At 51.8% G+C, this 115,343-nt stretch carries 100 protein-coding genes (2 of these 100 cut by a window edge); 40 read left to right on the forward strand and 60 right to left on the reverse strand.

Annotation, left to right across the window (positions count from 1 at the left end):
• Together AABA21_RS14335 and AABA21_RS14340 are read left to right on the forward strand one after the other, a co-directional pair.
• Positions 1-255, forward strand: the 3' portion of a protein-coding gene (locus tag AABA21_RS14335; protein ID WP_338251163.1) for an SDR family oxidoreductase. 495 nt of this gene lie to the left of the window's left edge; the window shows 255 of its 750 coding nt (coding positions 496-750); its start codon lies off the left edge, out of view; its stop codon occupies positions 253-255.
• 86 nt (positions 256-341) lie between these two features.
• Positions 342-965, forward strand: a complete 624-nt coding sequence (locus AABA21_RS14340) for a D-sedoheptulose-7-phosphate isomerase (RefSeq protein ID WP_338251165.1) — start codon at positions 342-344, stop codon at positions 963-965.
• A gap of 60 nt (positions 966-1,025) precedes the next feature.
• Here AABA21_RS14340 and AABA21_RS14345 read toward each other — a convergent pair whose 3' ends face one another.
• Complete coding sequence (locus AABA21_RS14345; RefSeq protein ID WP_338251167.1) at positions 1,026-1,718, reverse strand: DUF6766 family protein; 693 nt, start codon at positions 1,716-1,718, stop codon at positions 1,026-1,028.
• Between the two features lie 178 nt (positions 1,719-1,896).
• Between AABA21_RS14345 and AABA21_RS14350 the strand changes: the two genes are divergently transcribed.
• Together AABA21_RS14350 and AABA21_RS14355 are read left to right on the forward strand one after the other, a co-directional pair.
• Positions 1,897-2,247, forward strand: coding sequence for a DUF3147 family protein (locus AABA21_RS14350; RefSeq protein WP_338251170.1), 351 nt, complete (start codon positions 1,897-1,899; stop codon positions 2,245-2,247).
• A gap of 117 nt (positions 2,248-2,364) precedes the next feature.
• The gene (locus AABA21_RS14355; RefSeq protein ID WP_338251172.1) at positions 2,365-2,760 is read left to right on the forward strand and encodes a DUF3147 family protein; all 396 of its coding nucleotides are present in this window, start codon (positions 2,365-2,367) and stop codon (positions 2,758-2,760) included.
• Positions 2,761-2,842: 82 nt separating this feature from the next.
• On the opposite strand, the gene AABA21_RS14360 is transcribed toward AABA21_RS14355, so the two are convergent.
• Positions 2,843-3,499 carry a thiaminase II/PqqC family protein gene (locus tag AABA21_RS14360; RefSeq protein ID WP_338251174.1) on the reverse strand — a complete coding sequence of 219 codons (657 nt, stop codon included), beginning with the start codon at positions 3,497-3,499 and terminating at the stop codon, positions 2,843-2,845.
• A 309-nt stretch (positions 3,500-3,808) separates the two neighbouring features.
• On the opposite strand from AABA21_RS14360, the gene AABA21_RS14365 reads away from it, so the two are divergent.
• The 4 genes from AABA21_RS14365 (at position 3,809) to AABA21_RS14380 (ending at position 8,685) form a co-directional block, all read left to right on the forward strand.
• A complete protein-coding gene (locus tag AABA21_RS14365) occupies positions 3,809-4,912 on the forward strand; it encodes a LacI family DNA-binding transcriptional regulator (RefSeq protein ID WP_338251176.1) in 1,104 nt (367 codons plus the stop codon).
• Positions 4,913-5,040: 128 nt separating this feature from the next.
• Entirely contained in the window at positions 5,041-6,570 is a 1,530-nt protein-coding gene (locus AABA21_RS14370) for an ABC transporter substrate-binding protein (RefSeq protein ID WP_338251178.1), read from the forward strand.
• A 139-nt stretch (positions 6,571-6,709) separates the two neighbouring features.
• Positions 6,710-7,753, forward strand: coding sequence for a carbohydrate ABC transporter permease (locus tag AABA21_RS14375; RefSeq protein ID WP_338251180.1), 1,044 nt, complete (start codon positions 6,710-6,712; stop codon positions 7,751-7,753).
• A 32-nt stretch (positions 7,754-7,785) separates the two neighbouring features.
• On the forward strand, positions 7,786-8,685 hold the full coding sequence (locus AABA21_RS14380; protein ID WP_338251182.1) for a carbohydrate ABC transporter permease: 900 nt from the start codon (positions 7,786-7,788) through the stop codon (positions 8,683-8,685).
• Positions 8,686-8,806: 121 nt separating this feature from the next.
• Here the strand turns inward: AABA21_RS14380 and AABA21_RS14385 are convergent, their stop codons facing one another.
• From AABA21_RS14385 to AABA21_RS14400, 4 genes are all read right to left on the reverse strand, one after another.
• Positions 8,807-10,261 (reverse strand): RtcB family protein, encoded by a 1,455-nt coding sequence (locus AABA21_RS14385; RefSeq protein ID WP_338251184.1) that lies wholly within the window; start codon positions 10,259-10,261, stop codon positions 8,807-8,809.
• Between the two features lie 19 nt (positions 10,262-10,280).
• Positions 10,281-10,421, reverse strand: coding sequence for a hypothetical protein (locus AABA21_RS14390; RefSeq protein WP_338251186.1), 141 nt, complete (start codon positions 10,419-10,421; stop codon positions 10,281-10,283).
• 239 nt (positions 10,422-10,660) lie between these two features.
• Positions 10,661-11,080 (reverse strand): archease, encoded by a 420-nt coding sequence (locus AABA21_RS14395; RefSeq protein ID WP_338251188.1) that lies wholly within the window; start codon positions 11,078-11,080, stop codon positions 10,661-10,663.
• A gap of 326 nt (positions 11,081-11,406) precedes the next feature.
• Positions 11,407-12,780: a cystathionine beta-synthase gene (locus AABA21_RS14400; RefSeq protein ID WP_420917190.1), complete on the reverse strand. Its 1,374-nt coding sequence runs from the start codon at positions 12,778-12,780 to the stop codon at positions 11,407-11,409.
• A gap of 371 nt (positions 12,781-13,151) precedes the next feature.
• On the opposite strand from AABA21_RS14400, the gene AABA21_RS14405 reads away from it, so the two are divergent.
• A complete protein-coding gene (locus AABA21_RS14405) occupies positions 13,152-14,072 on the forward strand; it encodes a DMT family transporter (protein ID WP_338251192.1) in 921 nt (306 codons plus the stop codon).
• A 150-nt stretch (positions 14,073-14,222) separates the two neighbouring features.
• Here the strand turns inward: AABA21_RS14405 and AABA21_RS14410 are convergent, their stop codons facing one another.
• The gene (locus AABA21_RS14410) at positions 14,223-15,227 is read right to left on the reverse strand and encodes an SIS domain-containing protein (RefSeq protein ID WP_338251194.1); all 1,005 of its coding nucleotides are present in this window, start codon (positions 15,225-15,227) and stop codon (positions 14,223-14,225) included.
• A gap of 168 nt (positions 15,228-15,395) precedes the next feature.
• Here AABA21_RS14410 and pdxR point away from each other — a divergent pair, with 168 nt between their 5' ends.
• Complete coding sequence (pdxR, locus tag AABA21_RS14415) at positions 15,396-16,898, forward strand: MocR-like pyridoxine biosynthesis transcription factor PdxR (RefSeq protein ID WP_338251196.1); 1,503 nt, start codon at positions 15,396-15,398, stop codon at positions 16,896-16,898.
• Positions 16,899-16,913: 15 nt separating this feature from the next.
• Here the strand turns inward: pdxR and AABA21_RS14420 are convergent, their stop codons facing one another.
• Entirely contained in the window at positions 16,914-17,972 is a 1,059-nt protein-coding gene (locus tag AABA21_RS14420) for a sensor histidine kinase (RefSeq protein ID WP_338251198.1), read from the reverse strand.
• An 11-nt stretch (positions 17,973-17,983) separates the two neighbouring features.
• Complete coding sequence (locus AABA21_RS14425) at positions 17,984-18,628, reverse strand: response regulator (protein ID WP_338251200.1); 645 nt, start codon at positions 18,626-18,628, stop codon at positions 17,984-17,986.
• 291 nt (positions 18,629-18,919) lie between these two features.
• Here AABA21_RS14425 and AABA21_RS14430 point away from each other — a divergent pair, with 291 nt between their 5' ends.
• Together AABA21_RS14430 and AABA21_RS14435 are read left to right on the forward strand one after the other, a co-directional pair.
• A complete protein-coding gene (locus tag AABA21_RS14430) occupies positions 18,920-20,770 on the forward strand; it encodes an APC family permease (RefSeq protein ID WP_338251202.1) in 1,851 nt (616 codons plus the stop codon).
• 368 nt (positions 20,771-21,138) lie between these two features.
• Entirely contained in the window at positions 21,139-21,381 is a 243-nt protein-coding gene (locus tag AABA21_RS14435) for a hypothetical protein (RefSeq protein ID WP_338251204.1), read from the forward strand.
• Positions 21,382-21,393: 12 nt separating this feature from the next.
• Here the strand turns inward: AABA21_RS14435 and AABA21_RS14440 are convergent, their stop codons facing one another.
• Positions 21,394-21,663, reverse strand: a complete 270-nt coding sequence (locus AABA21_RS14440) for a hypothetical protein (RefSeq protein ID WP_126594135.1) — start codon at positions 21,661-21,663, stop codon at positions 21,394-21,396.
• Between the two features lie 284 nt (positions 21,664-21,947).
• Between AABA21_RS14440 and AABA21_RS14445 the strand changes: the two genes are divergently transcribed.
• From AABA21_RS14445 to AABA21_RS14465, 5 genes are all read left to right on the forward strand, one after another.
• Positions 21,948-22,634, forward strand: coding sequence for an HAD family hydrolase (locus AABA21_RS14445; protein ID WP_338251210.1), 687 nt, complete (start codon positions 21,948-21,950; stop codon positions 22,632-22,634).
• 181 nt (positions 22,635-22,815) lie between these two features.
• A complete protein-coding gene (locus AABA21_RS14450; protein WP_338251213.1) occupies positions 22,816-23,301 on the forward strand; it encodes a M67 family metallopeptidase in 486 nt (161 codons plus the stop codon).
• 259 nt (positions 23,302-23,560) lie between these two features.
• Positions 23,561-24,535 (forward strand): hypothetical protein, encoded by a 975-nt coding sequence (locus AABA21_RS14455; RefSeq protein ID WP_338251215.1) that lies wholly within the window; start codon positions 23,561-23,563, stop codon positions 24,533-24,535.
• 51 nt (positions 24,536-24,586) lie between these two features.
• Positions 24,587-26,080 carry a spermidine synthase gene (locus AABA21_RS14460; RefSeq protein WP_338251217.1) on the forward strand — a complete coding sequence of 498 codons (1,494 nt, stop codon included), beginning with the start codon at positions 24,587-24,589 and terminating at the stop codon, positions 26,078-26,080.
• 96 nt (positions 26,081-26,176) lie between these two features.
• The gene (locus tag AABA21_RS14465; protein WP_338251219.1) at positions 26,177-27,508 is read left to right on the forward strand and encodes an adenylosuccinate synthase; all 1,332 of its coding nucleotides are present in this window, start codon (positions 26,177-26,179) and stop codon (positions 27,506-27,508) included.
• A gap of 92 nt (positions 27,509-27,600) precedes the next feature.
• Here AABA21_RS14465 and rsmG read toward each other — a convergent pair whose 3' ends face one another.
• The 10 genes from rsmG to AABA21_RS14515 all read right to left on the reverse strand — a co-directional run bounded on the left by rsmG (position 27,601) and on the right by AABA21_RS14515 (position 41,133).
• Positions 27,601-28,320 carry a 16S rRNA (guanine(527)-N(7))-methyltransferase RsmG gene (gene rsmG, locus AABA21_RS14470; protein ID WP_338251221.1) on the reverse strand — a complete coding sequence of 240 codons (720 nt, stop codon included), beginning with the start codon at positions 28,318-28,320 and terminating at the stop codon, positions 27,601-27,603.
• A gap of 1 nt (position 28,321) precedes the next feature.
• Complete coding sequence (locus tag AABA21_RS14475; RefSeq protein ID WP_338251223.1) at positions 28,322-30,544, reverse strand: vWA domain-containing protein; 2,223 nt, start codon at positions 30,542-30,544, stop codon at positions 28,322-28,324.
• 11 nt (positions 30,545-30,555) lie between these two features.
• On the reverse strand, positions 30,556-31,959 hold the full coding sequence (locus tag AABA21_RS14480) for a sigma 54-interacting transcriptional regulator (RefSeq protein ID WP_338251225.1): 1,404 nt from the start codon (positions 31,957-31,959) through the stop codon (positions 30,556-30,558).
• A gap of 245 nt (positions 31,960-32,204) precedes the next feature.
• Complete coding sequence (locus AABA21_RS14485; RefSeq protein ID WP_338251227.1) at positions 32,205-34,358, reverse strand: APC family permease; 2,154 nt, start codon at positions 34,356-34,358, stop codon at positions 32,205-32,207.
• 211 nt (positions 34,359-34,569) lie between these two features.
• The gene (locus AABA21_RS14490; RefSeq protein ID WP_338251229.1) at positions 34,570-35,862 is read right to left on the reverse strand and encodes a universal stress protein; all 1,293 of its coding nucleotides are present in this window, start codon (positions 35,860-35,862) and stop codon (positions 34,570-34,572) included.
• Between the two features lie 121 nt (positions 35,863-35,983).
• Positions 35,984-36,577, reverse strand: a complete 594-nt coding sequence (gene kdpC / locus AABA21_RS14495; RefSeq protein WP_420917191.1) for a potassium-transporting ATPase subunit KdpC — start codon at positions 36,575-36,577, stop codon at positions 35,984-35,986.
• A 27-nt stretch (positions 36,578-36,604) separates the two neighbouring features.
• Positions 36,605-38,740, reverse strand: a complete 2,136-nt coding sequence (kdpB, locus tag AABA21_RS14500; protein WP_338251233.1) for a potassium-transporting ATPase subunit KdpB — start codon at positions 38,738-38,740, stop codon at positions 36,605-36,607.
• Positions 38,741-38,744: 4 nt separating this feature from the next.
• The gene (gene kdpA, locus AABA21_RS14505; protein WP_338251235.1) at positions 38,745-40,484 is read right to left on the reverse strand and encodes a potassium-transporting ATPase subunit KdpA; all 1,740 of its coding nucleotides are present in this window, start codon (positions 40,482-40,484) and stop codon (positions 38,745-38,747) included.
• A 24-nt stretch (positions 40,485-40,508) separates the two neighbouring features.
• Complete coding sequence (locus AABA21_RS14510; RefSeq protein ID WP_126594148.1) at positions 40,509-40,604, reverse strand: potassium-transporting ATPase subunit F; 96 nt, start codon at positions 40,602-40,604, stop codon at positions 40,509-40,511.
• Between the two features lie 88 nt (positions 40,605-40,692).
• On the reverse strand, positions 40,693-41,133 hold the full coding sequence (locus AABA21_RS14515; RefSeq protein ID WP_338251238.1) for a response regulator: 441 nt from the start codon (positions 41,131-41,133) through the stop codon (positions 40,693-40,695).
• Positions 41,134-42,172: 1,039 nt separating this feature from the next.
• Between AABA21_RS14515 and AABA21_RS14520 the strand changes: the two genes are divergently transcribed.
• Complete coding sequence (locus tag AABA21_RS14520; protein ID WP_338251240.1) at positions 42,173-44,203, forward strand: APC family permease; 2,031 nt, start codon at positions 42,173-42,175, stop codon at positions 44,201-44,203.
• A 131-nt stretch (positions 44,204-44,334) separates the two neighbouring features.
• Here AABA21_RS14520 and AABA21_RS14525 read toward each other — a convergent pair whose 3' ends face one another.
• Positions 44,335-45,033, reverse strand: coding sequence for a response regulator transcription factor (locus AABA21_RS14525; RefSeq protein WP_338251242.1), 699 nt, complete (start codon positions 45,031-45,033; stop codon positions 44,335-44,337).
• Complete coding sequence (locus AABA21_RS14530; RefSeq protein WP_338251244.1) at positions 45,026-46,699, reverse strand: ATP-binding protein; 1,674 nt, start codon at positions 46,697-46,699, stop codon at positions 45,026-45,028. The genes AABA21_RS14525 and AABA21_RS14530 overlap by 8 nt, the downstream gene beginning before the upstream one ends.
• 109 nt (positions 46,700-46,808) lie before the next feature.
• Between AABA21_RS14530 and AABA21_RS14535 the strand changes: the two genes are divergently transcribed.
• From AABA21_RS14535 to AABA21_RS14550, 4 genes are all read left to right on the forward strand, one after another.
• Complete coding sequence (locus AABA21_RS14535) at positions 46,809-47,633, forward strand: hypothetical protein (protein WP_338251246.1); 825 nt, start codon at positions 46,809-46,811, stop codon at positions 47,631-47,633.
• A 338-nt stretch (positions 47,634-47,971) separates the two neighbouring features.
• Positions 47,972-48,193, forward strand: a complete 222-nt coding sequence (locus AABA21_RS14540; RefSeq protein ID WP_338251248.1) for a hypothetical protein — start codon at positions 47,972-47,974, stop codon at positions 48,191-48,193.
• Between the two features lie 93 nt (positions 48,194-48,286).
• Positions 48,287-48,655, forward strand: coding sequence for a nitroreductase family deazaflavin-dependent oxidoreductase (locus AABA21_RS14545; RefSeq protein ID WP_338251250.1), 369 nt, complete (start codon positions 48,287-48,289; stop codon positions 48,653-48,655).
• Positions 48,656-48,719: 64 nt separating this feature from the next.
• Positions 48,720-48,926: a hypothetical protein gene (locus AABA21_RS14550; protein ID WP_338251252.1), complete on the forward strand. Its 207-nt coding sequence runs from the start codon at positions 48,720-48,722 to the stop codon at positions 48,924-48,926.
• Positions 48,927-49,072: 146 nt separating this feature from the next.
• Here AABA21_RS14550 and AABA21_RS14555 read toward each other — a convergent pair whose 3' ends face one another.
• From AABA21_RS14555 to coaE, 7 genes are all read right to left on the reverse strand, one after another.
• Positions 49,073-49,777 (reverse strand): ABC transporter ATP-binding protein, encoded by a 705-nt coding sequence (locus tag AABA21_RS14555; RefSeq protein WP_338251254.1) that lies wholly within the window; start codon positions 49,775-49,777, stop codon positions 49,073-49,075.
• A gap of 30 nt (positions 49,778-49,807) precedes the next feature.
• The gene (locus AABA21_RS14560; RefSeq protein ID WP_338251256.1) at positions 49,808-50,665 is read right to left on the reverse strand and encodes an ABC transporter ATP-binding protein; all 858 of its coding nucleotides are present in this window, start codon (positions 50,663-50,665) and stop codon (positions 49,808-49,810) included.
• A gap of 21 nt (positions 50,666-50,686) precedes the next feature.
• Complete coding sequence (locus AABA21_RS14565) at positions 50,687-52,735, reverse strand: branched-chain amino acid ABC transporter permease (RefSeq protein ID WP_338251258.1); 2,049 nt, start codon at positions 52,733-52,735, stop codon at positions 50,687-50,689.
• Positions 52,736-52,791: 56 nt separating this feature from the next.
• Positions 52,792-53,733: a branched-chain amino acid ABC transporter permease gene (locus tag AABA21_RS14570; RefSeq protein ID WP_338251260.1), complete on the reverse strand. Its 942-nt coding sequence runs from the start codon at positions 53,731-53,733 to the stop codon at positions 52,792-52,794.
• 173 nt (positions 53,734-53,906) lie between these two features.
• Entirely contained in the window at positions 53,907-55,310 is a 1,404-nt protein-coding gene (locus AABA21_RS14575; protein ID WP_338251262.1) for a branched-chain amino acid ABC transporter substrate-binding protein, read from the reverse strand.
• 303 nt (positions 55,311-55,613) lie between these two features.
• A complete protein-coding gene (locus AABA21_RS14580) occupies positions 55,614-56,603 on the reverse strand; it encodes an alpha/beta hydrolase (RefSeq protein WP_338251264.1) in 990 nt (329 codons plus the stop codon).
• 66 nt (positions 56,604-56,669) lie between these two features.
• Positions 56,670-57,278, reverse strand: coding sequence for a dephospho-CoA kinase (gene coaE / locus AABA21_RS14585; RefSeq protein WP_338251266.1), 609 nt, complete (start codon positions 57,276-57,278; stop codon positions 56,670-56,672).
• A gap of 529 nt (positions 57,279-57,807) precedes the next feature.
• Between coaE and AABA21_RS14590 the strand changes: the two genes are divergently transcribed.
• Entirely contained in the window at positions 57,808-59,646 is a 1,839-nt protein-coding gene (locus AABA21_RS14590) for a tetratricopeptide repeat protein (protein ID WP_338251268.1), read from the forward strand.
• Between the two features lie 299 nt (positions 59,647-59,945).
• On the opposite strand, the gene AABA21_RS14595 is transcribed toward AABA21_RS14590, so the two are convergent.
• Positions 59,946-61,883, reverse strand: a complete 1,938-nt coding sequence (locus tag AABA21_RS14595; protein WP_338251271.1) for an ABC-F family ATP-binding cassette domain-containing protein — start codon at positions 61,881-61,883, stop codon at positions 59,946-59,948.
• Positions 61,884-62,171: 288 nt separating this feature from the next.
• Here AABA21_RS14595 and AABA21_RS14600 point away from each other — a divergent pair, with 288 nt between their 5' ends.
• A complete protein-coding gene (locus AABA21_RS14600) occupies positions 62,172-62,843 on the forward strand; it encodes an orotate phosphoribosyltransferase (protein WP_338251273.1) in 672 nt (223 codons plus the stop codon).
• A 104-nt stretch (positions 62,844-62,947) separates the two neighbouring features.
• On the opposite strand, the gene AABA21_RS14605 is transcribed toward AABA21_RS14600, so the two are convergent.
• The 3 genes from AABA21_RS14605 to AABA21_RS14615 form a co-directional block, all read right to left on the reverse strand.
• Positions 62,948-64,822 (reverse strand): MutS-related protein, encoded by a 1,875-nt coding sequence (locus AABA21_RS14605; protein WP_338251274.1) that lies wholly within the window; start codon positions 64,820-64,822, stop codon positions 62,948-62,950.
• Between the two features lie 115 nt (positions 64,823-64,937).
• The gene (locus tag AABA21_RS14610; RefSeq protein WP_338251275.1) at positions 64,938-65,483 is read right to left on the reverse strand and encodes a hypothetical protein; all 546 of its coding nucleotides are present in this window, start codon (positions 65,481-65,483) and stop codon (positions 64,938-64,940) included.
• A gap of 45 nt (positions 65,484-65,528) precedes the next feature.
• Positions 65,529-66,473, reverse strand: coding sequence for an RluA family pseudouridine synthase (locus AABA21_RS14615; protein ID WP_338251277.1), 945 nt, complete (start codon positions 66,471-66,473; stop codon positions 65,529-65,531).
• 225 nt (positions 66,474-66,698) lie between these two features.
• Between AABA21_RS14615 and AABA21_RS14620 the strand changes: the two genes are divergently transcribed.
• Both AABA21_RS14620 and AABA21_RS14625 read left to right on the forward strand, forming a co-directional pair.
• On the forward strand, positions 66,699-67,667 hold the full coding sequence (locus tag AABA21_RS14620) for a PAC2 family protein (protein WP_338251279.1): 969 nt from the start codon (positions 66,699-66,701) through the stop codon (positions 67,665-67,667).
• Positions 67,664-69,097, forward strand: coding sequence for an acetate--CoA ligase family protein (locus AABA21_RS14625; RefSeq protein WP_338251281.1), 1,434 nt, complete (start codon positions 67,664-67,666; stop codon positions 69,095-69,097). Before AABA21_RS14620 ends, AABA21_RS14625 begins: the two co-directional genes overlap by 4 nt.
• A gap of 86 nt (positions 69,098-69,183) precedes the next feature.
• Here the strand turns inward: AABA21_RS14625 and AABA21_RS14630 are convergent, their stop codons facing one another.
• The 4 genes from AABA21_RS14630 to AABA21_RS14645 all read right to left on the reverse strand — a co-directional run bounded on the left by AABA21_RS14630 (position 69,184) and on the right by AABA21_RS14645 (position 71,950).
• Positions 69,184-70,164, reverse strand: a complete 981-nt coding sequence (locus AABA21_RS14630) for an NAD(P)H-dependent flavin oxidoreductase (protein WP_420917192.1) — start codon at positions 70,162-70,164, stop codon at positions 69,184-69,186.
• Between the two features lie 141 nt (positions 70,165-70,305).
• Entirely contained in the window at positions 70,306-70,791 is a 486-nt protein-coding gene (locus AABA21_RS14635; RefSeq protein ID WP_338251285.1) for a S1C family serine protease, read from the reverse strand.
• Positions 70,785-71,267, reverse strand: a complete 483-nt coding sequence (locus AABA21_RS14640; protein ID WP_338251287.1) for a S1C family serine protease — start codon at positions 71,265-71,267, stop codon at positions 70,785-70,787. The genes AABA21_RS14635 and AABA21_RS14640 overlap by 7 nt, the downstream gene beginning before the upstream one ends.
• Before the next feature lie 248 nt (positions 71,268-71,515).
• Positions 71,516-71,950, reverse strand: a complete 435-nt coding sequence (locus AABA21_RS14645; protein WP_338251289.1) for a response regulator — start codon at positions 71,948-71,950, stop codon at positions 71,516-71,518.
• Positions 71,951-72,169: 219 nt separating this feature from the next.
• Between AABA21_RS14645 and AABA21_RS14650 the strand changes: the two genes are divergently transcribed.
• The gene (locus tag AABA21_RS14650; protein ID WP_338251291.1) at positions 72,170-72,628 is read left to right on the forward strand and encodes a hypothetical protein; all 459 of its coding nucleotides are present in this window, start codon (positions 72,170-72,172) and stop codon (positions 72,626-72,628) included.
• 16 nt (positions 72,629-72,644) lie between these two features.
• Here AABA21_RS14650 and AABA21_RS14655 read toward each other — a convergent pair whose 3' ends face one another.
• Complete coding sequence (locus AABA21_RS14655; protein WP_338251293.1) at positions 72,645-73,865, reverse strand: DUF6242 domain-containing protein; 1,221 nt, start codon at positions 73,863-73,865, stop codon at positions 72,645-72,647.
• 291 nt (positions 73,866-74,156) lie between these two features.
• Positions 74,157-74,537, reverse strand: a complete 381-nt coding sequence (locus tag AABA21_RS14660; protein ID WP_338251295.1) for a zinc ribbon domain-containing protein — start codon at positions 74,535-74,537, stop codon at positions 74,157-74,159.
• Between the two features lie 629 nt (positions 74,538-75,166).
• Here AABA21_RS14660 and AABA21_RS14665 point away from each other — a divergent pair.
• Both AABA21_RS14665 and gnd read left to right on the forward strand, forming a co-directional pair.
• Positions 75,167-76,582 (forward strand): amino acid permease, encoded by a 1,416-nt coding sequence (locus AABA21_RS14665; RefSeq protein WP_338251297.1) that lies wholly within the window; start codon positions 75,167-75,169, stop codon positions 76,580-76,582.
• 434 nt (positions 76,583-77,016) lie between these two features.
• Entirely contained in the window at positions 77,017-78,030 is a 1,014-nt protein-coding gene (gnd, locus tag AABA21_RS14670; protein ID WP_338251299.1) for a phosphogluconate dehydrogenase (NAD(+)-dependent, decarboxylating), read from the forward strand.
• 110 nt (positions 78,031-78,140) lie between these two features.
• Here the strand turns inward: gnd and AABA21_RS14675 are convergent, their stop codons facing one another.
• The 4 genes from AABA21_RS14675 to AABA21_RS14690 form a co-directional block, all read right to left on the reverse strand.
• Positions 78,141-79,313 (reverse strand): cysteine desulfurase family protein, encoded by a 1,173-nt coding sequence (locus tag AABA21_RS14675; protein ID WP_338251301.1) that lies wholly within the window; start codon positions 79,311-79,313, stop codon positions 78,141-78,143.
• Positions 79,314-79,502: 189 nt separating this feature from the next.
• Entirely contained in the window at positions 79,503-79,736 is a 234-nt protein-coding gene (locus AABA21_RS14680; protein WP_420917193.1) for a mycoredoxin, read from the reverse strand.
• Positions 79,737-79,874: 138 nt separating this feature from the next.
• Positions 79,875-81,119: an NAD(P)/FAD-dependent oxidoreductase gene (locus AABA21_RS14685; RefSeq protein ID WP_338251304.1), complete on the reverse strand. Its 1,245-nt coding sequence runs from the start codon at positions 81,117-81,119 to the stop codon at positions 79,875-79,877.
• A gap of 183 nt (positions 81,120-81,302) precedes the next feature.
• Positions 81,303-82,028 (reverse strand): hypothetical protein, encoded by a 726-nt coding sequence (locus AABA21_RS14690; RefSeq protein ID WP_338251306.1) that lies wholly within the window; start codon positions 82,026-82,028, stop codon positions 81,303-81,305.
• A 270-nt stretch (positions 82,029-82,298) separates the two neighbouring features.
• Between AABA21_RS14690 and AABA21_RS14695 the strand changes: the two genes are divergently transcribed.
• Positions 82,299-82,922, forward strand: a complete 624-nt coding sequence (locus AABA21_RS14695) for a helix-hairpin-helix domain-containing protein (RefSeq protein WP_338251308.1) — start codon at positions 82,299-82,301, stop codon at positions 82,920-82,922.
• A gap of 77 nt (positions 82,923-82,999) precedes the next feature.
• Here the strand turns inward: AABA21_RS14695 and AABA21_RS14700 are convergent, their stop codons facing one another.
• Positions 83,000-83,842, reverse strand: coding sequence for an aminotransferase class IV (locus AABA21_RS14700; RefSeq protein ID WP_338251310.1), 843 nt, complete (start codon positions 83,840-83,842; stop codon positions 83,000-83,002).
• Positions 83,843-83,900: 58 nt separating this feature from the next.
• Positions 83,901-84,314, reverse strand: a complete 414-nt coding sequence (locus AABA21_RS14705) for an EVE domain-containing protein (RefSeq protein WP_338251312.1) — start codon at positions 84,312-84,314, stop codon at positions 83,901-83,903.
• Positions 84,315-84,655: 341 nt separating this feature from the next.
• Between AABA21_RS14705 and AABA21_RS14710 the strand changes: the two genes are divergently transcribed.
• Positions 84,656-85,000, forward strand: coding sequence for a DUF4342 domain-containing protein (locus AABA21_RS14710; RefSeq protein ID WP_338251314.1), 345 nt, complete (start codon positions 84,656-84,658; stop codon positions 84,998-85,000).
• Positions 85,001-85,153: 153 nt separating this feature from the next.
• The gene (locus AABA21_RS14715; protein ID WP_338251316.1) at positions 85,154-85,639 is read left to right on the forward strand and encodes a DinB family protein; all 486 of its coding nucleotides are present in this window, start codon (positions 85,154-85,156) and stop codon (positions 85,637-85,639) included.
• Between the two features lie 148 nt (positions 85,640-85,787).
• Here AABA21_RS14715 and AABA21_RS14720 read toward each other — a convergent pair whose 3' ends face one another.
• Together AABA21_RS14720 and AABA21_RS14725 are read right to left on the reverse strand one after the other, a co-directional pair.
• Positions 85,788-88,214 carry a DNA gyrase/topoisomerase IV subunit A gene (locus AABA21_RS14720; protein ID WP_338251318.1) on the reverse strand — a complete coding sequence of 809 codons (2,427 nt, stop codon included), beginning with the start codon at positions 88,212-88,214 and terminating at the stop codon, positions 85,788-85,790.
• A 72-nt stretch (positions 88,215-88,286) separates the two neighbouring features.
• The gene (locus AABA21_RS14725; protein WP_338251320.1) at positions 88,287-90,275 is read right to left on the reverse strand and encodes a DNA gyrase/topoisomerase IV subunit B; all 1,989 of its coding nucleotides are present in this window, start codon (positions 90,273-90,275) and stop codon (positions 88,287-88,289) included.
• Between the two features lie 631 nt (positions 90,276-90,906).
• On the opposite strand from AABA21_RS14725, the gene AABA21_RS14730 reads away from it, so the two are divergent.
• On the forward strand, positions 90,907-91,632 hold the full coding sequence (locus tag AABA21_RS14730) for a zinc ribbon domain-containing protein (RefSeq protein ID WP_338251322.1): 726 nt from the start codon (positions 90,907-90,909) through the stop codon (positions 91,630-91,632).
• 23 nt (positions 91,633-91,655) lie between these two features.
• Here AABA21_RS14730 and AABA21_RS14735 read toward each other — a convergent pair whose 3' ends face one another.
• Positions 91,656-91,940: a J domain-containing protein gene (locus AABA21_RS14735; protein ID WP_338251324.1), complete on the reverse strand. Its 285-nt coding sequence runs from the start codon at positions 91,938-91,940 to the stop codon at positions 91,656-91,658.
• 272 nt (positions 91,941-92,212) lie between these two features.
• On the opposite strand from AABA21_RS14735, the gene AABA21_RS14740 reads away from it, so the two are divergent.
• Positions 92,213-93,466 (forward strand): YihY/virulence factor BrkB family protein, encoded by a 1,254-nt coding sequence (locus AABA21_RS14740; RefSeq protein WP_338251326.1) that lies wholly within the window; start codon positions 92,213-92,215, stop codon positions 93,464-93,466.
• Here the strand turns inward: AABA21_RS14740 and AABA21_RS14745 are convergent.
• On the reverse strand, positions 93,413-94,021 hold the full coding sequence (locus AABA21_RS14745; protein ID WP_338251328.1) for a hypothetical protein: 609 nt from the start codon (positions 94,019-94,021) through the stop codon (positions 93,413-93,415). The two genes, AABA21_RS14740 and AABA21_RS14745, sit on opposite strands and share 54 nt — an antisense overlap.
• A gap of 551 nt (positions 94,022-94,572) precedes the next feature.
• Between AABA21_RS14745 and AABA21_RS14750 the strand changes: the two genes are divergently transcribed.
• Complete coding sequence (locus tag AABA21_RS14750) at positions 94,573-97,491, forward strand: GAF domain-containing protein (protein ID WP_338251330.1); 2,919 nt, start codon at positions 94,573-94,575, stop codon at positions 97,489-97,491.
• A gap of 36 nt (positions 97,492-97,527) precedes the next feature.
• Here the strand turns inward: AABA21_RS14750 and AABA21_RS14755 are convergent, their stop codons facing one another.
• Complete coding sequence (locus AABA21_RS14755; RefSeq protein WP_338251332.1) at positions 97,528-98,985, reverse strand: acyltransferase family protein; 1,458 nt, start codon at positions 98,983-98,985, stop codon at positions 97,528-97,530.
• A 199-nt stretch (positions 98,986-99,184) separates the two neighbouring features.
• Positions 99,185-100,345, reverse strand: coding sequence for a hypothetical protein (locus AABA21_RS14760; RefSeq protein ID WP_338251334.1), 1,161 nt, complete (start codon positions 100,343-100,345; stop codon positions 99,185-99,187).
• 336 nt (positions 100,346-100,681) lie between these two features.
• Between AABA21_RS14760 and AABA21_RS14765 the strand changes: the two genes are divergently transcribed.
• Positions 100,682-101,116, forward strand: coding sequence for an SRPBCC family protein (locus tag AABA21_RS14765; protein WP_338251336.1), 435 nt, complete (start codon positions 100,682-100,684; stop codon positions 101,114-101,116).
• Between the two features lie 102 nt (positions 101,117-101,218).
• On the opposite strand, the gene AABA21_RS14770 is transcribed toward AABA21_RS14765, so the two are convergent.
• The 3 genes from AABA21_RS14770 to AABA21_RS14780 form a co-directional block, all read right to left on the reverse strand.
• A complete protein-coding gene (locus AABA21_RS14770) occupies positions 101,219-101,680 on the reverse strand; it encodes an SRPBCC family protein (RefSeq protein WP_338251338.1) in 462 nt (153 codons plus the stop codon).
• A 178-nt stretch (positions 101,681-101,858) separates the two neighbouring features.
• Positions 101,859-103,061, reverse strand: a complete 1,203-nt coding sequence (locus AABA21_RS14775; protein WP_338251340.1) for a class I SAM-dependent rRNA methyltransferase — start codon at positions 103,059-103,061, stop codon at positions 101,859-101,861.
• A 156-nt stretch (positions 103,062-103,217) separates the two neighbouring features.
• Entirely contained in the window at positions 103,218-105,203 is a 1,986-nt protein-coding gene (locus tag AABA21_RS14780) for a glycoside hydrolase family 15 protein (RefSeq protein WP_338251342.1), read from the reverse strand.
• Between the two features lie 356 nt (positions 105,204-105,559).
• Here AABA21_RS14780 and AABA21_RS14785 point away from each other — a divergent pair, with 356 nt between their 5' ends.
• Complete coding sequence (locus tag AABA21_RS14785) at positions 105,560-105,724, forward strand: hypothetical protein (protein ID WP_338251344.1); 165 nt, start codon at positions 105,560-105,562, stop codon at positions 105,722-105,724.
• Between the two features lie 115 nt (positions 105,725-105,839).
• Here the strand turns inward: AABA21_RS14785 and hemB are convergent, their stop codons facing one another.
• Genes hemB through hemA form a run of 6 tightly spaced genes read right to left on the reverse strand, consistent with a single transcriptional unit; the run spans position 105,840 to position 112,075 of the window.
• On the reverse strand, positions 105,840-106,817 hold the full coding sequence (hemB, locus tag AABA21_RS14790; protein WP_338251346.1) for a porphobilinogen synthase: 978 nt from the start codon (positions 106,815-106,817) through the stop codon (positions 105,840-105,842).
• Between the two features lie 31 nt (positions 106,818-106,848).
• Positions 106,849-108,153, reverse strand: a complete 1,305-nt coding sequence (hemL, locus tag AABA21_RS14795) for a glutamate-1-semialdehyde 2,1-aminomutase (RefSeq protein WP_338251348.1) — start codon at positions 108,151-108,153, stop codon at positions 106,849-106,851.
• A gap of 28 nt (positions 108,154-108,181) precedes the next feature.
• Positions 108,182-108,952: a chlorite dismutase family protein gene (locus AABA21_RS14800; RefSeq protein ID WP_338251350.1), complete on the reverse strand. Its 771-nt coding sequence runs from the start codon at positions 108,950-108,952 to the stop codon at positions 108,182-108,184.
• Positions 108,918-109,814, reverse strand: coding sequence for a uroporphyrinogen-III synthase (locus AABA21_RS14805; protein WP_338251352.1), 897 nt, complete (start codon positions 109,812-109,814; stop codon positions 108,918-108,920). Before AABA21_RS14805 ends, AABA21_RS14800 begins: the two co-directional genes overlap by 35 nt.
• Complete coding sequence (hemC, locus tag AABA21_RS14810) at positions 109,807-110,808, reverse strand: hydroxymethylbilane synthase (protein ID WP_338251354.1); 1,002 nt, start codon at positions 110,806-110,808, stop codon at positions 109,807-109,809. Before hemC ends, AABA21_RS14805 begins: the two co-directional genes overlap by 8 nt.
• Positions 110,714-112,075, reverse strand: coding sequence for a glutamyl-tRNA reductase (gene hemA / locus AABA21_RS14815; protein WP_338251356.1), 1,362 nt, complete (start codon positions 112,073-112,075; stop codon positions 110,714-110,716). Before hemA ends, hemC begins: the two co-directional genes overlap by 95 nt.
• A 1,206-nt stretch (positions 112,076-113,281) precedes the next feature.
• Between hemA and AABA21_RS14820 the strand changes: the two genes are divergently transcribed.
• From AABA21_RS14820 to AABA21_RS14830, 3 genes are all read left to right on the forward strand, one after another.
• Positions 113,282-113,932 (forward strand): hypothetical protein, encoded by a 651-nt coding sequence (locus AABA21_RS14820; RefSeq protein WP_338251358.1) that lies wholly within the window; start codon positions 113,282-113,284, stop codon positions 113,930-113,932.
• Positions 113,933-114,091: 159 nt separating this feature from the next.
• Entirely contained in the window at positions 114,092-114,580 is a 489-nt protein-coding gene (locus AABA21_RS14825) for a hypothetical protein (protein ID WP_338251359.1), read from the forward strand.
• A 332-nt stretch (positions 114,581-114,912) separates the two neighbouring features.
• On the forward strand, positions 114,913-115,343 hold the 5' end (the start) of the coding sequence (locus tag AABA21_RS14830; protein ID WP_338251361.1) for a sensor histidine kinase. Its footprint extends 1,042 nt past the window's final position; the window shows 431 of its 1,473 coding nt (coding positions 1-431); the start codon lies at positions 114,913-114,915; its stop codon lies off the right edge, out of view.

Here is a 115,343-nt window from a genome sequence, read left to right on the forward strand (position 1 = left end):
GTCATCGGCTTTGGTCAGGGCTTAAGTGTTGAGGGGCGCCCCTATGGTATTCGTGTCACAACGATTATTCCCGGTGGCATGAATACCCATTTCTTTGATCGGTTCGCCCAACAAGATATCCCGATGCCTGATCCTCAGCATCTGCAGGACCCCGCTATTGTGGCGGCAACCATCGTCCATGCGGCTCATGTGCCTCCAACATCTGCTGTCCAGGAGGTATTAATTACGCCGATGACCGAAACAAGTTGGCCCTGAGCGCTTCAGGTGCGGGGGATGTGATCACTGGCTACACGAGCACCTGTACCTATCAGAAATGTTTTGTTCACGGAAAGGATGGTTCAATGATGTATGCTGATATTCAGCGCTACTGGCAAGAACTTACTGATGCATGTGAAACCATACAGCTACATAAGCTTAATCAGGTGGCCGAAGCCCTCTTCTCCTGCTACCAACGGGATAGTACCATCTTTTTAATGGGTAATGGGGGAAGCGCGGCGACCGCTTCCCATTTTGCCTGTGATCTGACCAAGGGGACAAGAAGAGAGGGGATGCCAGCGATCCGCGCCCTGGCTCTCAATGAGAATGTGGCATTGATGACGGCCTGGGCCAATGATACCCACTACACTCGGATCTTTGCGGAGCAGATCGCTGCGTTGATACGCGAGGATGATGCTATCATCGTCATTAGTACCAGCGGGCAATCACCGAATATCTTGCAAGCTGCTTGCAAGGCGCAGCAACAGGGTGCGATGGTTATTGCGCTTACAGGGTGTCCTGGAGGAGATCTGGTTAAGCTTGCGGATGTAAGCATTCAGGTTGCGGGCCATTCCATTGAGCAGGTGGAGGATCTGCATCTCATCGTTGCCCACAGCCTGTGTGTGGCACTGCGCAAACGCCTTGATGAGTCTGCTACCATGGCTCCCGTTTCCTCGCTAGGCAAGCGATCTTCCAGTGGCACACTATGAGCAATCGGTGTTGCTACCTTTGATCAACAATAAGAACGGGGCACAATATATACCCATATATTAACCCTTTTCTTCTTCTCCAGTCTCTTCGTTAGATTGCTCCAGGCCCTTGGAAACGGGGGAGTTGCGTTCACGCAAGAAGATAGAGAAGGCAGCCAGTAATCCTGTGGAGAGAAAGCCTGCCTGCCAGTTGCGTGTCGATTGCAGCCAGAAAAACGGACTACTTACATAGCCCCACAGCGAAACTGCAGGTTGGCCATGCTCTAGTTCGGTTGAGTTATAGGAATGCACTCCTACCAGAGCATGGCCCGCAATAGAGATGATAAATAGCAAGAGAAAAGCGAGAAAGAGCGAGTGCTCATACAACCATCGCCACGGCTCATGCATACGCTCGGTGCGATTGCTGGCCTTCCCTGATCGGGATTTGCGCTGCTCCTCCTGCTGCTCTTCCTCTTTGTATGGAATGTGCCTCTGCCCTGGCTTGCGAGACTCTTTAGCCCCTTTCTCAATCACAAAGCTGGTCAGCATAACATATGCGGCCAGCGAGATAAATTCACCTTCGAAATTTTCAAAGTTGGTCTCCCAATAGTCGCTCCCATCAGCATACTCTATAAAGGTGGTTGTTGGCTGATGATGTTGTTGCTGTTGCTCATTGTAGTTCAAATAACCTGTGATGCACTGTGCAATGAGAGAGAACACACACAACGAAATCAACAGAGATGAAACGCTATGGTTACGTAAAAAAGACCACATACTCCTCTTCGTTCCTCCTAAAAACTAGCATTATCATTGTCACGAATGTGCTTGCTCGATCGTGCCATACAGCCAGGCTTGAATGCCCCTTATAGCATGGCTTTTCCTGCATCCTCTTATTTACCTGCGTCGTACTAGAATTATCGCTACACAATAATCCTTTTGGATAGGAGGGACGATGTTTCTGCAATATTGCATAAAATTTATCATAGGAGGATTGCTTGTTTGCGCGTTCGCGTTGATCTCCGAGGTCTGCATGCCGAAACAGTTTGCCGGCACCTTTTCTGCTGCGCCCTCAGTCCTGCTGGCAGGGCTGGTTGTTACCGTGATTATGCAAGGTGCGGATAAAGCAACCCTATCTGCCGAAGGTGCGATCGCTGGCGCCATTGGCCTGGTCCTGTACTGCATAGTGGCAACGCCGCTTATAAAGCGCTATACGACGTTGAAAGGATCACTCCTGTCATTGCTCATCTGGGGCCTGGGCTCTCTATGTGCTTTTGTAGTATTGAGTGTACTACTGAAATGGTAGCGGGAAAATGAAGACGCTTCTGCTCGTAGGTGAACACATGTATTTTCTGTAGAAGAAAGGCATAGCTCAACAATGGAACTGTGGCACCTGGATCTATCAAAGCTTAAACAAATCAGAATGAAAGACTATATTATTCGCTTCTTCTTTGGCGGTGCCATCTCTGTTATTGCTGCCCTGATTGCACAGCTCACAAATGGCCGCATCGGTGGCATCTTTATGGCCTTCCCCGCAATTCTTCTCGCCAGCCTGACCATTATCAATCGCAAGAATGGACAACATAAGGCGGAAGAGGACGCCAAGGGAGCGATTATCGGAGCCCTGGCCTTTGTCCTGACCGCGATTGTGCTTAGCCTGACCCTGCAAAAGCTTCCTGGCGCGCTATCTCTCTTGCTCTCTTTAGTTGTCTGGCTACTTTGCGCCATTGGATTGTATGTGCTCAGCTACCGATCCAACTGGCTCCGTGTGCGGAAACAGCCATCCTCGCAGGCAGCTAATAAAGAACAACAACATTGACCTCCGCGCCGTCAGAAGCGGCTCACCTTTGGTGGCTCAACATTATCCCACAACGATTCCCCATCCAGCTCGGACCGGTGACTCATGATAGAGGCGTGCTGAGGATGGTATCGTAAAACATAAGCTCGTATTCATGGCTGAGGCGGATCGCGCGCGTGATTCTGATGCGCTCCGAGGGCTCACTATAACGTTGCAGCAGTTGCTGATCGATGGGGGCAACCTTTTCTTCCAGACTTTCATGTCCCCAGAAAAATTCGACCTGCACCTCCGTGAGGCCATAGTGCTTGATCAGCGCCGGCGCGATGCGCAGACAGATCTGGATAAAGATATCTTCGCTGGCACTGACAGCGGCCAGTCGTTCACCGGGTGAGCCATAGGCGAGCATCCAGTAGAAATAGTTTGTCAGCGCCATGCAGCCAGCCAGAGGTTCCACCTGCTCAAAGTCCGAGCGTTGCAGCCCGACCGCCTCACCAAAGCGGATCAGAACCTCGTGCCCACCAACCTTCGGAATCAGCTTCTTGAGCAGCAGCACCTGAGCATCGATATCGGCCTCACCCGCGATAGCCAACGCGTCCAGGCGATACATCTGCATCACCACCAGGGCATCCTGTAAAGCGAACAGCCGTAAACGCTCAATTGGCAGGGTCCCCTGCTCAATTTCAGTCCATAACGGATGGTATAGCAATTTCTGACGCAGTGTTGCCAGGTCTTCTGTCAGTAAAGTATCCGCAAAACTCATGCTCTATTCATTGGTCCTTCTCTAATGCATATTGCCAGAAAGATCAGAAGTATCAACATCTCCAGGCCTTTATACTATACAATAAAAAAGAACTTCATCTTTTTTCGTCCAAACACTGCCATAAATCATCCATCAGACGAAATTTCGTCTTCAAAACACTTGACTGTGGGACCGGTTTCATGGCATATATACATATGAGTAAGCGTTTACTGGCATTCTATGACTTTATGGGACCGGTTCCATAAATTGTTACCAAACTCTTTAACCGCATTCTAACTGTCTTTTTCGATTTGTTTGCAGGAAGGGCGTATGGCAAAGAAGCCGACTATTCGTGATATCGCGCGCCTGGCTGGCGTCTCAAAGTCGACGGTGTCCCGCGTGCTGAATAACAGCGCCAATGTCGATCCTTTCACACGTGAGCGTATACAGCGCGTGATTGAGGAACAAGACTTCGTACCGGATCGGACAGCGATGCATCTGGCACGTGGAGATCGCCGGCTCATCGGTATGCTTCTTCCGGCCCTGTGGTCATTTATGCCGGAAATCATACGGGGCATCGCTGGCGTGGTCGAGGAAAACGGTTATGAGATTATTCTCTATAGCTCGGCTGGTCACAAAGATTTTCGCAGCGTGGTCGACCGAGTGTTGACAACTAATCTCACTGCCGGTCTCCTGGCCTCGATTCATACCCATTCACCCCAGCACTTGATCACACTCTCCCGCAGTGGCCTGCCTGTCGTGATTATCAACCTGACGGCCCTCCGACTAGACAGCCCCTGGGTAAGTGTGGACAATGTGGGTGGGGCGCGCCTGGCAACTCGCCATCTGCTCTCTCTGGGACATGAGCGCATCTCCTTTCTCTTCCCCAGCCCTGATCTACCCTGCTTCCATGATCGTTATCATGGTTATTGCCAGGCTTTAGGGGAAGCTGGTATAGAGCCAGATCCCATATTGGCACTTTACGACGATGGTAGTGCCGTGAAATGCCTGCGAGAGATTCAGGCTATGAGCGCTCCACCGACCGCCATTGTCGTGGGCAATGACTATCTGGCCTATAGTCTGATTATGGAATTGGGGAAGCGGGGCTGGCGCGTACCCGAAGACATCGCCATCGTTGGCTTCGACGATGTCATCCCGCCTTATCAAAGTTCCATCGAGCTCACAACGGTGCGCCAGCCGTTCTATGAAATCGGTCAGTGTGCCGTCGAAATGCTGCTCTCTCTGCTCGATCCGTGCTTCAAGCCCTCGCGCAACTGGTTGGAATTTGCGGTCCCTTCTGACCCGGATTGGCAGGCAAGTTCCGATGGGCGTGCCTGGCCATCCTGTCACATCCAACTTCCGCCTACCCTGACCGTGCGCAATTCATGTGGATCCGGGCGCCATTACTCGCGCAGCATTCAGCGTGAAACCTGATGGTGAAACAGCCAGTAAGGTGGAACATTCAACGTCACTGGTACTTTTCTTGTTTGTCTACATCATCGTCGATGATTGCGATATGGTAGTGTATCGCAAGTATTTAAAGCAACAGAGGATGTATTAACATGGACGTTCCTTCGATCATTCTTCCATCGCGGTTTAGCCGCCGCACTTTCTTGAAGACAGCTGGCGCAGTAGCCAGTGCAGCAACCCTGGGCTCCAGCCTGGGTGCCTGCGGTAGCCCCTCCTCCTCCGGCGGCAGCGGCAGCACCGTGACAATCCAACACTGGGACTACTATGTCAGCCAGTCTCCCTGGCTCGATAACGAGGTCAAGCTCTTCGAGGCCGCTCACCCCAATATTAAGGTTAAAAGGACCATCAACAGCACCACTACCTATGACCAACTATTCAATCTCGCTGTTAAAGCCACCAAGCAGCCAGATGTATTTATGGTTACGGGCACTGCGACTCCCTACAATGTGCAGATGCAGAAGAGCTGGTGGCTGCCAGTTGATAAGTGGATTAATGCGGAGTGGAAGAACCGTTTCCCAACCGGCACCTTCTACCAGGGCAACAATATGTTCGACGGCAAGACCTACACCGCGCCTCTTGCCGGTAGTGGTGTTTTCCAGATGCTTTATATGAACACGGACGTATTTAAAGCCGCTGGTCTGACTAATAGCGATGGCACGCCCAAGGTGCCGCAAACCTGGGACGATGTGACAAAGTTTGCCGATATCATTACGAAAAAAGGCAATGGGCAGTATTATGGTCTCGGCTTCGGCGCCGGCGGTGGCGGTTCTGTCACCAATTGGGTCGATCTCTTCATACGCGCCGCCGGCGTACCTGGAGGCGCGTTTGGCGGCACCGGAGGCACCTGGTACGATGGTTTCGATTACCGCGTGGGCAAATATACGTTCTCCAGTGATCGCAACTGGGAGGATTTCATCAGCCTGTTCCTGGAATGGAAGCAGAAAGGCTACTTCTATCCCAATTCTATGAGCATCACCGACGAGACCGCACGTGCCTACTTTGAGCGTGGCAAATTCGGAATGATAGTCGGCGGCGTCTGGAACCAGCCAGAATGGACGACGCACGGATTCACCAATTATAGCCTGACCACGCTGGTTGGGCCGACGACAACGCGCAAAGGCTTCTACTATCACACACCCGGAGGTCAGGAGTTCGCCATTTCCGGTCAAACGAAACATCCTGAAGAGGCCTGGCAGTGGTTTAACTGGCTCTATAGCGATGCGGCGGAACAGCGCTGGGTACAGACATATAACGAAGATCTTTCGATCTTCGCGAATCTCAACGATCCCTCGAAAATCAAATTCAAACCCTTTGCCGAATATGTCTCCTACGCGCCATTGAACCTTACCTATCCTAATCCCAACGTGCGCAATCCCGATACCTCGAAAGTAATTTTCAACTCCCTGTCACCCAATTTGAACGACGCGATAGTTGGCCTCTGGACCGGTCAGCTGCACGACATAAAGTCCGCACTTAGCGACCTTGAAAACCGTGCCAACTCTGCGATCCAGAAAGCCATCTCACAGGCTCAGACCAGTGGCGCTAAAGTTTCCATTAAAGACTACACGTACCCGGACTGGGATATCACCAAAAATTACATCACCAAACCCAACCAGGGATAGGCAAACGAGTCGCGCAGCTTCCTTGTATGGCGACTGAACGCAGCTAGCAGTGCTAGCTGCGTCAGTCACCATGCGTAAGGTGGCAGACACGCGCAATAACTTACACATCGGGGTAATTAAAAGAGAGGACTTTCAACTCATGCGAGCTCAGGAAGTAATACCAACTCAACCAGAGATGGAGAAGAAGCATGCCACCGTGACTCCTCACAAGAAAAGTCTCTGGCAGGAAATATATAGGAATCGCTGGTCATACATCTATCTTGTGCCGATGATCATTCTGCTGCTGGCTTTCATTGTCTATCCCATCTTCGCTTCTCTGGGCTACACGCTCTATCAGTGGAATGGCATCGGCGACCCGACCGCATATGTCGGCCTCGACAATTTTAAAAAGGTGACGACCGATCCCATTTTCTGGGAATCTTTCATCCACACATTCATCTTTACCGCCGTAGTGGTTCCTGTTCAGTTGTTTCTGGCTCTGATCCTGGCCTTGATCCTGAATAGCACCAAGTTGCGCTTCTCTACGTTCTATCGCTCAGTCTACTTTCTGCCAGTCGTGATGTCTCCGGCTGTGATCGGCGTGATTATGAATCTGATGATCAGCAACTTTGGCGATAACTTCAATACCATCTTTTTGAATCTCCATCTTATCAACCAGCATATTGATTGGCTGGCCGATCCCCGTTTTGTGCTGTGGATCATTATTGCTATTCAAATCTGGAATACCCTGGGCATCAATATGGTCTATTTCCTGGCTGGATTACAGACGATTCCCATCGAGCTCTACGAGGCCGCGCGCATCGATGGAGCCGGTTGGACCGCTCAGTTTTTCTCAATCACTATCCCGATGCTGCGCGGTGTGGGCATGATCATCGTCTTCCTCGCCATTCTGGGTAACCTCAACGTCTTCGACCTCGTGCAGGTGCTAACCGGCGGCGGCCCATACTTCGCCTCCAATGTCGTGAGCACCTATATCTATCAGCAGGCTTTTGGCGGCTTCAGCGTCGGCGGTTCCGGCGGGGGAGGAGTGGTACAGCCAAACGTCGGTTTCGCCTCCGCCGCTTCGTTCTTCTTCGGCCTGATCCTGATCGTGCTGACCGGTTTCCAGGCCCTCGGCTGGCGATATGTGCGCCGCAACGATGCCAGAACTGCTACTTCCGCTACTGAGACCGGAGCAGCATAGCAGCTAGCTAGAATGGAAAGGACATCATCATTATGGCAACCTCAATCCCACAAACAGCAGCGCGCGAAACAGAGAGGCGGCGGAGGCAAGGCCGCAACCTCCGATACAGGCAGAATACGGGACGGCTGCTACTGCACGCGATCCTCCTGATCTGCGGCTTCTTCTGGGTCTATCCCTTTCTATGGGCGCTGGGCAGTTCACTCAAAAGCGAGGCGGGCTTCTTTAGTGAGGGCCTGAGTTTCATTCCCAAAGAGTTTCTGTGGCAGAATTATGTCGATGCCTGGACACAGGCGACGTTTGGTCAGTACTTCTTCAATACGGTCATGATTACGGTCCTGACGGTCGTCTTTACGCTGACTTTCACCTCGATGGCCGGATTCGTGCTGGCCCGCACCAGTTTTCCCGGCAAAAAATTGTTGATCGGACTGATCGCGGTCACTCTTTTCCTGCCACACGGCTACACGATTGTACCGGTTTTCGATTTGATTCAGCGCCTTGGCCTGCTCGATACCCTCTGGTCCGTCATCGTGGTAGAGACGGCGGGGAATATGGTCTTCAGCACCTTTCTCTTCATGGGCTACTTCTCGACGATGGATCGCGAACTGGAGGACGCGGCGCGCGTGGATGGTGCCAGTTTCCATCAACTCTTCTGGCGAGTGATGTTCCCGCTAACTCGTCCGATGCTGGCAACCCTTGGTCTCTTCACCTTTATCAATAGCTGGAATAACTTCCTGATCCCGCTGGTCTTCACGCTGGGCAATTCCGACCTGCGCACGCTCCCTGTTGGTCTATACGCGTTTATCGCTCAGACTTCCACAAACTGGGTATTGCTCTGCGCGGCCTCGATGATCTCTCTCGTACCTACTATCCTGGTCTTCGTATTCACGCAGCGTCATGTGATTAACGCCTTTGCTGGTGCAGTAAAAGGGTAGCAGACGCAGCACTACCGCTCTTACTTACTTGCTCTTTAGAACAATCGGCACCATGCTATACCTCGAGGTATAGCATGGTGCCGATTGTTCTAAACCAACGTCCCTTAAATTTTTTTACGAGTTAGCCTTTAACTACAATCATCGGTTTGAGGCGCACAACCAGTTGCGCCAGACCCGCGTTGTGCACAACATTGACGACCTGCTGCGCATCCTTGTAGGCCTGCGGCGCCTCTTCGGCCAGCAGGTTCTTGCTATGGACGCGGATAGTCACACCTTTATTCTCCAGCATCTCGATCAACTGCTTGCTCCCTACGGCCTTTTTGGCGGCTGTACGGCTCAAACGACGTCCCGCGCCATGGCAGCAGGAGCCAAAACTCTGCTCCATCGATCCCGGCGCACCGACCAGCATGAAAGAGTAGCGTCCCATGTCTCCAGGGATGAGCACCGGCTGGCCGACTGCGCGGTACTTCTCTGGTACCGCCGGATGCCCCGCTGGAAAGGCACGAGTCGCGCCTTTACGGTGGACACAGACACGCTTCATCTCGCCATCAATCTTATACTCCTCCATCTTGGCAATGTTGTGACAGACATCGTAGACCATCGGCATGTCTTTGGGACGCGCCTTGCGGCCAAAGACGCTGGCGAAGGCCTGGCGCACCCCATGCATCAACAACTGGCGGTTGGCCCAGGCAAAGTTGGCGCCACAGGCCATCGCTCCCAGATACGCCTGACCCTCTTCAGACTGTAAGGGCAGGCACGCCAGCTGACGATCAACTAGATTAAATCCATATTGCTGCTGCTTGGACTCTGCCAACTTGATATAGTCTTCCGCCACTTGATGACCGAATCCGCGTGAGCCGCAATGGATCGTAACGACGACCTGGCCCTTCTGGGCCAGTCCGAGCGCTTCAGCAGCCTTTTCATCGTAGATGTGGTCCACGACCTGGACTTCACAGAAGTGATTGCCAGATCCCAGGCTGCCCAGTTGTTTCATGCCACGCAAGATAGCCTGGCGGCTTACCGCTTCTGGCCTGGCTCCAGCCAGCCGCCCATTCTCCTCGGTCACCTCAAGGTCGGCTGCGGTCCCATACCCCTCGTCCACGGCCCATTCAGCCCCTCGCACCATCACTTCGCGCATCTCCGCCTCGTTGAGCAGGCGCATACCGTCTCCGCCCACTCCAGATGGCAGATTGCGGTAGAGCTCGTCGGCAAGGCGGTCAACGCTGCCTTTGATCTGGTCGCGCAGCAAATCAGTGGCAAGCAGGCGTACGCCGCAGTTGATGTCGAAACCGATGCCGCCGGGAGAGACAACGCCGCTCTCGGCATCGGTGGCCGCCACACCTCCCACCGGGAACCCATAGCCCCAGTGAATATCGGGCATGCCCAGCGAATGACCGACAATCCCAGGTAGCGTAGCTACGTTCGCCACCTGCTGCAAGGCATTGTCGTTCAGGATCATTTCTAACAGTTCGTTATCTGCATAGACGATCCCCGGTACGTTCATGGCGTCATTATAGCGCCGGGGGATGCGCCAGCGGTTGTCATCGATGCGTTCCAATGGGATTTTATCGCCCATGTGTTCTCCTCTTCTCTATTTACGGTGAACAGATACGCTGGTACTGGTTCTTCTTGATCACCAGCTGCCAGCCTAAGACCTGAGCCAGTTCTAATGCATCGGCATTACTGTGTGGCGTTATCTTTTCAATCACGGCCACCGGCACAATAAGTGTACTCACAGGACGCACCTTTCTTCAGGTATCTATACATAACTCATCTATGCAAAGGCACATGAATACTTCACAGGTAGATAAAATTTTGAGCATCCCGCTTTTGGGCGCAAGATTACCTTGCGACATGATGAAGTCGTGATGCGACGAGCATGCCACAACACGGAATATGCTTCTGGGATGCATGACTCGATAAAAAAAGACTCGCTCTGGCAGCATGAAAAAGAAGTGAAAGAGCTGCCCTGATCTTAGAGATCAAAGATGATGCGGGCGCGGTAGCCGTCGTCGCTATGAGTAATGGAGGCTTCGTGCCAGGTTACGGCTTTGATGGCGCTGCTCAAGTCGTGGCGCTGAGCATCATAGGGCTCTCCGCTGGCTCGGCCCTTCACCTGCGTCTCTGTAATGGCCTCTATCTCGAAGTGGCGAAAGAGAAGATATTCAGTATCGAATAAAAAAATCAGTTCGTTGAGCCAGGCGATTAGAAGAGAGACGGGATCGTGCCCTTCAACGCTGATCTGGCGACTGGTCATAACACCTACCTGTTCGGGCGCGACCATCAAACTTTCCATGCCTTGCGCGGCATGGCAAAAAAGCTCTTCAATGGTATCCCCAAAGGCGTGTATGCCAATATCGGCGGTGTGTTCGAATACTTCATAAGGCTTTCGCATCACTATCGTGCTGCCAGGGTACTACGCGCGTTACGCGGTCTTCCACACGTGCTGCTTCGATATCCAGAATGATATGCTGGCATAAGTACCCTCCTTTTCCTTTCATGAAGTATTCACATCTTCATTTCATAGTAATCAATTATTTGTTATTTGTCAATACAGCAAAGGACCAATTTGTGCCGCTCGTAACCTTTTCTGTAAAAATTGGTTAAATCATAGCTAAAACTGCTCATCCTTTCACTATAAAAAAAGCCAGAGCGACCGGCAGGGGTAGCATGTTAGCTATCTCTACCGGCCGCTCTGGCTTGTATCAAGCTCAGCGTTTCTTAGGGATGAATCTGGTGAGCCCAGAACTCGAGCAGATCGCTCTTGGTGACAATGCCTGCAAGCACGTCTCCATGCATAACGGCGACCGCTGATGTGCAATCGCTAAACACCGGGTAGGCGTCTTTGGTTGGTGTGTTGGCCTCAAGGGTCGGGAAAGCATCCCCTTGAATTTCACCAACCGCGCTGCTATCCAATGGCTCTCCGCTAGCCAGGCGACGCAGCAGCAGATCTTCGGTCAGGCTGCCGATCATGCGACCATCCTGCATCACGGGTGTCTGACTAATACCATAGCGGCGCAACAGTTCGACGGCATCGGCAACCGAGTCGTTGGGGGCGACGCTGACGACAAGCGGCATGCTCCGGCTATGCGTCCGGCGGTAGCTCAACACGTCGGATAATGTGGGCTGCTCACTTCCAGCCTGCACCATCAGATCGTTCTCGCGCATCCAGGTCTCGTTGAACTGTTTGCTGAGATAACCGCGACCGGTGTCAGGTAGCAGGATCACGACTACATCGTTGGGGGTCAGGCGTTTGGCATAAGCCATGCCGGCGGCCAGAGCCGTTCCAGCGGAACCGCCGGTCAGGATACCCTCTTCGCGTGCCAGGCGCTGCGCCCAGTGGAACGAGGTGCGATCATCGACTCGGATCACCTCGTCTACCAGTGTAGGATCGTAGTTGCGCGGGAACATATCCATACCAATACCCTCAACCTTGTAAGGCTTGGGAGTATCACCTGAATAGACCGATCCCGCTGGATCGGCGCCAATGATCTTGATATTGGGATTGACCTCTTTTAAATAGCGACCCGTGCCAGAAATCGTGCCGCCGGTACCGATACCTGCGACAAACGCAGTCACCTTGCCCGCCGTATCGCGCCAGATCTCGGGTCCAGTCGACTCATAGTGAGTACCGGGATTGGCCGGATTGGAATATTGATCAGGACAACAGGCGCCTGGAATCTCTTCGGCGAGTCGGTGCGCGACGTTTTTGTAGTAATCGGGCGATTCGTGGGTTGCACTACTCGGACAGATCACCACCTCCGCTCCATAGGCGCGCAACAAACTACGCTTCTCTTCACTCGCCTTGTCCGTCATGACAAAAATACAATGGTAGCCTTTAATCGCGGCCGCGATTGCCAGGCCATGCCCTGTATTACCACTTGTTGGCTCAACGATCGTACCACCGGGTCGTAATAAACCCTGTTGTTCGCAGTACTCTATCAGATTGGGACCAATGCGATCCTTTACACTGCCGCCCGGATTCATCATCTCCATTTTGACAAGGACGAGCGGTGCAACGTCGCTGGCAATCCGATTGAGGCGTACGAGGGGAGTATTCCCGATTGTGTCGAGTACCGTTGGGAAGTAATGCATCTCTCCCATCGCAGGTTCTGTTGTTTCTTTCACGTATCTTTGCCTCTTTGAGGTTAATTCCTGATGAGCACAAAACGAACCGCACAAACCAGACGCCCTGGTCCAGTGCGGTCCTTCGACAGGCTCCAGTGCCAAGGACGCTCTCAATCTCTCTGCCTGAGAAATATCGTATCTGCCCATCAGGTCTAATCTATATGAGTGTATAATCTAGCCCATAGTATAGCACATGGGCGCTCCTTCGTCTCTGATCGATTTTACGGCTATAAGAATCCAAATCAATGCTTGTCAGAGGGCTTCATTTCTTCTATGATAACATCTGCATTCTTATCGATATCGATCTGCGGCTATGTTTCTTCTCAAAAGGATAATCTATGGTGCAAAAAACAAGATGGCTTTCTGATGGTTCGCTGTTGCTCATTGCTGCTATCTGGGGCCTGACGTTTGTGCTGGTGCAGGATGCAATCGCGACGCTTCCTCCGTTTTCGTTTGTGGCTATACGCTTTAGCTGGGCTGCCCTGTTTCTGCTTCCATTTCTGGCCAGAAAAACACGCGAGTCCGCGACACCGGTGACGATTTCACGCTGGCGCATTCTGATCAGTGGAGGCGTGCTGGGCTTTTTTCTCTTTCTCGGCTATAGCCTGCAGACCTTCAGTTTGCTCTATACAACCTCTGGCAAATCAGGCTTCTTAACAGGCTTGTCGGTGGCCCTGGTTCCACTGCTGGCGTGGCTCATCTTACGTTCGCGCCCTCCACTCCTGACACTGGTTGGCGTGGGAGTTGCAACCATCGGGCTTTATTTATTGGCCTTTGTCAATATCAGTACCATCAATCCTGGAGACCTGCTGGCGTTTTTGTGTGCCATCGCCTTCGGATTACAGGTTGTTTATACAGGAAAGTTCTCGGGGCTCGCCCCGGCTCCTATGCTGACGCTGATTCAACTGGCAACTGTAGCTGTACTCAGCACGGTGGCGGCCCTTATCTTTGAACCCTGGCAAACAATTTTTCAGCACTCCGTCCTGCTACACCCCCCGGTAATTGTAGCGCTGGTCGTGACCTCTGTCTTCGCGACCGCACTGGCATTCCTGGCACAAACCCACATTCAACAATATACAACCCCGAGCAGAGTCGCCTTGATCTTCGCGACCGAACCGGTCTTTGCGGCCCTGGCTGACTACCTCTGGCATGGCACTACGCTTGGACCACGTGCCCTCCTCGGCTGCTTCCTCATCCTTAGTGGTACCTTGCTTACCGAGGTCAAATGGCCCTGGCGTACAGCTCCGGAACATCCATAAAGGTAGCGTATCATCCAGCGTATATAAATACTGCCCAACCACAAACTATATTCCACAAATCTAAGCGGATATAACCATAGCCCCATATGCCCTTACGATCGGCGCTGCCAGGACGTATGGGGCTATAAAACAGAACAGGAAATCTCAGCCTTATAATATGATATTCCCCATTACAGTGGCCCAGGGTTCTACATCGCGATGAATCTCGTCTGGATTGCTGTGCTTGATGCGGGCAATCTCGGCGGTTAAGCGCTGCAAGGGAACGATAGCTACCAGGGGACGCGCCAGGCGTTCAACGGCGCTAAAGCGCAGGTCGGCTTGCTCAGTTCCACAGCTATAGGCTTCCGCGCCTAACTCCTTCAAACTGCCAAGCAGCAGATGGCTGCGTCCGCCATCTTCCCGGTCCGGCATAATCACAACCGCACCCATACCTGAGCGGATGGCCGCCGGGGGTCCGTGCAGAGCATTCTCCGTTTCAAAACCCTCGGCCCACAGGTAGGTTCCCTCTTTGATTTTGAGGGCTGCTTCGGCCGCTGTAATGGCGTCTATACCCATTCCCGCCAGCAGGATCGGTTCTCGACCCACCAGTTTTTCAGCAATGGCTCTTGGGGCTGGCTGCTCCAGTGTACGCTCTATCGCATCGGGAACACCCTGGATGGTTGAGAGGAAGTGGCGTCCCGCCTCACCTGTGACACTGGCAACCAGGTACGCCAGCGCTGTCAGGGCGGTTGTATATGAAACGGTATGCGTCCCCGCTAGCTCTCCAGGACAGGTGTGGATGGTATAGTCAGCATCCTGAGCGGGTGCGTCGATGCTGGTGATGGCGATCGTCAGCGCGCCCACCTCGCGTGCGCGTGTCAGCGCCTGGCGTGGGAAACGCTTGGTACCACGATGGCTGACGACGATTACCTGGTCCTGCCTTGAGATAGACGCTGAAAGAGCCAGTTCATGGGCGTTGAGAACGCTGGCGCGAATGCGCCCGGCACTGAGTTCATACAACCAGTATGCCGCCACACGGCAGGCGTGCAAAGAGGTGCCGATGCCAGAAAAGATAAATGGTCGCTCACTATCAAGAGCGGGCACACTGATACATTCCATCAATGAACGAATCGCATCAGGCTGAGAGATAATCTGTTTATCAAGCGCAAATTCCATGCAATACTTGCTCCTTCTCCTACTAGAATGATTCACGTTAAAAAATACCACCACATGCAAATGCAGGTGGACTTATAATAGGGCAAAAGTGGACTTGTGAATAGAGCCAGTTTCTCTTATAATAACCATACCACTTCAAGGCCTATCATAAAATTGGGACGTAAATTGATGGACAATAATACATTAAGAGCTTCGTTACTCTCACCAATGCTTGATCCAGCATCCGGGGTTGCGCTCTATCGACAATTGTATGAGGCGATGCGACAGGCAATACTACAAGGAACCTTATCAGCGGGAACAAAGTTGCCATCGACACGCACACTGGCTCAGACGCTGGGTATCTCGCGTACGACGGTGATACAGGCCTTTGATCAATTGCTGGCCGAGGGATATATCTACGGCAAAGCAGGTAGTGGTACGTATGTGGCACAGGTGTTGCCTGATGAATTGCTTCGCTTACCAGCCGGACAGGCGCATAAAGATGAGGTAGAAACAGTATCCCCTCCATCGAGCCCACTTTCGCAGCGTGGAAAGATGATCGCGGCCTCGGCCGTGGCTCCAGTTCAGAAATGGGATCAGATAATACAGCACCAGGCATTTCGTCATGGTATACCTGCGTTGCACGAATTTCCATTTAAGCTCTGGTCACAGCTAGCAACCCGCAGATGGAAGCATATCGAGCCCGCCTGCTTTGGCTATAGCAATCCCGCCGGCTATCGTCCATTGCGACAGGAGATTGCCAGGTATCTACAGGCGGCTCGTGGAGTCCACTGCACTGAAGAGCAGATCGTCATTATGGCTGGCTCGCAGCAAGCCCTGCATCTAGCGGTACAGCTTTTGATTGATCCTGGGGATGAGGTATGGATTGAAGATCCGTGCTATATGGGAGCCAGGGGCGCTCTGCTCAGTGGAGGGGCGCGACTGGTATCGGTCCCCGTTGATGATGAGGGACTGAACGTGGCACAGGGAATTGTCAGCAGCCCCCGGGCACGTATGGCCTATGTGACCCCTTCGCACCAATTTCCTGTCGGCGCGGTAATGAGTCTATCGCGCCGCCTGGCCTTGTTGCGCTGGGCCTCGCAGAGCACGAGCTGGATTCTCGAAGATGATTATGATAGTGAATATCGCTACACGGGTCATCCGCTGGCGTCGTTGCAGGGACTCGACCAGGCGGGCCGCGTCATTTACATCGGGACATTTAGCAAGGTTCTCTTTCCGGCTCTGCGTCTTGGCTATCTGGTCTCGCCACCTGAACTCATCGATGCCTTCAGGGCGGCTCGTGCCGCCGCCGATCGCCACGCTCACATGCTCGATCAGATGGTGCTGACCGATTTCATGGCACAGGAACATTTTGCTCGCCATCTGCGCCGCATGCGCTCCCTCTATGAGGAGCGCCAGGCCATCCTGCTTGAGGCCATTTTAAAAGAACTGGGGGATATACTATCCGTCAAGGCAGCCTCGGCCGGCATGAATCTGCTCGCCCACCTGCCATCCTATCTTCAAGATACGACGGTAGCGCAGCAAGCTGCGGGCAGTGGAGTTTCCGTTACGCCTATCTCAAAATACTACATCCAGCATCCCCCGCTAAACGCCCTCCTGCTCGGCTACGCCGCCTACAGCCAGCAAGAGATCTATCAGGGCATCCATAGACTCGCTCGCGTTCTGCGCTAAAGCACACTGCGATTGTCATATACAGATCCTTTGCATAGAGGGCAAGCGTACGTTAATGGTGGTTCCTTGTTCATGATCGCTATCAATATGCAGTCTACCCGCCATTTTATTGACGCGTTCCCGCATAGAAAGCACTCCCAGGTGTCCTGGAAAGTTCTGGTTGGGATTAAAGCCCTTGCCATCATCGTGGATCTGCAAGAGAACCTGATCACTCTCTTGCTCCAGCACGATGGTAACCCGCGTGGCCCGGGCATGTTTGACGATATTGTGCAGAGCCTCCTGGGCGACCCTGTACAGATTCTGCTTGTCTTCAAGCGCAAGATCGGGCTCTACAGTAGAGCAAAAATCGACCTGTAGATGATGGCGACTATGCAGAACAGCGACTTGCCTGGAGATCGCAGCCACCAGCCCTTCTGTCTCCAGCGATTCGGGACGCAGTTCAAAGATAAGGGCGCGCATCTCGGCCAGTGCGGCCTCAGTCAGTCCAATCACATAATCGAGGGAGGACCGTGCCTGCTCTGGATCACTATCCAGCTCTTCCTGGGCTGTATGAGCGCCAAGGCTGATTCCATAGAGAACCTGCGAGACAGAGTCGTGAAGTTCGCGCGACAGGCGCTGGCGCTCCTGTAATGAAGCAAGTTCCTGAGCCTTTTCATAAAGATGCCGCAGTTCGCTTTCGCGTTGCTGCGCCTCCTCGGCGCGCAATCGCAACGCTGCGGCCAGTTTACTGGTCAGGATTGCAGCCAGCATAAATACAATCAACGTGATGATGTCTGCTAGTTGCACAATAGCAAGATTATAGGAGGGTGCAAAAAAGAAGAAGTCTAGTGTCAGCAGGGAAAGGGCCGTTGCCAGGCTGGCCGCATAGAGACCGCGCTTACCAGCCAGTACCAAAACTATTAACAGATACAGCAGTGAAATGGTGGGTATCGTATGATAGAGGCTGGTCGGGACAATGAGCGCGCTGATCGCAGCGATGCAGATAAAGGCAAGCGCGCTATCAAGGGCATAACGTCTCCATTGAATATGGAGATGTACTCTATGCTTCCGGCGCGGTACAACCTGTTTGAGCATACAACATTCCCTTATTTCCTGGTAGAATCCAGCGATACAAGCCCGAGATTGACAGCACACAATACAGCCTGGGTACGGCTCTGTACACCTAGCTTGGCCAGGATATGCCGCACGTGAACCTTGGTCGTGACTTCGGCTATGTCCAGATGCTGGGCGATCTCTTTGTTTGAAGCTCCTTGCGCCAGCAGGCGTAGTACCTCTGTTTCCCTTTCGGTTAATGCTGCGGTTGGAGTTGGCGACTGAATATGCTGCACCAGGGTCGCCGATGCCTGGGGCGAGATCTGGATCTGTCCAGCAGCGGCAGCCTTAATGGCCTTACGCAATTCAAGGGCCTGTGTATCTTTGAGTAGATAACCAATCGCACCCGCCTTAATGACGTCTACTACAGTTGTACGTTCCAGGACACTGGTAAGGGCAATCACTTCGGTGTCGGGATAGAGTTTGCGTAGCTCTGATGTGGCGGCGATTCCATCCATGCCTGGCATCAGTACATCCATCAATACAACGTCGGGATGGATATACCCGGCCATCCGTACCACCTCCTCACCGTCGGCCGCCTCCCCTACAATCATGATCTCCGGGTCACGGCTCAAAAACATGCGTAATCCCTCTCGTACAACACTGTGATCGTCGGCAATCAGCACGCGGATTGTCATCAAGAACTCTCCCTGGATGCTATGTTCACGCGCAAAATAGCAGGTATTACTTCAACCATACACCTAAAGGAGTATGCAAAGTATATTCCGATGGACGATGTATCCAGACCTTTCTCAGCCTATGCTATCCAAAAAGCAGGTCCAGGCGATCTATCTGGATGGGCCGTCTTCCTCAGTTTATCATACGATAATGCACGCCGCTATAGAAAAAAAGAGGAGGCAATCCTTGCATGTGCCTGATAACTGCTTTGATATGTTTTTCTAATGTTTTATTAGGAGGCAGGAAGAGGTATGGCACAGGCTACATCCTCACATACAGAAGACCATGGTAAGGCATCGCTAGGGCCACTGCTCTGCTGGGCAGTGGTTTTCGCTGATATCGGCTCTTCCATTTACTATGTCCCAGGCATTCTCTATAGTAGTGTGGGCAAACTGGCAGGCTTTTTTGTTCTGCTGACGATGATTGTTTTCGTCTTGCTCGCGCTCAAGTATGCTGAAGTCAGTTCGCGCTTTCCAGAAGGAGGTGGCGTGGTTTCGGTCGCGGCCCAGGGCATCCATAGCTGGGCGGGAGCACTCGGAGGCATGTTTATCCTGGTCAGCTACTTTCTGACCGCAGCCATCAGCTGTCAATCAGCCATCCAATACCTCGCCGTCGTCTTTCCCGCCCTGCTTCCCTATACCCTTTATATAGCCATCGGGGTTATCCTTCTGCTGGGTATACTGAATTGGATCGGCATCAGTGAAAGCGCTAAAGTCAGTATGGTCGCGGCTCTAATTGCCTTTGGCAGCTCTATTGCGGTCCTGGTAGTGGTATTTATCAATGTACCGCTTCAACAGATTGGAGCACTCTTCCTGTCATCCCTGACCTCTCAACCCCTCACCCCGGTCTCGCTGCTGGTCGGCTTTTCAGGTGCATTCCTGGCCTTCTCAGGATTGGAAAGCATCTCCCAGCTATCACCAGTCATGAAAACGCCACGCAAGAAAGTAATTAGCCTGGCGCTCTTACTGGTTGTGTTAAGTATCGGCGCAACCAGCCCGCTTCTCACCGCACTTTCAACACTGCTACAGCCAGCGGCAGCCAGAGATGAGGTCCTTTCAACCCAGCTTATCTCTCTGCTGGGAGGACACTGGGGAAGCAGCATTATTCAACATGAGGTCGCCATCAGCGCCAGCCTGATCTTAATCTTTGCGGGCAATACCGCCATCATTGGCGCCTATCACGTCTTTATGGCGCTGGCACGCATGGACTTTCTGCCAGCCATCGTTTTGAAACGCAACCGCATCCGTAACTCACCCCATAACTCTATCGCCCTCGCCACAAGTATCCCTATCGTCGTCCTGCTGATTGTGCGTGGTCAGATTAATACGCTGGGAGATATGTATGCCTTTGGGCTACTGGCGGCTTTCTCACTCACCTGCCTGGGACTTGATGTCATTCGAGCACGTGAAAGGCGCGCCAGAAAGTCACCGGCACGGCTTCAAGTGCGCAAACCTCAGGGCAAGCTAGCGGCGTTGGGGGGGACGCTTGACTTCTGGGCAGGCATCTTTACGACCTTCACCGTGATGCTTGCCTGGATCATCAGTATCTTCTCAAAACCACTGGGAACTCTTTTCGGGGGAACCGTTGTTCTGTTAGGTATGAGTGTGGCGATCGTGAACTCGCTGCGGCAAGGACGTGTTGTTGTCCTTCCCAAACCATTGGAGACACGTATGCCTAACGCCGTACTTGCCGTACTGGTAGGCAACGAGCATAACAATGAACGCGTCATTGAGAGCGCTATCAAAGAGGTGTCCGACGAGGCAGCAGAGAGGCGATCGGTGATCTTTCTGTACCTGAGCAAACAAAAGGTGAACCGTGCCCCCTCGCCTTTTGAAATCGTAGACCCGTACCTGGAAGATGGACAGGCCAAGGATACCTTCCGCCTGGCTCAACGCCTGGCAGGACAGAATGGCGTTCCAAGTCACTTTGTCTACCAGCTCGCCACCTCCGACGTCGTAGAACAGGTCTGGAGATTCGCGCAACCGCGCGATGTCGTATTACCAGCAGACCTGCTTTCACAGGTTGAGGATATCAATCCCGACCGCATGCGCTATGAACTTACACCACATGGCAAGGTTATCCACCTCGTGAAGAATTGGTAAGCACATAGCATATGATTGAGAAGATGATTATGAAGTAGTGTTTTTACATTATTAAGAAATGGAGTAGAAAAATCGACAGGCCATTATTCCTCCTCCCCTTTGTGCATGGTATCGATAGTGCAGCCTGCTCACAAGCACTGGCTTTCGCGCAGGAGGCACACGCGGATTTGCTGCTGGTTGCGTTGCTTCCTCCTGCACAAAAAGGTCGGCGTCAGCATATCAGGGCAGAGTTCATCGCGCAGGCCTACGATTTTTTTGAACTCATGAAGAATAAGGCGGAAAGATATGGAGTAAAAGTAACCTGTACCCACCTGTATACCCACAACATCGCCCGGAGCATTTCCTTACTTGCCCAGGAAATGCTCTGTATGGGTGTTCTCCTCTTTGTTCGCGAGGGCCAGGGGGTCTTGCTGGAAACCGAAGAGATCAAACACTTACTCACTCAACGGGAACTCTCGATGTATATCATCAGACTTGAGTCATTCAGAAACCGCCTCACACAGAGCTTCACATTGTTCACCACCTGGCTGGGAGAGCTATTTAAAGAACCCTTTTTCTTCTCATCTCGTGCCTTCCACGAGGCGCGCGAAGATGGACATGGCAAGGGATAGGGATAAAGACCTCTACGGTTCCACTTCAACAATAAATCCCTTTGATTTGAGGCCCGCAGCCAGGCCAAAGAGACGTGCGTCCCCTTTAACCACCCATATGAGCTCAGGCTGTCTGGCTTTGTTTGCATTCTGCTCCCATTCGCATTCATACGTGCCCGTCCATTGGCGATGCTGCACCCGGCCCTGGTATTGCCACGCATTGGCCATCGGGCGCCGATTATTAAAACCAAATCCAGACCCCTCAACGCTGGCGAAATCTTTGCTCCTAAAAATAACCTTCATATTGCTCCTCTTCAACAAAACTCGTTGGACCTGGTTGCCTGTGCTGACAGGTCATCCTGCAGTATACACCTCGCCCACCCTATCAGCATAGTCTCTTCTGAGAACCAATTGCTGGCAATACTAATTTCTGAGCTATCCTCAAAAATCGAAACAAAATGAAAAAAAGGAACGTATCATTAAGCGTATACAGACCTACAGAAGCGATCAATACTGGTTGATCTCTGTCTGTAACCTGTGTATCAACTGGCTTACGCTATTCGCGATAGACGAAGAAAGAGAGCACCATGTCAACACTTGTATTCTGGATCGATGTCGATAACACGCTACTTGATAATGATGGGATTAAAGAAGAGCAAAATCAATTTCTGCTGGCAGAACTAGGACCGTCCTTGACGGAGCGCTATTGGAATCTCTATGAAGAGGTACGCAAAGAACGGGGCGTGGTCGATATTCCTCTGACTCTACAACGCTTCCGCGTACGATGTTCTCAAGATGAGTTAGACGAGCGAACCTATCAGCATGTCGTCTCTATGTTTGAAAATTATCCCTTCCAGAAGGCGGTATTCCCCGGTGTCTTTGAAACGTTGCAGTATTTAAATACTATTGGCACAGTCGTCATCGTCTCTGATGGAGATTTAGATTACCAGGCTGAGAAAATTTTTAATAGCTCTCTCGCCGATGCAGTTAATGGTCGTGTCATGTTATTTGTCCATAAGCAAGAGCACATCGATGAGATCACGAAACAGTATCCCGCGGATCATTATGCCATTATTGATGATAAACCCAAAATCCTGGTTGACGTTCAGCATCTTATGCACGATCAAACTACGACGGTATTTGTAAAACAGGGGAAATATGCGAAAGAAGCATTCCCCGAGGGGTTTGTTCCCGATATTGAGGTTGAGCATATTGCTGAACTCAAAGGCATACCAGCAGAACGCTTCTGGAACCAGAAACAGGGCTCTCGCTAGCACAATTGTATCTACACAACCATATCAGGGATAAGGCAGCTGGATACCTCACATCAACTGTCGTTATCCCTGCTCATGTATCTGTGCAACCATGCATCTTGCCAGCTATGCTATAGTAGCTAAAAAACACACATTATCAGCCAGCCATATCTCTTACTTTTTCTCTGGTCAAGGAGCATGTATGAATCAATATCCCGCCCCTTATCTCTCACTTAAGAAAGAAACTCTTTCTACTTTGTTTGAGGATATTTCACAGCGTCCGGACATAGAAGCCTGCGGTGTGCTGCTAGGCTCTCTTGATGCTCAGGGGAACTGGCATGTCGATCAGGCCCATCCTCTGCGAAATACGGCCGCTTCACCCGTGTATTTTGAGTTTGCGCCAGATGAACTACTGCAGATCGAGCTTCTCTACCCGGGCCAGATCATTGGCGTCTATCATAGCCATCCAACAGGTTTTCCTGGAGCCAGCGCGACCGATCGCGAGAACATGCAACGCGTTAACCAGGACCAACAGATCCCATGGGCCTGGATTATTATCAGAGGTCCTTTTGATGCGGCTTCGCTTCACACCATGCATGGAGAAATTGCCCCTTCTTCTATGATCGCCTACCATCATTTTGAGTGTGCGGGGTTAAAAATCATCCCTATCGTCATTCAATCGTCTTAATACGTATCAGTCGCATAAAAAGTTGGTCATACGTCTAGCCACACTTCTGTAAATGCGTTATAATCGATTTCTGAGGCGGTGTGTACGAGATGAACTCACTCCTATCTTCGTGGCAACATCCATCATCCTTGTAAGGGATAAGGATAATAGTTCACGTCACAGACGATCCTTGATGTGAAATACAACGCGATAGAGCACATAGAAGGAGGCGTGCATCGATTCCTTGTCTTATGGCAGGGATAGCTGCACAATAGAGCGAATGAAATGTTCAGGCTGTGGCAATGAGCTACCATCCTCGGGAGAGGTCTGTAGAAATTGCGGAAACACACCAGCATTTGATCCAACCTATGCGACACCTGGTGTTTCCAGCGAGTTCCATCAAGGTGAAACGGAAGCGATCAACCTTCCTCGCCGAAACAGCCAGCATCTGCCTCATCAGCGTAGCCCTTATCCTCCAGCTCCCAGCTATGAAGCATTCCAGCACCAACCGTATAACGCTCAATCCGGCGGTCCGCCTTCTACGGCCAAACTGCGCCGGGGACCTTCTCATTCAACCATCCTGGTCGCATGTATTTGCCTGGTACTGGTATTTATAGGAGCCATTGGCCTTTCTACCATGTATGTGACCAGTCAGCATAATCGACAAAAAGCAACACAGGAGCCACTTCATACGTATAAAACTACGGTGGCTATGCCTACCACTACCACTGCTGGAATGTCAGCTACAGCGACACCGCTCACGGTCCCAACAACGGTTCCAGAGGCCGGCTTTACGTGGTGTGGTAGTGATTGTGCTCCAGATGGCTTTATAGATCAGTTCCCTGTCGGCTGGCAGGCCAGTACACTTTCTGGGGTTACTGGTTTCCAATTTGTCAATCCGCAACAGCCGGACCAGGTCGCTGTCTTTAAGCGTCTGGATAATCCGACGGCGACCGCGGATCAACTATTGGCGGGCGAGATTCAAGCAGTGTACGCCGGTAAACCCGGCTATGAGACACCCCAGCCACCTGCCGGTCAGGCGGCAACGATTGGAGGCGAAACCTGGTCAACCGCATCTATTGCGTATATGAATAATCAAACAAAAGAACATGTTACTATCTGTGCAACTGTTCATCAAGGGAAAAATTTTGTGCTAGAATTTCAGGCGCCGGATACTCAATTTGCACAAGTAAGTACAGCGTATTACAATATCATGATTGGTAAGTTCCAATTTACACAAACCGGAACACCATAATCGGAGGAAATGTTGAAATACTTTCTGAGCGGACTGGTGTTCGTAAGTGGCATGACAAGTTTAGCTCTTGAGATGTGCGCGTCACGTCTCCTGGGTGCCTATTTTGGTACCTCACTCTTTATCTGGGGCAATCTCATCGGTCTGATTCTGCTTTACCTGATGGTGGGTTACTTTTTGGGTGGACGCATCGCCGATCGCTATCCTTATACACAGGTGCTGTGTGTGATTACGGCGGCTGCGGCTCTCTCCATTATCATTATTCCCTTCGTATGTCAAAGCATTCTCACCTGGTCTGTCACTGGGCTCGAACAAGTTTCCGTCGGCATTTTTCTTGGCTCGCTGGTTGGCACGATGTTACTGTTTGCTATTCCAGTTATTTTGCTTGGACTCGTTTCGCCGTTTGCGATCCGCTTGATCACAAGTGATGTGAAAAAGAGTGGCCGTATCAGTGGCTCGCTCTATGCTATTTCTACCGTTGGTAGTATTCTGGGCGCCTTTTTACCGGTGCTCTGGCTGATTCCTACCTTTGGCGTACGACGCGCTCTGCTTATTTTTGGCGTTGTTCTCTTCGCGGCCTCGCTCTGGGGTATCTTCCCTCGCTGGCGACGCGCCACATCGTTACTGCCGTTGCCAGCTGTAATTATCCTGTTGGTCGCAGCCCTGGCAATACCACTGGGTCCACTGAAAGAAATCCCCGATCTGATCTATGAGCAGGAGTCTTTCTATAACTACATTCAGATAACGCAAACACCCGATGGCACACGTCAGCTCATTCTGAATGAAGGGCAAGCAATTCACTCGGTATATAATCCCAACAACCCCACACAGTTGACCGGCTGGTACTGGGACTACTTCCTGGCTGCGCCTTACTTTAATGCGGGCTTTAAACCTGATCAGCTGAAGCGCGTGGGCATTATCGGCCTCGCCGGCGGTACGGTAGCGCGCCAGTTTTCTCAAGTCTACCCGCAGGTGCAGATTGATGGCGCTGAGATTGATCCCGCCATTGTTAATGTGGGACGCCGCTACTTCAATATGAATGAACCCAACCTCCATGTCTATGCCCAGGATGGACGAACATTCCTGGCTTCATCGCATCAAAAATACGATGTCGTGGCTATTGATGCGTTCCAGCAACCATACATTCCCTTCCAATTTACAACACGTGAGTTCTTTACCCAGGTTCGCGACCATCTTTCAACAACAGGCGTGGTCGCACTCAATACCGGGCATACCGCGCATGACTATCGTCTGGTACAGGCCTTTGTCAATACGTTAAGTACCGTTTTTCCCAATGTCTACGTTTTCAATGTGCCGGGTACCATCAATACTGAGATTATGGCTACCATGCAACCAACCTCACTTGAAACGTTCCGTTCGAATCTTTCTCAGTTCCCAGTCGATACGACCCTGGGCCAACTCGCCAGTGAAGTTTTACCTGTAGCTACACGTGGTCACACAGACGGGGGCATCGTCTTTACTGATGACAAAGCGCCAATTGAACAGATTACAGATCAGTTGTTGCTCAACTATATTTTGCAACCCTGAATATTGACAGCAGCAAAGTAAATTTGTTGTAATGGGATAAGGGTTCTCTATCAGGCCTGAATAGATGAACATAGAAAGCTGAGAGGATATACGATCATGGCGGTAGTAGCAGTTATTGGTGCGCAATGGGGAGATGAGGGCAAAGGCAAGGTTGTTGATGAGCTGTCGATGCGGGCCGATTATGTGGTGCGTTATCAAGGTGGCAACAATGCCGGCCATCGTGTGGTACATGATGGGGGTGAGTTTTCCTTTCACCTCGTCCCTTCGGGTATTCTTTTCCCTAATACTACTTGCATCATTGGCAATGGAGTCGTTGTCGATCCTAAAGCTCTGCTCGATGAGCTGGCGTTGTTACAGACACAGGGCATAGACGTTTCGCGGCTCTATATCAGTGAGCGGGCGCATGTCGTTATGCCATATCACTTTGTGTTGGATCGTCTAGAGGAAGAATCACGCATAGGAGAGAAGTTGGAGGGGACACCACGTGGTATTGCTCCCGCCTACGTGGATAAACACGCACGCACAGGGATCAGGATGGCGGAACTGCTCGATGTCGATGCCTTTCGCGCCAAATTGTCGATGATCCTGCAACAAAAGAATCGCATGATTACCCAGATTTATGGACAACCCGCCCTTTCATTGGAAGAGATCCATGGCGAGTATTTTAAATATGGTCAACAGCTCTACTCACATGTGGCTGATACGCAAAAAATGCTGCTCGATGCCCTGTCGGAACATAAGACGATCCTTTTAGAAGGTGCTCAGGGCGCTCTGCTGGATATCGATTTTGGCACGTATCCTTACGTGACCTCTTCTTCTACCATGGCGGCTAATGCTGCCGTGGGCGCGGGGCTGCCGCCACGCTGCATCGATCGCGTGGTAGGTATCTATAAAGCCTATACGACCCGCATCGGTAGCGGTCCGATGCCCACCGAGATCTTCGATGCCGCCACCGCTGATGTGCTGCGTGAGCGCGGTCACGAATATAAGATCCATAATGGTCGTGAGCGTCGCTGTGGCTGGTTCGATGGCGTGGCGGGACGCTTCATTGCGCAGATCAATGGCCTGGATGCCGCCGTCATCACCAAACTGGATGTGCTGGATACGCTCCCCACTATCAAAATCTGTACCGCCTATAGTCTGCGGGGACAGACCATCCATAGCCTCCCCGCCGCTCCCAACGACCTGGCCGCTTGCGAGCCAATCTACGAGGAGGTTGAGGGCTGGCAAAGCAATACCAGCGGCATCAGCACCTACGATGAACTACCCACCGCGGCCAAGAACTACCTGAAGCGGCTGGAAGAGGTGCTGGAGACCCCGATTGTCATGGTTTCCTTGAGCCCCCAGCGCGGTCAGACCATTCAGATCCAGGATATTCTGGCTGAACCGAGCTATGATAATCATTATCCACGCAACGCCTTCAAATAACGAATGCTCACAGGTTCTTTAGTAAATTGGTGCATGAGGCGCGGATGCGCGCCTCATGCACCAATTTACTAAAGAACCTCGGCTGCACCCACTTAAACCAGGGGGCTTTTGGTGAGGGCAGCCCAGGAGCGAGGATATTGCGTAGGGCAGGTTTTATACTGCTCCCAATATAAGAGCCTGCGGCCATCGTCCAGGCCGTTCAAGGTAACTGGAATATCACTCTTCAAACGTACCCCTAACAGGCGCGCTGCCCGCTTTCCTTGTACCAGTTCGTCCCCCATCTCTCCCTTCTTTGGCAACACAATAGCTCCTCCTACACGACAAAATGGGGCGCTACATTCGAGCAAAGCTGATAGTGAGGAGACAGCCCGCGCCGTCACCAGGTCGAAATTTCCACGATAGCCGCGCTTATGGGCGATGTCTTCAGCCCTACCATGGATAATCTCAACATCTTTTACGTGGAGCAGGTCAACCATGTGCTGCAAAAACGTTGTTTTCTTACCTGTTGCCTCGATCAAAGTGACCTTCCACTCCGGACGCGCGATTTTTAATGGCAGGCCGGGAAATCCTGGTCCTGTACCAATGTCAAGCAGATGTATTTCCTTTTGCGCATCATAGATCTGCAGCAACGACAATGAGTCGAGGAAGTGTTTGATCAACACTTCCCCTGGATCTTTGATTGCTGTCAGATTAAACCGCGTATTCCAATCCAGCAGTTCCTGCCGGTAGAGCAAAAAGGCCTCCTCAAGTGATTGAGGAAGACCCAGTTGCTCTAATCCTGATTGGAATACGGATAAGAAATCTTCAGACATATTACGATACTAACTTCCGCTTACTATTGAGGTAATCAACCAGGAGATATTCTCCCAGGTTGTCTTTGTCCGCGTAAAATGTGCGGCCATGGTTGATCTGGGCCAGTTGATTGACGAACGCTACCATCCAATGATCATCGTAGAGCATAAAGGTATTAATGGTAATGTTCTCACGCGTGCAGCGCTGTACCTCTAGCAGGGTCTGCTGTTCGGCAAAAGGACTTGGGTAGGCGAATTGCCAGCCATATTCTTCCTCGTGCCAGACGGTTGGCCCACCATCAGTGATCATGATGATCTGCTTGTTGGCCGAGCGCTGCCGGGCCAGCAGTTGACGCGCCAGCATCAGACCATGCGCCATATTGGTGCCGCGATCGTTGTCATACCGGCTGAGCTCTATCAGCTCGTTGGGCTTGTATTCCCTCGCCATATAGGAGAAGCCGACGATATACAGGTTGTCGCGTGGAAACTGTGAACGGATCAGGCTTTCCAGGGCAACCGCGACCTTCTTGGCCGCCTGCTGGCAGCCATTATAGACCATACTGAGACTCATGTCGATCATGAGCACGGTCGATGATTGGGTCGTCAGCTCAGTACGATAAACCTCGAAATCTTCTTTGGTCAGGTTGACGGGCGTGCCGGTGCCGCGGCGGTGCACGGCATTCATCAAGGTTTTTTCCAGGTCCAGCAGGAATGGATCACCGAATTGATAGGCTTTGCTCTCGTCGGTACGCTCACCACCTACCCCACGGAATGGGCTGACATGCCGCCCAAAGCCGTCGCGCTTCATCTTGTTGAAGATATCCTGCAAGGCTTTCTGGCCAATTTTGCGAATACCACGGGCCGTGAGCTCCCAGCGGTTGCCCTTTTTCTGGATGTAGCCGGCTTCTTCCAGCGTCTTCATCAGCTGCTTGAGCTGCTCGACCGATTGGTACTCTTCATCACCCAACAGGTCTTTCACCTTCTGGCTGTCGATGGCTTCCATATTCTCCAGGCGCCGCGCCTCCTGGAGCTGCTCTTCCAGCCCCTCCATCTGCTGCATGCGGCCCATGACGCGCATGGCCTCATTCAAAGGCAGAGACTCCTCGCCACGGAAGGGGAAGCGAGTGCGCATCTGGTCTGATGGGGCAAGCGCCTCCAGGTTCTGCGCCAGTTCCATCATGTCTACGCGAATGCGATCGTCTCCCATTAGCTGATCCATCAGGTCCTGTAATTCCTGACGTTGCTCTGGCGAGAGATTATCCATGATCCCTTGCATGGCTGCGGATTGCTGCTGCATCTGCTCGATCAAGTCGTCCAGAGAGTTGACCCCTGGGAAGTACTGACCATGCTTCTGCATAAATGAGTCGAAGTCGGGCTCAAGACCCTGCTGGCGCTCACGTAGCATCTTATTCAGATCACGGATCATTTCGCGCATGTTGGCGATATCTTCCGGGGACATGTTCTGCAACGATTGCTGCATACCCTGGAAGAATTGCTGCATCATCTGCTGCTGCAGGCCCTGCATCAACTCGTTGAACTTTTCACGTGCCTGATCATCCATGAAGTCGTAATCAGACAGACCCTTGATCTGGCCGGGGATATCCTTTGGCAGCCCATTGAGAAAATCTTGCTTGCGCTTGGCGATCATCTCCAGCATGCGCTGCTTCTGTTCAGGCGTTAAGCCATCCCCTTCTGCACCATCCTGTTCTGACGACCCCTGCTGGCCCATTTGACCTTGCTGCCTCTGACTTCCCATATGAGACTGCTGACCTGCCTGGCCTTGCTGACCTTGTTCGCCCATCTGAGATTGCTGGCCTTGCTCACCCATCTGGGGTTGCTGACCCTGCTGGGACTGCTGGCCACCCTGCTCAGATGGATTTGGGCGGGACTCTGACTGCTTGCCATCCAGGCGCTGTTGGATACCTTCGCGCTCAAGATTTTTAATCTCTTCGAGCTTTTCACGCAGGTCATCCATGACGCCCGAGGCCATGTTGTAACGATTGAGCTGCTCTCTGCGCGTGTTGCGCATGCGCTCCATCATTTCACGCAACCCCATGGTGCGCTGGCCTTCCTGGCCCTGGATGCCGTCCTGCATCAGACGCTTTAACGCCTGCTGCAGGTTGCCATCCTCCATGTAATCATCGGCAAGTGCATTGAGGATATCATCCGCGTCGATACCTTCAATCTTTTGAGTTCCGTCCCAACGGCTATAACCATAGCGATTTCGATAAAATCGATTGAACATGCTTGCGTCCTCTAGCGTCGATAGCGCGTTTTACCACCTACTTCATCCTTATTAAGACGTCGGTTCAGATGGAGCCCTTCGAGGATAAACTCAATAGTAGACGCAACTAAGGCTGGATTTCCTCGGCCGTGCAGTTTGTCGATTGCTTTACTTAGACCACCGACCTTTGAGAGCTGGTTGACATATTCCATCGATGGCATGTCATCACCAACCTGAACATTGAGTCCACGCTCAAAGCCTGCGACTAGCTGCTCAAATTCGCGCTGCTCGAAGTACTGACCAAACACGCTTAGAATCGCATTATTGATTAACTTCTGAACAACACGCTCTTCTTTGATATCACCCACGGCGTCTAGCTCAATCTTGCCACTGGTTGATGCCATGATGGCCTCCAGGTCGCTGACGCGGGGCACAACCTGCCGCTCCTTTAAGCGGAGCGCCCTGCGACTGGCATTACTGAGTACGTTCTCGTAGTTTGAAACGGTGACACGTACACTCACACCAGAACGCTGGCTGATGTCGTTGCTGTGCCGGGCCAGATGGGTCACTTCCGCGATTACTTCTTTCATAAATTGCGGCACCACCACATCCAGACCATCGGTCAGGAACTTGCTGCTCTCCTCTTCCATAATCGAAATTTCATGATCAATGGTGAGAGGATAGTGGGTGCGAATTTCTGAGCCAACACGGTCCTTCAACGGCGTAATGATGCGACCACGATTGGTATAATCCTCTGGGTTCGCGCTGGCAACTACGTATACATCCAGCGGCAGGCGAATCTTATATCCACGAATCTGGACGTCACGCTCCTCCATAATATTGAGCAGACCAACCTGAATGCGCTCGGCAAGGTCGGGTAGCTCGTTAATACAAAAGATGCCACGATTCGTGCGTGGTATCATACCATAGTGGATGGTAAGTTCGTCCGAAAGATAACGGCCTTCCGCCACACGGACCGGGTCAACCTCGCCCACAAGATCAGAGATAGTAATATCAGGGGTCGCTAGCTTTTCACCATAACGACGGTCCCTCGAGATCCACTCAATTTCTGTGCGGTCACCAAATTCTGCGATTTTATCACGGCCAGCTTTGCTTATCGGATCAAATGGATCATCATTGATCTCACTGCCGGCTATAATTGGAATATATTCATCTAATAAATTCACCAGACTGCGTGCGATACGCGTCTTGGCCTGACCTCGTTCACCAAGGAAGATAATATCTTGCCCTGAGAGGATAGCATTCTCAATCTGAGGAATCACGGTGTCCTCGTAGCCAATGATCCCTGGGAATAGCTCTTCTCCATCACGAATCTTCTGAATAAGATTTTTCCGCATTTCTGCTTTCACGGAAAGGACCTTATATCCACTATCACGCAATTCACCAATAGTGCGCGGTCGTGTAGTGATAGTCATTCAGTTTATGCTACCTTTCTTGGGGGTTGGCTCGTGTGATACATGTCTGGGATTGAGGGCGGGTAACCGATCCGGCATGTTCCAACGGGACCAAAAAACATGTGGAACCATACTTGATTCTACAGCCTGCAATGAGAAAACGCAAGGGTAAACCATCTGTAAACGTTTGCTACAGCTGCATTTTCATGCATTTTTATGGTTTATTCTTGCGTTTTTTGTCGCGGCATGTGTTTTAAGCCGCTACGCTAGATTGTTCTCACCATGCGCGTGGGCAAGTGTTGCGGTACGCTGGTAACGACGATGCCCGGTCGGAAGAGTAGGGCAGCCTTGAGGGTCAGCGCCGTCTGGTTGTGCAAAAAGTGCTCCCACAGATGAGCCACGATAAATTCTGGCAGCAAGACGGTCAGCGTGTAGTCCGGATACAGTTCATGAACGGTATCAATATATGCCAGCAAAGGACGTCTCAACGAGCGGTATGGTGATTCGATGACTACCAGTTCAGTCTTTTCGCTGGCCCCGATGTTGGGGCGCCACTGCTTCCAGGCTTCACTCACGCGCTTCTCATCATCCGCATCGATCGCTACATGCACTGCGATGACATTGTCAGAGATCGAGCGAGCATAGGAAAGGCTCTGGACAGAAACACGGTCCATACCCGCAATTGGTACGATGAATAGGTGCTTGATGTCAGCCGGTTTGGCCGGAATGTTCGTGGTACGCTCCTGCTCGACTCGCTTGTAGTGCGCATGAATCCCCATGAACATTAATACCAGCAAGGGGATCAGTACGACAACGATCCAGGCGCCGGATAAAAACTTGGTATACGCGATGACCAGCGCCACCAGGGCCGTCGTCAAGGCACCCGTTCCATTAATAATAGCGCTGCGTATCCAGTTCTTTTGCTGATCTCGCAACCTCCACCAGTGCCGCACCATACCACTCTGGGAGAGCGTGAAGGACATAAAGACGCCCACGGCATACAGGTCGATCAGATGGTCGACGCTGCCATCAAATACTAGCAGTAAGGCACTGGCCATAATCGCCAGGCAGACAATGCCGATCGAGAATGCCAGGCGGTCTCCACGAAAGGCGAACTGGTGCGGCAAGAAGTTGTCACGCGCCAGCAAGGAAGCCAGACGTGGAAAATCCGCGTAGCTGGTGTTGGCCGCCAGCGTCAAAATCAGCAGGATACCGAGCTGGAAGACGGGGAACATGAAGGCCAGCGGACCACTGAAGACATGGGTGGCGATCTGCGCAATCACGGTCTGGTTACCGCTGGGATCTGGCGCAATCCCATTGGTAAGAGTAAGGATAGTGATGCCACCGAATAAAAAGCCAAGGATGATGGCCATCCACATCAAGGTGGTTCTGGCGTTTCTGGTTTCTGGCTTCTTAAAGGCCGGTACCCCGTTGGAGATGGCCTCGACACCTGTCATGGCCGAACAGCCTGAGGCAAATGCCCTCAATACGAGGAACAGCGAAACGGATTCGGTTACTTTGATCGCCTGATTATTTATCGTGTGAAACGTGCCAATCAGCGGCTGGTGATGGATCACAAAGGCATCAAATATACCAACGATAATCATGAAGGCCGCGCTAAAGACAAAGAAGTAGGTAGGGATAGAAAAAATGGAACCCGACTCACGCACACCGCGCAGGTTTACGACTGTGATGAGAACCACCAGCGCCACATCCACCCACGCCTCTAAATGGGGCGCATTCAAAAAGTGAAAGAAAGGAATTGAAGCGAGATTTTGCACACCCGAAGCTACACTTACCGAGACGGTTAGCACATAATCGATCAGGAGTGAGGCGGCTGCGATTAATCCAGCCTGTATGCCCAGATTATCTTTGGCCACTATATAGGAACCACCACCATTGGGATAGGCAGGGATAGTCTGACTATATGATAAGGCAACGATGGCTAATAGGGCAATGATGGCGATACTGATGGGCAGAATTAAATGTAATGAGGTTAATCCCGCGAAGATGAGAACCCCCATACAGGCTTCGGTTGCGTAGGCTACCGAGGAGATCGCGTCTGACGAGAGAACCGCCAGTGCTTTGAATTTGGTTAGCCGCTCATGTTCCGCCTGCGAACTGGCTAATGGCGCGCCAATCAATGTCCTTTTAATATAGTAAAAGATGCGGCTTCCACCCCGAGGCGGGGCCAGCATTTCATCGGTAGCCTTGAGTAGCCCGGGACTAACACTCTCCAGAGCCTTTTTACTGGGCCGAACCGTTCGAATCCGTTCGTAACTGGGATACTTCCCTCGAATAATTTCTGTGCGAACAATGCGAGCAGGATCATCTCCATCGATGAAACCTGGAGCCTCCAGCATATCTTCTTGTACGTTCTTGTCAGAGGTATTGAGGATCCGCGTTTCTTTCTGATCCATCGCTTGTGCTCTCCTATAGTACCACAGCATCGAGAATGAGGCGGACAGCCACTCCAGCAACGTTTGACATACATAGCGTATTCTGTACACAAAGTCGCCGGACGACGTCCAGCTTTACATAACTGATGCATTATATGGCATAGGATCTCAAGAAACCCTAAAGAAAAGAAGCGTTTCTCTCAATATTTTATCAGCGCTCTCTTTCTATGGCTTATTCGTGGTAGCCGGGTCTGTGCTTAAGAGGAACCAGGTGGATATCCGCATCAGAGGTTAAGCGCAAGACGCGATTGGTGACCGAGCCATACAGCAGGACCTCCCATCGGCTATGCGCCGGCTGCCCTAGTACGACCTGGGTTACATGCTTCTGCTTCACCAGGTCCGCAATAGTGCCAGCGATGTCAGTGCTGCTACGCCGAATAATTTCCGCGCCCAGGTCCTCAGCCAGCAAGGCGTGCTCGTCTACTTTCCTCTGAATCTCTTCGTATCGCTTCTTTATATCGCTACCATATTTAATGAATGCGATGACTTTACGTAGAAATGCAGGATAACCGGTGAGCTGGATCGAGACCGCGATCAGGTCGGCATGCAGCCCATGTGCCAGTCGCCAGGCATCGCGGATGATTTCGCGGCTCTGCGGCCGGTGATCAAAACCAACCAGCACACGCTCAGTTGTGGACCATTGCGTTTTGATGTCGTGCTCGGTCATGTACCTTTGCAGCTGCGACTCTGCCTTGTTCGCCGTCAGACGCAGAGCCAGCTCGCGCAGAGCGGTCAAATTCCCTTCGCGGAAAAAGTTTTTTAACGCCGGCTCAATACGCTCCGGTGGATAAATATTGCCGTGCTTCATGCGCTGGCGCAAGGCGTAGGGTGCAATGTCGATCAGCTCAACTTCGTCGGCCTGGTCCAGAATACGGTCAGGCAGGGTTTCGCGCACACGCACACCAGTAATGCTCTCAACTAAATCATTCAGACTCTCTAAGTGCTGCACATTGAGCGTGGTCACGACATCGATACCGGCTTCAAGGATATCCATCACATCCTGATAGCGCTTGTGGTGTTGCGATCCCGCGACGTTGGTGTGAGCCAGTTCATCAATCAAAACGATCTCTGGATGACGCGCAATGATAGCAGTGGTATCCATCTCCTCAAGCTGCACCCCTTTATAGGCGATGGTCTGACGAGGGATGATCTCAAGATCTCCTATCTGTGACCGGGTCTGCTCGCGCTTATGGGTCTCCACATAACCGATCACGACATCAGAACCACGCTCTTTGCGGCGACGCCCTTCGTTGAGCATGGCATAGGTCTTTCCGACACCCGCTGATGCGCCAAGATAAACGCGTAAACGTCCACGGCGCTTGCCCTCTTGGCTGTGATCGGCGGGCACAATGCTACTGGCTTGCTGGTCACCATCATCCTCACGCAGGTGATAGCGGTCCAGCAAAGCCTCTGGATCTGGACGGCCGTCATCCTGTATACGTTTATCTGGAGGCTGGGCACCCATATGTCTCTATCCATCTCCCCATCATAGATAGCTTGCTTACCGTTTCTTCCCTACTTTACCACACCGTAGGACCGCGACAACCTGGTGTTGACGTCGCAGCCCATGGGTGAGGTAAGCCCATTTATTTTTTCAGGCCGTCCAGTGCCAGGTTCAGATCCAGTACGTTGACATGGTCCTCACCCAGGATACCCAGAAAACGACCCTGCACATGGTTCATCACCAACGTCTTCACGGCCTCCTGACTGAGACCACGCTCTTTAGCGATACGGGGTGCCTGGAAGAGGGCCCCCGCTACCGATACATCCGGATCCAGGCCCGATCCAGAAGCGGTAACCAGGTCAACCGGTACCGGCGTGCCAGGATTTTCCTTCTGCAGCTCCTGGACGTTCTGCTGCACATTTTTTAGCAACGTGCTGTTCGTGGGTCCGAGATTGGAGGCCGATGAGTTCTGCGCGTTATAAGGCTCGCTCTTACTGGAGTCCGTCTCTGAGAGGGTCGCGGATGGCCGGCCATGAAAGTAGCGGGCCGATGTCCAGTATTGGCCGATCAGGTCAGAGCCGATCTGCTTCCCATCGGAGGTCATGTGGATACTTCCATTGGCCTGATAGGGAAAGATCAGCTGAGATAGACCTGTGACGATTCCCGGATATAGAAAGCCCGTTACGATTGTGAATACAAGTGTTAAAACAATCGCTGGCCGCATATTTTTTTTGATGGTCTTCATTTTGTTTCCCAATCCTTGCTAGGCGAGATGCAGCAACACTAGCAGGAGATCAATAAGTTTAATACCCACGAATGGAACGATCAATCCGCCCAGTCCATAGATCAACAAGTTACGCCGCAAAAGCGGAGCCGCACCCAGTGGACGGTAGGTCACTCCACGCAGTGCCAGCGGGACCAACGCAATAATAACCAGGGCATTGAAGATGACCGCCGACAAAATGGCACTATGCGGTGTGGCCAGGTGCATAATATTTAAAGCACCCAGTTCGGGGAAGGCGACCATAAACATGGCCGGAATAATCGCAAAGTATTTGGCGACGTCGTTGGCGATGCTGAACGTGGTCAGGGCCCCCCTGGTCATCAATAACTGCTTGCCGACTTCCACAACTTCAATTAATTTGGTGGGATTTGAGTCGAGATCGACCATATTGGCGGCCTCTTTGGCGGACTGGGTGCCCGTATTCATGGCCACACCCACATCGGCCTGTGCCAGCGCGGGAGCGTCATTGGTGCCGTCACCGGTCATAGCGACCAGGCGTCCACCGGCCTGCTGCTCTCGAATCAGCTGCATCTTGGTCTCAGGTGTAGCCTGTGCCAGGAAGTCATCGACACCGGCCTCTTTGGCGATAGCGGCAGCCGTCAGCGGATTGTCGCCGGTGATCATAATGGTGCGGATACCCATGCGGCGCAGCTGGTCGAAGCGCTCACGCATGCCACCCTTGACGATATCCTTGAGCTCGATAACGCCCAGAACCCTGGCATCTTTCTTCGTCGCCCCATTGGAACCAATGCGCTGGGATTCCGCGACCACCAGTGGCGTACTGCCACCACGGGCAATCGAACTGACCATTTGCTCTAATTCGCTGCCCGCTGAGCCTCCCAGTTCTTTGACATAGCTCAAAACCGACTCGGCCGCGCCTTTACGTACCGAGTGCAGCGTGCCGTCAGCATGACCATTGAGGTCAACGCCGCTCATGCGCGTCTGGGCCGAGAAGGGAACAAAGGTCGCATGCTCGCCCACCTCTTCATGCAGTCCATAGCGCTCATTTGCCAGGGCAACGATTGATCTTCCTTCAGGCGTCTCGTCCGCCAGACTGGACAGGAGTGCGGCATGCGCCAACTCTTTCTCCTGCACACCTTTCAGCGGAACAAAGCGGCTGGCCATGCGGTTGCCCAGGGTAATCGTGCCGGTCTTATCCAGCAGGAGCACGTCGACATCACCGGCAGCCTCGACCGCGCGCCCGCTCATGGCCAGCACGTTGCGCTGCACCATGCGGTCCATGCCCGCAATGCCAATGGCGGAGAGCAGACCACCGATGGTAGTCGGGATCAAGCAGACCAGCAACGCCACCAGCGTGGTGATCGAAACCGGGCTGTGCGAGTAGATGGCGAAGGGTTCCAGGGTTACGACCGCCAGCAAGAAGATGATGGTCAGGCTGGCCAGCAGGATATTCAAAGCGATCTCGTTCGGCGTTTTCTGACGCGCCGCGCCTTCCACCAGGGCAATCATACGATCAAGGAAGGTCTCGCCGGGATTGGCGCTGATCTGGACCACAATCCAGTCCGACAGCACGCGCGTGCCGCCGGTGACGGCACTGCGATCACCACCACTTTCGCGGATAACCGGGGCCGATTCTCCGGTAATGGCGGACTCATCGACCGATGCGACGCCTTCTACCACATCTCCGTCGCCCGGGATCACGTCTCCGGCCTCAACCAGCACGAAGTCTCCTTTGCGCAGGTCCGGCGCGGCTACCTCTTGATAGTCAGACTGGCGCCTGCCTTGCTTGAGACGCTTCGCCATCGTGGTGGTGCGGGTCTTACGCAGGGTGTCGGCCTGCGCCTTTCCTCGCCCTTCCGCCATGGCTTCAGCAAAATTGGCGAAGATGACCGTAAACCAGAGCCAGATCGAAACTGCCAGCACGAAGAAGGTCTCACTGGCAGGGCCGGTAAAGAGGTAGCGCACAAATTCTACCGTTGTAATCACGCTACCGATTTCAACCACAAACATGACCGGATTCTTGAGCTGCCAGCGTGGATCCAGCTTCTTCAACGAATCTACCAGAGCACGACGTATAATCGGCCCATTAAAGATGGAACTGGCACTTTTGCGGCGCGTCTTCCATTGCTTTGCTTCTAGTGAATCAGTACTCATCTCTTTAAAATCTCTTTCCAGCCAGCATCAGTAGATGTTCAACCACAGGTCCCAGCGCATAGGCCGGGAAGTAGGTCAGAGCACCCACAATCAAAATTACACCGATCAGAAGAACCACAAACAAAGGCCCTGTGGTTGGGAACGTACCCGCGTTGGCCGGTACCACTTTTTTCTTCACGATCGCTCCCGCCAATGCCATGACAGGAACCACAAAGGCGAAACGCCCGATCAACATCGCGAAAGCTATCGTCCAGTTATAGAATGGCGTGTTCGCGCTCAAGCCGCCAAATGCGGAACCATTGTTACCTGTACCGGATGTGTAGGCATACAGTATTTCTGATAACCCATGCGGACCCGGATTCAAAATCGAGCTCGTACCCGCTTGCAACACAGCCGCGATAGCCGTAAAACCCAGAATAGAGGCTGGCAAGATCAAAATCGCCAGGGCCGCCATCTTCATCTCTTTCTGCTCGATCTTTTTGCCCAGGTACTCAGGCGTACGGCCAACCATCAAGCCAGCGATAAACACAGCCAGGACCGCGAAGATGAGCATGCCGTACAGTCCAGAGCCAACACCACCAAAGATGATCTCACCCAGAGCGATGTTGAGCATCGGAATCATGCCACCAATAGGCGTGAAGCTATCAAAAAAGCCGTTAACAGCGCCACAAGAGGCATCGGTGGTGATGGTCGAGAAAAGCGCGGTCTGGGTAATGCCAAAGCGTACTTCCTTGCCTTCCATATTGCCACCTGCCTGATAGGCGGTGACCGCCTGGTTAGCACCTAGATGGGTCAGGAGAGGGTTGCCGGATTGCTCGGCTGGCAGGATAACAAACACGCCGATCAGAAAGAGAATTCCCATCGCCGCCCAGATCGCCCAGCCCTGTTTGGTGTTGCCCGCCATCTTGCCGAACACGTAGGTCAGACCCGCCGGGATCGCAAAGATGGCCAGCATCTCGATCATGTTGGTGATAACATTTGGATTTTCAAATGGATGCGCCGAGTTGGCGTTAAAGAAACCGCCACCATTGGTGCCGAGCTCTTTGATAATCTCCTGTGAGGCGACCGGCCCCTGAGCAATCACCTGCTTGACGCCTTCCAGGGTCACTACCTGGGTATAGGCATTAAAGTTTTGTATCACTCCCTGCGAAACCAGGACAAGGGCGCCGATAATAGAGATCGGTAACAGAATATAGAGAATACAGCGAGTGATATCTACCCAGAAATTTCCCAGATGTTGCGCGCTGCGCCTGGTCAGGCCACGCACAAAGGCCAGCGCCAGGGCGACGCCGGTCGCCGCCGAGACGAAGTTATGGAAGGCCAGGCCCGCCATCTGCGTGAGATAGGACATGGTCTGCTCGCCAACATATGCCTGCCAGTTGGTGTTGGAGGTAAAGCTGGCGGCAGTATTAAAGGCCAGCTGCGGCTCGACCGCGCCAAATCCCTGGGGATTGAACAGCGGACCTTGCCACTGCTGGGTGCGCTCAAAAAGATAGAGCAGGAGCATACCGGCAACGCTGAATAGCAGCATCGAAATGGTATAGCCGGTCCATTTCTGCTCTTCCTCGGCATCCACACCCGAGAGACGATAAAACACACGCTCTACGGGAGCGAGCACAGGGGTTAACCAGGTTCGTTCACCCGTAAAGACTTTTGTCATATAGAGACCCAGCGGCTTGGTAATCAGTAAAAGAATTACCAGGTAGATAAGAACCTGTATGACGCTATTGGGCGTTATAGGCATCTTTTCTTCCTCAATTTCAATCTATTAGAACTTTTCAGGCGCCAGTAAGGCGATAAACAGATAAACAGCAATGATTAGTGTCACAAGACCAACCAGCAGATATTCCAGCGGCGTGTTCATTGCGCTCACTCCCTATAAATGTTCACACCCAAAGGTGAAACTGATACAACACAGAAAAAAAACGATACTGACAAGAACAATCAAGATATCAAGCATGAAATCCCTCCCCATTAACTTTCATTCTGGCGCACTGCTCGCGCCTCGCGGCAGCCTCAGACGCCAGGCGCAATACTGCTTCCATGGGAAATGGCTTTGGCAGGTAGGCGAGAGGATGAAATTCTGCCAGGCGATGTGGACTCACCCTGACCGCCGAAAGCACCACCACAGGCAACTTCCCCTGCAACGTTCCATCTTCCTCTCCCAAAGAGCATTCACCACCTTGAATGGCCCGCAACACATCCCACCCGGTCTGATCTGGCAAATTGATGTCTAGCAATATGAGATCGATTGGTTTGACACGCAGATAATGAAGAGCACTTCGAACATCGGTGGCGCAGCTTACTTCATGTCCTCGCGCCAACAGATTGCGCTCTACCACGTTGCGTAAGACATCATCATCTTCAACCAGCAGAATTCGTGCTCCTGTCATATCTGTAACTCTTTCTATGGCGATACCATCAAATCTTCCTCATACTTGCTCCGAGATCAAATATATCCCCTATCTGCTCAATGCGCGGTCAAGAGAAAAAAAACAATCCTCAAAAATCCCTCAAGATATCTGCAGCCAATGCTCAGGATGCCATTAGTAGTGGTGCAACTGGTTGCACCACTACTAATGGCATCCTGAGCATTGGTCTGGCTCTTGTCGTCGTGGGGACACGTGAGTGCCCCCGCACGCGCGTCCGCATTGTTATTTTGTGATGGTGCATGGGTGCGCATCTGCGCATCCATGCACCATCACAAAACGGACTTATAGGTACCGCAGGTGTCAAAACACCCTATCGTATGTTGGTGACACCGGGGCGCATCCGCGCCCTTCATGCACCATCACAAAACGGATTTATAGGTACCGCAGGTGTCAAAACACCCTATATGGTGATGTGATCGGGGCACGGATTCGCCCCATGCACCATCACAAAACGGATTTATGAGCACCACAGGTGCCAAAATACCTTATTGTATGGTGATGCAACCGGGGCGCGGATGCGCCCTCACAAACGGATTTATAGGTACCGCAGGTGTCAAAACACCCTATATGGTGATGTGATCGGGACACGGATTCGCCCCATGCACCATCACAAAACGGATTTATAAGCACCACAGGTGTCAAAATACCTTATTGTATGGTGATGCAACCGGGGCGCATCCGCGCCCCGGTTGCATCACCATACAAAACCAGCGCGGCCGCGCAGCGGCCGCGCGTGTGGGGACGCTCACCTCAAAGACTCATCAAAAAAAAAAGTCATTATTATCTAAATTGGGTCAAGAGAACTAGCCAAAAGCTAAAAATTATGTCAAAATTTACCCTTAAAAGGTTTTACTTGTCCTATCCTGCTGTGCTACACTATGGAAGCGTACATTGTTTCGACTACGTATATTGTTATAGGGCTATTCGTAGTGTGGTAAGGATAGTCCACACGTTGTAGGAACATGGATAATTTCCCCCTTTCAAAGGACGATTAAATAGTATGGCACAGGAATCTGTGACTCAGAACACACACACCATCGTGCAAAACCAGGAAGACGAACATTCGTCAGGCAAAAATTTGCTTGGACCTCTTCTTTGCTGGGCTGTTGTCTTCGCAGATATTGGCACCTCGGTCTATTACACTCCCGGCATTCTTTATCAGACGGTACAGGGACTGGCAGGCTTTTTCGTATTTCTGACGATGTCCGTCTTTATCTTGCTCGCCTTGAAGTATGCGGAGGTAACACATCGTTTCCCTCAGGGTGGCGGTGTCGTAACAGTAGCCGCGCAGGCCATCAACCCCTGGTTCGGAGCCCTGGGCGGCATGTTTATCCTGGTGGACTATTTTCTGACCGCCGCGATCAGTAGCCTATCAGGTATTCTCTACTTTAGCGTGGTGTTCCCCGCTATCGGTGGTGTGACTATCCCACTCTTTATTACTGTCGGCGTGTTGGTACTTCTGGGTATCTTGAACTGGGTTGGTATCAGTGAAAGCGCGAAAGTAAGTCTGGTAGGTGCGATCATCGCGTTTGCTAGCGATATTGCCATCCTCGTGACTGTTTTTACCCATCTCTCACTGCCTGAGTTCTTTAGCCTGATCGGCAAAATGTTTACCAGCCAAAATCTGACACCATTTTCGCTGCTGGCTGGTTTCGCAGGCTCCTTCCTGGCTTTCTCAGGCCTGGAGAGTATCTCGCAGTTATCTCCGGTCATGAAAAAGCCGCATAAGAAGGTCGCCGGGATCGCGTTGACCCTGGTCGTTCTGACGGTTGGTCTGACCAGCCCGCTATTAACAATGCTCTCGACGCTGTTGCTGCCCAGTGCCGCGCAGAACGCGACGCAGTCAGCACAAATTATTTCTTTGCTAGCGGGCAAATGGGGTGGGCAGGTGTTACAGACAGAGGTGGCCATCAGTGCCAGCGCATTGCTTGTCTTCGCCAGTAATACCGCCATCATCGGCGCTTATCACGTCTTCATCGCCCTGTCACGCATGGGATTTCTGCCAGAATTCATCCTGCAGCGCAACAAGTTGCGAGGTACTCCTCACTTCTCGATTGCCCTGGCGACCGGTATTCCCATCGCTGTACTCCTGCTGGTATGGGGAAATATTAATCTTCTCGGCGATATGTACGCCTTTGGCCTGCTCGGCGCGTTCTCACTTACCTGCCTGGGCCTGGACATTGTACGTCTACGGGATTTGAAGCGCGCGCAAGCATTAAAGCGAGCAGCCAGCGCGCAAAGCGGGGCGCAAGAGAGAGAGGCACAAAAAGCCGTCGAAGTGCATGATTTGATGAAGTCTAACGTTCAGCCAGTGACAGCCACGGCGGATGAGCACTCCGATGAAATGGGTGGCCTGGGAGGCCAGGTCAACGAGACGTATGAAGCGACCAGGCTGTGGTTTAAAATTAATCTGGGTCTGGGTATGCTCACCACCGTACTGGTCGTGGTGGCCTGGAGCACTAACCTGGTCACCAAACCGCTGGCCACGGCCTTCGGTGGCGGTGTCACAGTAATTGGAATGGGTCTCGCATACTATAATCATAATCGCCAGCAGAAGGAAGGAAGGGTGCCTGTACCGGTTGTGGTCACACGACTTCAGGGTACCTATCCTAAAACTACCCTGGCCATTCTTACACCGCACAATCCACACAACGGTGCGGTCATCCGGGCGGCGATCAATAACGCTAGCGCCGACACCCCACTGCTGTTCCTGTACCTGGCTGGTAAGCGGCCGCGTCCAAGTGCTCCACGTATGATGGAAATTATCGATCCTTACCTGGATGATCAGGAGGCTAAAGATACCTTTGGTAAGGCCGAGGCTTTAGCCATTAAAGCTAAAGTTCCTAATCGAACCTACATCTATCTCCAGGAGGAACCTGAATTGGCCACACAGATCTGGCAGTCGATTCATCCACGCGATACCCTGGTTGCTATTGAAAATGATAGTCAATTTAAAGATATCAATCCAGATCGCGTTCGCTATGAATTAACGCCAGAAGGGAAAGTAGCGCATCTCCTGAAGCGATGGTAACACCCGCTTCAGGAGATGGCTGGCCCCGGATGTTACGCACCCGAGTGCCATAAAGAGAATGCGAGCGGTGGTCTAAAAAAGCGTGCCCGGCACGCTTTTTTAGACCACCGCTCGCATTCTCTTTATTTTCTTTATTCTTCGGTATTAAAGCGGTAGCCGACTCCCGATACGGTCAGGATGAAGCGGGGATGGGCAGAATCGGGCTCGATCTTGCGTCGTAACTGGCCAACGTAGACGTGCAGATAGTGCGCTTCGGTTCCATATCCTGTTCCCCAGACCTGTGACAGCAGCATCTGGCGTGTCATGATCTTTCCCCGGTTCTTGATTAGTGCCTTCAATAGATCATATTCTGTAGGGGTGAGCTTGACCTCTTTTCCGTTCACCTGTACGCCCCGTTGCGCAAAATCCACCCGGAGTGGGCCAGCCGTAAAGATCGGCTCGGTGCCAGATTGGATCTGGGCCGTATGCCGTAGGGCAACCCTGACGCGCGCCAGTATCTCATCTATGCCAAATGGCTTGGAGACGTAGTCATCAGCACCCAGGTCAAGCGCCAGCACTTTATCGCGCTCGGTGTCTTTGACGGATAAAACAATGATCGGCAGGTTGGACTGTTCGCGTACCTTTCGGCAAACCTCCAGGCCACTGATGCCAGGTAGTCCCAGATCCAGGAGTATGAGATCTGGCCTGTGTTGCCCTACCTCTTCCAATGCCGCTTCACCGCTTTCAGCGGTAAATACGTCATAACCATGGGCGACAAGACTGCGCTGCAGCGCACGTAAAATTTCGATCTCATCGTCAACAACCAGTATACGGGCTCCACTTTTACTCATGTGTGTGTCCTTCTATATGTTCAAGAGGCAAGGTAAATCGGACGATAGCACCACCGCCGGGCCGATTCTCTGCCCAGATTCGACCACCATGGGCCTCGATTAATCCCCGGCATACCGCTAATCCCAGGCCGGTCCCCATGATACTCGTTGCTCTCCTTGTAGCACCGGAGACTCTGTAAAATTTATCAAAAATACGTTCTAGATCGGATTGGGGAATACCGGGTCCACGATCCGCCACACTCACCCTGATTTCACTATCAGTAACATCAACGCTAATATCTATAGGAGAATCAGGGGGCGTATAGCGTACGGCGTTTTCTAGCAGATTGGTAATGACCTGGTCTATCTGTAAATAATCCAGTTGCACCGGCGGCAAATCATCGGGCATATGGATAGTCACATTCCTATCCCGCAATACTCCTTGCATATGTCCACTTACATCGTGAATAAGCTCATCAATAGGATACCACTCTTTTTCCGCTTTGAGGGCCCCTCCTTCAATACGCGACATATCCAATATATTGCCAACCAGTCGATTGAGTCTGTCCGTCTCTTTTTCAATGGCCTGCGCAAAGCTTTTCTTGGACTCCTCATCCCATTCTACATCTTCCTGCAGCAGACTACTGGCGGCCGCTTTAATCGATGAGAGCGGTGTGCGCAGATCGTGTGAGACCGATGAAAGCAACGCCGCCCGCAGGGCATCGGTGCGGCGCAGCAGTTCGATCTGCAATGACTCGCGGTGCAGTCTTGCCCTCTCAATCATAGCGGTCGCCTGGTCAATAAAGGTCCAGAAAAAAGCATTCTGGTGGTTGAGGTCTTTTTTCTCATCAATGAGCGCCCGCTCTATGGGGAAACGGCGCGATCCGCCTGCCATCAGGAGGCGCGCCACCCCTACGACTTTCTGTCCCTGGTGCATAGGTACCAGGCGCGCATAGTTGTGCGCCGAAGGCGTTGCCTGAACTACCCGTCGAAAGCGAAATGGGAGCACCTTGTCCGTGTCGGTATAGAAGTCAATGATCCTTCCCTCCAACATAACAGATTCAGCAGTCTTAATCTCATCTGAAGAGAGTTGCAGGTGCGCGGCGTCTTGCAACGCATCCGCCCGCAAACTCAGCCGTCCGTGTTCGTCCGGCAATAAAATAGCACAGTCGATCACTCCGGCCGTCAAGAAGTTATTTACAATCGCATGCGCTACGATATCGAGTTGCCGCTCCAGATGCTCTTCATTGGTGGTAGCGTTGACCAGTTCATAGAGAGCCCGCGTCTCCTTCTCGCGCTGCGTTGCTTGCTCAGCCCTTCGACGCAACGCCGAGGCGAGTTCGCCCGTAATAATCGCAGTGACCAGAAATATAAAGAGCGCCAGCCATTCTTCTGACTTCTGAATTGAAAAGGTAAAGAATGGGGGCACCAGAAAGAAATCAAAGGAGAGAAAAGCAATTATCGATGCGATGACTGCCGCATATAATCCGCGTGTAGTGGCCAGGCCCAGGACCACCAGTAAATAGAGAAAAGAGATATTTGGAATCGCAGGATAGAGCCTGGCAAGATAAATGATTCCAGTAATTAGTAGCGTAAGCAAGAAAGCAAGACAGGCATCGATGATGATCCTTTGCGTCCGGTGTTCTTCGGTAACACCCAAAAAGAGAACCTGTTGTATGTTTTTCATGGCCTCAGCTTTATCATCCTCTGCCATTTGAGATCAATACTGTCGTATTCTTGATATTTTATGATGAGAGCATATCACATAATCGATAGAAAAAAGGAGACATTCTTTTATGTCCAGTCTCTTGACCAGGCATATTTCCGCCCACTATACTCAGCATATGAAAAAATGCATTAGTATCCTTCTTTTTCTCATGCTGTGTCAATTGCTTGCGGCCTGCACTCCCGGACACACAGGAAGCAATCTGGTAGCTTTCCTTCGGGATGGACAACTCTGGACCAGTGATCCCGATGGCGCCAACGCATTCTCAGTGGTTTCTCAGTCAGCACCAGTCATTGGCTATGCCTGGTCACCTAACCACCAAATACTGGCCTTCCGTACGCTGGATGCGGATTTTGCAAAAACACCGGCCGCCAGATCCCTTACACCCTATCCACAGGCTCCAGTGATAAAAGATTTACCCGCAACATTGAACACCATTGGAGTCGATGGAGGCACACCTATCTCCATCGCCTTTTCCAGCCCTGACTTTAGCTATAATAATCCTCTATGGAATAGTAATGGTACTCGTTTGATCTACCGACAAACACCCAAAAATTTTTCTGCCAATCCTGCCAATGCTCAATGGTGGATCGCTCAGAATGATCAACCAGGCGGCATTGCGGCCAAACCCTTTCCCCATACTTTTTCTATCCCTTCTTTCTCCTATAATAACCAGCATTATTTGTTGATCGGCAATATGAATGATGGAGTATTTACAACTACTATTGCTAATAGCCAAAAACGCAACAGGTTGGCCCCCTGGCTGACCATCCATTACCGGCCTCACTTGAACGTATCCTCTGGAGACCGAACCATCAGAATCAAAGCTTCTTATACGCCATCGAGACAACCGCAGCAACCCGTATTAATCAGCCAGCCGCACAACTTACAGTAAAGCTCATGTGGCATACCCTGGAGGGCCCCGCTACTGCCGTTGCGACATGCGCCTGCACACAATTCTCCTGGTCTCCTGATGGAAACTCTATCATATATAGCACAGGCACAAATATAACCGCTCTCGATGTTATACACAATACATCATTTACGATCAAAACAGAAACCAATGCCGTTCCTTACTGGTCGCCCGATAGCAAGTTTTTACTGCTAGACAGCCCTCAGTCCCTCTCACTCGTCAGCATTTCAAATAAGCAACAAACACCGCTATTGACGAGACCGGCGGGACAAACGGTAAAACCATTACAGATTCCTTCTACAAATAGCCTGTTACAACCTGTGCCTAATAATGTATGGTCCGCTGATAGCCGCCATTTTATCTTTGTCAGTTATGATCGCTCAAGCTGGCAGCAACATACATCATTGGATAGTAAGACGCTCTATACGGTTGCACTCAACGATAGTGGGAAGCCAGCGGGAACGCCGACGAAAATTGCCAGCGGCGCCATCACGCAGCCTGGCTGGACCTATGAAGATCCCAATACATCTTTCCTATTTTAAGCAGCAGGCCGGGCCTATAGCTATACGCAATCGCGTTCATCGTCTATAGATTATAGAAAGTCATTTATCGTTTTTTTATAAAAGGAAAGTTCTATGCAGAAAGAGATACAACACCTGGCAGGCGAAGATTTTTGCTATCTCACCACGATTGGTCGCCGTTCGGGCAAAGCACATACCATCGAGATCTGGTTCTCCTTGAATGACGCGACCCTCTATCTCCTCTCCGGCGGCAGAGACAAGGCAGATTGGGTGAAAAATATCTACCAGCAGCCCTCGGTACAGGTCAGGCTTGGCTCGATAACGTACATGGGACGAGCACGAGTTCTTGCTGCGGGAGATGAGGATGAGCTGGCGCGCCAGATTGTGTTCGCTAAATATGCTCCTCGAAGTACTGACGATCTAACAGAATGGTCGCGCGCTTCACTGGCTGTTGCGATCGATCTCCTCAATGAGGTAAAGTAATGGAAGGAACTTTCATGATACAATCAACTACAGTGAATGTATACGCTACATAAAGAGGAAAGACGTGAGTAAGAAAGAACCCAGGCTACACCTGGTTGGCCAGCAACCAGAGCCAACCGATGACTTTGACGATTCTGATGAGCTTGATGCCATGGAAAAATTAGAGCTCTTGGAATCTCTACGTGAAGATATGGAGGATCTAGGGGTAACGACCCTGGCAGAAGTGATCGAGCGCATCTCAGAACTGCATCGCCAGTTGGATAAGCAGTAGGCACGCGTCAGAAATCCATCGCAACAGGAAGACAAAGCATCCATCTCCGGATGCATAGATGCCCATGCGGATTTCAGGTCTGGATGGCAACAACCGCTGTATTTAGCGTAGAAGTCGTAGCCATCCAGACCTTTCTGGTGTCTTCGTTATTCGCCCAGGTAGGCCTTGCGTACCAGGTCATTGGTCAGCAAATTTTTTGCTGTATCGCTCAAGACGATTTTTCCCGTCTGTAACACATATCCACGATCTGCCAGGCTTAAGGCCATTGATGCGTTCTGTTCTACCAGAAAAATGGTCATGCCCTCTGATCGAATGCGTAGAATAGTATCAAAAACGGTCTCCACCAACTTGGGAGATAGTCCCATGGACGGCTCGTCCATGCAGATCATCCTGGGGCGCGACATCATGGCACGCCCCATAGCCAGCATCTGCTGCTCGCCCCCAGACATGGTACCGGCCTGCTGCTTTAAGCGCTCTTGCAGACGCGGGAAGATCTGGCAGACATGATCCATATCGTCCGCGATCTCTTTCTTATTGGCGCGGGTAAACGCTCCCATTTCCAGATTTTCTCGTACCGTCATGCGAGGAAAGATGCGTCTCGCTTCAGGTACCAGGGCCATCCCGGCTTTCACAATATCACCGGTTAATCTACGTTCAATGTCCTGGCCATCGAAGTTGATCGAACCGCTGCTGGAGCGCACCAGGCCAAAAATGGTCTTCATGGTGGTTGTCTTACCCGCGGCATTGGCACCGAGCAGACAAACGATCTCGCCTTTTTCTACCTCAAGTGAAATATCTTGTAATACATGGCTGGGACCATAATATGTGTTGACATTAACGAGTCGTAACATCGTAGACCTCTTTATCGTTTTTTTGCACTGCTATGCCTCTGATTCCGACGTGGATTCTGTCTCCGATTGTCGACCCAGATACGCTTCGATTACCCGCTTGTCATAGCGTACTTCTGCGGGCAAGCCATCTGCAATCTTTTGCCCATAATCCAATACAGCAATATGGTCGGACATGCCCATCGTTACCGCCAGCTTATGTTCAATCAAGAGAATAGTCAGTCCAAGCTCATCGCGCAGGCGGCGAATATATTTTACGGCCTCTAATGTTTCCGCTTCATTCATGCCCGCCGTTGGTTCGTCAAGCAACAGAAGCTTGGGGCTCGCCGCCAGGGCACGGGCAATCTCGACACGCCGGCGGTCCGCATACGAGAGATTCATGACATACTCATCTTGCCGCGCCACCAGCGCCGTCCCAAAGAAACCGAGCAATTCTAATGCTCGCTCACGCGCACGCCGTTCCTCTTCAACGACATGGCGCGGCCGTAACAGCGAGCCCAGGATCCCTGCCTTCAGGCGCGTATGCTGACCAACCAGGACGTTCTCCAGCACGGTCATATTGTTGAACAGGCGAATATTTTGAAAAGTACGCGTGATCCCCTGCACGACAATCTTATCCGGCGATAATCCAACGACAGATTTTCCATCGAGAATGATATCGCCGCTTGTGGGCTGATAAATACCTGTAATCAGGTTAAAGACCGTGGTCTTGCCAGCTCCGTTAGGGCCAATCACACTGACAATTTCGCGTGGCTTCACGACCAGATCTACCTCGGATACTGCTGCCAATCCGCCAAACCTCTTACTGACGGCTTTAAGTTCTAGCAATGCGTTCGTTGTAGCTAGAGCAGAAGCAGAGCGGCCATTCAGCTTTACCTGTTCAGAACTCATCTTTTTTCTCCTTCGTTGCTACTAGTCTACGGGCATCTCTGCTTCAAACTCAGGGGTTCCGGGTGGCTGATCCAGACTCGATTCCTCCACCTTTTCGTCCTCGTTCTCCGCACGATGTAGCTCGCGTCTGCGCCTTGCACTGGGAATCAAACCTTCCGGTCGGAAGATCATAATGGCAATCAGGATGAGACCGAACAGCAGATTGCGGATATTATCAAAGGAGAAGTTGGCAATGTGTTGAGGCAGAAAGTGCAGGAAATTGCTCGGATCGGATGCGTAGGTATCCAATTGATTGAGAATAAGCAGGTTGATCGCGTACACCACAACCGCCCCAACCAGGACACCTGGAATACTACCCAGCCCACCAATAACCACCATCGCCAGATAGATGATGGAGTCGGTTGAATTAAAATCGGTCGGGGTGACGGTGCCTAATTTAGCCGCATGATATACACCGGCAATGCCGGCAAAGAAGGCTCCAGCCGCGAAGGCAAACAGCTTGGTGTTCACCAGGTTAATGCCTGATGAAGAGGCCGCAATCTCATCCTCGCGAATAGCGATCCAGGCACGTCCCAGTTTGGAGTCACGCAACCTGACATTGGCGAAAATACAGGCGCCAATGATGATCAAAATGAGATAGTAATATGGCGTCGGACTACTGGACCAGTTGAGGCAAAACGACCCGATACATGGGGTAGCCGGTGGATACACGCCAGCGATTCCATCGGTGCCGTTGGTATACTTGTCCATCTGTGTAAAGACGATGGGGATAATTTCTCCAAAGCCCAGCGTCACGATAGCCAGGTAGTCACCGCGCAAGCGTAACGTTGGGGCGCCTAACAGAATACCCCACAGCGCGGTAATCAATGCCGCAATGATGATCATCGGCCAGAAAAACCAGGAGAAAGTGCTGGGATTAGCAATGATGCCGGTCAATTTGTAGAACTGGGAAGAACCTACCAGCGACCAGGAATAGGTACCGATAACAAAGAAGGCGACATAGCCCAGGTCAAGCAGGCCCGCAAAACCAACGACGATATTTAGCCCCAGCGCCAGAATGACATAAAACCCGAGGTCTCCGTAACTGGTGATACGCCCCTTAGACTCAGAGCCAAACAAAACGGGATCTAGAATTGGGTAGAGAATGACAAATGCTGTGAGCATCCACAGGTAGATACGGGTCGCACCTTTACTCTGTAGCGGTCTGTCGTTGGGGACGACATCCTTCGCTTCTTCTTTGGCGCGGCTCGCAGACAAGCTGTGCAACTGTTGCTCCCGGCTCACTTTACGTGCATTGCTGCGCCAGCCCTGACGCCCTTTTTCGTTCTGACCGTTCTGCGTGGCTTCAACATTTGTCTCAGGTTTGATCACATACCGTAAGGCAATAGCGCCTCCCAGGCGACCAAGAAAATAGCCCGCCACCGGCAAGAGAATAGTGCGCACGGCAACCCAGATGAGCAGCACATCTGGCAAGGCACCAGAAACATAAAAGATCAGGTCAGCGACCAATGAAATGACGGCAAAGATCGTCGCGAACCAGAAACCACCCTGTTGAGCTGTCCTGAGCATCGCCGCTCTGCCTTGCGCGTCAATCACATGTAGACTCTCCAGTGGAGGAGGTGGTGCATAATTCATGGCCAGACGCACACGGTTGCGTATCAAGAGATAGACAGCCCAGATTACAACACCAAGGCCCAGGCTGATTAACAGGTTATCAGTGACGGCCAACAGCACCAGAGGAACCACTACGGTGAAAGCAACATCACACCAGACTTCGATCATATTACGGCGACCGCTATCGGCCGCCACCAGGTATCCAGCCAACACGATCGTTGACAGATAGACGATGAGCATAAAAATGCCCTGCAGGGTCAGGGACCAGTAACTAGAGTCGTAAGTTTGATTCTGGGGATAGAGAAAACCTAACCATATCTGATTAACAATCTGCTCACCCAACCAGACAAAGGTGAAGATACAGATGGGAACCAGCAACGCGACCAGCCATTTTATTAGCGGCTTACGCGTCTCGGTCGTTGGAAGAAGCTTCCTGGGGCTTTCTGATACAGCCACGTTTTATCACCTCGCTTTTACACTTAAATTGTTCTGCTACTGTGTAAAGTGCTCTACTACACTTTCTCGGGCGTGTTCTGTCCAAAAAGTCCAGACGGACGGAAAACAAGGATCAAAATCAAGATAGCAAAGATGACGGCATTGTTCCAGGCGTTGCCACCGTGTGGCAAGATCGTTGGTGGAATCAGAGTGACCAGAGAATAGATCAAACCGATCAGCAAGCCCCCGAACATGGCACCAACCAGATTTCCGATACCACCCAGGACCGCGGCGGTAAAAGCGATCAAACCTTGCTCAAAACCTAGGTAGAAATAGGTATTCGGAAACTTGAGACTGTAAATGAACGCCGCGGCACCGGCTAAGCCCGCGCCAACAAAAAATGTGAAACCAATCACCAGGTTGACATTTACTCCCATCAAGGCCGCCGCATCACGGTCCTGCGCCACAGCTCTCATCGCTCGCCCAATACGGGTGCGCGTAACCAGCAGGTGCAGAGCAATCATCAGCACGATAGCCACTACCAGGACGAAAATATTGATGACATCAATATCAATGAGCCCCGTATGCACAACGCCGATTGGTAAGGAGACGAAGGCGACGTTTGTGTTGCCAAACCAGAGCTTACCAACGTCCTGCAGAACAAGAGAAACGCCGATCGCGGAAATAAGGGGGGCTAGACGAGGCGCATTACGCAGAGGACGATAGGCGATGCGCTCAATGACGACACCTAATACAGCGCAGAAGAGAAATGAACCAATACAGGCCAGAGCCAGTTCGCTGACCAGCACCCAGCTCATGACAGAAGGAGGGTTGGCCGCCGTCACCCCCAGCGCGCTCAGAATGGCAATGGTGACAAACGTGCCCAGGGTAAAGATGTCGCCATGAGCGAAGTTGATCAGCTCGATAATGCCATAAACCATCGTATAACCCAGCGCGATCAGTGCGTAAATAGCACCCGTGGCCAGGCCTACGATTAATAGGTTTAAGAAAGTAGCCATGGGCTGGTTACTCCTTATCTTTAAGTAGTGATAGATTACAGGAACGCATTGAGAGGATTAAAATGAAAAACCTGGAGAAGTATCAGCCAGAGAAGGATCCTGCTAATACCTCCCCAGGTACCTTGCACTCCTTTTATCTCGAAAGATGAAAGGTTCGAATCGTCTTCACCCCGTTACTGCAAGGTGCTGGTGTCAATCTGCTCCAGATATTTCCAGCCATCACCTGTATTCAAATCACCAATGGTGTACAGTGAGACGAAGTGATTGGAGGTGTCTCCATTCTTGTCAAAGCTGTGATGACCGGTGACTCCGTCATACTGGACATTCTGTACCCCATCGATCACTGCCTGACGGAAGCTAGAGGCACCGCTATCATCGTTCGAATTCTTTGGCGCCTGCGCCTTTTTGTCCTGGACAGCAGTCTTGATGGCCTGCAGCAGAATCTTAGCACAGTCATAACCACCCGCGCTATATGCGCCAATGGCACCTGCACCAAACTGCTTGGTATAGGCATCAAAGAAGGCCTTGGAAGCCGGGGATTGGCTCGGATCAATACCTGGGATCGAGGCAAAAACTGGTCCGCCACCCAGGGGCTTCACAGCTTTGGCCAGAGCCGATGTTTTGGAACCATCACCAGCCAGAAATGGTGTGTTGCCCAGGCCGGCGACGCTCTTCATCTGCTGACGAATCGTGATACCACCAGTCGAGTCGTTACCACCAAACATGATGAAGTCTGGCTTCTTGGCAGCGATCGCGGTCAGAATGTTCTCATAGGAGTTCGTCTGCTTGATGCTGGCACTACCAAGGATCTTACCGCCCAGCTTCTGCCAGTAGGTCGTAAAGTTCTTCGCCAGGCCTACACCATAGGCTTCGGTGTCGTCAATCACATATGCTGTACGGTAATTCTTGTTTTTGTACGCATACACGGCCAGTGCGGCACCCTGATACTGGTCAATGGTGGCGGTACGGAAATAGGTCACTTTCCCTGATGGACGCAGTGCTGCAAGTTTGCTGTTTGCACCACCGCATTCAAATGCTGGCGTCTCTTTTGTCAGACAGTCATTGGTGTTTGAAGGACTGATAAGAGCAATAGGAGCCTTGTTTGTGGTTGGAATCTCAGCCAGGGCCACGCTACTATTGATAGGACCAACAATGCCAGCCACCTGGGCATCGCCGATCAGGTCGGTCACGTTCTTCTGACCAACGGTCGCGTCGTGGGTTCCATTGGCGCCCACGTCGTCTTTGGCAACCAGCTCAAATTTGTAACCGGGTAAGAAGTTGGAGTCGTTAGCCTCTTTAACAGCCAACTCCACACCATCTTGCGCCGGTTTACCCGTTGAAGCATCACCAGACGTTGTGGGAAGTTCGGAACCAATCTTGATGGTTATTGTCTGCTGGGTACCACCATTGCCATTGCTATTGCCAGTACTTGCTGGTGAAGTACCAGCACCACAAGCCGCAAGGATAGTGATAATGAGCGAGAAGCCTATCATAGAGGCTAAAATACGGGACGGGGGTCGTCGCATAATGTAGTCAGCCTGCCTTTCGTCAAGTGCCTCACTGTCGAATTGAAACACTTTCCACCTTTAGATAGCCAATAAAAACAATGCGGAAAAAGGGCCACAGGTTGATGTCTAATAGTAAGGACGTTGATACCTTACAAAAATAAATACGTCGCCTGAAACTCTGATCTCACCAACTTTTGTAAACTCATCATATTCGTCCCGTTCGCGACCGGGCACTATCAGCTTACACGGGAAAGAGAAACTTCAGATACGTAATTACTGCTGCTCTCTTAAACAAGGAAAAGAGATTGAGGGAATTATACGTATTGCCATTATCACTGTCAATACATATTTTTTTGTTTGGATCAATATTTTTTATCCTAGATAAGCATCAAAAAATTGATCTACGCGCGTTTCGTAACCGGTCGGGTCCAGGGAAAATGATTGCGCGTGCCCCGCCCCATTAACCACCCAGGATTGCTTGGGGCCTCCAGCAGCGTTGTACAGTGCATACATACCATCGAGAGGAGTCTGATCATCATTATCCCCGTTGATAAAGAAGATCGCGGTGCGCCCACTTAGTTTGTTTACAACATCAATGGGACGTGCCAGGGTGATATCAACGCCATAAACCTCTTCTACAAGCTGCCGATCCGCATTGCGCACCTGGTCATTAGGAACATCACCCGGTACACGAGTGGCGTCAACAGGGCAACTTTCGGCCACCAGCGCGCTGATATCCGTGCTGCGCGCCGCCGCCAGGACAGAGGCGGTCGCTCCCATTGAGAGTCCTAGCACCCCTATTTTGCTGTCGATAGTGTCGGGATATGAATGGAGAAAAGCGATGGCGGCTAAAATATCGCCCGATTCAATCATGCCTAATGTCGACATAACACCCTGGCTCTTGCCATAACTTTGAAAGTCAAATAATAATACCGTATATCCATGCTTAAAAAGGAATGCGGCCCTCTTCACCATATCGACACGATCGCCCGGCGTTCCATGCGTTAAGATGATGACCGGCGCATGTGGAGAAGATATCGCTAGCCATCCTGAAATAAGGTTGCCACGCTCATTATAGAATGATACATCAAAGACAGGGATATCCTGCACATCCTTTGCGTCAGGTATTGGCTGACTTTGCCCCGGCCTTAACGCTCCTGTCAATTGGAAGAGCTCTGATTTTGTCGAGCTATTCAAGGTGGAAGCATTTCCAGTAGTATGCATCTCTGATTGTAATGTTGATTCAAGTAGCTGGTTTCTGGTCCGAACCTGCGTTGTCTGTTTTAAAGTGCTGGCTGCACTGTTGGCAGGCGAGACATAAACAGCATGAATACACCAGGCCACAGAAACAACAAAAACCATACAGATACTTACAGCATATGTACGTAAAATTGACGACCCATGCATCTCATACTCTCCGCATATAGACTATGCAATGGAAAATTGTGAACAGAATCTTTTGAATGCTGCTGCTACTTGCTGATAAGTAGCTTCGGAAGTTCCCCCATTGTCAATGATCTCATCAACCATGGCTCGTTTCGCGGTAATGTCTGGTTGCGCCCTGATACGCGCCCGGGCCTCATCTAGACCAATGGTATTTCTCTGCATCAGGCGTTGCAGCTGCTGATCTTCGGGGCATTCGATCAACCATTTTGCGTGACAAAAAGCGCTGGAACCACCTTCCAGCAACTTGACAGCATCCAGAACCGCGATGCCATGAGGGCTCACGTTTTCCAGCTCCTCTTTGATCGCTGTATGCACCTCTGGATGAACTATGCTCTCTAGCTGTTTCATCGCCTTCGGGTCATGAAAGACGATGGCTCCTAATGCTTTACGATCAATACTTCCATCCTCCGCAACCACCTGCGGCCCAAATACTTCCGCGACCCGCGTAGCAATAGGTTGGCCCCGTTCGTACAATCGGTGTACTAGCAGGTCCGCGTCAATATACCTTTCAGCCCCCAATTGCACGAGCATCTGCCCTACAGATGTTTTACCACAGGCGATATTGCCAGTAATGCCTATGACATACGACATACCAAGTGATTTAACCTTTCTTAGCTACTCACTATTATATAGTTTAAACGTACCGTACTATGGAAGAGCATACACTTTTTTATCAGTAACATCATTCTTTGTGATTGTTGCCCACAAAAAGATCTGCCATCTCATTCATTGTATCAAAGGTCACAACGCCTTTTTGAGTCTGACACATACTAGTAAGATAGTGTTGATGGAAAAGACAAAAGTCCTCATTTTTTTAATATTCCTTCGCTCAATGGTGTATACTTGCGATGTAACCTTACAGCACTATTGGCAGTTACCAAGCATCAAGTCAGGTATCTCTTGTTTTCATGTCGATATTTGATATGGAGGCTGATTCCATTAATAACAGCCTTCCGCCCGGGACCACGCGTGCAATGAGAACAAAACAGATACGCCAACCCCCACACTTAACAACAGGGGCTTGCATACACACATAATGATGAGAATATCTTATCTCTCCCCGTTCATTATGGAGAGGTAAGGAAAAATATACTTCTATATGAAAACTGGAAGGAACAAAATGTATTCTGGAGAGTTGACAAGAACGCCACCAGAGAAGAGGGCATCAAGGCATATCGGGCTCATTGTCGGCATGAATCGCTATCAGGATAGCACGTTTCAGCCACTACAATTCGCAGAAAACGATGCCCGCGCCCTCGCTCAATGGTTGGTGAATAATAAGGGGGGCAAGTGGTCTCCCCCGGATGTGCAGCTCGTACAGGGTCAACATGCCACCAGAGAGCTTATTGAATCTCTGATTACGCAAATATGCCTCCATAAAGCAGAGGAAGGGGATTCAATCCTGCTTTATTTTGCGGGTCACGCCTTTATCGACGAACGTTCAGGTGAGGGCTACCTGGCCCTGACAAATTCACGCTACCAGGACCCGAGCACTTGCTTGAGCCTTCATGCTTTTTCTCAGCATGTCTTGACCCAGAGCCGAGCAACACAGATTCTGTGTATTTTTGATTGTTTCCAGACAGGGCCGATCTGGAGTATGCATCGTATGTCTTCCTTTGACTCCAGGCCGTTATTGAGCAGTTCGGTGCTCTCTATCCTGCAATCATACCCCAATCGCTTGTTTATGTGCTCATGCCGAGGAAATGAACAGGCTCCTGAAAGCGGCACACGTGGGCTGAGTCCTTTTATCCATCAAATGATCCTTGGCCTTTGCGGTCCGGCCGTCGACCAGGCTACAGGGGGGGTTACATTATCTAGATTACATGCCTACCTCTTTGGAGCCCTCGGCGAGCAGCAGCGTCCACAACTCTTTGGGCAGCAGGAAGTTCCTTTTAGCATTGTCGGGGACATTCCAGAGGTCACCTCAACCAGGCAGGCAACAGCGGCAAACTTCGCCGCCGGGTTTCTGCCGGGAACAGAATCGCCATCCAGCAGCACGCACCTCAAAAAAAGCGGGTTCATGGGAGCTGCATCGTCAACAGCCACAGCCCCTCCAGTACAGGCAGTCTCTCCATCCACATCAGGGCATTTTTTGTCTTCGGCACTGGATCAACAGCGGGAGCAGCAAGGTCAGCAGATGGTGGCACAGGCTCAGCAACTATTTCAGGCGCAGAACTACGGAGAGGCATTCAATCTGGTAGAACAGGTTCTGCAGAATATGCCCAATAATTTGCCCGCTTTAATATTAAAGGGTCAGTTACTGGGTACGGCGGGCCGCTACACCGAAGCACAGCAGGTAATCGAACATATCCTCCAACTGGATCCAAATAATGCCATGGGCTGGAGTATGCAAGCTGTCGTTTCGAGCAATCTGGGACAGCATCAGCAGGCGCTCACCGCGGTCGAGCGCTCGCTGGAACTGGATGCTCAAAATCCAGAAACCTATGCCATTAAAAATAATATTATGAGCAACCTGGCGGTAGCCCAGACACAAACGCCGGAGCAATCTAAAAGTAAGCTACGTAGTGATCCTGAGCCGCGAAAAGCCTCGCAGGGCTTTATCCTCGGGCTAGCACTCAGTATTCTCGGAATTGTCGCGGGGCTCATTGGCTTCGGCCTGATGACCTTTATCGCCTCAATTCCTTATATCGGGCTTTTTGTGATCTGTATCAGTATCGGGATACTATGCGTCAATGCGGCCAGGGGGGCTTTCCATTACGGACTGGTCCTGCTCGTTGAAACGATTCTGGTCTCGGTGGTGCTGGCAGGGATATTAGGCGCCATGTATAAAGTTGGCCAGGCATCCTTAATACATCAGATCAACCTGCACCCATCGTTATTCATGCCAGTTCTGGTACTGGTGGCCTGGCTGATCGTCTCCGCTGCCGTGCCCCCCGTACTGGCACTGGGAGGCTTTGTCGGCGGCTTTCCCAGCCGCCGCCGCCAGAAGCACGCTTGAGCTTCCTCACCTGCAGTACTCAGAAATCTATTGTGGATGGGCGATGGGATCACGAATGCGCCGCGGTGTTCAACAATCTAACATGCGTGGGTGCATGGGGGGCGCGGATGCGCCGCGGTGTGCAACAGTCCATCATGAGAGGGTGTATGGGGGCGCAGATGCGCCCCCATACACCCTCTCAAAACCAATGCGGACGCGCGTGTGGGGGCGCTCATGCACCTGACAGGAGTAAGTCACGCCATAAAAAAACAGGTAGCATACGCTACCTGTTTTTTTATGGCGCCGGCATCGATCTTTTGCTAGCTAACCATATCCGCCAGTTGCTCCCATTCTTGCAGTAATTCATCTACACGCGCTCGCGCCTGTTCATAGTCCGCTGAAAGCCGGGTTAACCCCTCGGCGTCAGCTTGCAGAGCGGCCTGCGAAAGTGCATCTTCCAGGCTTTTTACCCTCGCCTCAGCTTTCTCAACATCTTTCTCAACGTCTTCCAGAGTGCGGGCTTTAACTTTCCCATTCTTCTTGCCGCTGGTTTTAGCGGGCGCAGCAGCCTTAACAGGGGCGACCTTGACAGGTGCCTTAGAACCGGATGCATTCAATACTATCTGCTGATGACGGGTCCGGTATTCGGTATAATTACCCACGTAAGGATAAAGTACCCTATCTTCAATGGCCCAGACTTTCGTAGCCAGACTATCAATAAAGTAACGGTCGTGAGAGACAAAGAGCAGCGTACCTTCAAACTCACTCAGGACCTCTTCCAGGAACTGCCGCGACAGGAGGTCCAGGTGGTTGGTCGGCTCGTCGAGTACCATCAGGTTTGGCCCCTGCAAGGTCAGTTTGGCCAGAGCGACTCGGCTTCTTTCACCACCACTGAGGCTGCCAATTGACTTGAATACATCGTCGCCGGAGAAGAGGAAACGCCCGAGAAAGCTGCGAGCACCTTCTTCGCTTAATACACTGACCTGACGGATCTCATCGACAATGCTGCGCTCCATGTTTAAGCCAGCATGCGTTTGAGAGTAGTAGCCGATGCGCACGCCATGCCCAATGTGGACCTGCCCGCTCAATGGCGGCAACTCGCCAATCAAGGTACGCAGCAGAGTCGTTTTCCCCGTACCATTCGGTCCGATCAGACCAACCCGATCACCTCGCAACATTTCTAGATCGGCTACCTGAACAAGGACGTTGGCATCATGCTCTCCAGATTGGCCGGCTTTTGCGCCCATACCATAGCCAACGGCTAGTTTCTGCGTCGAAATGACGACCAGGCCGCTGTCGGCCACCGGTGTGAACTCAAAGTTTAGTTCCGGCATATCCTGTGGACGGGCGACGCGCTCCATGCGATCCAGTAAAGTTTGCCGACCGCGCGCCTCCCGGCTACGCTGACCCGCTTTATAGCGCCGGATGAACTCTTCAGTATGCGCAATGTATGCCTGCTGTGCCTCGTACTCACGTCGCCGGCGCTCCATGCGTTCCTCGCGCAGCGAGAGGTATTTGGTATAGTTGCCCGGATATTCTTCGATCCGCTCAAAGGCGAGCTCGATAGTACGCGATACCACTTTATCCAGAAAGTAGCGGTCGTGTGCCACAATGACCATGGCACCTTTCCAGGAGGTCAGGTAGGTTTCGAGCCATTCCAGGGTAGCCAGGTCCAGGTGATTGGTGGGCTCGTCGAGTAGTAACACTTCCGGCTCCTGTAGCAGGAGCTTCCCCAGTGCGGCGCGTGTCTGCTGTCCACCACTTAATTGTAAGATGGGTGCGGACTGCTGTTCACGCGTGAACTCAAGGCCGTCGAGCACCTGGTCAACCCGATTTTCATAGGTATAGCCGCCAGCATGTTCATAACGCGCCTGCAGTTGATCATAACGCTGCATTAACAACTGGTGCTGATCCGTCTCCGGCTGTGTTGAGGACATCTCGATAGCCAGTTCACCCAATTCCTGCTCCCACTGACGCAGTTCTGCAAAAACGGAGATCATCTCTTCACGTAAGCTATTTTCCGGTCGAAAATCCGTCACCTGCGTGAGGTATCCAATACGAGTGTTACGAGCAATAGCAATCGAGCCTTCATCAGGTTCTTCCCGTCCAGCCAGAATGTTGAGCAGAGTAGACTTTCCAGCTCCATTGGGTCCGACAAGGCCGATCCGGTCTTGAGGATCAATTTGAAAATTGAGACCAGAAAATATTCTTTCCGCCCCAAATGATTTTCCTAAATTTACGACACTGATTACTGGCATATGTCTTCACCCAAATTCAAAACCATTGTTTTATCATATACGTTTTGAGCTAGCGTATCATATCAGCCCTCCCTACGCAAGAGTTCATGCGGGGTGCGTCCCATTGCCACCCGGCGCATAACCTGATCGTATACAATGGCTAGTATCATTTAGTGTTAATATAATGGGATGTAACCCATTGTATTCAATCTCATAGGTTAGACGGCAATCGATAAAAGGTTGGCTGAACTTATGCGATTATGATATACTTATGAAACAAATCCTTCTGCTAAGAGAAAGGATGCTGAGGTGGCGAAAGAGCAGTCTCTGGATAATCTGTGGTTGGCACAGATCCTATTTGATCTGGGTGGAGTACAATTTGGCAATTTTACAGTGAGTGAATCCGCTGTAAGCTCGCCCATTTTCGTAAATCCCAAAGTTTTAATTAGTAATCCAACCGCGCTACGTGTTGCAAGCAAGTTAATGCAACAAGAAATCAATTTAGCCCAATCATTACGTCGTCCACGTGTTCACCCCTTCTCCGTTATCGCGGGGGTTCCAGTCGGTGGACTCTTATTGGCCACAGCCTACTCATTAGAAACCAATATTCCCTTGATCTATGCACGCAGTCGCCCTGAAGGCACCGGCAAGCGGGGAATAGAAGGTCATTTTACTCAAGGTGATACGGCTATTATCATCGACGATCTTATCACTCGTGGTGGCAGTATCCTCGAAACAACATCACTCCTTGAGGAAAATGGTCTGAAAGTAAAAGATGTCATCGTTCTTATTGACCGCGAACATGGCGCCGCCGAGCGTTTACGCCGTCATGGATATAATCTGATAAGCATCTTGAAGCTTGACATAATGCTGACTCACTATATGTCGAAGGGCTTGATTACAGAAGAGACCTATCGCACATGTGCTGAGTATCTGCGTTCCAAACAGGGTGAGCCAAATACCGGCACTCTCGGTTTGTAATCTACTTCAAACGAGAGGGCAGGCGCGGTCAGCGAATTGCTGACCGCGCCTGCCCTCTCGTTTTGGACCTCTGACCATGATGAGGTGATTGCAATCGGCGCACGCTACGATTGCCCCGCTGAAATCGCGTCCCAGTTAATTGGCAACCCCTCCATTTGCATGATGCGTAACGCATTACGCGTAGGACTGGGCCCCTCACGTAGCAGATACTCAAAAACCATATGTCCATCAATGATATTCTCACGGAAATGGGCATTTTTGATAATCGGGAACAGATCCGCAAGTTTGACCAGTTCAAGATCGTGAGTCGAGATAGCGCCGCTACACTTCTTTTCAACCAGGGCTCGTATATATGCTTCGCTGCCAATGAGGCGCTCGTAGTTATTGGTCCCCTTAAAGATCTCGTCAATTAAGAAAAAGATGGGATAGCGTAGGCCCTCATCAATGGCATCTAGCAATCCCTTCAGACGCCGTACCTCGGCATAAAAGTATGAGTAACCGTCGGCCAGTGAGTCGGTGACACGTATACAGGCATAGATCTCAAACAATGAGAGGCGTAACGCACTGGCATTCACCACGCTACCCGCGTAGGCAAGACACATGTTAACGCCTAAAGTTCGTAAAAAGGTACTTTTTCCTGCCATATTGGAGCCGGTAATCAGCAAGATTTCACCATCTTCTTCCAGTTGGAAATCATTGGCCACTTTGTGCTCTTTCCCGATCATTGGATGACCCAGCGCTCTGGCCTGAAAAACGGTGGCCTTGCTGTTCTTTTTGTCCACCACAATCTCTGGGAAGACATACTCTGGATTGAGATAGGCGAAGTTGGCCAGCGAGCAGGTTGCCTCCAGTTCGTACCAGACATCGAGCCAGATAGGTAGATACTGCGCGATCAGCGCTTTACACTGATCCAGTCGATAAGCGGTAATAGCTCCGATGGGGAGAATGGCGTTCGCAATAGCCCACGCTTCCGGACTACGTGCCAGGGTAGCCAGGCTGGTGATCCGTTCCAATTGCTTTAAAAGCAGCGAGGGACGCCGATCTCCATGCTCAAAAAATGGGGCGCACAGGGCACGCAACTCCGATTGTCGGGCATAGGGATATCTTTCGAGGTAGTTGAAAATGAATTGCAGTTGTCCGAAGGCGACGCGCTGCGCATGCGTATCCTCGGACAGGTGGCCCTGCTCCTTCCTGGTCATCAGATACCAGACAAAGGAAGCAATCAGGGTCAGCGCACAAAACAGGGGCGAGATATGCACAAAAACGAACAGGAGCACCGATAGATAAAATAAGACTGCCAGTCCACAGGCCACCAGCAGCGAGGGGAGGGTCTGTTTGGACTCGGCCTGCGCCTCCAGCCAGTCTAACAGGCGATCTCCATCGACCGGACCACTGGTAAAACGCGTTGCGAACGTTGAATACAGGAGCAACTTATCACGAAAGCGGGTTAGTGGGGTCAACTCGCGTACCAGCGCCTGCCGCTCGTGAATGATGTCAGGGTCTGGCTCAAGCTCCAATAACCAATCACGTAAACGCAGCGTTCCCTCTAAGGAGACGGCCGTATTGAGTAAGCGGTGTAAAGAACGTTCTCCACTGATATCCAGGTCAACCTCAAAGGGATGGTCGATTTCTTGCTCCTCGCGCGGGGGCACCGGCGGCATGCCGTCCCAATCGAGATTTAAGCGCGCTTGCTGGGCCTCTAAGATGCGCAACCAGACCTGGTAACGCAGGACGCTTTGATTGACATTGGGCTGAAAACGCGCCAGGAGATAAAAGCCCAGACAGGTTGCCAGCAAAAAAAGAAAGCCCAGCCAGTGTACAGTGGCCAGACCAACAATGGTCAGGAAGATCCCCCCACCAATAACGCCCAGGGTTCTCACTTTATTATTCTGGTCGAGTTGCTGCGTTTGCGCCAGGCGCCACTGGACATGCCCGATCTGACGCGCAAGAAGCTCTTGCTTTGAGAACTGTGATTCCATATCCGAATCCTTAGAGGTTATTGTGAAGAAAGTACTTCACAGACCAAAAACAAAAAAATGCATTCTACAATAGATATATGTTTTTCCAGCCATCCGGTTGCAGTTCGACAGCGGGCTACAGGGCACTCAACAGTCCATGAATAAAGCCTGTGCTCACCGAGAGCCAATCAAATGATCGTGTCCAGGCAACCCAATCCTGCTGCCTGGGCCAACCCGGTCGATAGCGCTGCACCATATCCTTTGGCATCACAATCGCCCATTTACTTCCTTCTCCAAGCCCCCCCGGCGTAATCCGTACGGAAATATTAAAAACCGTCTCGTCGTGCAGGTGCTGCTTCCAGTCTGGCATCTTCTTGAGCAATGGTTCATGCCGCCATTGGCTAAAGAGAACCGGGCGATCTTCCCCCTGGGAGGAGCGCTGCAGTGTCAATACCTGCCCGACAACCGCGCTACGCTCCCACTCGGGAAAGCGCAATGAGACGCTATAACGATACTCATTCAGACCACTTGCGGCAATAAACGCAGCCAGGTTTTCAGGCTGACAGCGTTTTTCGGTATCGCTTTGCCAGATCTTCACCATGGCGTCCAGACGCTTTTTTTTGTCTTCGTCACTTAAGCGAGCCAATGAGCCAGTATCGGGCGGGTATCCTTCGGTTCCCATTGCAGATATACCTTTCGTCATGTTGATCTAATCCAGTTGGGCCCTTCATGGCTGTACATTCAGCGTGAGCCAGGCCTTCCAGAGCGATGGGCAGCTCTGTTTTAGCCAGTCACAAAGATCCGCGGGCAGCGCGGACCTGAAATGGCAGGTATCATTTTGAGGATAACGCCGCAGGGCCAGGCTATACGCATGCAGAAACTGCCGCGTCAAGGGAGGCGTGTACGCGGGCACATGGTCGGGCGGCGCATACATTTGATCGCCAACGATGGCCATCCCGGCGGCGGCCAGGTGAGCCCGAATCTGGTGGGTGCGCCCCGTGATAGGCTGTACTTCCAGAAACGCGAACGGCTCATCTACCGCCAGTACCCTCACCGACGTACGTGCAGCCTGCCCCTCCGGGCCAACAATACAGCGCCGGCGCTCGTCCGGATCACGCTGTAAGGGCCCATCCAGCAGGAATGCATCGCTATCTGTGGCGGCATAGAAACTTGTGCCATCAACCGCTGTCTCCTGACCATCTGCTGAATGCCTGGTAATGGTAAATGTAGCCCCTGGCTGTGCCCACCCACAGGCGCCGCGCGCAATAACCGCCAGGTAGCGCTTCTCGATGGTGTGATCATGAAATTGCTTGATCAGGTGCCGTCGCGATCGCTCGGTTCGTGCCAGGGCGACAATGCCCGATGTATCTTTGTCCAGGCGATGCACCAGGCATGGCCGGGGAAGCAGACCATCTTCTTTCCACAGGCGTTCACGGCGTTTCTCACGCAGCATATCCCTGATGGCAGGCGGCGCCCCGGCCCACTTGGGATCATCAGGCAGGAGTGGCGGCTGCCAATCATCTCTCTCCTGCTTCTCTAAATAAGCCAGCACAGCATCCCACATCGTGCCATCTGAGTGCTTATATGTGGGGTGAATAACCAGCCCGGCCGGTTTATTCACGATCAGGAGGTAATGATCTTGATAAATAAGTGAGACGTCAGCAGTTTCCATGCCGTGAGTATAGGTCTTTCTCTGTCAGACGTCAATATCGCTACACAAAAAGAGAGCCGCACTCCCTTTCCATCACATCGATAGAGAGGCATAACATGACAAAAAATGGTGTAAAATGGCTTGTAGTGCGGTTTTAAGAGGATAAGGGATTGTGTAGCTGTGATAGAATGGTAACAACATATTTGCTTGGAATAGAACCAGACAGGCAGATAAAGAGGGATGGACATGTCACAAATACACTATCATAATCAGCCAGAATTGCGTGAACCGATTGTCGTGGTAGCCTTTGGAGGCTGGAACGACGCCGCCGATTCAGCAACGACAGCCATAAAATTTCTTATCGATCGCTGGCTACCAGAAAAAATCGCCGAGATAGATGCCGAAGACTTTTTTGTGTTTACTGAAACACGCCCAACTATTAAGTATGCCGATGGAAACCAGCGTAGCATTACCTGGCCAGCCAATCAGTTCTTTGCTCATACTGACCCGGACCTCAACCGTGATGTGATCCTCTTTCTTGGTACGGAGCCGCAACTGAAATGGAAAACGTTTTGTACGGCATTCCTGGATGTATGTAAAAAGTTTCATGTGTCCGAGGTAGTGTTTTTGGGTGCATTGCTCGCCGATGTCCCCCACTCCATTACCGTTCCCATTACCGGGGCTTCAACGGATAATGATGTCATGGAGCGACTCCACGAGATGGATGTCAATAATTCGCGCTACGAGGGTCCAACCGGCGTGATTGGCGTGCTCCACGATGCCTGTCATCGCGCGCACATCTCCTCGGCTACACTGTGGGCCGCCGCTCCTCACTACCTGGCAGCAACCCCAAACATAAAGGTAACGGCGGCGCTCCTTACCTATCTCAATCAGTTCCTCTCCTTCGGACTGGATCTACATGAGATCCAGTCGGAGGCCGTACGCTTCGAAGAACAGGTGACCGCGCTGGTCGCCAAAGATCCTGAGGCGCGTGAATATGTACGCCGGCTGGAAGAACAGATCGCCAATGGGGTGGATCTGGATGACGGCGATGAGAATGACGATGAGGATTTGCTGGTAGACCCTGATCACACACTAAATAGCGGTCCGCTACCCAGCGCTGATAGCCTTATTCGCGATGTGGAGGAGCTCCTACGCGAACAACGCGGGAACGGACAATCCCAACAATCTGACGATGAAGAGGAGAGTGAATGAGTATTTCACCCTATCCATTAGAAGAGGTTTTGCAGCCGCGCTCAGTAGCGATACTGGGCGCATCTCGTGCCCCACAGAAATGGGGACATGTTGCGGCCAGACAGTTGATCGCCGGAGGATTCGCCGGCGATATTTATTTGATTAATCCATCGGTCTCCGAGATCCTGGACAGGCCAACCTATCCCAGCTTGCGCGATGTTCCAGGACATGTCGACCTGGCTGTGATCGCGACGTCGTTCAATCACGTTGAGAAGGGGATCGACGATTGTATTGCCCATGGCGTAAAAGGGATCGTTATTATTACCGCAGGCTTCAGCGAGACAGGCCCCGAAGGCCGCGAACTGGAGCAACAGATCGTCGCCCGCTGCCGTGAACACGGTATCCGTATTATTGGCAGTAATTGCATGGGCCTGTATGTCCATCACTCCAAATTGAATGCCCTGGGTATGGTCTTTCCCCTGCCGGTAGGCCCTATCGGGTTGGTCTCTCAAAGCGGAAATCTGGGTATGTACTGGTACGCCCAGGCTCACCTGGATGGACTTGGCTTCAACACCTTTCTCAGCGTAGGAAACGCCGCCGATGTGTCGTTCCCGGAATGCATGCAGTACCTGGCACGCGATTCACAGACAACGGTTATCGCCGGCTACGTCGAGGCCATTCAGGAGGAGACGCTACGCCAGGTGACCAGAGAGATGTATGCCAACGGCAGCTATAAACCGACGGTGATCTTTTTAAGCGGTGCCACCGAGGTTGGCGTGCGTTCAGCCTTAGCCCATACCGGGACCAGGGGAACCGTTCGGCCGGATAATGATACCAGCCTGCTTGGCAGCGGCGTTGTGCGTGTCTTGCGCTCGGACGAGCTTTTCCCTGTGGCACAGGCTCTGGCCCTGCAGCCACCTACCCCTAAGGGGGGACGGCGTATCGCCATCGTCGGTGATGGTGGCGGAAGCTCGGTCGCGACCGGAGATGCGGCGGCCCGCGCCGGTATGGAGGTGGAGATTCTCTGCGAGGAGACACAGGATAAATTGCGTCAGTTAATGCCTGCCCGAGCCACCCCAACCAATCCCATCGATGTCGCCGGGGCAACCGACGAGGATCCCCTGTCATTCGCCACGATTACAGAGGTGTGCCTGCAAGATCCGACCGTAGATGGCGTTATCATTACCGGTCTCTTTGGTGGCTATAAGATGCTGCTCTCTGAGGATTTCGGGGCTCGCGAAGAAGAGGCAGCCCGTATGCTGGGTCAGATGGTCAGGAAATACAAAAAACCAGTTCTGGTCCAGACAGTTTATGCGCGTCACGATATCCCGGCCCTCAAGCTCTTGCGCGAAGAAAACATCCCCTACTACGAATCAGTGGAGATCACCTGCCGAGCCATGGCGGCGCTGGCAGAGGTAGGCCAGTTTCTGGAGACGGCACAGGAATACTAAACCCTGGCAGACAGGTTTTATGCGTTGATGCGGCAGAGGCGCAAATGCGCCTCTGCCGCATCAACGCATAAAAGCGTGAGCGCACCCTAAAATATTTGCTGCAGCCGTTGAACCTGGGTATAAGCCTCCAGTACGGTACGCTCAATCAGTTCCTGCGCGGTTGGAATATCGTGGATCAGTCCAATCATCTGACCAGCCCATACGAAACCTTCATCCAGCTTCCCTTCAAGCGAAGCTCGGGTATTTACTTCGCCTCGAATATGCGGTAACAGGCGCTGTAAGCGCTCTTCAGGTGTGGCCTGGGAACGTTCCAGTTCCTGCTCTATCTGCAGGATGGCATCCGGTATTGGTCCCTTGAGCACACGCGCGGGTCGGCCTATAGCCCGCTCGATCACCATGGTATCCGTTTCCTTTGCCTCCACCAGGGCCTGCTGATAGGCCCGATGAGCATTGCTCTCACGTACAGCAACAAAGCGGGTCCCCAGTTCAATGCCATCAGCTCCCAGCGCCAGGGCGGCGGCCAGACCACGTCCATCGGCCAGGCCGCCGCTGGCCAGAACGGGTATGCGTACCGAGTCCAGGATGCGTGGTACCAGGACCATGGTACCGATATCATCTCTGCCCAGGTGCCCACCGCCCTCGAAACCTACCGCGATCACGGCGTCGGCCCCCAGGCTCTCAGCCTTCTGGGCCGCTCTAACACCAGCCACCAGCACCATTGTGCGTACGTCGACGCCGCTTTGCTGAATGCTGCGCAGCAGCTTTTCGGGATTGCCTCCCGTAATACTGATAGCCGCCGGCGCCTCTTCCAGAGCCACTTCTAAAAACCCATCCAGCGGAACATGGCCAATAGGGAAATTAACCCCAAAGGGCTTATCCGTCAGTCTTTTGACCTTCTGCATATCGGCACGCAGATCTTCCGGTGTGGCAAAACAGGCGCATCCAAGCTGGCCCAGACCACCGGCATTGGAGACGGCGGCGGCCAGGTCGGCATATGAAAGGTGAGATAGCCCTCCCTGCACGATCGGATAGCGAATATTCAGCAATTCGGTGAAACGCGTATGCATCTTTGCGGGTAGCGTTGACATAGACCCGTACTCTCTTTCCTCGCTTAAATATGTATGCCTGGACATGGAGCATGTACCAGGCATACTATTCCTTAAAAAGGATAATGTACATATCTAAGCTACATCATACCGTACCGGGCGCTAGAGGACAACTGTAACCTTGCGCCGCTTCCCTCCTCGTAGAAAGGTAATAATAGCTTTCTCGCCCGCCTTATGGCGACGGATCAGCCGTTGCAGGTCACGGGGCTCACTGACGACCTCTCCATCGGCGGCGATGATGATATCCTGCCGCTTCAGCTCAGCCTGTTCAGCAGGAGTATGAGAACGGATCTCAACAATCTCCATCCCTGCTGGCTGCGCCAGCCCAAGGGTGCGCCGTATCTGCTCATCAAGGGATACGCGCATGCCACCCACGCCCAGCGAGACGCCTGTGATCGTAGCCTGGCGTTTTTGTGCCAGCCGGGCCAGCACCGTCTTAATCGTGTCCAGTGGGATAGAGAAGCCAAGCCCCTGCGCCATCGGCAACATGGCCGTGGTAATGCCTACCACACGACCGGCGCTATCCAGTAGCGGCCCTCCAGAGTTACCGGGATTGATTGAAGTGTCCGTCTGTATCAGGTTCACCATTTTTTGGAGCCGGGTGCATCCAGGGTGCGCCCCAGGGCGCTAACGACCCCGGCGGTTACAGTCCAGTTCAACCCATAAGGGTTGCCCACGGCGATCACCAGCTGACCGACACGCAGCGGTTGACGGCCCAGTTCAGCCACCGGGAGATGATCCGCGCCAATGCGTACTACAGCCACATCTACCTCGGGATCACTGCCTACCAGGCCAGCAGGGAATTTGCGTCCATCCGCCAGCGTGACAAAGATCCGCCTGGCCTTTTCAACGACGTGTGCATTGGTGAGAATCTGTCCATCGGAGGAAAAAATGAAGCCAGATCCAAGTCCAGCCCCAGGAGGTGGCGCGTAGCGTCCATAACGAGGCGCCATGTCACGCTCGATATCTATACGTACAACAGCCGGGCCCACTCGCTCGGCAGCGGCGGTTACAGCGTTGGAATATGCATCCATAGCCAGCGCGTCTCGCTCATATGTACTCATGCTATGCTAACTTTCTGTGGAACCCAATGGAGTTGGGTGCGTGCGAGGCAATCACTCATCAAGTTTGATATCTATTGTATCATATTTTGTGACAACAATAGACGCGGCTGCTTTATTTAAGCCTGGAAACATGGCAAGAGGAAAACCATCTTGTCAAACATTGTGGTTAGCATAGAGAAGTCCTGCTCTCAGGATAGAGATCCTTACCCCACCCGGCCCCATGTCATGCCATTTCTTAAGCCAGAGCATTAGTTCTCGCGAACGCTTAATGCGCTGCTGATCGCCGAAATCAACTCCTGGAACGTGAATGGCTTTTCAATAAAGCTTGCTTGCGGTGCAATACTGAGCGCGCTTGCAACTTCAGACGAGGCTGCAGCGGTACAGAAAATCAGCGGTAAAGATTGGGTGCGCGGATTGGCACGTAGGAAACGCAAAACATCAATGCCAGTCATATCAGGTAAATGCAAATCTAAAATCAACACCTCAACCGGCAGGAGAGCCAGAGGTCGAGATGCTACAGAGTGATACGCGACAGCTGATCTACCTGCTCTTTCGGGCAGAAGTGCATCTAAACATTCACGAGGATGTTCATACACAATAACATGGTGACCAGCATATTGTAACATTGTTGCACAAAGCTTTGCGATACGTGCATTATCTTCAAGTAGACCTACCTGGGCCATAGAATATCAATAGTCCTTATCTGATGGCAACTTCGTCCAAATTGTAATGTTTCTATACACGTATGTCAAGAAAATCCATTCTTTTGCCCCATCTCGGCTAGTTGCTCATCCATTTACAAGAAATTTTAATAGCACTCCCGTTATCCTCCCTCGACGCTTTAATGAACTTAGTGTACAATCTAGGCAATACTTTTGATTTTCAAATAAACGGAACAACGCATGAGTGATAATGAAATAGTACGCAAACACCCGATTAGCGTCGTGCGCTTTGGCATGGGTAAAGAGATCCAACTCTATTACGATGAACTTGTCGTCACCGGGATCGAACAAGACCAGGAATTACGTGTACAGTTGGATGCCATGCGGCGCCTGACATTGGTTCCCGGCGAACCAACACCCTCCAAACTCGTCTTGATGGCTGATATGGATGACGGCGAAACGATTATTCTCGCTGAAGGTATGACGAATGCCAAAGACTTTCGTGAAATGCTGCCCAAAATTACAGAGCTTTGCCCTGATCTACAACTCGATCCACCCGATATGGCTGAACAACTGCGGCAAGCTCTCAACAATAAGCGGGCCTGGAATATTACGTGCTATGTCGCCTGTATCATGGTTTGCGTCCTGATCTATGCCCTCTATCTGCTGGTCGCTTTTCTGGGCTCCCTCCACCATTAGTACTGGAAATGAGATGTTACTGCTCTGATGGGGCTTCGGACTCTGATGTCGTGGACCCCTCTTTGGGAGTCGGAGTGGATAACGCGTTCATGCGGCGCTTACGTCTCCCCTGGGCAAAATAATAAAGTAACGCGAAGAAGCCGATAAAGAGTATAATGGGGAAGATATTTGAACCTGCACCTCCACTATTGCCCGGATAAAGATAAATGTCGTTTACGGCCGCCAGCAACTGGGCATAGTGGTCTCCCCCCAGCGCAAGAGCATTGACGGTGGTAATTTTTGGCAAACCAGGAGCAACGGCGCGCCAGGTCTGCCCTTGATCATCACTCTGCAGAGCCCCGGCCCCGGTACCAATATAGATGGTTCTGGCATCCCCCGAACGGAAATCCAGCACAATAGATGTGACAGGCACCACCGAGAGGCTATCTTTTCCATGGGCCCAATGGGCTCCGTTATCGGATGAGATAAAGAAACCTTGCTCGCTACCGGCGTAGATCAAACCCTGCTCTCCCCCCGTGAGGGTGGCAGGCACCACCGCGTTGATGGCGACGTGCGCGGGTAAGCCAGCATTGAGCGCTGTCCAGTTGGCACCCTGGTCAGCAGTACGATACATGCCAGTTGAAGTGGCTGCCCAGAGTTGATGCTGATCAGAATCGTAGGTCAGGCCATTTACAACGGTCTCAGGTGGAAACGTTTTAGCAACACTGGTCCAGCTATTTCCCCCATCAGAGCTCATGAAAATTCCATGTCCGGCTGTTCCTACATAGATATGGTTCGCTGCCTTCAGATCAAAGGCCAGTGCCGTATATTTATATCCTTTATTGGCGGGCAATGTCTGACTGGCAACAGCATTCCATGTCTGCCCACTATTAGCACTTGACCATAAACCACTATCGCTAGCAACGTATAATTGTTTTCCAGCCTTATCAAAGTTCAGAGCATTAATAGCCGCCAGGTGTGGAATATCGGCTTTGGTACGCGCCCAGTGTTCACCACTATCTGCAGTGACAAAAATAGCGCCCTGCTCACTACCAGCGAATATCTTCTGGGGATTGTTGGGATCCGTAGTCAAGGCTCGAAAGCGATAGCCATTGATGCCACCAGGCTGCCAGTTACCACCAGCACTTAAAATGCCAGAGCCGGTACCACAGGCGGCCAGCAGCAGTAATAATCCAAGGCATAGGATGCCCAGCGCAAGAAAGCGCGGAATACGAAATTGTGTTAACGGGTAATACATAGCATCCTCTTCTGCAGCGAATATCTGGTTGCAATGATAGCACACCTCCAAGGATTTGTGCCATACCACCCCACCATCATATCCGTGCAAAGAGAACGTGTCCCCACTCATAGGTGACGAGCTCGCCTTGGCTTCCCCGTACCGGGACGCGTACGCTTCCTTCAACGCGAGGCCGTTCCCCGGAACGCGTGCCATAACACAACGTTCGCAGAGAAGAGATCATCGTTGATGAAACGTACGCGCCCGGGTACAGAGCCGCTTCGCGGCAAGCACCCGCAAGGAGCGTACCTACTAGTTGGTGCGGCGAATAATGCGGCGTACCGCTACCACCGTCTCTTCAATCTCATATCCCTTTGGCAGGCGAGTTGTTTTACTGTTTTGTGGAAATACCAGGTCTTTCATCTCTCCAAGGGCTGGCAGGCCACGCTCTACACTGCGCTTTGGCTGTAAACGGGCCAGCAGGTTGCGCCGTAATAACTCAATTCCTACGCCAACGGCCACCGCCCCTACACTTGCGGCAACGTTACGAGGCAAGGGAGAATTATAGAGTAAAGCGGGCAGATTGGTCTGTATGGGAATGATACTGGTCGCTTTCTTTGTCAGGTCAGCTCCGCATTGCTGGCAGTACAGGTCATCTTCGGTATATTTTGCATGACAATTAGGACACTGCATAAGTCGTATTCCTCCAGAGCATATGGTTTACTAGTCTGTTGTTCGTATGTTGCCGCCTTTAATCTGCACACGCGAGAAGAAACATTTCCTCCACTCATAATAGAGAAGAGTGGAGCAATACAGGACGCACTGATCAAAATATGTTCGTAATCAATGATAACGGAGGACCTTTTCTGTAAGCCTGTATACTTTACTTTTTGAGTGCTCGTGCGACAATACATTTTCAATTCTTAATATGCTTGTACAATACTCCAGATAACGTTACCATGTGAGGAGTTACTGGAGGCGATGGTGATAAGTCTGGCCCTCTCTTTAAGGTACGTTTCCTCTGCCTACATTAGCTACATTATACTACTTCATAGCTCCTAAGTCCCGCAATTTAAGCCTTGCGGGAAGATAGTACGCCACACGCCCCCTCACAACCTGTATGCAGGGCATACTGCAGTGTTCACAGAGCCTGTAGAGCGTGATTAACCGAACTACTGTGTAACTTTCCCTGCCATAAAACCGTGTCACCTATAATGACCAATTATGCCAGGCATATTTGCCAACCTCCCATAGACAGGCAGATATGTATTTCCCCTTGCCATCATTTTCGCGATCGAAAAAGAAGGAGATACAACGATTTCATGGCAGAAACACAACGTAACCCTATCTGGCGTGTTAAGCCAGTTGATCTTATTTTAAAACAGGGCGATGAAGGTGAGCGATCTCTGAAACGAACTCTGGGACCGCTGAGTATCACGGCCATGGGTATCGGGGCTATTGTGGGCACCGGTATCTTTGTTTTAACGGGCGTAGCCGCGGCCAAATACGCCGGGCCAGGCTTGATCCTCTCATTTATTGTTGCAGGTATTGCCAGCGGACTGGCGGCGATCTGTTATGCGGAATTCGCCAGTACGGTGCCAATCTCCGGCAGCGCCTATACGTACTCATATGCTACACTGGGCGAATTAATTGCCTGGATCATTGGTTGGGACCTGATATTGGAGTACGCCGTAGGTGCGGCGGCGGTTAGTATTGGCTGGTCAGGTTATTTCACCGATTTCCTCAAGAGCCTGTTTGGCATCACTATTCCCAAGGCTTTGATGGCCTCTCCTTTTTCAGGGGGCATCGTTAATCTACCAGCGATGCTCATTATTCTGCTGATCACCGTGCTGCTGGTTATCGGTACATCTGAAAGTAGCGGCTTTAATAATATTATGGTCGGCATCAAACTGCTGGTCATTCTCTTTTTTATTGTCATTGGTGCCTTTCACGTCCATACGATGAACTGGCAGCCATTTCTCCCCTTTGGAGCAGGTGGGGTATTCAGCGGAGCCAGCATCATCTTCTTTGCTTATATTGGTTTTGACCAGATCTCCACTTCCGCCGAGGAGGCGCGCAACCCTTCCAGGGATCTACCGCTTGGCATCATCCTGAGCCTGACGATCTGCACGCTGTTATATATCCTGGTGACAGCGGTTTTAACCGGCATGGTATCGTATAAACAGCTAAATGTAGCTTCACCGGTATCGCACGCATTGATTCTTATCGGTCTTAATACCGCGGGCTCGATCATTTCAGTTGGAGCCATTTGTGGATTAACCACCGTCTTGCTGGTTCTCCTCTACGGGCAGAGCCGCATCTTCTTTTCCATGGCCCGCGATGGATTGCTCCCAGCCTTTTTCTCGCATGTCCATCCTCGCTTCAAAACTCCTTACCTGTCCAGCGTACTGATCGGCGTTGTGGTAGCGCTCGTCGCGGGCCTGACACCGATTGATATCGTAGCTGAGCTGACCAATATCGGAACCCTGACCGCTTTTGTGCTCGTTTCTGCGGCGGTATTGATCTTGCGGCGCACCCAACCGGATCTGCGTCGCGGCTTCCGCGTTCCATGGGTGCCAGTTATACCGATCCTTTCGATTCTGGCTTCGCTGATCTTGATTGTCAGCCTTCCCCTGGTAACAATCCTGCGCTTCATCATCTGGCTTGTGATCGGGCTCATCGTCTACTTCCTGTACAGCAGGCATACCAGTAAGTTGGAGAAAAACTATGCTGATTAAACGATAGTAGATGCGGCCAGCAATCCGGCTTCATGCTGCAGGAGGCACAGTAAAATCCTGCAGTATGGAGCCGGATTTGATGGAATAAGGCGCTTTTATAGAAACATAATAGCCCGATGATTCGTGTCAGGATCTGAAGTTGTTTTCCATCTGATCCAATCGATCTTCCATCATTTACGCCGTTTAACTGTTTTTTTTCTGCGAGGAATTCACAAACGTGATATATTATTCAGTGGCAAACATATGCGAGACACAACAAGCATACTGAATGCGAAAGGAGAGCCATCGTCCATCAATGTCGAACTGCCTAAACTGGCTCTCTACTTCGTAGGAAGATATTTTCCTGCTTTGTTCGCATTACAATCCAGAGGTTGATTATGTATATCCTCGTGAAAAAATGCGAACATGCGAAATAAAGAAAGGAACGTCTTATCATGGAACTTGGAATGATTGGAATTGGTCGCATGGGCGCCAATATGGCGCAGCGACTGGTACGTGCCGGACACAAAGTTGTCGGCTACGCCCGTACAGCCTCTACCGTTGAGCAGCGCGTCAAGGAAGGCGCGATTTCGAGCGGCGCTACTTCGCTCGAAGATGTGGTGCATCAGTTGAGCACCCCCCGCATCCTCTGGCTGATGGTACCAGCTGCTTCTGTCGATGATACAATCGCTCAGTTACTCCCCCATCTGTCCGAAAACGATATCATTATCGATGGCGGTAACTCCAATTATCAGGATGATATCCGTCGCGCGGCTGAACTGAAAAAGCACAATATCCACTATGTTGACTGCGGCACCAGCGGTGGTGTATGGGGACTGGAGCGCGGCTACTGTGAGATGATCGGTGGCGAAGATGAGACAGTCAAATATCTGGATCCCATTTTTAAAGTGCTGGCCCCTGGTATCGAGGCCGCCTCTCGTACCCCAGATCGTACGACTCAGGGTGGTACGGCTGAGTATGGCTACCTGCACTGCGGCCCTCATGGCGCTGGCCACTTCGTCAAAATGGTACACAACGGCATTGAGTATGGCATCATGGCCGCCTACGCCGAGGGCCTCAACATCCTGCGCCACGCCAATATCGGCAAGACTCAGGGCCTGGTCGACGCTGAGACCGCTCCGGTGCAGAGTCCTGAGCATTATCAATATGATATGGACCTGCCCGAGATCGCTGAACTCTGGCGCCGTGGTAGCGTTATCAGTTCCTGGCTGCTCGATCTGACCGCCCACGCGTTCCAGCAGAGCCGCGACCTCAGCAATTTCTCCGGTCGCGTGTCTGACTCCGGTGAGGGTCGCTGGACGGTGAAAGCCGCCATCGACGAAGGCGTACCGGCACATGTCTTGAGTGCTGCCCTCTACGATCGCTTCGAGTCCCGTAACGAGGCCGAGTTTGCCAACAAAGTTCTGTCGGCTATGCGCTTCGAGTTCGGTGGCCACCACGAGCGCTAAGCATCTGGTGATGCTACTCACCGGCAGATGAACATATGCTTTGTCTGCCATCGCGCCAGCCCGGCCGCTGCTTATACAACAGCAAGGCCGGGCTGGTCTAGTTATAGACCCTAGCTATCACGCCTGCTCCACAACACCTGTACGCTCTGTGCCAGCTGCCCGGCGGCCGCATCGACCTCCTTTTCAGTCGTCCAACGTCCCAATGTCAGCCGTAGCGCTCCCAGGGCGCGTTCGCGCGAGAGCCCCATTGCAGTCAGCACGGCAGATGGTTCAGTATTGCCTTCATGACAGGCTGATCCGGTAGAACTAGCGACCCCCGGCGTCGCCTCAAGGACCGCTTCTCCCAGGACACCATCGATGCTGATGTTCAAGGTATTCGGCAAGCGATCTGTAGGATGCCCGTTCAGGTGGGTGGCATGCGGCAAGCGCTGCTCTAGCTGCTGCTGCAAGCGGTCACGCAGTTGCTGTAGGCGCGCTTTGCTACTCGTAAGCTTCTCACGGGCCTGGGTGGCCGCCGTTCCCAGCGCGACCATAAAGGCCACGTTTTCGGTACCGGCACGCACACCCGATTCCTGCCCTCCGCCATACAGAAGCGGTTCTATCTGGAGTCCACGCCGCACATACAAGGCGCCAATACCTTTGGGCGCGTACAACTTATGGCCGGTCAGTGTTAAAAAGTCGACGCCCAGGCTCTGAATATCCACGGGAACCTTCCCGACGGCCTGTGAGGCGTCTGTATGCAAGAGAACGCGATGCCGACGGGCAATATCGGCCAGTTCGGCGATCGGCTGCATGGTCCCCGTCTCATTGTTGGCATACATGATGGAGATCAGCGTCGTCTGCTCGTCGATGGCCGCTTCTAATTCAACGGGATCGATACGCCCATATTTATCGACCGGCAGATACGTGATGCGAAACCCGTGCAAGCGCGCCAGCGACTTACATACGTTGATGACGGCGGGATGCTCGCTAACCTGGGTAATGATGTGGTTGCCATGAAAGCGGTTGGCCAGGGCGGCCCCCCTGATCGCCAACGCATTACTTTCTGAGCCACAACTGGTAAAAACGATCTCCTCGGGAATACACCCGAGCAACTGCGCCACCTGCTCGCGCGCCGTAGCCATCGCCATACGAGTGACCTGTGCGTATGCATGCGCGCTGGAAGGATTCCCGAAGTAGGTGGAGAGATACGGCAGCATCGCGTCCACCACACCCGGATCAACCGGTGTCGTGGCGTTATAGTCAAGGTAGATCGGACCGTCTTTAAGACCTGGATGAGCCATGATGTTACTCCCCTCCAACGTAGCTGTCCTAAGCGACAGCTTCTTCATAATTATGCTTTTTTATAGCATAACGCACATGTATAGATTACGCTACCAGCTTACAAAAAGCTTCCTATCTACAACGGAAAGAGCGTCAAAACAGCGTGCCGGGCACGCTGTTTTGACGCTCTTTCCGTTGTGGAGGGGCCATTATTTTGTCAGTTCGGGAAACTTGGCGGACAGGTCGCGGGCATTGGGCTCAACCAGGACCGATCCGTCGGGGAAGACAATAGTTGGAACGGTGCGTGAACCGCCGTTGACCTTCGTGACATAGTCAGCAGCCTGCTCGTTTTCCTCGATATTAATATAGTCGTAAGCGATACCATGTGAATCAAACCAGCGCTTGGCGAATCGGCAATCACCACACCAGGTAGTTGCATACATAGTAACCTTTTTTTCTGTTTGTGGGGTCTCCACGTTAGCTTCAGACACAGTCTTCTCCTTGATATATCCCGCGTGGGTTGTGCATATAACTTCTGCTATCTCTAACACTCAGCCATGGACGCTTATTCCCATTCAGATCTATTGGACGCTTACTGCCACGGGCTTGTTGATGCGCTCTAACATCCTGTCAAGGAAGCGTTTACCACCTGTGGCGATCAAAGACGGGTTGCGCGCCAGGACACCCATTACCAGGCTGGCGGTAAAATCGCCGCGTAGGGCCTGGGCGGCCTGAGCCGGGGTGAGACGCTTGAGAAGATCTAGCGAGCTATCCCACTGGGCATCACTATATGCCGTGATGTGCTTGTTGATCATATACGCGATATCCATGTCACGCGCAAAGCGCGCGCGCCAGCGCTGATCAAAGCGCGACAGGTAGGCTCCAGAGGTATCGCCTGCCTGGATTGCTTCGGCGGCGGCCTCACCAGCCATCTGACCTGAATAGATCGCGAAGCGAATGCCTTCACCTACCAGGGTGGAACCGTGGCCACCGGCGTCGCCGGCCAGCAACAGACCATCGCGCGAGAACGCCGGCAGAGTGCCTTCGGAAGGGAACAGGCCGGTGTGGTATTCCAGGGGGCTGGCGCCTTTAAAACGCTGCGCCAGCTGGGGAAGATCGCGCATGATGCGGTCCAGGTATACACGCGCATCCTCATCATTGTCGGGATGGATCACGCCCACACCCAGGCGCACACGGCCGTTCCCACGCGGGAAGGCCCAGGCGTATCCCTGTGGAGCAAAAGCGCTTCCCATAATCAGAAACAGCTCATCTTGAGGATAGTTGGGAGCGTAGAGATCGTATTCCGCCCCAAACCCGTAGCGATGAAATGCCCCGCCCATGTCGGCACGGACGCCAATATGACGGGAGAAGCCGGAGGCATCAATGGTGACATCGGCATGCACCGTCATGCGTTCGCTAACGTGAGTCTTGGCAGTGACACCGATGACGCGTCCCTGCTCAAGCAACGCCTGCTCTACCGTATGACGCACACGCAGTTCCGCGCCAGCAGCTACCGCGCGGGCGGCAAGATGCTGGTATAAACCACGGATGTCTACCACACAGGCGACAGCGGGGTTATACTGGAAAGAAACTTCCCGATGTGGAGTTAAGAAATAGACAGTTTTGACAGGATGATACAGGTGTTCAGGTATCCCGAGTGCCTGCATATCCTTGATCCAGGTTCCACCACTGGTATGAATAGGATAACCAATTTCGTTTTGACGCTCTAAGACCAGTGTGCGAACGCCTCGCCTGGCAGCAGCCTCTGCAGCCGCCAGACCAGCAGGTCCACCGCCCACTACGAGCACATTATAATCGTCTGACATGGAAGTCCTTCTTTAGGAGAATGATGCATAATGAAAACGTTGCCCGTCATTCCCATGAGACATTCAAGGGATGCATAAAGGGGCATGTTTCTCGCTCTTATCGTGGTTAGTATAGTCGAACTATGCCTGACTGTCTATACTGATAGACAAAACACCCTGCTACACTTCAAAACCGTCTGTATGCTATTCGGTCAGCGTGCCAAGCGGGTCTATACCATCCCAGGTCCCAAAGGAAGCCAGCGGGCGAAAACGCGCGAACATCTCTTCCCTGTACCACTGTTCCTTCCTCGTTCGTTTGATGACGTCAGCATGCGCATTTTGACTATATGCAAACCGTTTTACCGAAGGTAATGTAGACCAGAGGCTCAGTGTTGCCTGGTAAAACAAAGGAGCCTCTCCCACGCCAACCGATTGCAGCAGGGCCGGTTGTTGAAGCAGTTGCTCGGCGACCGCTGGTACGGCCCTCAGGAACGCTCTCACCCTGGTTGAGCGTATGGTAGCACGGGTCAGGATAATCCATGGGTCTGCTTGAGGAGGAGGAGCGGCCACAAACCCCTGGAAAGGATCATTACCACCCCATGTGCCATGCCAGCTGACAGGCAACATATGCACGGTCCAGGCTTCTTCTGCACGTTGATAGATGCGCCCCATCACAGCTGAAGTGTTTTCAAAACGCCGAAGATCCTCCAGCGACCGCCAGACGGTAAACAGGGCGTAGCGATGCAGGTCTGCGTGTGGATCAAAAACACGTCCCTGCCCCACCCCGAGTAGACGCCAGAAGCGCAGACCGGGAACGTGCGCGAGCGGCCAACGATCAAGGCCCAGATGCGCCAGGGCCCGCACACGTTCCCGGCGTGGATAACGCGCCAGGGTGAACGCGACAACCGGCTCGTGATCAGCGATATTCATACACTAGTTTCTTTCCTCAACTATAAGCGACCAAATACGTATTCTCATCTTGTCTCGACCCGCCTGTATCCAGCCCTGACAGGGTGAGATTTTATTTGACGTAAGCTCGAAAAAATGCTATAATTAGAACAAGATTTCGAATACTTAAGCATTCATTTTCTTATACATTTTCATCATTCGTTCCTCGTATGTTCTCCATTTTTACTAGCCAGGAAAAGAATTCCCTATATAGATAGGACGTTACACATCGAACAGGGGGGAGCAACGTATATGAGTATTATGCAAATTACCCAGACGGTTCATATCATGCCAACGCTTCTGCCCAGATCTAGCAAAAATACTGCTCAGCTTACGTTGCCAGGTATGGAAAAAGAGCCGGAACCGGCTCCAAAAATTACCAATCGTCAGATTGCGGAGGTGCTCTCAGAGATCGCTGATATGCTTTCCGCGCAAAATAGCAATGTCTATCGCATTCAGGCGTATCGCAACGCTGCCCGCGGCGTTTTAGAGCTTGATGAGCCCGCCGCCGATATCCTGGCGCGTGGAGAGCAGCTACCCATTGCCGGCCTCGGTACACGCCTGCGTGGCCGTATCCGGGAACTGGTCGAGTCTGGTACTATGACCATCAACAACGGATTTTGTATGGACACCCTCCCTCATGGAGTCCGTGCATTGATGTCCATCGAACATATCGGTCCCTATACCGCTATTCGACTCCATCAAGAATTAGGGATCGATTCGGTCGAAAAGCTGTGGTGGGCGGCCCAACAACAGCGCATTCGCAGGCTGCCGGGATTTGGTCCTCGTAGCGAGGCGCGCTTGAAAGCGGCCGCCGAACAACTACTGCCAAAGAACGGAGCGGCCAATCATAGCGCTCCGCGTGGCGCAGCCTGATAGCTTCGGACTCCGTGCCCGGTTTCTCCTCCACGCACGAACCTACGAGGGACGTTTTCGTACGTGGAGGAGAAATCTTAAAAATTTCCCTGCTCTATCATTTCAATAAAGCGCTGCTCCAGTTCATAAGTACGCGCGCCTGGTTTTCCATTTCCAATCACTATATCGTTGATCTGCACCACTGGTGTGATCTCTTTTGAAGATGAGGTAATAAACGCTTCATCGATGCTGGCCAGTTCATGAAGGTGAATGGGACGCTCTTCAACAGTGAACCTCCTACGCGCGAGCTCTAAGACGGCATTCCTGGTCACGCCAATGAGCACATCACTCTGAGGCGTAACCAATGTGTCGCCGTGAAAGACAAAGAAATTACTCCTGGTGCTTTCCAACACGTGACCATGCTCATTAACGAAGAGCGCGTCGCTGGCCTTCTGCAGGGCCGCCTCTTTCAGTGCTTGAATCGCAGAGATATAGTTAGACGTTTTGGCCTCAGGTATGGCGCGTGTGAGATGGGTCGTGATCAGCTTGCAGCCCCGGCTAAAGCGCTCCATATCTCTCTCAGCCAGCGGCGTAACCATGACGGCCAGTCCGGATTGACCGGCGGGCAACACACCGTCTTCGCTAATACCACCTGTCACCAACAGGCGAATAGTGGCGTGTTCGTACGTATTGCGCTCAATACTATCCAGCACAATGTTCCTCAAAACGTCAAAAGAAAAGGTAACATCCAATTCGATCAATTGGGCTGAACGATATAAACGCTGCAGGTGCTCATCCAGGTGGAATGGACGGCGATGATAGGTGCGTAATGACTCAAAGACACTATAGCCACGTAGAACCCCAACATCATTGATCGAGATGCTCGCTTCATGCGGGTGCACCCAGTTGCCGTTGACATACCACCATGCCTGCTCATCCATAGCTCTTACCTCTTTCCTAACGGCTATAGCAGCCGCGCTAGACATATCTGGATTATCATCAAGCTAATGTATTGGCTGGATAATGTTCTTGAAACCAGGCTACAAACATGTCGGGTACAGCCATCGTTGAAAGCCTGCTCTGACGGATCAGGCTCCAATCATCAAAAAGATGGGTCTCTTTAATCGTTTTCAGGGTGACCGGCTGCTGAAACTGGCGTACGAAGGCCATATCGACCACCCAGCTTCTGGCATCATCAACAGCTGGACGCGGATCAGAGGTCACGCGGGCCAGTCCAACGATCGCCGCGTCACTCTTACTATGATAAATCAAAACCTTATCGCCGGTATTCATAGCTTGAATCACACGAACAGCCTGCGCATTACGTACGCCGTCCCAAACCGTCTCTTTCTCCGACGCAAAACGCTCGATTGAATATGTCTCTGGATCAGTTTTTGCTAAAAAATACGCCATCTACATTCCTTCTCTACATCCTCGTCTCTCTCTGCTCACAAACTATTGTGTCACGAGGATGCAGTATATAATCATAATTTCATCATAGCAAACAAAAATACAGGCGTATATAGCCACCACGAAAAATTCCTACAAAAATGCATGCGGATTTATCTAACCAAAAGCCGTTCTGTTACGTATACAAGGTGTAGTCAACAAAATGATGACATTCATATTCATCGTAAAACAAACCAGGCGCCGGTTGCTTCTACGAGGATACATCTGTTTACGCATCTACTAAATATTGTTGAAGATTCTATCGGAAGCGTTATTGTAGACGCACATAAGGAGAAACTTTTAGTATGACTCAGACAGATCCCAATCTCGAACCCAAACCAGGCTACGGAGTAGAAGAACTACAAGTTGTTGGTGAGCAGCTACTGGCCAAAGTAAAAGAACTTGTCCATGAGGGCAATGTACGCCGCATCATCATCAAGCAGGAAGGCCGCTCCATCATTGAGTTTCCACTGACCCTTGGTGTTGCCAGTATCGCCATCGCGCCCGTCTGGGCGGCCCTGGGTGTTCTGGGCGCATTGATCGGCCAGTGCTCGATTGAGGTGGTTCGTACCGATGCACCAGCTACCGCCGATTCGACCAGTGAGCATAGCCTTGACGAAGTAAAGCTCGACGGTGGCGCCACCCTCTAAGCAACCACATCAAATAGAAGCGAAAAAGCCCCGGCGGAAAACTCTCTTCCGCCGGGGCTTTTTCGCTTCTATAGAAGCTCAGCGTAATGGTATATAATAACAAGGTGACGACGATATTTGTAATACTTGCATAGTGGAAAGGATATTCTGTGTATGCCCGTTGCTACAAGTAAACAACTGGAACAATATGCGGCTATTCCAACACAGATTGCCAGGGCAATCGAAGGATTGACCGAAGCACAACTTCTACAGACACCCATTAAGGGTGAATGGACCATTCATGAAGTTATTATTCACCTGGCTGACAGCGAAGCGGTTGGCTTCTGGCGACTACGCAAAACACTGGCGGAACGAGATTCTATCCTGGCAGTTTATGATGAAGATGCATGGAGCAAAACGCTTTTCTACCGCCAGCAGGATTATCGCCTGGCTCTGCAGCTGTTTACAGATCTCCGCGCCTCCAGCGCGGCTTTGCTCGCCCTTCTACCTTCCCAGTCGTGGGAGCTGACCAGCACCCACACTGAAAGCGGTAAGCTCAGCCTCTATGACCTCTTCCAGACATATCTCGAACATGGAGAAATCCATCTGCAGCAGATAGAGCGCGTCAAGCAAGCCCTGACAACGACAGGCCACCCGTAGGTTCGGCCCTCGCGGCCGATTTCTCCTCGCCGCACGAATATGCATCACACGTGCGTTTCCATGGCCCTCACTTTTGGTGAACATGGGTGCACGTGAAGCGGAAATCGGCCGCGAGGGCCGAACCTACGGTTCGGGGTCGCGGCAGCACTCATAATTTGATGATTCTATGTACGGGTCCAGTGACGATCGCTTCGCCTGCATGGGGTCGCAAAAAGGTTTTAATATCGGCGGCCTTCTTGACGATAGCCTGTTCATTCTTGCCATTTGCCACGATGATCAAGAAGGTATCGTCTTCTTGCGTCAGCATGGTCTGTACCACATGATCGTTGGCGGGCAGTTCAATGGTAAGAACGCCAGCGGTCGCTCGTCCTTTTGGGGCGAACTGACCGATTGGGACCTTTTTGGCTTTTCCACCCTCGGTAACTACCAGCAGGTTGGTCACACTAAAGATGTCGCGATCGGCTTCAATGGCCGGCTCACTATCCAGATAAGAGGCGCTTACAACGGTGCCGCCCTTATTCAGGGCGATCGCAGCAACCCCCTGGCCGCCACGTCCCTGGCTGCGCAGCTGCTCATCGCTAAAGCGTAACGTCAGGGCATTATCGGTCGAAACAACATATTCTCCACGCCCATAAGAGATCAGGGCGGTAGCCACCGTGTCACCATCGGCCAGCTTCATATCCTGAATGCCATCAACATCGGTCGCCTTGTACTCACTCAGGGGTGATTTCTTGACCTTACCCGAAGCGCTAAAGATGACCAGGTAGCGGTCCTCGTCATAAGCATCCACCGGAAGCACACTGACCACCTCTTCATTGGGAGACAGCCTCAACAGATCGTGAATGAGCTCACCCTTTTGCGAGCGCGTGGTGACCGGGATGCGGTGTGTAGCGATCTGGCAGACCCGACCGCTTGAGCAGACACATAACAGGTAGTCCTGCGTGGTTGCCGCGACCAGCTGGCGCAGCTGCTCGTCTCCCCGCACCGGTGTATAGACTGCATTGCCGTTTTTGCCTTTCGGCCTGTACGCGTCTATAGGCAACGCCTTTAAGGCGTTGTTGCGGGTAAAGCCGATCAGCAAGGGTTCGCGCTCGTGGAGGCTCTCAACCTTCTCAATCGGTGTCAGCACATGATTTTCAGCATCAATGATGGTGCGTCTCTCATCACCAAATTGCTTGATGAGCTGCTGCATCTCTTTTTTTAAGGCAGAAATCAGAGCCTTGCGGTCAGCGAGCAGGTACTGCAGCTCTTGAATGCGTGTTTGGAGCTCTTCTCGTTCGCGTGCGTACTTGCTGCTATCCAGACGCGTTACCTGAGATAGGGTCATCGAGGCGATCACATCCGACTGGATAGCGGTAAGCTTGTAACGGGCCTCGATCTCTCTGCGAGCCGCGGTCCGATCTTCAGCCTGCTGAAAGATCTTGACGATCTGCTCGGCATTGGCGGCGCCTATCACAAGTCCCTCAACCACGTGCAGACGTTCCTGAGCCTTGCGTAGATCGTACTGTGTGCGCCGGGTAAAGACATCGATCTGATGCCCATTCCAGTAGTTGAGGAGTTCAACGACACCCACCTGCTTTGGCTGCCGACCGGGCTGCATCGACTCACCAAAGAGAAAGACCATCTGGAACGAGAGCGCGATCTGCAGATCTGTCTCTTTGAAAAGCTGCATCAACGTTTGCGCGGCGTCAGCATCTTTACGCAGTTCCAGCACGATACGTGTCCCTTTTTCAGTGTCACTCTCATCGCGCAGATCGGGCATCAGGCCTTCGAGTTTGCGCGCGTTGATCGCTTTGACGATGGAGGTTTTGAGCTTATCACGACCGATGGGGGGAATCTGGGTAACGATCAGCGAGCGACTGCGTGGCGTCTCTTCCAGCCGCACATCCGCGCGCACAATGATGCGTCCTTTACCGGTGGTGAAATAATCCTTAATACCATCAATGCCGATAACGCGACCGCCCTGCGAAAAATCTGGTCCCTGGATATAGGTCATGATCTGCTCAACAGTCATATCAGGATGATCCAGCAGAGCAATACAGGCTCGCATCACCTCGCCTAGATTATGGGGAGGGATGTTGGTGGAGAGTCCAACGGCGATGCCGCTTGAAGGATTGACAATAGGCGGGATGCGACCAGGCAGGTAATCTGGCTCCTGCACCTTTGGATCTTGCTTGTAGGTAGGGTGTAGCGGCACGGTATCGCGCTCGATATCCGCCATCAAGGCTTCTGCCAGCGGCGAGAGCCGCATCTCAGTATAGCGATAGGCGGCGGGCGCATCGCCATCTTCACTTCCCATATTGCCCTGACCCTCGATCAAAGGATAACGCATGGTAAAGGGCTGCGACATGCGGGCCGCCGCTTCGTACACCGAAACATCACCATGAGGATGGTAGTTACCGAGGATCAGTCCCACAACTTCAGCACTCTTGACCGTGGGTCGCGACGCGAGATAGCGTGCGTCAAGCATCCCCGCCAGAATACGTCGCTGGACAGGCTTGAGGCCGTCACGCGCATCGGGCAGGGCACGATCGGTAACCACCGAAAGTCCATAGGTCGCAAAGGCTTGCGACATAATTACAGAAAAATCTTCGCGGATAATTCCTGTTCCAGAAGAATCTGTTTCCGTTATATTACTAGCCATCTGTTATACGTCCAGTTCCTTAATTTTGCGGGAATGTTCGGCCAGGAATGTGCGTCTACGCTCCGCATTCTTATCTTCCATCAGTTCTGCAACGAGCCTGGCTGCCAGGACGCCATCTTCCATGGTGACACGCTTGAGCATCCGCCTTGCGGGATCCAGGGTGGTGTCGCGCAATTCTTTGGGATTCATCTCACCCAGGCCTTTAAAACGCTTGAACTCGAGATTCTGCGCATCTGGATGCAGGCGAATAAATTGGATACGTGCCTCGTCATCCAGGAGCCAGTGCACCTTGTTTTTGTATTTGACCGAATAGAGCGGTGGACAGGCGATATAGACATGTCCAGACTCGATCAGGTCGCTGAATTCCTGGTGGAACAGGGTTAACAGCAGGCATTGGATGTGCAGCCCATCCACGTCGGCATCGGTGGCGATAATAATGCGACTGAATTTGAGACGGCTAAGGTCAAATGTGTCACGCGTACCAGTGCCTAGCACATTGATAATGGTGCGAATCTCCTCGTTTTCAACGATGCTCTTCAGGTCGGCCTTGGCCACGTTTAATGGCTTTCCCTTCAGCTTGAGCACGGCCTGGAAGTCCGAGAAACGACCCTGACCAGCACTACCACCGGCGGAATCACCCTCTACGATAAAGAGCTCGGCACGCGAGGCATCACTGGTGTTGCAGCGCAGGAACTTCTTCGACAGAGTGGTGTCGATCAGTTCGCCGTTCTTTTTGGTGCCCGCCCGCGCCAGTTCCTCCACCAGTTGCGCCTCATTGCGGGCCTTCTGCATCTGTTGGATTTTCTTGAGCCACTCTTTGCCGGCACTAACATTGGACTCAAACCAGTCTTTGAGACCCTCATCGACCACGGAGCGCACCAGGCCCTCGACAGGAGCATTGTTCAGACGATCCTTGGTCTGCCCCTGGAATTGTGGGTTGGTGAGCTTCACCGAGATGACGACGTTTAATCCTTGCTGGATCACTTCTGGCCGAAATCCATCGCGTTCGCGGTTTTTAATGATGTTCCATTTGAGCGCATAGTCATTCACGACTTTGGTGAGCGCGGCTTTAAAACCGGTTTCATGTACCCCTCCATCGCGTGTTCTCACCGCATTGGCATAGCTGTACATGGAGATTTTATAGCCAGACGTTGGCTGCAAGGCAACCTCGACCCGCACTTCATCTTTCTCTTTCATGATGCTGATGACATGCTTGAATAATGGCGTATTAGTGGTCGTCGCCAGGTCGCGTACATAATCGGGCAAGCCGTCGCGTGAATAAAAGACGCGCTCTACCTGCTCGCTTGTGGCGTCGTCCCATGCCTGGAGATGGAAAGTAACGCCGCGATTAAGATAGGTGGCCGCTTTGAGACGGCTCTCTAATGATTCCAGAGAATAATACACATCAGGATCAAAGATCGAGCTATCGTATAACCAGCGCAACTGGGTGCCGTGAAGTTTGGGATCGCACGGCGTAATCTGGTGCGGCATAGCCGTCCCACGACTAAAGGTTTGATAAAATTGCTGACCATCTTTCCAGATCGTCAATTCCAGCTTTTCGGAGAGCGCGTTAATAACTGTCGAGCCCACGCCGTGCAGACCACCCGCCGTCTTGTATGCCCCCTCAGCAAATTTTCCACCCGAATGAGGTACCGTCAAAATAACGGTGGCTGCTGGCAAATATTCTCCCTGATAAAGCATGGGATCGAAAGGCATACCGCGCCCTTCGTCGCGAACCGTCACCCACCCATCCTGGTCGATCTGTACCCAGATGTGTTTACCATATCCCGCGACCGCTTCATCTACAGCATTGTCTAGTGCTTCCCAGATCAGGTGGATCAGTCCAGAGGTAGACGTAGCACCGATATACATGCCCGGGCGATGTCGGATAGCAGCAATACCTTCAAGTACCTGGATATCTGCTGACGAATAGGTTGTTGCACTCTTCCTGGTGCGTGTCACTTGTTTTGTTTCTGTTTTATTTGAAATCATTTCTTCAGTATGTTCACCTGTTCTCCTCGTGTCAAAGAGAGAGAGTTGCTCATGTGTGGCATCCGACTCATCTCGTAGAGGAGGGAGTGCATTGGGGGAACGAAACATCTACCCTTTTACCTCTCTTCAGAATGCTTTGATTGCTTATTCAGCATACAGCCTTCATTCCTGAAAGTCAAGATGGGATTGGACCAAAAGTTCTAATCCCCAATAAAAATTTGATCATCTGTTCTCACAAGGTCTGTACGTCTCTATTCTTGTCCTCAAAAATGAAAATGGAAATGCTCTCGTGAGCTGCGGCATTGAACATTATAAAACGACTCGCCAAATGATCAATAACTCTACCCCTTTGGGCTATTTTTGAGTTATTACATGGAGTGCTCTGACGTGCACTCCATGTAATACACTACTATAATTTATGTGGTGCATCAGGCGTGTGGCCGCGAAAATCCCAAATTCATGCATGAACATACTATACTTAGTTGTCACCGCGGGGGCGCGGATGCGCCCCCGCGGTGACAACTAAAAAACCGCGCGGCCGCGCAGCGGACGCGCACGCCAGGAAAGTGCTATAGTATATAATAGTTCTTTCTTACTACAATATTCCTGGGAATAAGGGGGGGTCAACAATATGAAACCTATTGTTGGTCAATATGAATGCGTGCATAGTTCGGGGGTTGGGCTGGATTACTTTACGTCCCGCATCGATCGACTGGTGCTTCAATCAAATGGTAGCTTTGTCATGACGACGCAAACCCGGAGCCGCGCAGCCAATGCCGCTCAATCATTGCTCAAAGGTCAGCAGGTTTCATCTGCGGCACCTGAAACGCGCATGGAAGGGACGTATACGCAGCAGGATTTGCTGGTCTATCTGCAATTTAATAACGGCGGCAGCGAGCAAGCTCACCTTACTCCTGATGGCTCTGGCATACAGGTCGGCCCTAATTCTTTTTCGAAAGTTTCAGATTCTACGCTGCTGCCCCCTACCCACCGGCTGCAGAAAGATATGGACGATATCGCCAAAGGATTGAAGATTGCCAGTACACTGGGTGGCATGGCGGTAAAAGCGGCCAAAACCATTCATGGAACAATCCAGTCGGTTCAGGAATCCGGCAGCCAGCAGCCTGCTGGATCAGCGCAGCAGCCCGCCAGTTCATCACCAGCCGCCCCTGTCCAGCCTTCTTATTCGCCTCAGGCACCGGCTGCTCCTCAGCAACCACCAGTTCAACAGCGCGTCGTCAATCCTACTCCCGCGCCCCCACCAGGGCAACCAGAGGCTATCTTCTGCGATCAATGTGGAGCACGCTGTCGTCCCGGCAAACGGTTCTGTAATACCTGTGGAGCGCGCCTGGCATAATAGATCACCACAACCTGCCTATCTTACCTGACATGTTCTTTCACCAGGTATTCATAGGCAGCAATAATACGCTGCATTTCTTTAGGATCCCCTCCACAATCAGGATGATGACGTTTCGCCAGTTTTCGATAACGTCGCTTAATCTGTTCTGGGGTTGCATTCGCAGGCAATCCCAGAACGGCCAGGGCCTGTTGCCGCTGCAAAATTGGACGAGCGGGATTAACACCGCTCTGCCAGAACGTCCGCACCCCCATTCGTACCACATCCCATAATAAAAAGACAAAAGATCTAGGTGGTTGTGAGCTCATTTTCTTCTTTTCTACTCATCGGGCAGATACAATTGTTACGTATGTCTATACTATACGCTATTCTTCCATACAATGAAACGCCTATCCGGTATCACCCGTAAAATACATAGCAGGAATAGAAGTTCTATAGCCTCGGGTCTTGAATAGACACCCGACTGCCCGGATGGCCTGACATTTCACGCGATATAACTAGCTATTTCTGCTGACAACAGACCATTTTACGCAGGTATTATCCCAAATACTCTTTTACCAGCTATAAGTGAGGTGTTTCTATGGCAAGTGAGAATTCTAATAAGGATAATTCACTCAAATCAACATCCGAGGATGTGATATCTACAGCTGAAAAACAAACGAAACCAATGCAGCTGTTTTTGCGCAAGTTTAGCAATGATTGGGGAACGACCTTTTCAGGCGCGCTGGCCTATAGTCTGCTCACCGCGATGCTTCCCATCGCCATCGCGATAGTGGCAATTTTAGGCTTTGTCTTCATGGCCATTCCAGGTACGCAGCATAGCGCCAACATCCTTGATGCGCTCAGTAAAATCCCTGGACTGGGTGCGGCACAGAAGGATCTGATTGCCAGTGTTACGGACCGCCTGGCCAAGTCGGCTGGCTTCCTGGCTATTCTGGCCGTTGTGCTGGCTGTCTTTGGCGGCTCACGCCTCTTCGTAGCCATCGAGCATGTACTGGATATCATCTATCGCGTACGCCCCCGGCCTGCCTTGAGGCAAAACGCGATCGCCATTGGCATGATGCTGATCTTCACCTTCCTTATCCCTATTATGGTCTTTGCGGCGACCCTTCCTTCGATAATGCTCAATATCGTTGGCAATAACCCGGCGCTAAAGGCTATTCCGTTTCTATCAACCCTGGCCGACAATCCAATCACTATTCAGATAGGAGGCTATATCGGTGGCCTGATCGCTGCATTTCTGTTGTTTGAAGCGATCTATATAATTGTGCCCAATCAACGCATCAATCCCCGCAATAGCTGGCAGGGGGCTATCGCCTCTGCCGTCTTGCTGGAAATCTTTATCGCGCTGTTTCCGTTCTATACGTCTCGCTTTATGGGAAACTATCAGGGACAGATCGGCTTCGCGGTCGTGCTGCTGGTATTCTTCTACTACTTCGCGATCATCCTGATACTGGGCGCGGAAGTGAACGCCTTTTTCTTCGAGAAAGTTCGCCCTCTGCCCAATGATCTGGCAACCTTCGTGAGCACGATGGGTGGCAAGTTGAATCAGGATCGTCCGGAGGCAGAGTCTCCGAGCCATGTCGACTCACAGCCTACGGATCGCGCCGACTATACCCACATTGCGCGCACACGCCAGCAAGAAGAAAAAAATCAGCAGCGCAATATGCAGCTCCAGCAACAACTTAGTCGTCGTCAGTTGAGGCAGGCACAACAGAAAGATAAAGATAAAAACAAGCAGCCAGGCAAAGGCTCTACCACACTGGCGGTGGTCGCTGGATCATTGCTGGCAATGGTCATTGAGATGTTCCGCATTCGTAGTGGTGGCAAATAACCGCCGCACAACCTCCGCAGCCAGGCCGGGCCGACTCAATCCATACGCGCATAGAGCGGCCCCCTGCGCGGCTTCAAAGCCTCTGAGTTCAGACGCTACGGGTGGATAGTGAAAAAATCGATAGCGATCAGCAAAGTGATCGATGACCATCTCTTTCTGCGAGGATGCTGGTTGGCTGGCGTAATCCAATACAACAATATCTTCTATGTGATGAATCGTCAGCATGGCAGCCAGCTCTCTCGTCAGCTGTTCCAGAAGGGCCTGCTTCTCTACACCGTTTCTCCTCTGGCTATCCACTTCCCCATCATCCGCTCCCAGCAATACTCGCCATTCACCAGTTCCATCCACCAACTGTCCATGCTGTAAAACCGCCAGCCGATAGGCGTTGTCCAGCAGCTCCAGGTAGTAGAAGGTCAGCTCCAACCATGGAGCATCCTGCTTCCTCATCTGATAGAGCAGATACACGATGCGGCACAGAGTGGTAGATGACCCAAGACCCGGGCGCATTACGCGTCTATGTGCCGCGATTGTGGGCAGGTATTGAATAGAAGGCAATAGGTAACTCTGCTGAGGGAGAAGGATAGAGAGTACATCTTCACAGGGCTTTCCCACCTTTACGGGCACCCCACATTGCTGATGTAAAGATACAAACCGGCCCTCGCAAGGCGTGGCAACCGCTATCCTGACTTCAGGATAACGAGAACAAGCCTGTCTCAGATAGGTTTGCAGCGTTTCCACATCCTGAAAGTGCTTCCATTCTAAGGGAGTTTCGTCTTGTGCCAGGCAACTTCTCCAGCCCGCGGGTAAACAGTCGATCCCCATATACATACCCATAACATCTCCTCATTTGACCTCTTACGGCGTTCGCTCACCATGCCGGTGTCGTGGCGGTATTATAGCATGCACGCCATAATACCACCACGACACCGGCATAGCGTCAGATCCTTTTGACCGCATTGGCGCATTTCTTGACGCGAAGTAGATGGATCTGCTACACTTTGACTCAACAAGACAAAACCTCGTACAGACATGGCTTGCACCGTTGCTGACAATACATCTCCCTGTCTTTATGCTTTGATAGCATTTCTTATAAGAGGTCAACATATATGCAAAGTAAACGTTTCTCATCTGCGGATAACCAGGAGCAAAACCGCCTACGCAAAGCTTTGCGCGAAAGTGAACTGTTACGAGATTTGGCAGAATTACTGGCCTCTTCATTGGATCCCACACGCATTCTGCAGGTGCTTGTAAGGCGTGCCACCGAGGTCTGCGACGTCTCTCGCTGCACGGTCTGGCTCCTCGATGATTCCCACACCACATTTCTTCCATCCGCCTATCATATGTCAACCCTCAACATTAAAAGCAACGTTTTACAGGCCGCCGACCGCGTGTGGCGCCATAGCTCGATCGCCTTCGATAACCCTGTCATCCAGCAATTATTACGTGCCAATGGCTTGCTCTCCCTCCCCGATCTTTCCACTGAGACAACCCTGCTGCCGCTGGCGGAAAAGTTTTTTGTACGCTCGGTCTTATTGGTCGCGCTTATCCGAGAGGATCGGCCGGTCGGCATGATGTCGCTCGACAATCCGGGGCAGTGTACAGAGTTCAGCAGTGATCAGTTACAGATGGCGCGCGCGATCGGCCAGCAGGCTGCGGTAGCTATTGATAATGCGCGTCTCTATCAGGAAGCTCAAATAGAGCGCAAGCGCGCAGAACGATTGATTGAAAGAGCACAATCTATTTATCAAGTCGCCATGGCGGTCAATTCCGGCGATAACCTCCCCGATGTACTGGAAGTTGCCGTCCAACATCTGGCGCGAGGACTTCACACGGATCAGGCTGCTATCGCTCTGCTCGAACACAATCAACTGGTACTAACGAATCGCTCCTGCCTTCCGCTCGTGTCCAACGCGCCCCCCGCCCTGATCACAACATTTGCGAATTGCTGCGCTGCGATCGGTCAACAACATCCTGTATTTATGCATCAAGAGCAGCTCACTCAGGCCGAACAATCCTGGTTTGACCACCTGAAGATGCGTAATATCCTGATCATTCCTTTACTGGTTGGCGGAACACATTATCAGCTCATGCACCAACAGGAATGCTCGCCCAACCATGATAAACATTGCGTCGGCTTTGCATTTGTTAATTATAGCCAGACACCCAGGCCGCCTTCCTCAGGATATCTTGCCTTTGCGCAAGATATCGCCGCCCATTGCGCACTCGCGATTGAGAAAGCACACCACTTAGCCGAATCACAAAGGGTGCAAGCCCTGGCTAATGAACGAGCCAATACCCTGAACGCGGTGTTCAACGCCATGACCGAGGGGCTGATCGTGTGCGATACGCAGGGCAAAGTCATGCTCAGCAATGAAAACGCTGAACGCTTTCTGGGACTCACCGGCAAAACCCAAAAGCAGCTCGCAGACTACCTGCAGCATCATCCGGTTTATACACTCACTGGTCAACAGATTGCCCCCGAGCACTTTCCACTTACCAGGGCGTTACATGGCGAACGTGTCCGCGGTGAACGTTACCTGGATACCTCCCATGATGGAGCCGAGCAGGCCATTGAGGTCAATATTGAACCACTACTCGATAACAATCTGCAGAAGATCGGTATCGTCAGCGCTTTTCGTGACATTACCGAACAGGTCAGGGTTGAACGCCGCATTCGTCGCGCCCTGGATACCATGCTGCACGCGGCAGAAGCGGTCTCCGGCATTACCGATATCAAGGAGATCCTCTATCGTGTCCTCGCTATGACGCTGACCGCGCTCAATTGCGAGCGTGGAGTGGTGCAGATCTATCAGGAGGAGCAACAGGACTTTGTGCCGCTGCTAGCTATTGGCTTTGTGGAGGATGAGGCTAAAGCCTGGCTTGATGAACATGCGGGCTGGTTTTCGCCAGATGCCAATCACCATCATGGCATTCAGGAGCAGTTGAGAGAAGGCCATGCCACCCTGGTGAGCGAGGAGCATGTCATATCAGCGCAGGAGCATTCTGAAATCATCAATCAGACCCTGGTACTGGCTACCCCGATCACGCACAACAAACATCTGCTCGGCATGATGCTGCTCGATCGCTCAACCCACTATAAGAAAACCACCACGCGCACACCAGGCGCGACCCGTCCTCTTCCTGCCCCAGGCTTTAACGCCTGGGATATGGCTGTGGTGGAGGGGATCGCGCAGTTCGCGGCCCTGGCCATTGAGCAGACACGCTGGCAGAAGGAGGCGGAGATAGCCCGTACCAATGAAGCGACGATGCGCGAATCCAACGCGCTCAAGGATGAGTTTTTGGCCATTACGGCCCATGAGTTTCGAACCCCTTTGACCATTATCCTGGCCCATAGCCAGATGATGTCCCGCTTACTTGGAAAAGCTGTGGAGGTTGTACCAGAGCTCAAAGAGCGCCTTAATGAAAGTATTTCATACATTGAGGAGCAGACGCGCCAGTTGACAAATATTGTCAATACATTTTTAGAGGTGACGCGGCTCAATCGTGGCCAGATTGAGCTCAACTCAGAAGAGCTCAATCTGGCTGATCTGTTGAAGGAAGCGGTCCATAGCCAGAGCGCAACTTCGTCTATCCATCATATTAGCCTGAACATAGCCAGGGCCCATCAACCATATACCATACGCGGTGATCGCGCCCGGCTTCAGCAAATCTTTGTTAATCTGCTCCAAAACGCCATTAAGTATAGTCCCGATGGCGGCCCCATTACCATCACGATGGCTCAGCCTCGGCGCAACGGCACAACAACTCAAATCGAAGTGACGATCGCCGATAAGGGCATCGGCGTCCCGGTGCAGGCGCAACAGCATCTTTTTGAGCGCTTCTATCGCGCTCCCAACATCAGCCATAGCCAGGCCCGTGGAGTCGGACTCGGTCTCTATGTGGTCGCGGAGTTTTTACGCCTGCATGATGGTACCATTGAGGTAGAGAGTAGTGGTATTGCCGGCGAAGGAAGCCGTTTTACGGTCAAACTGCCGTGCTTCGAAAAAGAGTCCTCTTCGACATAAATATATCCCCGACACCATCGCCTGGCATATCCGCAATTAATTTTTGGTGCTTGAAGATGAGCTAGAGAGCGCCATCGGCAACTCTCTGGCAGGCACTGGCTCTGGTATAGCAACAAGCTCGCGCGGTGTACGATCAATAAGTTTACATAATTTCTCACCCAGGCGCATACCAGGAAGTTCTACCCAGCGATACAGCGTAAATGCTAGCGGGATCGTCGTCACTCCCACCCACAACACATAGGAGGCATATTGCGCCGTGCCGCTCCAGCCCAGAGCCTGAAAGCGTGGCAAGAGCCCGCTCAAAAAATAAATGACAAATGGATCATGCCACATGTACAGACTAAACGAAACAAGCCCGATCCAGCGCAACGGCGTCCATTCAAATGGCCTCTGCAATCTGCGCGAACCATGCAGAATGGCGAATAAAATCATGCCATAGGCGATAGAAAAACCATCCTGCATCACAATGTCGCGATAGCTTTCCATAAAATCCTGGTAGGGGTCAAGAAAATGAAAGGCGCGATGAATCATGTAGATCACATAATAATGCCAGATATTCACGCCAAATAAGAGGACCAGTCCTAGCAGGAGCAGCACAGGACTGGAGCGCTCCAGATGCCGCTTGCGTGTGGCCGAGTGGGGTATGTTGTTCAGATATACATACAACATACACACAAACATACCGATGGCGAATGATTCGAAAAACTTGCCAACCGTCCCAAAGATGTATGGTCTAAGCAGCTGCGCGAAGCTATGCGGCACAATGGCATCCAGTTGATAGGTATCGGCCAGTTTAAATCCCCAGTAGCGTGTCAGAAATCCCCAGGCCAGTAAGAGGGTTAAACACAAGCTCATCTTGAACAGGCGCAGGCGCAATGATCCTCCACGTACTATGCGACCCATCAGCCAGGCGGCCAATGGCAGGAGCAGGTAAAATTGAAACTCGATGGCCAGCGTCCAGAAAGGAGCATTCAACTGCTGATAGGTGACCGGAAAATCCATGCGAAACGTCAGAAAGAGCAACAGCTTATCCCAATTAGCGGCACGTAGATAGTCCGGATTGAGGTAGAGAAGCATCAAAAAGAGGGCGACATAATAACCGGGCAGGATACGAAATATGCGGCGGATATAAAAGCGCCTCAAAGAAGGCCACGCACCATCAAACAACATGGCTTTGGCATAGGGGAGGAAAAGTAGAAAACCCGATAGGATAAAAAAAAGCAGCACGCCTGTCTCGCCGATCAAAGCCAGCGAGCTTACCATAGCTCCGAAGTCGTCCAGAAATGGAGACCAGACGTGACCGATGTAGGCCCAGAGATTTAAGTGAAAACTGACGACACCCAGACAGGCCAGAGCACGAACACCATCCAGCGCATAAATTGTTTTTTTCTGCTTGCCATCCTCAAGTGAGGAGGTTACAGACTGGCTCCATGCGCGCATGCCGCGCATAAGATCATGAGCCATCGGCGTCGCCGATGCATTCCTCCACCACATCTCGGTACCATCCTTTACACGACCATTGATCTTGCATCACACATTTTTACTTTATTTTTATTGTAAAGCACGAGAGAAATTTTATTAATCGTGTGTTGATGCGGCAGGTGCGAAGGAACAATATAGACCATAAAAAAAGGGCTAGCCCTGCGGCTAACCCATCCACACCCTTCCATGATACTGTAGCCAGGTGCGCGATCTAAAACAGTTCACCTAATAATACGATATAGTTAAACGAGGTATGCATCGAGGTAGGTGCCGTCAGATGTACAGTAAAACCCATCTGCGGCTGCAACGAGACGTATTGAACCACGACAGGGCCCGGATTTGAGGTCAGCGTGACCAGTACCACGCTGGCCGCCGTAATATGCGGGTTAGCGACCGTGGCCTCCCTTTGCCCAGGAGCGAAAAAAGCGGTTCCGGATAAGCTCCCCTGGGTAGCGCGCTTTAGCGCGCCCGTGGTCTCAAATCTCGGCATTTCCTTTTCTGCCGCTGATAAACGATTGCCGTTAGACGTCTCTCCCTTTTTTGCATTTACAGTGGGAAGATGCACACTGGTTGAACCGGCCTCTTCACGCCGTAGCTGGTGTACAGGAAGGTGCATCCCTGTAGTAGTACTATCTTGCAGATCGAAAAAAGATTTTTGCTCTACAAAATCTTTTTGCTCTACCTCTTCAACCGCCTTGTCACTGTTCTGCCCGTGCGTTGTTCGCGCGGGCTTATTCTTCTGAGCAGCAGGATTGGGCACTACTTCCAGGCGAATACGCGTGGTCCGACCGGCCAGGCGTTGCCGGCCATGTGCGTCCTTCACCGTGGCAGGGGACTTCTTCGGTGCCGGAGGCATTGACCCGGTTATGGTTGAGGCGGTGCATACCTCTACATCCGCAATGGCTGCCAGGGCAGAAGCTTTCATCCCCACAGCAACAGGCCGGCCAAAGTCCAATTCAGTAGATGCCTCTTCCGCCGGGAAGGGACCGTTCAAGGCCCCAAAAGACGAAGTCAGGCGTTGCGCGAAACGCATCAGTATGTTCGTATTCTGTGTTGCGGTATTGAGCTTCCCCTCTTCCACTTCACCAGAAGAAACACCAGTATATGAGCTTGCATCAACAACAGCATCCCCTTCAGGCTGGATCGCCGCAATCGCTCTGGATTGTAAGCGCAGGCGTGGCGGCACCAACGATGGTTCATGAACTGACTGCGTATAATTTGTCATTCCATGCTCATCGTCTTCCGGCCAGCCCAATTCCCCTGAAGAGGCATCCCCCATTGTTTCCTCAACAGAAACAGAGAGGCCTTGCCGCTCCCGTGCTACACGAGAGGACCATGCTTGCTGATTTTGCTCATTATGTTCTTCGTTCAAAATCATCACAGCTCCCGATATATAACACACTTCTTTTGATTATACAATACAATTTAAGATACACAGAGGCATTATATCACAGAAATATATACTTACCGCTATCTATAGCATATTTTACTTATTAACGTTAAAAGAACATATAGTTAAATATATCTTACATGTATAAGAAGCAAGCTAGGAAATTTGGCATGTTTCTATCTTCCCACTTGAAAGTATCGGGAGAAACCGCTACAATAGTGCCTGATCGGATAGATCGACACAAACGCATATAAATGCGTTCGTCTAACAGACGTGGCGGGACGTCATATTTCAAAAAAGAGGAAGGATTTTTCCTACATGAAGCTCAGCGGAACACATAAATTCAAAGCCAGCAGCGTTCAAGTTTTCAATGCAATTCTCAATCCTGCGGTACTGAAAGCCAGTATCCCAGGTGCCAATAGCGTTAGCTATGAGAATCCCAATACTCTCTATGTTGAGATTACTACATCTTTGCCCGGCCTGCGCGGACCTTATGGCCTCAATCTCAATATCGTGCGCCGTCAGGACCCCAGCTATCTTGAGCTGCAGCTCCTGCGCCAGGGCAAAGGCGGTTCGATCAACGCCGTTGCTCAGATCAGCCTGGTTGACGAGGCCGACGGTGCCCTGCTCACCTACAATGGAAATGCGGAGCTCGAAGGCCCTGTTTCTATCGCCAGCAACCCCCTTGGCCAGGGCATTGTGAAGAACTCACTCAGCAGCTTCTTCAAAAATCTGGAAAAGAATATCGCCTAATATTCATATTACAAGCGTATTTCATCCAAAAGGAGGAGCGTCGTCGCGCATCGTATGATGCGCAACGACGCTCCTCCTTTTGGGCCACATTATGCTCCGCCTCTACTCGGCTTTTGTCTCCTGAGGTGACTGCAGATTAGCTTTCAGACACGAAAAAAATTGCCCGGTAAGCTTTTCTGCCGTACTGCTCATCAGTCTGGCACCCACACTGGCCAGCGTTCCCCCGACGACGACATTGGCTTTCCAATCCATTTGCGTCTGGTTAGCATCCAACGATGTCAGGTTCATATTGCCAGATAGGTCTACAGTGCTTCCGGGCGCTTTTCCACGGGCTTTCACAATCATCTTTTCGGGTTCAACCATTTCTGGTCGAGTGACGTCCAGCGTAAATTTTGCCTTCACGGGACCAACCCCAACCGAGACCAGAGCTTTCCAGTGCTCGGGCTCAATAACCTCCAGGCTCTGAAAACCGGGAGCGCAGGCAGCAACTTTGTTAACATCCAGCAAATATGCCCATACCGTCTCGATAGGGGCGGCAATCGTTTGTGAACCAGAGAATTCCATAGTGAACAACTACCTTTCAACCAGGATATTTCACCACGTGTAGCTCGTGGCGCATATCAACACAGATCTAAATCATACCACAGACTGATTTATTGACCGGCAAACGTTACAGGCACTATCATCTTATCATGCAATAAAAAACATCCGAAAACACCGCTTGATCGCGGCTGGCTGCACCTTATTGCACGCGGCAGAAGACTGATTTGAGATACGCCGTCTCGGGCATAGCTAAATGAATAGGATGGTCCACACCATGGGTGTAGGACTCAAGCAATTGTACCGAACGGTGCAGGCGTTGCGAGCTCAGCGCTACAGCCCCTAATAGATCATCCATCCCAACCACGCCAGAACAGGAGCAGGTTAGCAGGATCCCCCCTGGTTTCAACACCTGCATCCCAAGCAGGTTTAGCCTGCGATAGGCTTTGAGGGCCTGTGCACGGGCTCCCTGTGACTTGGCGAAAGCCGGTGGGTCTAATACTACCGCATCAAAGAGCTCGCCCCCGTCACGAGCCTCTGCTAGATAATCAAAGACATCGGAGACAAGAAACTGATGAGGAGAACAATCTAGACCGTTCATGGTAAAGATCTGGCGCGAGGCCTCTATGGCCGGTGCGGAGATATCGACACTGGTAACCTGAGCGGGCGGCGTGTTCAAAGCCGCATATACAGAGAAGCCACCTGTGTAACTGAAGCAATTAAGCACTCGCTTGCCACGGGTATATTTACGCAGAGCCTCTCGTTTATCGCGCTGATCCAGAAAAAAGCCTGTCTTCTGTCCCTGCCAGAAATCAACGAAAAATGAGACGCCATTTTCGTGCACCTGCACCTGCTCGGGAACATCACCCGCAACGACTTTGGGTTCCTCGATCTCTAAACCTTCTCGCCGACGTGACTGACCATCGTTGCGCAGCAGAATGCCACGGGCCCCCGTCTCCTGCATGAGCGCCTCGATCAACAATGGACGCAGTCGCTCCATCCCCGCTGTGTGGATCTGGGCCACCAGAATATCAGCGTAACGATCCACCACCAGTCCGGGCAATCCATCACCTTCGGAATTAATCAGGCGATACGCATTCGTGCGCGTGGGATCAAACACCTCGCGCAAGGACTGCGCGCTGCGGATGCGGCGCCGTAAAAAATCAAGATCAATATCTTCTTCGACATCGCGCGTCAAGATACGAATCGCGATATCTGTGTTCGAATTATAATAGCCGCGGGCAATAAACTGGCCGGTGGCCGATTTTACATCCAGGACACCACCGTTTTCAACCCAGTGGGGCGGTTGTTGCAGGGCTCCCGAGAAGATCCACAGATGCCCGTTTAATAAACTTTCATCGCGTCGCGGTTTTAAACTCGTGGCGGGGTAATGAATCGCAGACACTAGACCACATACTCCTTCATCCATACTTGCATACATGTCATCCTGGCTCATTATCGCATAGATAGACAAGCGCGCCAAAACAGAGAGGGGGACGCTTCAGGAGCGTCCCCTCAGAAAAAAATGAATAATTGCGGGAATAATAAAGATAGTCAGTACTTATTGTTGCTGCAAACGAATTGCGGCAATCAGTGGATCCGTATGTTGCTCGGCCATGCGAATTTCTGCTTTTCTTAGGTTATTGGCACTATTGATAAGAGCTATATGGGTAAAGGCCTGTGGATAATTTCCTAGAGCTGTACTATTTACAGAATCGATCTCCTCAGAAAAGAGTCCCAGTCGCCCTGCATAGGTTAATAAACGCTCGAACAGCGAGCGAGCCTCATCTATGCGCCCTTGCATAGCTAGATTATCAACTAACCAGAACGTGCAGATGCCAAAGGTTCCTTCGGAACCATCCAGACCATCCTCAGCATGATAACGATAAACAAAACCATGTTCATCAGTGAGTTGCTCAATCGTGCGGTCAACCGTCGAACGCATACGTGGATCATCGGGCGCGATAAACCCAACCAGCGGCAGCAACAGATTTGATGCATCCAGGGTGGCATCCCCATATGACTGTGTAAATGCTCCCAGGTTGGTATCATACCCATTCATCAGGATATCCGCTCTGATGTGGTCACGTACGGCGATCCAGCGCGCCAGGTCGGCCTCCAGATGCATTTGCTCAGCCGCTCGAATACCACGATCCAGGGCTACCCAGCACATGACCTTGGAATAGACGAAATGACGTAATCCACCACGCACCTCCCAGATGCCACTATCAGGCTCCTGCCAGTGAGCACACACATGATCTACCAGCGTGCGCATCATTGACCATAAAGGCCCTTCTAGTGTCTCACCATAGCGCTCAAAACATCCCTGTCGCCGATAGAGATGGATACAGTCTAATACTTCACCAAACACATCCATCTGTTTCTGTTCAGCCGCGCCATTGCCGATACGCACCGGACTCGAGTTGCAATAGCCGCTCAGATGGTGTAATTCAAATTCCGTTAAATCTCGCTCGCCACGAATACCATACATAATCTGTAGATCTTCACCGTTTGCGTAAGAGAGGCGACGCAACCAATGGGTAAAGGCACGCGCTTCTTCAGTGAAGCCCAGTACATTAAAAGCATACAAAGTAAAGGTAGCATCGCGTAACCAGGTAAAGCGATAATCCCAGTTGCGTACTCCCCCTATGTCTTCAGGTAGCGATGTGGTTGGTGCCGCGACAATGGCTCCAGTGGGAGCATATGTCATGAGCTTTAGCGCAAGCGCGCTGCGCTCAACCCACTCGGCATACGGACCCTGGTAGCTACTCCCTGCGATCCATTTGCGCCAGGCATGAAGGGTATGCGCTAATTCAGCATCGAAGTTACGGGTTGGCAATTCTTCTTCTACCAGCCGTCTGGCTGATTGAGCCGTTCGCCCCATACCAACAGCGAATAAGAGACGCTCCCCCTCACGCAGTGTTACCTGCGCGACGATTGTAGCATGAGCCTCATTATTTTCTTGTGCCACCTGCACGGTATATGAGGGCAGCAAGGGCGCTCCCACAATTGCCAGGGCCACGTGTTGCTTACCACTGGAGATAAAGGCACCCAGATGCTCAGGAATCAGTTCAACCGCGCAGGGATCGGCTGCGTAGTTCGGGCTGACCTTCAACTTCATGGTAACCGACATTTCTCCGTGGACGCATTCAACGATGCGCACCAGACAATGGCAGGAACCGTCTTCGCGGGTCCAGGTATTATTGTTCATCGCTTTATACGGCCATGCACTCAGCGTTTCAACCGGCATGAAATCCGTAAGGACAATCTCACCCGCGATGCTGGCAAAACGTGTCTGTAACACGTTACTTCCGCGCAGATAGCGTTGCGAGCCAGGAATGTTTCCTTCCGTTGGTGCGATCTGGAAGTAGCCCCCGCGCTCCGCATCTAACAAACGACAAAAGATGGCCGGGCTATCAAAGTCCGGTAGACATCCCCAGTCTACCGACCCGTCTGGCGATACAAGTACCGCTGAATGGCAGTCCCCGATGACGCCATACGAATTAATCGGCAGATATGTGCGATTGAGTTCGTTCATCCCAACCATTACACAACACTTCTCTCTTTAAAAACTTTGCGATTACAACACCCTTAGAAAACTATTAAAATTTCCTTAAAAAATCCTTAATAAGGATAGGAGCCTTATACCAAAGAAAAACGCTACAGCACATGGAATAGTAACAGGATTTTAAAGGATTTTCTTTTTTTAATCTTTTAGCTTTTAAAGGCGCTTACAGAGGTGCACTATACGTACAACGATCATTTTTTTTGCTGTTTCCTATGGACAGCGATAGCCCATATATGCTACCTTACTTTTAGTAGGATTTCGTCAACAAACCCTACGGAAGAGCCAGGCTATCCATGCTATAGACAACTACTATTAGTATAAAAGGGCGGCCATACATGCGAGCACTCCAACAAATGATGCGGCACCCCGCGGGTAGAATCGGAATCACCATTGGTCTGACACTCGGCCTGATCGCCACGGTCATGGGTGAGGCCAGCAAAGCCTTACTGTTCGCGGGCCTGTGTCGTTTGATCGCCAGCAAAATGAAGCGACCGATATAACAATAGCAGCGCTGGTATAGAATATCCGGCGCTGTCTTCCCCTATAATAGTAGCGCTGGCTATCACTGATAACCAGCGCTGTCTTTCTTCGCTACTATAGCATATTCATCATATTTTAGCTACGGAGCCATTGCGCTACGTCGGGGGCAAAGTAGGTAATAATCATGTCCGCGCCCGCGCGTCGAATGCTCGTCAATAATTCCATGACGATGCGTTGCTCATCGATCCAGCCGTTCTGAGCGGCTGCCTTGACCATCGAGTATTCACCGCTGACATTGTATGCCACCACGGGCAGATCACAATGATCTCGTACCTGACGGATAACGTCTAGATAGGACAGGGCAGGCTTGACCATGACCATGTCGGCCCCTTCGTTGATATCCTGCTCAAGCTCCCGTAAGGCTTCACGCACATTGGCCGGGTCCATCTGGTACGCTCGCCGGTCCCCAAACTGGGGCGCAGAACCGGCTGCTTCGCGGAATGGACCATAAAAGCCTGAAGCGTATTTGACCGAGTACGCCATGATCGGGGTCTGGTTAAAACCATGCTCATCGAGCATATGACGCAACACCCCAACCCGGCCATCCATCATATCTGAGGGAGCCACAATATCCGCGCCCGCTTCCACATGAGAGAGGGCCATCTGGGCTAGCAAATTCAGGGACTCATCGTTTTGAACGGTGCCATTATGGATAACTCCACAGTGCCCATGGTCGGTGTATTCACACAGGCAGACATCGGTAATGATCAGCAGTTCCGGCACCTCAGCCTTCAAACGACGAATGGCCTCCTGAATGACGCCGTGCTCGGCATAGGCCTGTGAACCAACGGCATCTTTCTCATTGGGGATGCCAAAGAGCAGAATGGCCGGGATGCCCAGATCAGCGATGCGCCTGGCCTCCCGAGTCACTTGTTCCAGTGGCCATTGCATGATACCTGGCATAGAGGCTATCTTCTGCGGCTCCTGTGCTCCCTCGGCAATAAACATGGGATAGATTAACTGGTCCACCCGCAGGTGGGTCTCTCGTACCAGGCTGCGTATTGTTTCGTTTTGACGCAAGCGGCGTAAACGTACATGCGGAAAATTATTCATCACTTCCGAATCCTCTCCTAACTTACTACTCTTATGCATTCACACTCGCAGCCGCTGCCTGGATGGTCTCTTCGATCATATCGTCATTAAGCGCAAGTGAGATAAAACAGGACTCAAATTGAGAAGGAGGAAGGTAGATACCGCGCTTCAACATACTCCAGAAGTAACGGGCAAACCGTTGTGTGTCTGAACGCTTCGCGCTGGGATAATCTACAACGGCTTCGCGTGCGAAGTAGAGGCAGAACATGGCACCAATACGTTGAAAGGTTGCCTCAACATTGTTGTCCTGCAAGGCTTTGTTGAAACCTTCCTCTAATCGCTGTCCTTTTCTTTCTAATGCTTCATATTGGCCAGCCTTGCGTAGCTCGCTGAGCGTGGCGATTCCTGCCGCCATGGCCAGTGGATTGCCAGAGAGCGTGCCGGCCTGGTACATGGGTCCTGCCGGCGCTACCATCTCCATGATCTCTCTGCGACCACCATAGGCGCCTACAGGTAAACCACCTCCAATAATTTTGCCAAAACAGGTCAGGTCAGGCGTGATCTTGACGCGCTCTTGCATGCCACCCAGAGCAACACGGAAACCGGTCATGACTTCATCAAAAATCAAGACGGCATGATACTTCTGCGTCAATTCGCGTAGCTTTTCCAGAAAGCCCGCTACGGGTGGAACCAGTCCTATATTGGCGGCAATCGGTTCAACGATTACAGCCGCGATATCATCAGGATAACTGGCAAAGAGCTGCTCTACTTCAGCGGCATTGTTATAATCGGCGGTCAGAGTGTTCTGCGTCGTCTGCGCAGGGACGCCTGGACTATCTGGCAGTCCCATCGTTGCTACGCCCGAGCCGGCCTGCACCAGCAGCATATCGGCGTGTCCGTGATAGCAACCGCTAAACTTGATAATTTTGTCGCGTCCAGTATAGGCGCGTGCCAGGCGCAACGCACTCATGGTCGCCTCTGTACCGGAGTTCACGAAGCGAATCATCTCAACCGAGGGGACGCTATCGATAACCAGGCGCGCCAGCTGGCTCTCGGCCTCTGTGGGGGCGCCAAAGCTAAAGCCATGGCGGGCGGCCGCCTGCACAGCATCTAACACCGCTGGATGTGTATGGCCCAGAATCATAGGGCCCCAGGATTGTACATAATCCAGATAGCGGTGCCCATCTACATCATAGAGATATGGACCGTCCGCGCGCTCAATGAACACGGGATCACCACCCACCCCTCGAAAGGCGCGCACCGGACTATTTACGCCTCCAGGAAGGAGTTGCTGCGCCTCTTGGTACAGCTGATGCGAACGCTCCTGCGAAAAGGTTTCAGAATTTGTTGTGAGCATGTAATCTCTCCCTATCAGCCCTATCTTGCTAGGCACCAAGCGCATCTAGAATATCGGCAAATGGCTCGGCAATGCAGGTGTACATGGGAGTGTCGCGCAACGTGTACATGCTGGCCTCGGTCTCACGCAGTTCCTGTACCAGATCCAGGAAGTCCGAGAGGTTGTCGGTTTCAAAGGCTACCACGAATTCCTGGTCGTCGATACCAAACGAATACGTCGTGTTCAGAGAGACGCTCGGATATTTGAGGCCTACTCGGATGTGCTCGCCCATCATGCGCTTGCGGTCTTCCATGGGCAGCGCATACCAGGGACGCGTCTTCACGAATGGGTAGACAAACAGATATTTTCTATCTTCAGGCGTAATTACCAGGCGTGGATCATGTGCGCCACGGGCATTTTTTCCAACGTATACGGAACGCTTCGTCATAGATAGCATCGAACGCTCTTCACGCAGGTATGGCCCCATGATGCTGCGGCGTACCAGACTGCTAAAGGTGCGCAGCTGCTCGATGTCATAGGTCGCCTGCCAGATCATAAAATCTACGTCAGAGCGTACACCGTAAAGGGCAAAGCTGCGGATCAGCTCATCGTGCGCGGCGTAGTCGGCATAAATCTGCTTGAGCTGCTGCTTGCCCTGCTCGCGTACGTCCGCCGGTAAGCGCTGCCACTGCGGATCCAATTTATAGAAGCTAAAGCGAACGAGCTGACGGGGTTGCTTTGGCTTCGGCTGGGATGGCGCGGCCTGCGTCTCAGTCTGAGAAACATTATCTGTATGTGTTGTGGTTACTTGATCTACCATGATTTTCCTCGTATAAAACTATTGCTTGCACTAACCCTTCGATGGTGAATTCTGTGGCCTCAATGTCAACCTTGAGGCCCAGTTCACGCGCGGTCTGTGAAGTAATGGGACCAATGCTGGCCACCTGTACATGCTGTTTTACGTCATCTAACACGGGGATGGCGCCATCAACAGCACAACTTTGTAGCCATGCGACAAAATTGCGAACAGTAGAAGAACTGGTAAAAGTCAAAATATCAAGCTGGCCTTGCTGTAATAAGCGTATTACTTCGCGGCCGCGCTCATCATCCCGTGCCACAGGAACGGTATAGTATGCGGGCACTTCATCTACCTGTGCGCCGGACTGGCGGAGCTCGGCGGGAAGGATCTTACGCGCCTCGGCCGCGCGCGCAAGCAGGATGCGCTGTCCCTCCAGGGAAATCTTACGCGCCTCGGCATCTTGCTGAAGTGCAGTGATGACCCCTTCGGCGATATACTCGTCGGGGATCAGGTCAGCGGTAACTCCGTATTGGGCCAGCGAGGCCGCGGTTGCAGGACCGATAGTGGCGATCCGCAGCTCCTGATTATTTTGCAGGTCTGCTGGCTCATAGCCGAGCGTTTGCAGGCGCTGCATGCAGATATGCACGCCGTTGGCACTGGTCAAAATCAACCAATCATAAGCGGACCCATCATGCGCGTATAAGCGCCGGAGGGCCCCGTCCAGTTCCTTCCAGTCCTCTGGCGGCACAATATGAATGGTCGGGAATTCAATGGGAATAGCACCCAGCGAACGCAGGCGTTCACATAGAACACTGGCCTGTTCCCTGGTACGAGTCACCAGGATGCGTTTTCCCTGTAGCGAGACGATGCTTGACTTAGACATTGAGGCGCTCCCGATCTCGGGGTAAGGCTAACTCCTGAATGATTTCATGCGCACCCTGGGCCAGCGCTTGCTCGGCCAGGGCAATACCCAGCTGTTCAGCCTCGGCTATGGTAGAATGCTCTGTCCAGGAGATCGATTGTCGTACACGGATACGTTTCAGGCCATCCAGGCTGGCCACAATACCGGCGATCTCCAGTATCTGTGCGTTAATGGTGCTGTACGCCGCCACCGGCAGGTAACAGCCCGCCCCCAGACGCCGCATAAACATACGTTCGGCGGTCGTCGTAGCCAGCACCTGCTCATCCTGAAGTGGAGCCAGCAACTCTAGCATGCGATCATCAGCGCGGCATTCGAGGGCGAGGGCGCCCTGTCCCGGGGCTGGCAGCAGGCTATCAACAGGAAAGTACGTCAGCCTTCCTGCCAGTCGCTCCTGCATGCCTAAACGGTGCAGACCCGCGGAGGCTAAAATGATGCCATCATAGTCACCAGCATCTAGCTTACGCAGGCGCGTATCTACGTTTCCTCGCAGCGATAGAATCTGGGCATGGGGTGCCAGATCTCGAATCTGCGCGGTACGCCGTAAGCTACAGGTGCCGATACGCAATGCATCTGCAGGATCTGCAGACGCTTCTACTGGCCGCAGCCTCCCTTCGCTGATCTGAAAGGGGATGCGGGACACAAATACATCACGTACATCTTCACGCGGGCCGACAATCACCAGCCGTAAGTCATCTGGCTGTACTGTTGGTAGATCCTTTAGGCTATGAACGGCCAGATCGATGCGGCCCTCGTGCAGAGCGCGCTCGATCTCGGTAACGAACACGCCATCACTGCCAATCTGGGAGAGAGGCACGCTCGTAACACGGTCACCGGTCGTATGAATCTGCTCAATAACAATGTCAAGGTTTGGCCACTGTTGATGTAATCTCTGGACAATCCACTGGGTCTGGGTCATGGCGAGCTTGCTGGCTCGCGTTCCGATGGTCACTCTCATGATTATTCTCTTCTAAATCAAACAGATAGCGCATAGCTTCAGCATAAACATGTCCCTGACCAGCCGCAGCCGCGTCCTTCAGTCGTAACATAGGCGTATGCAATAGCTTATTCATAAGGCGTTTTGTCAGTTCTTGTACAGCCGCTACTTCTCGTTCCGAGAGAGTAGAGGAGAGCTGCCGTAGTATACGCGTTAATTCCTGCTGGCGTAGTTCGTCAGCTTTTTGCCGTAAATCGCTGATGGTATCCACAACACTGAGGGAGGCCAGCCAGCGCTGGAAGGACTGAACTTCTTCTTCAATAATCGTCTGGACGCGTTCAGTTTCTAATAAGCGTAGCTGTATTCCTCGTTCTACTTCAGATTGCAGATCATCAAGATTATAAAGATGGATATCTGGAATTGCTCCTACAGCGGGATCTATATCTCGTGGTAGCGCAATGTCAATCATCAACAAGGAGCGCTCTCCGCGCTGCTGCATGACCTGTGTCATTATTTCAGGCGTAAGGATCGCATGCGGCGCTTTGGTCGAGCTGATGACGACATCGGCCTCCAGTAATGCTTCAGTGAGTTCTTGAAAGGGTCGTAGCGTTGCTTGCAGCGACTCCGCCAGCTCGGTCGCGTGAGCCTGGGTACGATTGACAATGACGATCTGACGCGCCCCGTTGTCCTTTAAGTTGCGGGCGGCCAGTTCGCTCATTTTACCGGAACCGATCAGCAATACACTGGCCTGGTGAAAATCCGGTAAGAGGTGACGCGCAAGCTGAACAGCGACATGGCTTAATGAGGCTGCATTTTTACTGATGCCAGTTTCGCTGCGCGCCCGCTTTCCTGCTACAACCGCTGCCCGAAAGAGAGCGGATGTTACAGGACCTGCATAGCCACTTCCCTGCGCAATTTCCAGTGCATCAACCACCTGTCCTTGAATCTGGGGCTCGCCCGGAACCAGGGAATACAGGCCAGTGGCAACACCGAAGAGATGCGCAGTTGCACGTTCGTCAATAAAACAATAGCAATGAGCTTCTAATTCATCAAGAGCAACCTGACGCATCTCACTCAGAATACGAAGTAGGTTGATACGCCCTTGAATAGCATCCTGACACACTGCATACAGTTCAACACGGTTACAGGTAGAGAGAAAAACACATTCACTGGCAACCGTACTCGCTGCCTGAAGCTGCTGCGGAATATAACGCGCAGAACACGCGAGGCGCTCACGCAATGCAATAGAGGCGGTAGTATGATCAACGCCAACAACAATGATATGCATGCAAACCTCATAAACCTCTAGATAATTTATAGTCTATAGAGATTTTAGCGTTTTTTTGCCATTAGTCAAGGCCGAGTTGCCCGATATCTTATCAGGAGAACACCCTATATACGATAGTACATTCTGGCTTACGCTGATGCTCACCAGTAAAAAACCACTACATTCTAGCCCACCAGCACCCGTGGGTGCCAGGCTTGTCCTGGCTTGAAGCAGGATACCGTATTGATGTTCGGGAAGAAAACGAACCTGACACGGAACGCTTGAATCAACAAATTCTAGCCTGGGCACAACTACATGGGTTACCCATTCTATACATATACAACATCAACATAGATACATAGGATAACGCAGAGGGAAAAAAAGAGCATGCCTCCTGTGGTACGCGCTCGGGCTGATGGCCTCTCCAGTCTATCCTATGTCCCCTTTTATTTCCAATGCTTCCCCACCCCTACAGGCAGGTACTCACTTTCACCTCATCGCCTGCGACCTGCCTGAGCTTTTGCACCTCCGGTGCTCATGAGTCAGTTTATAAGCCGGTGCATCCGCGCAGCGGACGCGCGTATGGCGGCGCTCACTTGCCTCCAGAGCGACGAAAGTCAAATACATTCTAAAAAAGAACAATAAGAACGTCTTTTGTATACCCAAATTTCCCATCATCATCAAAAACTCTGGCATTTATTTACTTTACGGGTTATTATCCATTATTATTAATGCAAATATCCTATACTAAATCGGTAAATCAAATTATATAAATATATTTCAGCACATGACCCTTCTGAACTCACTGAGTATTTTCTGAAGGGGATCATACAATCAAAGGTGAGGTATATGCTTTTCTGCCAAAATTGTCGTTCTGAAGTTCCAGCCAATGCTCAAGTGTGCCCCCGTTGTGGCTTTGGATTACCTATTCCCACGCGGCAATCAAATCCAAACCAGGTGAGGGAGCAGCAGTCAAAAAAGCCGACTCCCATGACTCCACCCGCATTTCACCTACCCAGTCATCAGTCAAGATCGAGGCTCCAGGGTAGTGAGAAATCAGCCTCTCAACCCGAAGGCACATTCTCAAAGAGATCAGATAGTCCGGTACTGCAGGGACCTATCACGCCATTCCCGGCTATACCAGGCAAGCCGCTCCCATCCAACAGGCCTCGGTATTCTTTCGCGCCGCTAACGCCTCTTCCCTCGACGCGGCTACCGGAATCTCCTGTGCTCTCACCAGATCAGTCTGACTCCGTGCAGAAGCCACCTCGCCAACCGGGCTTTAAACCAGCAGAGGCTGCTCCTTCTCAGGAAAACGAGCAACCACGCACCACCAGACAGCAGGCTCAGCCTGCGAAAAAATTATCCCTGACCCAGAGGTATGCGGCCGATCAGCTCACTACATCTGTACCGTCAGATCCCAATCCACCTGATGGCTCGAGAATGACACCCGATGCTACGAATGTGGTATCGCCTACCAGCCAGAGGTCTCAACAACAGTCTCAGGCAATTGTAGAACCAGAGTCCGGGGTAGAAATAGTACGCCGGCCTACAACTCCTCCTCGAGCGTCGATCACGCAGGCAGCGGGTAAGCCAGCAACATCCCCTGGCACCCCTCCGGTGCTCACACAGGGACAGGCGATGGCGATTCAGAATATTCTCAGGCAGGCTGTCATAGCCAGCACGAGTTCAGTGATCAACATTCGGAGGAAGCCATATCATAAACAGCATGCTGACTTCTGGATAGTGGTACTTGTAATTGCGTGCATCATTTGCCTGCTTGGCCTCTATATCGTGTTTACGTATAAAATGCCACGCATGTCACTGCCACATCCGACCGCACTGGCCACTATTACTCAGACTGTTAGCAGGATATAACATCTCAAACGAAGAGTCAAAGTAGACTCCGCTCGCAGTCAAAAAGTTGTATCATATCAGCACACCCTCTGATAAAAACGTTGACAGTATGTGATGAGCTGGCTTAAGCGGTGAGTGCTTGAGCCAGTTCCAGGACTGTCCATCCAGGAGTAATAGTGCATGATTCATCTCGATCCGCGTTTTACAGCCATTATTAGTATCCTTTTTATTGCAATGGGACTCTATAACATCTATGTGGGGCAGAGGCGCATGCGGGCAATGCGTACCCGTGGCGACAAAGTAGTCTGGTACAAACAGGTCGGTATCTTAACCGGCATAGAATATAGTTTGCTTGGTGTTGTCCTTCTTCTCAACCTGGGCATCTCCACAGGCCTTTTCCCCAATGCCATGGCGGCGATTGTAGTACCTCTCTACACTATCGTGCTGATCCTGGCGGCTGCCGTGCTCCTGCTCATCCTTTTACAGACACTGGCTGCTACGCGCCGTCGTGCTCGCCGCGCGTCCACAACAGCTTCCCAGGCAGCGGCTTCTGACGAAACGGACCAACAGGGGCGTACAGTCAAGCAACAAACAACCCAGATACGCCATCGCCGCGAACGGCGCAAGAAAGCCGCGGCGGCGCGGCGGCGTCAATCTGGAAGAGCCTGATGGTAAACATTTCTACATCCTCTTTATCCAATCATCCCACCATTTCACATTAGATGCATGCTTGGCTAACACTTTCAGTATGCATCTAAGGAACATGCCTCAAACGTTATCATACAAAGGGGGCAGTCACATTAGCTGACGCCACCTCTCATGATAGGACTGGAACATGAACCTATCAGTATAGATATGGTCTTCAAAAAAGCATTCCACAACATAAATATGCACCAATAACAATAAGCGTTATAGCACCGTAAATTGTATCATCGTTACCTTTACTCTACTTTATTGCACTCGGTGTTTATTACTTACGATGTTTTAGTGGGGAGGTTGGCATGTCTAATCTTGATAAAAAATTAGTAAATCCTGTGTTTGACGAGATCAGGCATTATTTTGGCTTTATTCCTCCTGTCTTTATGGCTGTCCAGGCAGACCCCGATCTGCTAGATGCATTATGGCAACAAACTCGTAGTACCTATATCAATAATCCTCTTCCGCCTGTACTTAAAGAAAAATTTTTTCTTTATATATCGTATTCTTGTGATATTCCCTATGATTTGCGCAGCCATTGCATCTTGCTCAACAGATATGGCGTAGCTGAACATGAAATTATTACCTTGCTCCAAACACCACTCCCTACGGGAGAGCAAATTGATCAGCATCTTCAACAGCTACATACCATATCTCAGGCTCTGGATAGCTGGCCAAACGATGATCCAAAGCTCGAGCTGATATTCTTCTCCTGTATCATTCATCTCTTTTTGCA

Source organism: Dictyobacter halimunensis (genome assembly GCF_036245075.1).

Excerpts from the sequence above, each read along its gene's own strand:
- AABA21_RS14400 (WP_420917190.1), bottom strand. The coding sequence starts at position 12,780 with ATGCATTACTTCCCAACGGTACTCGACACAATCGGGAATACTCCCCTC.
- AABA21_RS14785 (WP_338251344.1), top strand. The coding sequence starts at position 105,560 with ATGCGAGCACTCCAACAAATGATGCGGCACCCCGCGGGTAGAATCGGA.
- AABA21_RS14755 (WP_338251332.1), bottom strand. The coding sequence starts at position 98,985 with ATGTGGTGGAGGAATGCATCGGCGACGCCGATGGCTCATGATCTTATG.
- AABA21_RS14365 (WP_338251176.1), top strand. The coding sequence starts at position 3,809 with ATGGCAAAGAAGCCGACTATTCGTGATATCGCGCGCCTGGCTGGCGTC.
- AABA21_RS14530 (WP_338251244.1), bottom strand. The coding sequence starts at position 46,699 with ATGAAAAACATACAACAGGTTCTCTTTTTGGGTGTTACCGAAGAACAC.
- AABA21_RS14715 (WP_338251316.1), top strand. The coding sequence starts at position 85,154 with ATGCCCGTTGCTACAAGTAAACAACTGGAACAATATGCGGCTATTCCA.
- gnd (WP_338251299.1), top strand. The coding sequence starts at position 77,017 with ATGGAACTTGGAATGATTGGAATTGGTCGCATGGGCGCCAATATGGCG.
- AABA21_RS14535 (WP_338251246.1), top strand. The coding sequence starts at position 46,809 with ATGTCCAGTCTCTTGACCAGGCATATTTCCGCCCACTATACTCAGCAT.
- AABA21_RS14465 (WP_338251219.1), top strand. The coding sequence starts at position 26,177 with ATGGCGGTAGTAGCAGTTATTGGTGCGCAATGGGGAGATGAGGGCAAA.
- AABA21_RS14700 (WP_338251310.1), bottom strand. The coding sequence starts at position 83,842 with ATGGATGAGCAGGCATGGTGGTATGTCAACGGCAACTGGGTGCACCCG.
- AABA21_RS14655 (WP_338251293.1), bottom strand. The coding sequence starts at position 73,865 with ATGTATTACCCGTTAACACAATTTCGTATTCCGCGCTTTCTTGCGCTG.
- AABA21_RS14380 (WP_338251182.1), top strand. The coding sequence starts at position 7,786 with ATGGCAACCTCAATCCCACAAACAGCAGCGCGCGAAACAGAGAGGCGG.
- hemC (WP_338251354.1), bottom strand. The coding sequence starts at position 110,808 with ATGAGAGTGACCATCGGAACGCGAGCCAGCAAGCTCGCCATGACCCAG.
- AABA21_RS14420 (WP_338251198.1), bottom strand. The coding sequence starts at position 17,972 with ATGCTCAAACAGGTTGTACCGCGCCGGAAGCATAGAGTACATCTCCAT.
- AABA21_RS14385 (WP_338251184.1), bottom strand. The coding sequence starts at position 10,261 with ATGGGCGATAAAATCCCATTGGAACGCATCGATGACAACCGCTGGCGC.
- AABA21_RS14345 (WP_338251167.1), bottom strand. The coding sequence starts at position 1,718 with ATGTGGTCTTTTTTACGTAACCATAGCGTTTCATCTCTGTTGATTTCG.
- AABA21_RS14730 (WP_338251322.1), top strand. The coding sequence starts at position 90,907 with ATGAAACCTATTGTTGGTCAATATGAATGCGTGCATAGTTCGGGGGTT.
- AABA21_RS14350 (WP_338251170.1), top strand. The coding sequence starts at position 1,897 with ATGTTTCTGCAATATTGCATAAAATTTATCATAGGAGGATTGCTTGTT.
- AABA21_RS14475 (WP_338251223.1), bottom strand. The coding sequence starts at position 30,544 with ATGTTCAATCGATTTTATCGAAATCGCTATGGTTATAGCCGTTGGGAC.
- AABA21_RS14370 (WP_338251178.1), top strand. The coding sequence starts at position 5,041 with ATGGACGTTCCTTCGATCATTCTTCCATCGCGGTTTAGCCGCCGCACT.
- AABA21_RS14410 (WP_338251194.1), bottom strand. The coding sequence starts at position 15,227 with ATGGAATTTGCGCTTGATAAACAGATTATCTCTCAGCCTGATGCGATT.
- AABA21_RS14610 (WP_338251275.1), bottom strand. The coding sequence starts at position 65,483 with ATGGGAACCGAAGGATACCCGCCCGATACTGGCTCATTGGCTCGCTTA.
- AABA21_RS14645 (WP_338251289.1), bottom strand. The coding sequence starts at position 71,950 with ATGGCCCAGGTAGGTCTACTTGAAGATAATGCACGTATCGCAAAGCTT.
- AABA21_RS14770 (WP_338251338.1), bottom strand. The coding sequence starts at position 101,680 with ATGGAATTCTCTGGTTCACAAACGATTGCCGCCCCTATCGAGACGGTA.
- AABA21_RS14375 (WP_338251180.1), top strand. The coding sequence starts at position 6,710 with ATGCGAGCTCAGGAAGTAATACCAACTCAACCAGAGATGGAGAAGAAG.
- AABA21_RS14705 (WP_338251312.1), bottom strand. The coding sequence starts at position 84,314 with ATGGCGTATTTTTTAGCAAAAACTGATCCAGAGACATATTCAATCGAG.
- kdpA (WP_338251235.1), bottom strand. The coding sequence starts at position 40,484 with ATGCCTATAACGCCCAATAGCGTCATACAGGTTCTTATCTACCTGGTA.
- AABA21_RS14515 (WP_338251238.1), bottom strand. The coding sequence starts at position 41,133 with ATGACAGGAGCACGAATTCTGCTGGTTGAAGATGATGATGTCTTACGC.
- AABA21_RS14740 (WP_338251326.1), top strand. The coding sequence starts at position 92,213 with ATGGCAAGTGAGAATTCTAATAAGGATAATTCACTCAAATCAACATCC.
- AABA21_RS14560 (WP_338251256.1), bottom strand. The coding sequence starts at position 50,665 with ATGAGTTCTGAACAGGTAAAGCTGAATGGCCGCTCTGCTTCTGCTCTA.
- AABA21_RS14395 (WP_338251188.1), bottom strand. The coding sequence starts at position 11,080 with ATGCGAAAGCCTTATGAAGTATTCGAACACACCGCCGATATTGGCATA.
- AABA21_RS14720 (WP_338251318.1), bottom strand. The coding sequence starts at position 88,214 with ATGTCGCAAGCCTTTGCGACCTATGGACTTTCGGTGGTTACCGATCGT.
- AABA21_RS14435 (WP_338251204.1), top strand. The coding sequence starts at position 21,139 with ATGGGTGTTCTCCTCTTTGTTCGCGAGGGCCAGGGGGTCTTGCTGGAA.
- AABA21_RS14520 (WP_338251240.1), top strand. The coding sequence starts at position 42,173 with ATGGCACAGGAATCTGTGACTCAGAACACACACACCATCGTGCAAAAC.
- AABA21_RS14615 (WP_338251277.1), bottom strand. The coding sequence starts at position 66,473 with ATGGAAACTGCTGACGTCTCACTTATTTATCAAGATCATTACCTCCTG.
- AABA21_RS14355 (WP_338251172.1), top strand. The coding sequence starts at position 2,365 with ATGAAAGACTATATTATTCGCTTCTTCTTTGGCGGTGCCATCTCTGTT.
- AABA21_RS14750 (WP_338251330.1), top strand. The coding sequence starts at position 94,573 with ATGCAAAGTAAACGTTTCTCATCTGCGGATAACCAGGAGCAAAACCGC.
- AABA21_RS14690 (WP_338251306.1), bottom strand. The coding sequence starts at position 82,028 with ATGAATATCGCTGATCACGAGCCGGTTGTCGCGTTCACCCTGGCGCGT.
- AABA21_RS14490 (WP_338251229.1), bottom strand. The coding sequence starts at position 35,862 with ATGGGTGCCCAGCCTCCAGATAAACGTATACAGGATGACGGCCGTCCA.
- hemA (WP_338251356.1), bottom strand. The coding sequence starts at position 112,075 with ATGCATATCATTGTTGTTGGCGTTGATCATACTACCGCCTCTATTGCA.
- AABA21_RS14445 (WP_338251210.1), top strand. The coding sequence starts at position 21,948 with ATGTCAACACTTGTATTCTGGATCGATGTCGATAACACGCTACTTGAT.
- AABA21_RS14710 (WP_338251314.1), top strand. The coding sequence starts at position 84,656 with ATGACTCAGACAGATCCCAATCTCGAACCCAAACCAGGCTACGGAGTA.
- AABA21_RS14660 (WP_338251295.1), bottom strand. The coding sequence starts at position 74,537 with ATGCAGTGTCCTAATTGTCATGCAAAATATACCGAAGATGACCTGTAC.
- AABA21_RS14680 (WP_420917193.1), bottom strand. The coding sequence starts at position 79,736 with ATGTATGCAACTACCTGGTGTGGTGATTGCCGATTCGCCAAGCGCTGG.
- AABA21_RS14800 (WP_338251350.1), bottom strand. The coding sequence starts at position 108,952 with ATGGTAGATCAAGTAACCACAACACATACAGATAATGTTTCTCAGACT.
- AABA21_RS14735 (WP_338251324.1), bottom strand. The coding sequence starts at position 91,940 with ATGAGCTCACAACCACCTAGATCTTTTGTCTTTTTATTATGGGATGTG.
- AABA21_RS14765 (WP_338251336.1), top strand. The coding sequence starts at position 100,682 with ATGAAGCTCAGCGGAACACATAAATTCAAAGCCAGCAGCGTTCAAGTT.
- AABA21_RS14480 (WP_338251225.1), bottom strand. The coding sequence starts at position 31,959 with ATGACTATCACTACACGACCGCGCACTATTGGTGAATTGCGTGATAGT.
- AABA21_RS14460 (WP_338251217.1), top strand. The coding sequence starts at position 24,587 with ATGACAAGTTTAGCTCTTGAGATGTGCGCGTCACGTCTCCTGGGTGCC.
- coaE (WP_338251266.1), bottom strand. The coding sequence starts at position 57,278 with ATGTCGTATGTCATAGGCATTACTGGCAATATCGCCTGTGGTAAAACA.
- AABA21_RS14440 (WP_126594135.1), bottom strand. The coding sequence starts at position 21,663 with ATGAAGGTTATTTTTAGGAGCAAAGATTTCGCCAGCGTTGAGGGGTCT.
- AABA21_RS14725 (WP_338251320.1), bottom strand. The coding sequence starts at position 90,275 with ATGATTTCAAATAAAACAGAAACAAAACAAGTGACACGCACCAGGAAG.
- AABA21_RS14425 (WP_338251200.1), bottom strand. The coding sequence starts at position 18,628 with ATGACAATCCGCGTGCTGATTGCCGACGATCACAGTGTTGTACGAGAG.
- AABA21_RS14630 (WP_420917192.1), bottom strand. The coding sequence starts at position 70,164 with ATGCATACGCGTTTCACCGAATTGCTGAATATTCGCTATCCGATCGTG.
- AABA21_RS14675 (WP_338251301.1), bottom strand. The coding sequence starts at position 79,313 with ATGGCTCATCCAGGTCTTAAAGACGGTCCGATCTACCTTGACTATAAC.
- AABA21_RS14430 (WP_338251202.1), top strand. The coding sequence starts at position 18,920 with ATGGCACAGGCTACATCCTCACATACAGAAGACCATGGTAAGGCATCG.
- AABA21_RS14340 (WP_338251165.1), top strand. The coding sequence starts at position 342 with ATGATGTATGCTGATATTCAGCGCTACTGGCAAGAACTTACTGATGCA.
- AABA21_RS14620 (WP_338251279.1), top strand. The coding sequence starts at position 66,699 with ATGTCACAAATACACTATCATAATCAGCCAGAATTGCGTGAACCGATT.
- AABA21_RS14450 (WP_338251213.1), top strand. The coding sequence starts at position 22,816 with ATGAATCAATATCCCGCCCCTTATCTCTCACTTAAGAAAGAAACTCTT.
- AABA21_RS14510 (WP_126594148.1), bottom strand. The coding sequence starts at position 40,604 with ATGAACACGCCGCTGGAATATCTGCTGGTTGGTCTTGTGACACTAATC.
- AABA21_RS14685 (WP_338251304.1), bottom strand. The coding sequence starts at position 81,119 with ATGTCAGACGATTATAATGTGCTCGTAGTGGGCGGTGGACCTGCTGGT.
- AABA21_RS14405 (WP_338251192.1), top strand. The coding sequence starts at position 13,152 with ATGGTGCAAAAAACAAGATGGCTTTCTGATGGTTCGCTGTTGCTCATT.
- AABA21_RS14455 (WP_338251215.1), top strand. The coding sequence starts at position 23,561 with ATGAAATGTTCAGGCTGTGGCAATGAGCTACCATCCTCGGGAGAGGTC.
- kdpB (WP_338251233.1), bottom strand. The coding sequence starts at position 38,740 with ATGAGTACTGATTCACTAGAAGCAAAGCAATGGAAGACGCGCCGCAAA.
- AABA21_RS14825 (WP_338251359.1), top strand. The coding sequence starts at position 114,092 with ATGATTCATCTCGATCCGCGTTTTACAGCCATTATTAGTATCCTTTTT.
- AABA21_RS14590 (WP_338251268.1), top strand. The coding sequence starts at position 57,808 with ATGTATTCTGGAGAGTTGACAAGAACGCCACCAGAGAAGAGGGCATCA.
- rsmG (WP_338251221.1), bottom strand. The coding sequence starts at position 28,320 with ATGTCTGAAGATTTCTTATCCGTATTCCAATCAGGATTAGAGCAACTG.
- AABA21_RS14665 (WP_338251297.1), top strand. The coding sequence starts at position 75,167 with ATGGCAGAAACACAACGTAACCCTATCTGGCGTGTTAAGCCAGTTGAT.
- AABA21_RS14360 (WP_338251174.1), bottom strand. The coding sequence starts at position 3,499 with ATGAGTTTTGCGGATACTTTACTGACAGAAGACCTGGCAACACTGCGT.
- AABA21_RS14695 (WP_338251308.1), top strand. The coding sequence starts at position 82,299 with ATGAGTATTATGCAAATTACCCAGACGGTTCATATCATGCCAACGCTT.
- AABA21_RS14605 (WP_338251274.1), bottom strand. The coding sequence starts at position 64,822 with ATGGAATCACAGTTCTCAAAGCAAGAGCTTCTTGCGCGTCAGATCGGG.
- AABA21_RS14555 (WP_338251254.1), bottom strand. The coding sequence starts at position 49,777 with ATGTTACGACTCGTTAATGTCAACACATATTATGGTCCCAGCCATGTA.
- AABA21_RS14570 (WP_338251260.1), bottom strand. The coding sequence starts at position 53,733 with ATGGCTACTTTCTTAAACCTATTAATCGTAGGCCTGGCCACGGGTGCT.
- AABA21_RS14525 (WP_338251242.1), bottom strand. The coding sequence starts at position 45,033 with ATGAGTAAAAGTGGAGCCCGTATACTGGTTGTTGACGATGAGATCGAA.
- AABA21_RS14635 (WP_338251285.1), bottom strand. The coding sequence starts at position 70,791 with ATGGTGAACCTGATACAGACGGACACTTCAATCAATCCCGGTAACTCT.
- AABA21_RS14580 (WP_338251264.1), bottom strand. The coding sequence starts at position 56,603 with ATGGTTTTTGTTGTTTCTGTGGCCTGGTGTATTCATGCTGTTTATGTC.
- AABA21_RS14805 (WP_338251352.1), bottom strand. The coding sequence starts at position 109,814 with ATGTCTAAGTCAAGCATCGTCTCGCTACAGGGAAAACGCATCCTGGTG.
- AABA21_RS14780 (WP_338251342.1), bottom strand. The coding sequence starts at position 105,203 with ATGGTTGGGATGAACGAACTCAATCGCACATATCTGCCGATTAATTCG.
- AABA21_RS14625 (WP_338251281.1), top strand. The coding sequence starts at position 67,664 with ATGAGTATTTCACCCTATCCATTAGAAGAGGTTTTGCAGCCGCGCTCA.
- hemB (WP_338251346.1), bottom strand. The coding sequence starts at position 106,817 with ATGAATAATTTTCCGCATGTACGTTTACGCCGCTTGCGTCAAAACGAA.
- pdxR (WP_338251196.1), top strand. The coding sequence starts at position 15,396 with ATGGACAATAATACATTAAGAGCTTCGTTACTCTCACCAATGCTTGAT.
- AABA21_RS14650 (WP_338251291.1), top strand. The coding sequence starts at position 72,170 with ATGAGTGATAATGAAATAGTACGCAAACACCCGATTAGCGTCGTGCGC.
- hemL (WP_338251348.1), bottom strand. The coding sequence starts at position 108,153 with ATGCTCACAACAAATTCTGAAACCTTTTCGCAGGAGCGTTCGCATCAG.
- AABA21_RS14640 (WP_338251287.1), bottom strand. The coding sequence starts at position 71,267 with ATGAGTACATATGAGCGAGACGCGCTGGCTATGGATGCATATTCCAAC.
- AABA21_RS14545 (WP_338251250.1), top strand. The coding sequence starts at position 48,287 with ATGCAGAAAGAGATACAACACCTGGCAGGCGAAGATTTTTGCTATCTC.
- AABA21_RS14485 (WP_338251227.1), bottom strand. The coding sequence starts at position 34,358 with ATGGATCAGAAAGAAACGCGGATCCTCAATACCTCTGACAAGAACGTA.
- AABA21_RS14595 (WP_338251271.1), bottom strand. The coding sequence starts at position 61,883 with ATGCCAGTAATCAGTGTCGTAAATTTAGGAAAATCATTTGGGGCGGAA.